Consider the following 115343-nt stretch of genomic DNA (forward strand, 5'->3'; position numbering starts at 1 on the left):
GAGCTCGGGCAGCAGACGGTCCACCGGCTCGTCGAGGCTGAGCTTTCCGTCTTCCACCAGGAGCATCGCCGCGACCCCCGCGACCGGCTTGGTCAGGGAGGCGATCCGGAACAGGGTGTCGCGCCGCATCGGTGACGCACCGCCAAAGGACTGCATTCCGATCACGTCCGCGTGTACCTCGCCCCCTCGGCTGAGCAGCGTCACGACACCCGGCAGGTCGCCGCGTTCGACATGGGCGGCCATGACCGCATGCATGCTGTCGAGCCCCTCCTTGGAAAACCCCGCGTTGGCCACCTCTTTCCTCACATCCGCCTGGTGGCAACCCCACGTAGCCGCCCCAATCGCCGCGGCACCCACGAGCACGCTCCGGCGGTCGACCTCCTCGTGAGCCGCGCCGTCCCCTCGACGTTGCATCGTCCGCTCCTCTCCTGCATGACTGGTTGCGAAGTACAACCAGTTGTACGGTAGAAGCACTGGTGCGAGAATGCAACCGGTTTTTCTTGGAGCAGAAGCATGAGCGCCGCACACCGGTCGGGTTGCCCGATCAACCTCTCACTCGAGATCTTCGGGGACCGTTGGAGCCTGATCATCCTGCGGGACATGATCTTCGGCGGCCGGCGGCACTTCCGAGAGCTGCTGACCCAGTCCGAGGAAGGCATCTCCTCCAACATCCTGGCCGATCGCCTGAAGATGCTGCTGGACGAGGGAATGATCACGAAGGCCGACGATCCCAGCCACAAGCAGAAGGCGGTCTACAGCCTGACGGAGAAATCCATCGCGCTCGTTCCCATCTTCGCGCATCTGGGCGCCTGGGGGCGCAGGTACCTGCCGGTGAGCGAGGAGCTCAGCATCCGCGCGCAGCTCCTGGAGGAAGGCGGCCCGGCCCTGTGGGAGCAGTTCATGGCCGAGCTGCGCGAGGAACATCTCGGGAAGCCAGCGAAACGAGCGGGCCCTTCCGTCGCCGAGCGGTTGCAGGCCGCCTACGAAGAAGTCCGCGCCCGGCAAGCAAAGAAGGCCCCCCGGTGAGGCTCAGTACAGGGCCAACGCCACCCAGCGGTCCGCCTGTGTCGGGTCATGTTGAAACGAGACCTCGAAGGACGTGGAGCCCGCGTTCCTGGCGAGGATCCGATCTCGCGTGGCCTCGTCCTTGAACCGGAGCGCCTGGTCGTTCACGACGAAGTAGCCCGTCGAGGAATCCCCGCGCAGGTCACCGGGCTCGAGCCGCAGGAGGAATTCCTGGTCAGCGTCCACCGGCTCGGTGCTCAGCAGCTCCGCGAGCACCCACCGCTCGCTCGAGCCGTCCTGAGGAGGATCCTGGACCGGCAGCTTCCGCACGCGAATCCGCTGACGGATACCGTCGCGGAAGGTGAAGCCCTCGATTCCCCCGAAGTGGCGCGCCGGGGGAATCTCCAGCTCACCCTGCACGAGCAGGCACAGGGTGCGCCCGACGCCCGTGCACGGTGCGCGGTAGTGCTCGATGACGACGACCTCGTCTCCGGAACAGGCGGCGAGGACTCCCAGGACGAGTGGAGCGGCGAAGCGAGCCAACGAGCATTTGAATACAGACATCATGAGGTCTCCTGAAGGATGAGCCCCGTGGCATCTGCATGAGCCGTGCCGCTACATCCCCTCCTGACGCGCGAACGTGTCGCCCCCCTCGGAAAACCAGGGAGAGACGGAGGCGACTCGCGAAAATCTGAAGGCGTTCCGCGGGCGCTCAACGGCTCGCGGCGTGGGCCTCCACCTGCTGCCACACGCGGAAGACGTTGCCCGAGGCGATCTTCTCGATGTCCGCCTCGCCATAGCCGCGCTCGAGGAGGACGCGGAAGAGGTTGGGATACTGGGACACGTCCTTGAGCCCGATGGGGAGCGTGGGGCCCACGCCATCGAAGTCGGAGCCGAGCCCCACGTGGTCGATGCCCACCAGCTTCACCACGTGATCGATGTGGTCGGCCACGTCCTCCACCCTGGCGAGGGGGAGCGGATGCTCGCGCAGATAGGACTCGGCGAACGCCTTCAGCTCGGGGCTGTCCTGCTTCAAGCCTCGCTCCGTGGCGAAGTCCATCATGGCCTTGCGGATCTGTCCCTCGTAGGCGTTGGCGGCCTGGGAGAGGAACCCGGAGCCGAAGTTGATCATCACCACCCCACCCTTCCCCGCCACGGCGCGAATGAGCTCATCGCTGATGTTGCGCTCGAAGCCGGGCGTGAAGTGACGACACGAGGAGTGCGAGGCGATGACGGGCACCTGACTCGACTCCACCGCCTGACGGATGGCGTCATCCGAGAGGTGCGAGACATCCACCATGATGCCCACCCGGTTCATCTCGGCGACCACCTGCTTGCCGAAGGGGCTGAGACCGTTCCAGGTGCGCTTGCCCCTGTTGAAGGAGGCATCGCTGAGCTGGTTGTCCTTGGAGTGCGTGAGGGTGATGTAGCGCACGCCGCGCCGCTGGAAGTGCGCCACGTTCTCCAGCTTGTCCTCGATGGCGGCACCGTTCTCGATGCCCAGCGCGAAGGAGACCTTGCCCTCCTGGGAGTTGCGCCGGGCCTCCTCGACCGAGCGGGCCATGGCGAACTTCTCGGGAGACCCGCGGGCGAGCTTCTCCACCAGGTCGATCAGCGAATCCGCGAGGGACTTGGCGCCACCCTTCTCCTGGTACTCGGCGGGGATGTAGATGGACATGAAGGCCACGTCGAGGCCCCCCTCCACGGCGCGGGGGTAGTCGAAGTCGCCCTCGGCGGTGCGCTGCGCGACATCCTCGGTGGGCGCCCCATCGGGCCCCAGCTTCTCCCTGAGGCGGTAGGGCACGTCGATATGACCATCGGCGATGATGAAGCGTCTGGCGAGCTCGCGGCCGCGCTCGGCGGGGTCCGTGGGCGAGGGGCTCACCGGGGTCTCCTGGCGGTTCGTGCCGTGGGTGCAGGCCGAGCTCGCGAGCAGGACGAGGCTGAGAAACGCAGTGGAGGGTCTCATGGCCACTCGCTTACTCAGTAACCCGCTTCCTTGTCGACGAGGTTCATCAACGGCTCGCCCTTCTCGAACCGGTCGAGGTTGCGCAGGAAGAGCGCCACGGCTTCCTCCCTCCACCCAGGCGTTTGATCGGCACAATGCGGTGAGAGCAGGACGTTCTCCAGCCGCCAGAAGGCATGGCCCGCCGGCAGCGGCTCGGTCTCGAAGACGTCCAGCGCGGCACCTCGCAGCCGCCCCTCTTCCAGGGCCTTCACCAGCGCCTGTTCGTCCACGGTGCTGCCGCGACCGATGTTGATCAGCACGGACTCGGGCTTCATGGCCCGCAGCTCCGCGTCACCCATCAGCCGGTGTGTTCCGGACGTATGGGGCATGGCCAGGAGCAGGTAGTCCGAGGCGGCGATCATCTCCAGCCTCCGCTCGAGGGGAAACAGCTCGTCCACCAACGGATCCCCCTCGCTGAGCGACGGCCGGCGCCGACAGGCCAGGATGCGCATTCCAAAGGGCCTGGCGCGTTCCGCGACCGCGCGGCCGATGTCTCCGTACCCGAGGATGCCCAGGGTCCGTCCACGGAGCTCCACGGGCATGAACTGTTCCCAACGTGCCTCGGACTGCTGGCGCACCAGGCGGCGCAGCTCCTTGGCGAAGAACAACATCGCGGCCAGGGCGAACTCTCCGAGCGAGCCGCTGAAGACCCCCTTCGCGTTGGTGAGGGGAAGTGGACCGCGGATGAGCTCCTCGAAGAGGAGATTCTCCACCCCCGCGGAGAGGGCGTGAATCCAGCGAAGGGCCCTGGCCCGTGGCAGCAGCTTGCGCAGCAGCTCCTTCTTCTGGGCACCCATCAAGAGCACCTGGGCTCGTTCGATGGCCGGGCCCAACTGCTCCTCGGAGAGGCCAACGGTGAGGTGGATTCTCGGAGCCAGCCGCTCGAGGTGTTTCAGGTATGGCGACGCGGGATCCGCCAGGACCAGCAGGTGCTCGACGTTCATGCGGCCGCCGAGCATACCAATCCCGGACGAGCGGATTGTGAAGGGCGGAGGAGTCGAGGCCGGGCGCTACTCCGCGCGACAGCGCTCGAGCAGTGCGCCCGCCCAGGTGAGGCCACTGCCCACCACCGCGAGCGCCACCGCGTTCCCCAACTGGGGGTTGTCCCAGTGCTCCGAGAGCACGGTGGGGGCACCCGAGGCGCCACAGTTGCCGCGCCGGTCCACGTTGTAGAAGTGGCGCGCGTCGGAGACCTCGGTACGCCGCTGCACCGCCTCCAGCATGCGCAGGTTGGCCTGATGGCCGATGAGGCTCAGGCCCTCCGGAGTGCGCTCCGGGGAAGCCGCGAGGTAGTGCGCGCGCAGCGCGAGGTAGGTCTCGCTGGCGCGCTTGATGGCGAAGGTCTGCACCGCGGAGCCCTGCTGGGTGAAGTGCCCGGCACGCGGCACCCTCACCTTGTCCGCGCCCGAGGGACTCCCACCCAGCAGCGTCTGGGTGATGCGCCAGGGGCCGGGGACGCGCGGGCTGAGCAGCGCGGCGCTGGTACCATCGCCCCACAGCACGCAGCTGGAGCGGTCCGAGTAGTCGACCACGCGGGTGGAGTTCTCCGGGTTCACCACGAGGATGAAGTCCGGAAGCATCTCCGGCCGCATCCCGGCGAGGAAGTGCAGCTGGGCGCAAAAGGAGGAGCAGGCCGCGTTGAGGTCCAGCGACGGAGCCTCGATGCCCAGCGCCTCCGCGATGCGGCAGGCCTCCGCCGGGATGCACTCGTCGGGAGAGCAGCCGCCGGCCACCACCATCCCCACGTCCTTCACGTCCCGCCCCGCGCGCTGGAGCGCCATCAGCGCCGCGCGTCTACCCGTTTCCGCGTTGGAGTACTGCGCTGCCTCCAATGCCGCGCGCACGTCACGATTGTGTGTCGAGCGGATGTAGTCGAGCGGAAGCACCGTGTGCCGGGTGCGGATGCCCACCCGTTCGAGGATCCACGTGTCGTTCGTCTCCAGGCCAATCTCCTGGAGGAACGCATTGGTGATGAGGGTCTCCGGATGGAAGTGGCCGAGCGCATGGAGGAACATGGGAGCATTCTACCTTCTCCATGTCATCACTCTGACACGGCCACGTGGATTTCCCGGGATTGACTTCCTATGCGCTGGCTTGAGCCGCCTGTTTCCCGGGGACGGTGGGCAGCTCCAACATGAACGTGGCCCCCTGCCCCGGTCCCTCGCTGTAAGCGCGCAGTGTGCCCCCCAGCTCCTGGGCCGCCAGGGCACTGGAGTGCAGGCCGAAGCCATTCCCCTCCTCGCGGGTGGTGAAGCCATGTTGGAAGATGCGCGTGAGCATCTCCGGCGCGATGCCCACGCCGTTGTCCCGCACCTCGATGCGGACGTGTTTGGCGTCGAGCTGCTCCAGCCTCACGCCCAGACGCCGCTGCCCCTCGGGCACCACATCCATGGCGTACTTGGCGTTGCTGATGAGGTTGACGAGGATCATCAGCACCTTGTGCCTCTCGGTGGTGATGACGGGCACGTCCGCCAGGTTCCGCTCCACGGTGACATGGTGGCGCCCGAGCGCGGCCTGGTTGATGCGCAGCGCGTCCTCCACCAGCTCCGCCAGCTGGACCGGCTCGTACATCTGCTGGGGCGTCCGGGCGTAGCGCTGCTGCAGCTTGACGATGGCGCCAATGTGCTCGGTGTGCTTGCCGACGTCGTCGAGCAACTGCTGGAGCGTCTGGCGCTCCTCCACCAGGTGCCTGCCCAGCTGGCACAGGTAGGGCACCGCATTGCGCCCGCGCTCGTCCTGGGTCAGGAAGGTCGCGAGCTCGTCCCGGTGCGCCTCGAACAAGGTCCCCAGCCGTTCCACGCCCTCGAGCTTCAACCCGGCCAGCCGCTCCCTGGCCAGCAGCGCCGAGGTGTGGACGCTGTTGAGCACGTTGCCGACGTTGTGCAGGACGTTGGTGGCGACCTCGGCCCTGCCCACCTGCCGCGCGGTCTCCACCAGCTGCCGGTGCACATCCTGGAGCTCCCGGGTGCGCTCCGCCACCCGCTTCTCCAGGCCTTCGTTGGCCTGCCGCAGGGCCTCCTCCCGATGCTGGACCTCCTGGGCCATCAGCTGGAAGGCGTTGGCCAGCCGCCCCAGCTCGTCATCCCGCGAGGACGCCAGCGTCACCTTGAAATCACCGGCCGCCACCTGATCCGTGGCCTGGGTGAAGGCCAGCAGCGGCTGCGTGATCTGCTGCTTCAGCACCCAGTACATGATGCCGAGCTCCATCAGCAGCGACACCAGGCCGAACATCAGGACATAGCGCGCCACGGCGAAGGCCTGCGCGGACACTACATGCTCGGGCCGGACCGTGACGAGGTTCCACCCCGGGCCCTTCAGCCGCACCACGGCGATGTACTCGCCGTACTCCGAGAGCTCCAACACGTTCTGGCCGCTCGGGCGGGCCCGCACCCGCTCGAAGATGCCGCGCAGGTGGGCCAGCTGCTCGACCGTGCCTCCCTGCTCGAAGACCTCCTCCGGCTTCCGGGCGTCGTTCTGGATGTTGTACGGCTCCACCCCGCTCTTCACCCTCAGGTCGGGATGGGCGATGAGCTGACCGTCATCGCGGAAGAGGATGTTGTAGGTCCCGGGAGGGTGATCGCCAATGGTCCGGCGCATCAGCTCATCCAGGAGCATGTCATGGGAGATCGTCGCGACGTGGCGGCCGTCCACGTCCAGCGGGGTCGAGACCGTGACCATCCAGGTCTTGCTGGGCGTGTCCTCGAAGATGCCCGTCCAGACCGACTCCCGCCGGGGATTCTTCTCGGGCAGGCCGAGGGTGAAGTACTCGAGCTCCAGGAGCGAGAAGTCGGCCGCGACATCCTGGAACCAGGTGGCCCCCTCCGGCCAGTACCCCACCAGCACGCCCTCCGGCAGCATGACGCCGGTGTTGGTGAAGCGGACGTGGTAGGCGGGCCCATACTGCGCGACCACCTCGTACGCGGCCAGGAGCCGGCGGCGGAAGTCGGTATCGGCCGTCACGCCCCTGGGAACGAAGACCCCCGGCATCTTCGTGCCATCGAAGATCCGGGGGTCGTTGCGGATCGTCCCATCCGGCAGCCGCGCGAACAGGCTGTCGAAGAGGGGAGCCGGGTCCTGTTGACTCCAGGCCCGCAGCCGCTCCGTCAGGGCCTTCTTGATGATGGTGTGATTGTCCTGCGCCAGGATGAAACGGACCTGCTCCCTCTGGCTGCGCTCCGAGAGATACCCCTCCATCTGCGCGAGAGCCTCGGTGCGGAAGGAGCGGAAGATGTGGAGATAGCTGAAAACGGTGGCCAGGGTGATGATCACCGCGATGCGCACGCCCATCTTGATGAGCGTGGAGCGAGCCAGCGAGCCCTGGGCCTTTGGGAAGGGAGCGTGCCGCATGACCATGGAAGCGCGTGCTCAGGGGGTGCTGTGGGGATCCGCGGGACTGCTCCCCGCCACGCGTTCGTCCCCATCCAGGAACCCGTCGAGGTCGCGATCGATTCCGATGCGCCGGCCCGAGCCCGGGGGAGTGCAGGTATAGGTCAGCGCGCCTCCGCCCGAGACGACCGACGCACGGAGCGCCACGTCGGTGGTGGAGGGGTGCGCCTGCCGGTCGCTCGCGAACTGCCCATTGCCCAGGTAGAGGAAGCCCACCTCCTTCCCGGCGATCCGGCCCTTGGCCACCAGATCGCACTCGCCAGCGTTCGCGCGAGAGAGCAGGAGGTTGATGCGCGGACCCACCACGGTCGAACTGGTGGCCGTGAGTGTCACCTGCTGGCCGACGATGGGCGCCAGGTTGCTGTCGAAGGCCAGCATGAAGAGCTCCATGTTGCGCTTGGCCGCGGTGCCCTCGGGCGTGACCGGGATGCCGGGCGTGTTGAAGATGGGGTGGAAGTCGAAGCCGCTGTTGAAGAGGAACAGCGTGGGGATGGCTCCGTCACTGTTGAAGCCGATGCCGCGGACCTGATCCCCAAGGAAGGGATCCGCCTCGACCGAGCCGAAGCCGAAGCCCGCGCCGAACATGCCGACCTTCTGGTACATGTTGCGCAGGTGGGGAACCTTGGGGAACAGCGGCTCCGCGTCGAAGGACGAGCGGCCATCCGTCCCGAAGAAGCCGGCGAAGAGGCCCTTCTCGGGGTTGGCATGGGGATCCAACCGATGGCAGGACTCGCACGGGCCCTGGAAGAAGCTCGTGGTGTTCACGAAGAAGTCCTTGCCCGCCTGCTGCGCCGGAGTGAGTGAGTTGTCGAGGTTCCGGATCGGGTTCGGCGGGTACATCACCTGGAGGATGAAGTCCGAGAACTTCTGCATCTCCCCGGGGGTGAGCTGCGCGTTGCGCCCGAGCAGATCCATGAAGGCCGGGTTGAACTGCTTGAAGGCCGCGACCTCGTCGTACGCCCCACTGTCCGGCTGCGCGGTCGGCGCCTCGTTGGCGGCCGTCCGGTCTCCACGCCAGTGCATCGGGCCGTGGTTCGCCATGCCGCGCAGGCTCTGGGTCGACAGCGGACCCTTCAACGGGTGGAAGCGCGTGTCCTGACCGAAGGTGGGATCCGTGCCGAACTCGGGCAGCACCGGGACGACGGGGTTCAGGTTCGCCTTGACCGCGGCGTCCGGGTTGCCCAGGTCCCACGTCAGGCTGTCGAAGTCACCGAAGATGTGGCAGCTCGCGCAGGACGAGTCGCCGTGGCTCGAGCTCTTCCGCGCGTCGTAGAGGAACGGGCGCCCCGCCACCACGCTGGCCGGCTCGGGGTTGTACATCGGCAGGTGTCCGATCTCCTGGCGCGTGGTGGTGTCGACGACGGAGATCGCGTTGTCGAAGCGCGTCAGCACGTACATGCGCCCGCACGACTCGTCCAGCACCATCCCCGTCGGGCCACCGCCGCTCAGGAGGATCTGGTTCGCCGTGCTCGGCACGAAGGTATCGGCCTCGAGCGCGGCGGTCGGGTAGACGCCGATCTTCGAGGAGCCGAACGCGGCCACGTACAGGGTGGAACCGTTGGAGCTCACCGCCATGCCCATCGGCTGCGCGAGGCTCTTCTCGTTCTCCGGGTTGGGGATCGGCGCGCAGCAGACGTTGTAGTTGATGTGCTTGTTGAGGTGCCGAGGGGCGACACCCGCGGAGCTCAGCACGCTGATGCGGCTCTCGTGCAGGTGCCCGCGCAGGGAGCTGCCGGCGAAGAGGCCCGGCCCCTCGAAGCGCAGGTCGTTCCGGGCCTCGGTGTTGCTGACGTACACCTTCCCGCTGACCGGGTTGACGGCCATGTTGAACAGGATGGTGCCGACGCCCGAGTAGAAGCCGGCCGGGCCCGAGAGCTGCGCCGGCGGGTTGGCGGTGGCATCGATGACGAACACGTCCTTGTCCGGCAGGGAGAAGCGCACCTTGTCCGTCCACGGGCGGTTGAGCACGTCCACCCAGTCCTGGCCGTTGAACTTGACGATGACGGAGACCTCGGTGCCCGGCACGCCCTCGAAGTTGGTGTTCGGTCCGGGGACGCCGCCCACCGCCTCGCCCCCATTGGGCACGAGGGACTCGTGGATGACGGTGGTGCGATTGCCCGAGTGGAACGCGGCCGCGTAGACGCGCGAGCCGTCGGGCGTCACCGCGAGCGCGCGGGGGGTATCACTGAAGAGGCTGACGATCGTCAGGGGGGCGCCACCGAGCGAGGTGCCCAGGACGTTGGCATCGAAGACCCAGACGTCGGCCCGGCCGATGCCCGGCGTGGTGAGCTGCGGATCGAAGGGAGCGTTCTGTCCACGGTGGGCGGCGGTGATGAAGGCGCGGCTCTTCCCGGGCCCGGCGAAGACGATGTCACGCGGCTCGTCGCCCACGAGCAGGGTCCGCACCACGGCGCCTCCCGTCCCCAGGGCGTTGAGTCGCACGACGCTCACGCTGTCGGACAGGTGATTGACGACCCAGACCTCCTCGTCGCTCCGCGCCGCGACCGCGACGGGCTCGAGCCCCACGGGCACCGAGGCGCGGTGGGTGAGGTTTCCGGCTTGGATCTGGAAGATCTCCAGGCGGTTGTCCGGGGTGTTGACGGCGTAGAGGAACCTGCCACTGGGCGAGAGCGCGAGAGGACGGACCTGCCCGCTCTCGAAGAGGGTGAACGCCTCCGCGGACGCCTCGCGGCCCGCCGCCAGGCCCGCGAGCAGCACCGCGGTGAGGACGGCTCTCCAACTGTTCCGGCCAGACGCCGGGCTCCTGGTTCTCATGAGCTCTCCACGCGAGATCGAACGTCGTGCTCGCGGCTTCCAAGAAAACAACTATACGAGAATCTTGTATCTACACGGTACGCGATGTAAATACTGGGGACTTCTCAACGAAGGAAGCCCATCCCCGAGGAGACGGCCCGGAGTCAAGGTCCGGCACGTCTCCGCGGGGATGGGCTCACCGAGGGTCCATCAGGATGTCCAGGTACGCCGCCTCGTTGACGACGGCGTCCCGCGCGTTCGACCGGAGGCTACCCGTTCTGCGGCGGTCCGCTCATCGCGGCCGCGGCGCGGCGCGCCATCTCCTTCGGAGTGATGTCCTCCTTGTGGGTCGCGAGCTGCCACTGATGGCCGAAGGGATCGATGACGGTCCCGTAACGGTCGCCCCAGAACATGTCGGAGACGGGCATCGAGACCTTCGCACCCGCGGCCACCGCCTGGTTGAACAGCGCATCCACGTCCCGCGTGTAGATCATCAGGCTCGACGAGGTGCCGCCCACGGACTCGGGCGACTTGGCCCCCATGTTGGGGAACTCGTCTCCGAGCATCACGATGGAATCGCCGATCTTGATCTCCGCGTGCAGGACCTTGCCGTCCGGTCCATTCATCCGGCTCAGATCCTTCGCGCCGAACGCCTTCTTGTAGAACTCGATCGCCTGCGCCGCGCCGCGCACCACGAGGCTCGGCGTGATCACATGGTAGCCCTTGGGAATCGGCTGCACCTTCGCGCGGCGCTTCACCGGCGCCTTGCTGGCCACCTTCTTCGCCACCTTCTTGGCCACCGTCCGAATCCGCTCCGCTGCCTTGCTGGTCTTCTTCGTCGCCATGGTTCACCCCTCGAGGAGTTCGGGCCACAGCATGAGACCAATCCGGTCTCCCTTCAACATGAACCGCTCGGGTCCTGCGAGGGGGAACAGCCCCCTCCCCCGGAGACAGCCGGTCCGGGGGAGGAGGAATCACGCGGGACGGCGATGGCTCAGGCCGGGACGCCGTCCTTGTCGGCGCGCTCCCAGTGCCGGTGCTTCGCGATGGCCGCGACGAACGTGGAGATGAAGGCGCCACCGTCCGCGCCCGCCTCGGTCGCGACGACGCCGGGAGCATTCACGGCGATCCCCGCGGCCCGGAGCAGCTCGAGCCCCTCCTTCGTCGCCCCGAGCGCCTTGCAGTGCCGGTAGGCCTCCTGGACGAAGTGCAGCGCATCCCCATCCTTCTTCAGTGCCGCCACGCTCGCGGCGCCACCGGGGATGAAGACGGCGTCGTACTCGATGGACGCCGTCGTCGGGGCGCTCTTGTCGACCTCCACGGGCTGTCCCCCCGCCCCCTTCACCGTGCCGAGGCGCTTCGCGATGACCTTGACCTTCGCGCCCATCTTCTCGATCGCCGCCCGCACGCTCGCGAGCTCGGCGGCATCGACCCCGTCCGCGACGAGCGCCGCGATGCGCCGCGTCTGGATGGACTCCTTCTTCAGGTTCTCGATGCTGAGGGCCGGAGACTTCTCCAGCTTCCCCTTCGGGGTGACGGACGCCCTGGGCACCGGCAGGCCGAGCCCCTCGGCCACCCGCGTCACCAGCTCCCCGTCGATGTTCGCGAGGATCCGCTCGACGACGCGCTGGCGGATCTCCTTCCTCTCCACCTTGCCGAGCTCGAAGAGGAGGGCCTCGATGAGGTGCTCCTGCTCGGGCTTGGAGAGGCTGCGGAAGAACAGCGTGGCCTGGCTGAAGTGATCGCCGAAGGACTCGCTCCGCACGCGCGCCTTCTGTCCGCCGAGCTTCTCCGGGTGGTGCACGAACCCGCTCTTGTTGCCCACGGAGAGCATCGGGCAGCCCCCTCCGAGCGAGTTCGGGTGGTAGTTGGCGCGGCCGGCGTTGATCGTCTGCCGGTGGAAGCCGTCCTGCTGGTGGTTGTGCACCGGCGCGAGCGGACGGTTGATGGGGATCTCCGCGAAGTTCGGCCCGCCGAGGCGCGTGAGCTGCGTGTCCAGGTACGAGAAGAGCCGCGCCTGCATGAGCGGGTCATCGGTGAAGTCGATGCCCGGCACGATGTTGGCGACGCAGAAGGCGACCTGCTCCGTCTCCGCGAAGAAGTTCGTCGGGTTGCGGTTGAGCGTGAGCTTGCCGATGCGGCGCACCGGCACCAGCTCCTCCGGGACGATCTTCGTCGGATCCAACAGCTCGATCCCGAGCTTGTCCACGTCCGACTCCTCGATGATCTGCACCCCGAGCTCGTACTCGGGGAAGTCGCCCTGCTCGATGGCCTCCCAGAGGTCGCGCCGGTGGTAGTCGGGGTCCTTTCCGGCGAGCTTCTGGGACTCGTCCCAGACGAGCGAGGCCACACCCAGCAGCGGCTTCCAGTGGAACTTGACGAAGCGCGACACGCCCTGGGCGTTCACCAGCCGGAAGGTGTGGACGCCGAAGCCCTCCATCATGCGGAAGCTGCGAGGCAGCGCACGATCGGACATGGCCCACATGACCATGTGCGCCGTCTCGGGCACGAGCGAGACGAAGTCCCAGAAGGAGTCGTGCGCGGAGGCGGCCTGGGGCATCTCGTGGTGCGGCTCGGGCTTCACCGCGTGGATCACATCCGGGAACTTGATGCCGTCCTGGATGAAGAAGACCGGGATGTTGTTGCCCACCAGGTCGAAGTTGCCCTCCTCCGTGTAGAACTTCACGGCGAAGCCACGTACGTCACGCACCGTGTCCGCCGACCCGCGCGAGCCGGCCACCGTGGAGAAGCGCACGAAGACGGGCGTCTTCACCGAGGGGTCCTGGAGGAAGCGCGCCTTCGAGTACTCGGCCATCGACTCGTAGACCTGGAAGTAGCCGTGCGCGGCCGAGCCTCGCGCATGGACGACCCGCTCGGGAATGCGCTCATGATCGAAGCGCATCATCTTCTCGCGGAAGTGGAAGTCCTCGAGCAACGTGGGGCCCCGTGCCCCCACCCGCAGGGAGTCATCGGTGTTCTCGATGCCGATGCCCTGGTCCGTCGTCATCTGGCGGCCCGTCGGGTCCGCTCGATTCCTCTCGAGTGCTTCCACCTTGCTGTTCTCATTGATGCTCACCGACTCCTGATCGTTCTTGGCCAACGCACCACCTCCCGTGAGCCGCTCCACATATTCACGGCGGGTGTGTTGGCGAGGGATCGACTGGACCGGGATCGACCCTTCGTGAGCAATGGAGAACGGAGCGGCCCGCGATGAGCCGCCCACCCATTCCTTTTGGTCCACTAGGAGAAACAGACGCCACCCGGCAACGCCGGGCTCGTCAGGAGATGTGAGAACCGGAGGCCGCGAGGTGCTCTCTCTCCAACTCCAGAGCGAGCCGGGCGGTGAGCACGAAGAAGCGATCCACCCGGGTGGGGCCGTACAGCTCCTTGCCGATCCAGTACATCTCGGCCTCCGGCGGCGTACCCGCCTGGGCCGCCATCCACAGCGCCGCGTTGCGCAGCGAGCCGCGCACCGCCTCGCCCATGGGACCCTCGGCCCGCCGCAGCCCCTGCAGCGCATGAACGGCGTAGGCCGTCTCCGACGACGTCGAGGCCACGCCCGCGCCCCAGCCCCCGTCCTCGCGCTGCAGGGCGATCAGCGACTGCGCGCTGGAACGGAACGCCTCCTGCGCACCCGCGCGCTCCAGGGCGATCATCACCTGCGACGTGGCGTACAGCCAGGAGCTGTGCCACTTGTCACCCTCCCACACGCCGTTGGCGCCCCGCTTCTCCAGCAGGAAGCGGACGGACTGCGTCGCGTCCCTGCCGAGCACCGCGAGCGCCAGGGCGCCATGGGCGGTCGTCGTCAGCGAGGGCTGCAGCTCGTGCGCGTAGGTGATGAACAGCCCATCGCGCTGGAAGCGCTCCAGGGTGCGGCCATCCACCTCCCGGCCCGAGCCCGCCAGCAGGGCGATGGTGGTCGACGTGATGTCGCCATCGAAGATGAAGGCATCGCTCATGCCCAGGCCTTCCGGCCGCATCGCCTGCCGCAGGTCATCCAGATGAGGGCGGACGGCGTCCTCGAGCGCGGGGTGGGACAGCAGCCCCGTGGTGGACAGGGCGAGCAGGGCCCAGGGCTGCTCGAAGCGGTAGATGGGCCAGACCGTCGGGAGGACCCCCGGGATGCCCGTCCCGGTCGCCTCCGCGGCCGCGCGCAGGTACTCCTCCGCGCCCCGGGTCTCCTCCGAACCACCCGGAAAGGCCGCCAGACGCTTGCGCAACCAGAGTGCGGTCGCCGCCGGGCTGTTGCCGACGCTCTTCGCGGCGTCGAGCACGTCCAGATCCGGCTGGACACCCCAGGACTCCCAGGCATGGACGGGCGCGGTGCCCGCGCGGGGCTTCATCCGGGCGATCAGCCCACGCCGCCGCTCGCCCAGCGCCCTCAGGGCCCGGAAGGGCTGCTGCGGCAGCTCGAGCCCGAGCGCCGCGGCCTCGTCCAGAAGCTGGGGCAGGATGAGCTCGACGGCGACGGGGATGTCATCCGGCAGGGAGCCCTCGAAGGCCCACTCCCGCGCGCTCTCGCGGAAGAACTGGAGACCCCGATCCACCGCGACGCGGCTCTCCGGCGAATCACTGGCGCCCAGCAGCGCCAGCACGGCGGCGAGCGTCGGGACATGCCGGGCCACGGGCCTCAGCTCGGGCCCCCAACCCCCATCCTCGTGCTGCTGTCCCAGGAGCCACTCGACGACGGGGCGACTGTCCTCGGGAGGGGAGGAAAGCAACACACGCGCCGTGTCGTAGACCGCGGGTGTGAGGATTCCACCCTGCTGACCCAGAGCGGCGATTTCCGCTCGCAGCGCTTCGATGAGCCTTTCGGCACGCAATGACATGTGGGGGGGCCTCGGGGGAGGGTTGTGCTCGGATTTTAACACAACCCCAGAAGTCGTCGGAGGGGCGGGGTCCCGAGGCCGTCCGCCCGCCCAGCGGGGCCCGCCCATGTGGGACGAGCCCCGCCCTCAGGAGGCGAGCTTGTTCCCGGAGCGCGACTGGGACTCCGACCAGCCGTAGCTTCCCAGGAAGCTGGCCACCTGCTCCGACACATTGCGGACGAGGTCCACCGAGCCCATGGAGGTGTTCAGCTGGGACATCGTCTGGTCCATCATCGTCGACAGGTCGTTCACGGCCTGGAAGATCTGGGTGATGCCCGTGCTCTGCTGACCCACCGCCGTGGTGATCTGCCGGACGGCCTGCGCGTTGTCCCGGACGATGCTCGTGAGCTGCTGGAGCGTCTCGCCGAACTCGCGGATCTGCCCGAGGCTGGACTCCACCTTCTCCGAGCCCGCCTCCGTCATGGCCGCGGTGCTGCTGATGGCCTCGCTGATGTCCTCCAGGATGTCGCGCACGTTGGTGGTGGCCTTGATGGACTGATCCGCCAGCGAGCGGATCTCCCGCGCCACCACGCCGAACCCCTTGCCGTGCTCGCCCGAGCGGACGGACTCGATGGCGGCGTTGATCGCGAGCATGTTCGAGCGGTCCGCCAGCTGCTTCACGCTCTCGGTGATCTTCCCGATCTGCCTGGCGCGCTCGTCGAGCGCCCGGATGCGCGAGGCCATCTCGCGCACCTGCGCCTGGATCTCCTTGAGACCCTCCAGGGAGCGCGCGACGGCGGCCTCACCCTCCTGGCTGATCTCATTGGCGCGATCGGTCTGCTTGAGCACGATCTCGGCCTTCTGGGTGGCCATGGCCGAGGTCTCCTTGATCTCCTGGGCGGTGACCTGCGTCTCCTGGAGCGCGGAGGCCTGGAGGGTGAGCACCTCGGTCTGCTTGGTGGTGGAGAGCCCGAGCTGATCGGCGCTGCGCTTGAGCGAGCCGGCGGAGTCACGCAGCGAGAAGGAGAAGTCGCGCAGCTTGCTGAACGCCCGGGCGGTGGCGGAGGCCAGCTCGCCGAGCTCGTCGGTGGAGCACCACTCCGGCAGCCTGGGAGCACCGGCGGCCAGGGCCTCCATGGAGACCTGGACGCTGCGCGTGCCTTCCGACAGTTGCCTGGCGAGGCTGACGGCCGAGATGGCGGCCGCCACGAGCAGGTAGCCGTTGAGCAGCACGAGCGGGATGATGGAGCCCTTGAACAGCTCGGCCACGGCGGCCCGGAGGATCTGCGACACCTGGCCCTGGGGCGCGGCGTCCACCTGGAGCAGGGCCTGCGTGTACAGACCGTAGGCCTCGCGGCCCACCACGGTGAAGCTCATCAACAGCGCGCAGACGATGAACAGCCCCAGCGCGAAGGGCAGGTACCACTGGTAGCGGGGCCACAGGAACCCCGAGCCGTTGAGGACGGCCACCGGGTTGCGCTGGAACTCCTGGATGGCCAGCGGGCGCAGGAGCCGCTCGAACGACACCCGCGTGTGGATGCCACTGAGGGCGCCCAGCAGCACCACGGTGACGATGGCCCAGGGGATGAGCAACGGGTTCTTGCCGTAATGGATCACCGGGGCGATGGTGTAGATGGCCACGCCCAGGGTGGTCAGCCCGATGAGGCCGAGCTCGCAGCTCTGCGGCAGCTCGAGGATGCGCTTCAGGCGCGCCCCGTCCAGCTCGCCCGGTTGCCGCGTCAGCGCCTGGAACACCATGCGCCGCATGAGCAGGAACGGGCCCACCACGCTGACCAGGATCAGCAGGGGCAACACCAGGGGCAACGTCCCGAGGATCTCCTCGCTCGAGAAGCCGGTGATCACCATGATCAGGTACACGGTCGGCGCGGTGTGCGCCGTCGCGGTACGCTGGAACGCCTTGTTGAGCTGAACGAAAACCTGCTGCGGTGACACGTCTGGAGGCTGCATCAGCCAGCTCCCCCTATTTGTCCTGATGGTCCTGACCGTCCCTGTCTAGCAGGCGTTTCATGATGCCGCGCGTCGAAAGCGTGCGCCCGGGGCGGTTTCATGTGGAATGTAGGCGGTCTGTCGACCCGTTCACGGAACCCCGCGTACCCAGGGGCTCAGGTCTTTTCGCGCTCCGAGTGAGGCGGTGGCGGGATGGAGGCGGGGTACCAGAAGTCCTCGCCCAGGCGCATCCCGAGCCCGAGGGTGGGACCCCGCATCCAGGCGTCCTTGTAGGCGATGGCGTTCTCCGCCCGGCCGGACTTGTCCGCGCGCCAGGTGGGCCGCAGGTGGGCATAGTCGTGGAGGATGCCGCGAAACCCGGCCTCGTCCAGGGTGTAACCGGGGCGTACCGTCCAGTAGCACTGCACCTGTCCCGCCAGCAGGGGCGGCAGGTGCGCGGGGCTGACCTCCGGCTTGGCGAAGCCCAGGTAGAGCGAGATGAGGGGGACGTCCTCGCCGTAGACGGCGCGGATCAGCTGCTCGCGGGTGCGAGCCCCCGTGCGGTGGGCGGCCTCCAGCAGCAGCTCCCAGATGGACTCATAGGAGGGGATGGCCCAGAACCAGAGGGTGTGCGAGCCGCTGCGCGCCGTGCGCTCCTCCAGCTTCGCCGCCGCCTCCTCGAGCTCCGGGATGGCCTGCCATCCCGCCAGACGCACCCGCCAGCCGTGCCGGTTGTACGCCGCGAGGCTCTCCTCTCCCATCAGGGACTCGACCACCCACCCCACCAGCTTGTGGCGGTAGCTGCCCACCTCGCTCCACTGGTTGGGAGTGATGGCGCCCGTGAAGAGGTGCTGGACGCCATGGCGGAACATCATCTCGAACTGCGAGATCATGCAGTCGAACGACCACCGCACGTACGTGTCGCTGTTCGTGTCGATGCCGGCCATCGCGGCGGCCCGGCGGGTGCCGCCCGGGGCGACCACCATCGACTTCGGAGCGACCGCGGCGATCTGCTCGGCGGGAGCGGCGAGGAACTCGGCCAGGGTGGGCGGAGAGACGTTGGACACGAGGGCGATCATCCATCGACAAGGCGGGTGAGGACAACTGCTCCCCGTGTGAATCCCATGCCCGCCCGCTTGCGTACAGCCCCCACGTAATCCGACACTTCCGACACGGGCCAAGGGCACCCGAGCACGAAGGAGGACCCCTGAAGATCTACGTCGCGTCGTCCTGGCGGAACGAGCTCCAGCCGATGGTGGTGGCCGCGTTGAGGGCGGCGGGCCACGAGGTGCACGACTACAAGGACACGGGTGGCGGGAGCCAGGGAGCGAGCGCTCCGAACATGGACGACTTCGCCCGGATGCGCTTCGAGCCGGCCCAGTTCCGGGCGTTGCTGGAGCAGCATCCACTCGCCCGGACGCTGTTCGACAAGGACATGAACGCGCTCCGGGACTGTGACGTGTGCGTGATGGTCCTGCCGTGCGGGCGGAGCGCCCACCTGGAGCTGGGGTACGCGGTGGGCGCCGGCAAGCGCACGATTGCCCTCCTGCAGGGCGAGTGCGAACCGGACCTCATGTACAAGATGGTGGAGCGCCTCTGTATCTCCATCGAAGAGGTGCTCCAGGCGGTGCGGGAGTGGGAGCACCGGTAGACCCGGCAGCAGGCAGGCGCTCCGCCGCTCCAGGTCCGCCGGAAACAGTGGAGCGCGAGAACAGTTAGGCTGGCTCCCCGCATGCGCCGCGCACGCTCCTGCCTCCCGTTCCTGCTCGCCCTCCTGCTGCCCCTGGGCGCGAGCGCCTTCTCCGTCCCCGCCCATGAGGCCATGACCCGGGCCTCCATCGACGCCGCGCTCGAAGCGGGCGCTCCGTCCCAGCTCGCGGCCCACCGCGAGGCCGTGGTGGAGGGCAGCCGGGCCGAGGACCTGAACCTCTTCGTCAAGTGGACGGGCTATCACCACTTCTTCCACCCGGGCGTGTCGCTGGACTCCGCCATCCGCAAGGACTCCGGCGTCCGCGTGCGCGTCCTGTGGCGGGAGGCCGAGGAGGCCGCGAGCAACGGTGACCTGGCGCGAGCCTTCGATCGCGTCGGCCACCTGGTGCACCACATCCAGGACATGGGCGTCCCGATGCACGTGGTGCCGGTGATGCACGGGCTCACGGATCGCTTCGAGCAGCACGAGCCGAAGGTCGGGACGGCCTCTCCTGGAAGGGAGATCGCTCCGCTCTCCGGCGAGGAGGCCCAGCTGGCGTTGGCCCAGGAGACGCTGGAGGTGGTGCGCACGGGCACGCTGCCCGTGGAGGGGGGAGCCATCCCCTGGAGCGCGTTCTGGGCAGAGCCCACGCCCCACAAGCCGGGAGCATTCGGCGGCTACGGCGTGGTGGGCAACGCCTTCGACTCGACGGAGGTGCGCTGGCAGGGGCGGACGTGGAAGGTGGACCCCGCGGTGTACGAGGACTTCGTGAACGCGCGAGTCGGGTCCGCCGAGGCCTACTCCCGCGCCTTCCTCCTCTGGGCCACGGCGCGGCTCACCGCGCTGGCGGAGACCCGGAACCAGCAGGCCATGAAGCCGGACTGGAAGCCCTCCCCTGCCCTCGCCCTGGAGCTGCTGGGAGGAGCCATCACCTCACTGCGCGTCGCGACGCCGGTGGCGGGCGCCCGAGCCCTGTTCCCCCTCCCCTGGTCGATGGGGCTCGCGGCCAGCTACGCGCGGGCCCTGGGCAATCCGCTCCTGGGTGGGGCCGGGAACGTCTGGTCGCTGGCGTTGCTCTCCCCGCCCCTGCTGACGGCGCGGCTCGGCCACGCGGGTGGGCTCGACCTGCGCGCCACCGCGGGCGCGGGCCTGTTCTCCCAGAAGGGGACGCTCCACCCGGAGCTACCGGTCGGCCTGCGTCTCCACACGCAGCTCAATCGGAAGATCTCCCTGAGCGCGGAGGCGCAGTACCGGGCCTTCGCGCCCGCCCTGTCGCCCTGGGCCCGGGGCGTCACCTTCACGGTGGGAACCGGCTTCACCTGGGGCGACAACTAGGGGTCAGAGCTCGGCGTACACCGGGCTGCCCGGGTTCGAGGCGTAGCGGAAGTAGAGCAGGCTCCAGCTCCCGTTGCTGTCCATCAGGACCTTGGTCGGGTCCACCGTATCCTCGCGGAACAGGGCCCCCGCTCCCTGGTTGATGAAGCCCGGATCCAAGCCGGTGATGGGCGTCGTGCCGTTGGGATCGCGCTCGGGATCGTTGGCGTCGACCAGGCGCACGTCGTCATGGCCATTGAAGTACGCCCCGGTCTTCACCCACCACACGGCCATCCCCGACTCCGGGATGCCCGGATCGAACACGCCGTTGGGCGGCGTGAACAGCATGCAGCCGTTGCAGCCGGAGCTGGGGCGGTTGCGGTTCTCGATGATCCAGTACTCATCCTGTGGCGAGGTGCTCAACGGCGAGACCAGGATGAGCGCGGCCCTCGTCGACTCCGAGGCGGGGAAGGCCACGCAGCGGCCCAGGTGGGACTGGAGGACCTTCGGCCGGATCCAACCAATCTTGAGCTTGTCGTGGATGTTCATGTGCCGCCACGACTCGCTGTAGCTCATGATGTCGTAGGACCCCACGCCTCCGGGACCGTTGCTCAAATACCGATCGACGAGATTGAAGAAGGCATGCCCGAGCTCGTGGGCAATGGCCGGCTCATAGCGGAAGGGATTGGTGTTGTAGGTCGGATCCGCGGCGGTCTTGGTTCCGAAGTAGACGACCTTGGGCTTGAACGAGTAGGTGCCACCCGGCGTGAGCACATTGGAGAGCATCGACAGGTTGGCCGCGGGATTGACGCCGTAGTCCTTGAAGCCCCGGGTGGCCGCCGAGTACCCGTTGGAGACCAGGAAGACGAGCTGGGCCTCGGCCGGGGTGATGATGTGGTCGCCATTGGTGTCGAGCGAGGCCCAGTTGATGTTGGCGTACCGGAGGACGTCCCGGGGAAGCGCGGCGTCGCCCTCGAAGCCGGTGTAGGCCGAGATGTTCTTGCTCAGCGACACCCAGTCGGAGATGCCACCACTGGTGACGAGGAAGCTCCCCCAGGAGTTCTCGAGGAAGTACTGGGCGACGGTGATGCCCGTCAGCTGTCCGGTCGCGAAGAAGGTATCGTAGATGCGGGTCTTGGTGACCGCCGGATTGCGGGGCAGATCGGGCGTCTCGAAGGGAATCACCACCACCTTGCCCGAGGGGTAGTTGGGATTCAGCGTCCCGTCCGTGCGGTACCTGCTGATGATGGGACCGGGGCTGCCGTAATAGATGTTGTTCTTGAGCGCGGCGGGGACGGCGCTGTCATCCAGGTAGCGCACGTCATCGCCCTGGGTGCAGGTCGAGGACTCCGCCTGCGCCGTCTGGCCGATGCCCGCGCCCTCCTGGCGGGGAGCGGACTCCTGCTCGGGTCCGCCGCATCCGACGCCGCCCCAGGCCAGCACCGCCGCCAGCCCGGAAGCGACGATGCGAACGGAGCACCTCGGCCCCCTCGTGGTGCGCCGGGCGCCCACCTCGCTCATCTCCAGGGACCACTCCACCGTGTTCGACATGACCGTTCTCCATGGGCTGCAAGGGTTGCTCCGCCAGTGGCCTGAGCACTCCCCGTGCCAATGAGTGACGTGTCTTCGAACCGGAGCGATTCCCCTCGAGGCGGCCCCGTTCCCCCCTCCGAGCCTCGGCAAGGCTTGCCAGCGGCAGGCAAGACTTGCTCGCGGCCCTTGCCCGCTCAGCGCAGCCCGGCCCAGTTGTAGGTGGCGTTGCTGCCTCCGGTCAGCACCCGCCAGTAGCTGGAGTAGTACCCGTACGTGTCCTTGATGGCCTTGTAGTTGCTCGACACGTTCCAGTCGTTCGGGCTGGTGCTGCCGAGGTTGTAGATGAGCGAGTCCCCCCACACCGACCAGAGCACCCAGGGACGGGCATCGATCTCGGAGACGGTGCCATAGCGACTGTCGCCCCAGCGCACGGGGAGCTTGTCGGTCTCCGCGAGCATGCGCGGTTTGTTGTAGCCCTTCAGCCCGTCATAGAAGCTGGCGGGGTGGTAGGGGTTGCCGTGGTAGATGTCCACCGCCACGACGTCCACGCGATCAGCACCCGGGTAGTAGTTCCACGGGTCTCCTCCGTAGGTGCCGTCCCACTCATAGGGAGACCAGACGAAGATCAGGTTCTTCAACCCCCGCGTCTTGACCAGGTAGTCGTGCATGATGTTCCAGAGCTGCCGGTACTGGGAGGGATCGTGATTCGCCCACCAGAACGGCGAGGCGCTGCCCTTCTTGTTCATCTCGTGCAACGGACGGAACAGGACGGGGACCCCCTGCTGCTGCAGAGACGCCAGCTTGTCGGCCGCGAACGACAGATCCCTCAGGAACGCCTGGTACTCGGTGGTGTTCGCCTGCCAGTTGATGACCCGGCCCATCCAGTTGTAGTCCATCCAGTTCTGCCGGAAGTTGTTCTCCCAGCTCTTCGCGGATGCGCCTGGATAGGACATGTGGAAGCTGAAGCCGACAATGCCCTCTCCGTAGATGAACCGGTCACGAGCAAAGCCGACGGCGTAGTCCACGTACGGAGCGTTGTAGGACGAGGTGTAGTTCCCGGGCCCGAAATCGAACTCCACGAAGCCGGGACGCCTGCCCGAGATGTCGCCAACCTTGACCCAGTACTCCCCGGCGTAGCTCTCTTTATGGGCCTCGCAGTGCTGCCCCATGATGGTCTGCTTCGCGACGCCGTTGCGGCTGTTGTTCTCCAGATCGACGAGCAGGTTGTAGACCTTCTGAGCCTGGGCGCTCGGCCCCGGGGTGCTCAACGTCTTGGAGACCTGGGCCGAGGCGGGACGGGCCCCCAGGGTCAGCATGAGCGCGGCGATCAGCGTGCCGACGCGCGAGAACCAGCGGGTAGATGTCTTTGCCGCGGGATGGCCTTGCATGTCTCGTTTTCCTCCGGAAGGGATGGACAGGCGCCGGAGGATAACGATGGATTTAGCGGATTTACATGAATTTCTGCGAGAGCAGACCTAGGTGAGCGCGACCGGGAACTCCGTCGAGACTGTCGCGGAGATAGTTCCTGGGCAACCGGCCCGCTTCAATTCGTTTTCCTGAGTTGGAGCGAACTGCTTGGATGCCGCGCCCAACCTACTCCAAGGGAGAGAGCACATGACGAAGCAGAAGATCCTGCGCGCCGCGGTGTCCGGAGCCGCGCTGTGGCTGGCGGGATGGGGTGGAGCCGCCGGGGCCGCCGAGGTGCCGGCCAGCCCCCATCGGCCGCGGACGCTCGATGACGCGTTGCTCGAGGTGAACACCACGGTGCCCGACTTCGGTGGCATGTATTACGACGAGAAGGGCCAACTGGTGGTGCGACTGGTGCACGCCTCCGCGGCCCCCGCCGCCAGGCTCGCCATCGCGAAGGTGTTCGGCCAGGAGAAGATTCCCGCGGAGGGGCTGGTGACGGAGCCGGCCACTCGCACCTTCGCCCAGCTCAAGGCGCTGCACGAGCTCCTCACCCCCGGCGTGCTGTCCGTGGCCGGCGCGGTCGCCACGGACGTCGATGAGAAGTCGAACCGTGTCGCCATCGGCATCGAGAGCGCCGAGGCGCGCTCGCGCGTCGAGAAGGTCCTCGAGCGCCTGGAGGTGGACCGTGACGCCATCGACATCGTCGTGGTGGGCCGCATCCTCCCCACCAACGTCCAGGGCGGATGGCTGCCCATCACCGGTGGAATCCAGATCGAAACGCCGGGCAAGTACTGCACCCTCGGCTTCGCCGCGCTCCAGGGCAGCACGCTGGGCTTCGTGAGCAACTCGCATTGCACGCAGACGCAGGGCGGCGTCGAGGCCACGCCCGCCTACCAGGCCGTCTACCCCAACCTGGCCGGCACGGAGCTCACCGACCCCGGCTACACCAGTGGCGGAAGCTGCCCCGCGGGCCGCATCTGCCGCTACAGCGACAGCGCCTTCTTCCGCGCCAGCGTCAGCGTCAACCCGCTGGTGGCGTACACGCCGGGCCCCTTCAACCTGTCCATCTCCTCCTGGCTGGATGTGCCGGGCAAGATGCTCTACCCCTCGCAGGGACAGACCGTCTACAAGACGGGCCGCACCTCGGGCACCACCAGCGGCACCATCCAGTGGGCGTGCGCCACCGTCAACTCGGGTGGCGGCCCGCACACCTATTTCTGCAACTACATCGCCACCAACACCACGCAGAACGGTGCCGGCGGTGACAGCGGCTCGCCGGTCTACTTCCTGTCCGGCAACACCGCGACGTTGACGGGCCTCATGTGGGGCGCGGGCTCGGACCCGTGGAACTTCGCCTTCGCCCCGTTGGGCTCCGTGCAGAACGAGCTGGGCGTCGTCCCCTACTGCCAGGGCTTCGTGGGCTGCTGACCTTTCCGCCCATCCCCGACCGAGCGGCAGGTCGTTCTGGGCCAGGGCGAAGTCTCCCGCCTGTCTTCCATTGATTCGCACCGTCACAGCACAGGTACGGCCCCACGGCCGGGACCGTACCTGAATCTTCAATCAGCAGATGCAAAGGTTCCGCGGGTTGCAGAAGGCGAGCTCAGACCCGCAGTACTCGAAACAATCATCGTCGATCTGGCACGACTTCGCGGGCGCCGGCTGCGAGCCCACCTGCGCCTCGCTCGACTTCGCCGCGGCCTGCTGCGCACCAAAGCCAAAAGCCACGCCCATACCAAGAGCGAACACCTGCAATGCAATACGCATCTGGCGGCTCATGAACGACTCCTCGTGCAATGAGCGCCCTCATGGCGCTCATGGATTCATATTCACGCCAACGAATGAACGAAACGTGTCGACCGACCCGAGCGTGCCCCTCGCGCGGCTCGTTCCGCCCCTCCCGTCCGTCCTGGCGCGTATAGTCCACGCCCATGCAACAGGGTCCGAGCCTCGATGCCTTCGTCCTCCTCAAGCGCCTGGCCATGGGCGCCATGTCCGAGGTGTTCCTCGCGGAGGTGAAGGGCGTGGTGGGACCCGACCGGCTGGTGGCGCTCAAGCGGATGCGCCCGGAGGTCGCGGGTGACGAGGCCTGGGTGCGGCAGTTCCTGGATGAGGCCCACCTCTCCACCCTGCTCAATCATCCGTTCCTGGCGCGTCTGCGCACCTATGGCCAGCAGGACGGCCTGCTGTTCCTCGTGTTCGAGTACGTGCACGGCCTCACCCTGGCGCAGCTCCTGGAGGCGCGCCGCGCCGCGGGGCTGGGGCCGCTGCCCTGGGCGCACGCGGTGCGCATCGCCACGTACGTGTCCGAATGTCTTGGCTACCTGCACGCCCTGCGGGGCCGGGAGGGTCAGCCGCTGGGACTCGTCCACCGCGACATCCATCCCGGCAACATCATGATCGCCGACACCGGAGCGGTGAAGCTGCTCGACTTCGGCATCGCGCGCAGGACCGGACGGCTGACGGAGACGCAGCCCGGCCGGGTCAAGGCCCGCCTGGAGTACGCCGCGCCGGAGCAGCTTCGCGAGGCGCCACTGGATGAGCGGACGGATGTCCATGGACTGGCGCTGACGCTCCATGAGCTGCTCTCGGGAGTGCAGCCCCTGCGGCGGGACAACCCGGTGCGAACGATGGAGGCGGTGATGAAGGAGGTGCCCCGCGGACTCGGCGCGGTGCGTCCCGCCGTGCCCGAGGCGGTTCAGCGGAGCGTGACGGCGGCCCTCGCCAAGCAGCCCGCGCAGCGCCCTTCGTTGATGGAGCTCCGGACCTCGCTCGACCAGGCCCTACGCGCTGGTGCCCCCCTGGTGGGCCTGCCCGAGCTGGCCGAGCTGGTGGCTCCCTGGCTCCCCGGCTCCGGGCGCCTGCCCTGGAGCCAGGACCGCGCACGGGAGATCCCCACCGTCACCCACACCGCCGACCTGTCCCATCCGCCCCGGAACACGAAGGGCTGACGCTCAATCTCCCGCCTTCAACCCGTAGCGGTTGAGCAGTCCATGGACGTGGCTGCGCGCCAGCCCCGCCGTCCGCGCCACTTCCGAGATGTTGTTGCCGCACCGCGCGAGCAGCGCCGTCAGGTACTCGCGGGTGAAGGCCTCCACCATGCGCTCCTTGGCCTCCTTGAAGGTCAGGGCGCTCAGGTCCTCGGCGGGAGTGACAGCGGCGCTCACCGGCCGCGCCGCGTCCGGCAGCTCCACGTCCCCCGCCGCGAGGACACGGTGCACGAAGTTGCGCAGCTCCCGCACGTTGCCCGGCCAGTCGTAGCCGACCAGCCGCTGCACCAGCGCCTCCGTGAACGGGAAGTCCGGCTGGCCGGCCTGCTCGAAGAGGTGGCGCGCCAGCAGGGGGATGTCCTCCGAGCGCTCGCGCAACGCGGGGACCCGCACCGGCACCACCGCCAGCCGGTAGTAGAGATCCGCCCGGAAGCGCCCCGCGGCCACCTCCGCCTTCAGATCGCGGTGCGTGGCCGCCACCACGCGCACGTCCACGTCCCGCGCGGCGTTGTCACCCACCCGGCGCACCGTGCCCGACTCCAGCACCCGAAGCAGCTTCGGCTGGAGCTCCAGGGGAAGCTCGCCCACCTCGTCCAGGAAGACCGTGCCGCCATGTGCCTGCACCAGGTGCCCCTGGCGATCGGCATGCGCCCCCGTGAAGGCGCCCTTCGCGTGCCCGAACAGCTCGCTCTCGATGAGCGAGGGCACCACCGCCCCACAGTCCACGATGACGAAGGGCTTGTCGCTCCGGGGAGAGGCCTGGTGGAGCGCCTCGGCCAGCAGCTCCTTGCCGGTGCCCGTCTCTCCCAGCAACAGCACGGAGAAGGAGGAGCGCGCGGCCCGCTCCAGCACGCCGAAGAGACGCTGCATCGCGGCGCTCCGCCCCAGCGCGCGTCCGAAGGCGGTGCGCGGCGCGGGCTCGGCGCCCTCCTCGGACGGCTCGGGCACGACGAGCAGCGTCGTCTTGCCGAGCGTGAAGCGCGCCTCGCTGGCCACGGTGACCTCATGGATGCGCACCCCCAGGGACCAGGTGCCATTGCGCGAGCCCACATCCCGAACTCGCACGCCCTCCGGCCGGGCTTGCAGCTCCAGGTGGACCCGCGACACCGTCGGATCGCTCAGCCGCAGGCCGCCCTCCACCTGGGTGCCCACGAGCAACGTCCCTTCGAGGGGGAGCTCCTGCCGCGCGTCCGGCCCCATCTCCACCACCACGCGGAAACGGGGGCCACGCGACTCTGGCCGCCCCTCCGTCAGGGCTCCGGGGGACAACGGTTCGGTGGAGGAAACACCCATGAGGTATGCCAAAATACGGCCGCCCATGGCTCCCCACAAGCACCCCTCCTCGTGCGCCACTTGCGGGCTGCCTCTCCCTTTCCCCGGCGCCTCCTGCACGGAGTGCACCGCCATCACCCAGCACGCCGGTGAGGCGGGGGGGCGCCCCCCGCGCATCCCAGCGCGGCGTCCCCTGACTCCGGGTGACGTGCTGGAGGGCAAGTGGCGGCTGGAGGAGCTGCTGGGTGCCGGAGGCATGGGCCAGGTGTACCGGGCCCGGGACCTCGCGCTCGAGCGCACCGTGGCCGTCAAGCTGCTTCACGAAGCCCTGTGCGAGGACCCGAAGAGCGTGGCGCGCTTCGAACGGGAGGCGCGGGCGATGGCGCGGCTGGAGCACCCGCACATCACCCCCATCTACGCGGTCGGCCAGCAGGAAGGGCGTCCGTTCATCGTGATGAAGCACCTGGAGGGGATGTCCCTGGCGCGCTACCTGCGCTCGGTGCCCGGTCCCCTGCCCGTCTCGGAAGTGCTCGCCCTGGCGCGACAGTTGTGCACAGGGCTGGACTTCATCCACCAGCGCGGCTGCGTCCACCGTGACATCAAGCCGGGGAACATCTTCCTGTCGCCCGGCGGACACGCCACGCTGCTCGACTTCGGCATCCTCTGGGAGCACCGCGGCGAGGAAGCCACCCGGAGTGGCGCTCGGCTCGGCACGCCCAGCTACATGGCGCCGGAGCAGGCCCGAGGCGAGCCCGTCGACGCCCGCGCCGACCAGTTTTCCCTGGGGCTGGTGCTGCTGGAGATGTTGACGGGCCTGCCCCCGGCGAGCACCTGCCGGCTCCTGGGTGAAGGGCCACGGGATGCGGCACGAGCGATCCGTGAGCAGGCGCCGTGGCTGTCGCTGCCACTGGCGGAGGTGCTCGTACGGGCCACCGCGCCCAACCCGGAGCAGCGCCATGCGGGCGCACTCGCGCTGCTCGCGGCCCTGGAGGCGGCGGAGCTCGCGCCCCCCGCGGCGGAACCATCCCCGACCCCTCCCCCGGCACCGGTTCCGGTCGGGAGCGGGAGACGCATGCGGCGCATGTCCATGGCGCTGCTGGGCGTCGCGAGCGTGGGAGCGCTCCTCGCCGCGATGCTCGCTTCCCGGAGCACGGGGCAGCTCCCGGTCGCGCCAGCGTCGTCGGCTCCGGGCTCCGTGTCGGCAGCCGCCACCGCGCCAGCCTCCGCCACTCCGAGCCCACCGCGGGAAACCACCCCCGACCGGGACGCCGCCGCCCCTGCCGTGGCACCCGCCTCCGAGGAGCCGCCTCCCGCGAAGACGACTCCCCACCGGACCGGAGCGCAGGCGTCGCTCGCGTCATCCGCCGTGGGGAGCAACGCCCGGCAGCGGGGCGCCAGGAAGGGCCAGGGGGAGTTGCGCGTGGTGACCGTGCACGAGGGCAAGACGGTCTGGGCCAACGTCAGCGTGGACGGCCAGCACCACGGCGCCACCCCGGTGTCCCTCGAGCTGCCCCAGGGGCGGCACTCCGTGCGCGTGGAACGCGGTGGCTTCGCCACGGAGGAACGCCAAGTCGAGGTTTCCCCGGGAAGGAAAGCAGTGGTACGCATCGAACTCCACGAATGAGCGCTCCACTGTTGGTGATGTCGCTGCTCCTCTCGTCCAGCGCACCCGTCGAAGGGCACCGCGCGCTGGATGCGGCGCTCCAGGCCCTGTCCGAAGGGGACTTCGAGTCCGCGCTCTCCCGTGTGGAGGCGGAGCTGAAGCGGACCCGTGACGAGGCCCTCGTCGCGCGGCTGCACCTGGTCCGAGGCGAGGTGTACGCGGCGCTCCGCCAGTACGCCCGGATGGAGGCCGCCTTCGCCCAGGCGCTCGAGTCGGACCCGGACGCGCGCCTGGACCCGGAGCGCGTGCAGCCCACCGTGGTGACGCTCTTCGAGAGTCTGCGCGAGCGGCTCCGGGGTGAGTTGGCCGTCGAGGTCGAGCCTTCCGGAGCGGAGCTGCGTCTCGATGGACGGCCGCTCGGACAGGCGCCCTGGCGGGGCCCGGTCCCCATCGGAACGCACACCCTGGACGTGGGCCCGGGGATGACCACGCTCCAGGTCAAGGTGCGCCCCGGCCGGACGGAACAGGTGCGCGTCGTCCTTCCACCGGTGGCCTCGGAGGGGACGCCCCTGTCCGGACTCGAGCTCAGCGCCCAGCTCCGGGCCGCGCTGGGCCTGTCCCCTCTGTCGGGCGTGGGAATGGAGGCGGGCGCGAGGCTGGCGGGTACGTATGTCTATGGCGAGCTCAACGCCACCGCGGGACGCCGGTTCGGCGCGTCCGCGCGCCTGGGAGCCCAGGCGCCGGAGCTCGTGGGTCCGCTGACGTTCTTCCTCTCACTGGATGCGTATGCCCTGGGAGGACCGGTCCTCTTCGGCGGCGGGCTGTCCGCCGGAGCGAGCCTCCCCCTCTCCACGAAGTTCGACCTCTTCGCGGAGCTGAGCGGACGCTGGCTCCCCGCGAGCTCCTCGTACGGGACCACGCACCTGCTGGGCCTCGCCGGACTGCGCTTCACTCCAGGCAGGTAGCAAAGGCGGAGGCCCCGGCCCCACCCCACCTCCATGCCTCGCGCATCCGCCGCGGTCCAGCCTCAGAACCAGGCCAGGAGCGGAAGACGAAGGCTGAAGAGGCCCCCTCCCGACGCGGAGAGCGAGAACCCGAAGCTCGGCCCACGCATCAGCAGCCCGAGGATCGCCATCCCGATGCTCGCGGCGACCACCTTGCGGCCCGTGACGAGCGAGTGCAGGAAGGAGGTCTCGTAGTTGATGCCCACGTAGCGGATGGCGAAGAGCAGCCCGATGGGCAGCACGGGGAAGCCATCGACGGTGAACCAGACGGTGGAGAAGGCCATCAGCTTGTAGAAGGTCGCACGGCTCAGGTGGAAGCGGTCGTCGTGAACGGTGTCCATGAGGCTCCTCTGGAAAAGAGTTGCCCTGGGCACCGAGCACATCCCAGGCCAACACCCGTGGACGTCATTCCGGTCACCTGGCGGGAAGACCCGTCCACCCATGAGACACCCAGTCCCGTTCATGAGCCGAGGGGCGGGCGGACGGGAGCGCGCTCCGGCGCTGGCGCTCAGGCACCGATGGGGGGATGCTCCGGCTCCGTGCGACCCCTCGCGAGAACGGCGCCCTCGTGACTCCGGGCGATGTGCTCGAGCGCGTCGTCATATGAAGGCACCAGGCAGGCCGACGCAGTGTCTCGAGGGAATCCCCCCTGCTCGAGCATCCGGGCCACCTCTCCCCTCGCGACGACGACGACCGTCCCCGCGCGCATGACGAGGCAGTCACGGAGGTCCAACACGGATTGAAGTCCGGTCGCGTCCATGTAGGGCACCGCGGACAGATCGAGCACGAGGTACTTCGGGAAGGGATGACTGGTGAGCGCCGCGTTGAAGGCGCCAGGAGAGAGGAGATCGAGCGGCCCGCGGACGCGGATGCGCTGGAGCGGCGGTCGCTCGTCCTGCGCGGCGGTGGCCGCGCCCAGGGTTCGGAAGAACGGGCGTCCATCCAGCCGCAGGATGCGCGACTGGATCTCCGTCCGAGGCCGTGCCATCAGGAGCCGCCCGACGCACAGAGCCACGCCCGCGCCCAGCCCGAGCAGGAGATCCACCGAGGCGATGACGGACGCGGTCACCGCGACCGCCGCCACATGGAAGCGATCCTGCTGCCACAGCACGCGCAGTCCCTTCAGATCCAGCAATCGCACGCCGATGACCACGAGGATGCCCGCGAGGGCGGCGATGGGCACGCGAGCGACGAGCTGTCCGGCCACCAGGCACACGACGAGCAACAGGAGCGCATGGATCACCGACGCCGCGCGGGTGCGGGCTCCCGCCTGGATCGAGACCGAGGAGCGGACGATGGCGCCCATCACCGGCATGCCGCCGAAGAGAGAAGAGGCGAGGTTGGCCATGCCCTGGGCCATCAGCTCCTGATCATGATCGGTCTGGTGATTCCCGACGCCTGGGAGCTGATCGATGGCGCTGGCCGACATCATCGAGCCCAGTGACGCGAAGAGGGTGAGAGAGAGGGCATCGGGCAGGAGCGCGCTCCAGTCCACCCCCGCCAGCGAGGGGAATTGGGGCGGAGGCAGTCCCGGGGGCAGGCTTCCCACGCGGGCCAGCTCCGGACCCAACAGTCCGCCGATCACCGTGGCGGCCACGAGCCCGACCAACACCGCCGGCATCCGCCGGCGCAGCCGTGGCAGGCCCACCATGCAGGCGATGACCAGCACGCCGAGGGCGATGCCACCCCACTGCATGGACGAGGCGCCGCCCCCGGTGAGCAGCGAGGAAAGCGAGCCGACCGACTTCGGAAGCCCCAGCAATCTGGGCAGTTGGTTGTTGAGGAGGATCAGCCCGATGCCCGCCATGAACCCGCGGACCACGGGTGCTGGCAGCAGCTTCGCCAGCCGGCCCACGCGCAGCACCCCGAGGAGCATCTGGAGGAGCCCGCAGAGCAGGGTGGCCACGACCATGCCCTGGATTCCATGGCGCTGAACCAGGAGGAGCACGATGGGCACCAGCGCCGCCTCCGGCCCTGTCACCTGCAGGCGCGCGCCTCCCAACAACCCGGCCACGACACCGGCGATCGCGCCGCTGATGAGGCCCACGCTGGCAGGCAGTCCCGAGGCCACCGCGAGTGCGAGATTGAGAGGAAGCGCCACGCACGCCACCGTGATGGCTCCGGAGACATCCTGTCCGAGTGTCCTGGGAGACACCATCTGCTGCCAATCCCGCCACAGCAGGCGCAGGCGATCCGTGGATCCAAACGTGTGATGTTCGAGCATGATGCCCACGCGTCTCTTCACACCGCGTGCCGCACCGCGCGCTCCTCTGGAGAGTCGTGGGGACTCGCCACGCTGTCGGCGGGAGCCGACACCTCTGCTGGTGGGCCGGACCGACACCTGTCCGTTCCAGCCGACGCCGCGGTTGGAGAGTGGACGAGCGGGTTCACTCTTGCGTGAATGCGGGGCGGAAGCGCGTTAGGACTCGCACCTCGGAGCCAGCCCAAGACATGCGACTCGTCCAACGACTGCTCATCTCCCACGCGCTGCTCACCGCCGTGCTTCTCGGTGCCGCCGCGTTCGCCGTGGTGGCCCTGGTCCGCATGACGAGCCTCCTCACGGAGATCCGGGAGGAGCATCTGGGAAAGGTGCAGGAGGAGGAAGCCGTCCACCAGGCCACCTGGGGCATCGAGGTCGCCGCCCGGCATGCCATCCTGAGGTGTGAGCGCGACCCGGCCGTCGGACCGGCGATCGCGGACTCCATGAAGGCGCCACTGCACCAGTTGGAAACGCTGCTGGCCAGGCACGGGGAAGCCATCCAGCCGAGCATCCGGAACACGGCGGAGCACTACCGCGACTATGCACGGTATGTGATCGAGGAGAACACCTGCGCGCGCCTGTTCGATCCCGCGATGCGTGAGAAGCGGCTCTCCTGGGACGAGAACCTCACGGATGCATGGATCGCCATCGTGCACTCCCTGCACAAGGTGGTGCTTCAGCGGGAGGCCGAGGCCTATGGCATCGGTGCCACCGCGATCAGCGTGGGGTTGGTGTTCGGAGTCCTGGCGGTGTTCGCCGCGTGGGGCGTGGCACGCTGGATGGCGAGAGGGGTGACCCAGCCATTGGAGTTGCTCTCCAGGCAGGCCCAGCAGGTGGGACAGGGGAACTCCAAATCCATCGCGCAGGTAGGGGGACCGATCGAGGTGCAGGAGCTGGCCGCCGAGCTGCAGCGGACACACGCACGCCTGGCGGAGATCGATCAGCTCAAGGACGCCTTCGTGGCCTCCGTATCGCACGATCTCCGCACTCCGCTCACACGGCTCCGGGCCGCGCTCGGGCTGCTGGCGGACGGCACCATCGGTCCACTCAACGAGCAGCAGCGGCGGGTGGTGGAGCTGGCCCGCAGTGCCTGCGAACGGGAGATCCGCGTGGTGTCCGCGCTGCTCGACATGTCCCGCGTGAAGTCCGGAAAGGTCTTGAGGCGCGAGGCGGGCTGCCTGCTGGATGACGTGCTCCTGCGAGCAATGGAGGACATGCGGAGCGAGGCCGAAGCGGCCGGAGTCCGGTTGGAGTTGGAGAAGGAGGGAGCGCTGTCCCCCGCCTCGCTCGACGCCGCCCTCATCGAGCGCGCGGTGGCCAACCTCCTGGGCAACGCCATCCGCGTCTCCTCACGGGGAAAGCGGGTGCGGATCGTGCGCACCATCACCCAGGAGGGGCCCCCGGGTCACGCCGCGTCCGGCACCTGCTGGGCCCGGGTGGTGGTGCGCGACGAGGGCCCGGGAGTCCGGCCCGAGGTTCGCAACCGTCTCTTCGAACACTTCTTCACCTCTCCGGTGGGCAACAGCACTTCTCCGGGGATAGGCCTCGGCCTGCCGCTGGCGCGCGAGATGATGCGTGCGCATGGAGGCGAGGTGGTGCTCCTCGACGAGCCGGGCCCGGGAGCGGCCTTCGCCGTCTGGATACCGCTCGATCGTCCCACTTCACCCCGCTACTCTTCCGAGGCCATTCCCGCTGCGCCGCCCCCCGACCGGAGCCTTGCATGAGCCCCACTCCCCAGCCTCCGTCCTCCCCCGCCAATCGCGTGCTGGTGGTGGATGACGACCTCGAACTGTGTGAGCTCATCGCCCTGCGCCTGGAGGCCCATGGGATGCGGGTGGCGAGCGTCCCCACGGGACAGGAGGCACTCGCGCGGGTGGAGCGCGACGAGGTCGACGCGATGGTGCTCGACCTCCAGCTGGGAGACGCGGATGGCCTGGAGGTGCTCGCCCAGGCACGGGAGCGCCACCCGGGGCTGCCGGTGGTCATCCTCACCGCGCATGGCACCATCGAGACCGCGGTGGAGGCCATGAGCCGGGGCGCCTATGGCTTCCTCACCAAGCCGTTCCAGGACCACGAGCTGTTGCAGAAGCTGGTGCACGCGCTCGAGCGCACGACCCTGCAACGCGAGGTGGACGACCTGCGCCGCATCGTGGCCGGCGTTCCACGCGAGCGGCTGCTCGGTAACAGTCCGGCCATCACCCAGGTGCGTGCGCACATCGCCCGGGTGGCCCCCTCGGATGCCACGGTGCTGGTGCTCGGCGAGTCGGGCACGGGCAAGGAGCTCGCCGCGCGGTTGCTGCACGGGCTCTCCCGCCGTGCACACGGGCCCTTCGTCGCGGTGAACTGCGGGGCATTGCCTCCAGAGCTGTTGGAGAGCGAGCTGTTCGGCCATGTGAAGGGGGCCTTCACCGGCGCCACCCAGTCGCGCGAGGGGCTCTTCGGGGCCGCGCGTGGCGGGACGCTCTTCCTCGACGAGGTGGGCGAGGCACCTCCCAGCGTGCAGGTGAAGCTGCTGAGGGTGTTGCAGGAGCGGCGCTACACCCGGGTGGGTTCGAGCACCGAGGAGGAGGCGGACGTGCGGGTGGTGGCGGCCACCAACCGGGATCTCCGCGAGGAGGTGGAGGTGCGCCGCTTCCGTGAGGATCTCTACTACCGGCTGTGCGTGGTGCCGCTCACCATGCCGCCGTTGCGCGAGCGCCCGGAGGACATTCCGCTGCTGGCCCAGCTCTTCCTCGAGCGGGCCGCGGCGCACAACGGGATGAGGGTGCCACACCTGAGCGCGGATGCCCTCCAGCTGCTGCGGAGCTACACGTGGCCGGGCAACGTGCGCGAGTTGCTCAACGTGATGGAGGCCGCGGTGCTGCTGGCGGCCTCCGAGGAGCTGCGGGCGGAGCATCTGGCCCACCTCGTGCAGTCGCCCCCTCGCTCCGAGCCCCCTTCGATGGAGGAGAGCGCACCGGGCGCCCAGCTCCCCAGACCGCCAGGGGCCGACGCCCCGCTGCCGACCCTCCGCGAGGCGCGTGACGCCTTCGAGCGCGGCTATCTGGTCGAGGCCCTGCGCCGCAGCGGAGGGAACGTGAGCGCCGCGGCACGCATGGCCGGGCGCAACCGCACCGACTTCTACGAGTTGCTGCGCCGGCACGGTCTGTCGGTCGCGGACTTCAAGGACACGAGCACCGGGCGCTGAGCCACGGCGCTCGCTGTCCGGATGGACGAGGACCACTCGGGCCGGGCGGGAATGGCAAACTCCGCCCCCTGGGTATCCGCGGTGGTGTACCCGGCGGCGGTGGCCACCGACGCCAATGGCAGCCTCATCGTCACCGGCTCCTTCTCGGGCCGCCGGGTTTCACCTGGGGTCTTCCGGGCCGTGAGCGTGTAGCTTCCGCTCCGTGGAGACCACGGGTATCAGGTGGCTGGGATGCATCACGGGCATCGGCTTGCTGCTGTGCTGCGCGTTCGGCGGTGCACACGCGGCGGAGCCGGCCCGCTTCATCAAGGATTTCCATCATACCTCGTGGACGCTCAAGGACGGCGCGCCCGCGGGTATCTGGGCCATGGCGCAGACCGAGGACGGTTGGCTCTGGCTGGGTACGTCCGCGGGGCTCTGGCGCTTCGACGGAGTCGTTTTCGAGCGATACGACCTGCTGCCGGAGGGAAGCACGGCGTCGCACTCGGTCAGCGCGCTGTTCGCCTCACGGTCGGGTGGGTTGTGGGTGAGCTACAGCTACGGCGGCGCCAGCGTCCTCGAGGACGGCGTGGTGACCCACCATGGCTCCGAGAACGGCCTTCCCCAGGGCTTGCCGATCGAGGGCTTCGAGGAGGATGGCGACGGGCGTATCTGGGCGATGACGAGCAAAGGTCCCTACGTCCTCGAGCAGGGCGTCTGGCAGCTGGCCGACGCGCGGTGGGGTTTCGCGAGACCTGGCGACGCCGTGCTCGCTCGAGACCGGACGGACACCCTGTGGGCCTCCACCGACGACGGCGTCTATGTGCTTCGCACCGGTGCGCGGCGCTTCGAACGCGTCGAAACCGACGCGCAGCCGGGCTCCTACTTGTATCTCACGAACGACGGGACTCTTTGGAAGTACGACGAGAAGGGACTCAGCCCGCTTCAGGGTCCCGACGTGCCGTCGCGGTCGGCCACAGTCTCCACCACGTCACAGCACTCGACCTCGCTGCTCTTCGACCGCGAGGGAGCCTTATGGACGGTCGCTTGTTCCGTCGCCCTCTGTCGTACCGAGACCCCCTACGCCCTCGACCTGCCCTTCCACCGTCAGGCTCTCTCCAGGGACATGTTCTCGGCGCTGGACGGTCTGTCGTCCGATTTCTCGATGACCCTGCTGGAGGATCAAGAAGGCGACATCTGGGTGGGGACGAAACTCGGGCTCGACCGTTTCCGGCGCAACGACGTCACGACCGTCCGCTTTCCCGAGCTGCTGGTGTACTTCGCGCTGCTGCCCGGTGAAGCCGGTGCGATGTGGGTCGGGACCGCGGCCGATGGTAGCCCCACCGATCGCCTGTGGCGGCTGGATCCGCATCCCAGCCCCGTGCCCGGCTTCTCCGCCGAAGTGACGGCGGCCTACCACGATACCGACGGCAGCCTGCTTCTGGGCGGCCGGCAAGGCGCGTGGCGCTTCGCCGACGGGAAATTCACACCCCTGCCCATTCCGAAGAAGGAAGAGGGCAACAAGGTGCAGGCCATCACGCGCGACGGTGCCGGGCGGCTGTGGATGTCCTTTCGTGCGTCGACTGTCTACAGGCTGGACGACGATACGTGGACACCCCGTGGTGGAATCGCCAACCTGCCGGAGCTGCATCCCACCCGCGCCGTGACGGACGAGCAGGGGCGCGTGTGGTTGGGGTACGGCCAGAACAGGCTGGCCATCGTGGATGGCCCCAGGGCGCAGGTGTTCTCCGAGGCCGACGGATTGAGGACAGGGACCGTCAGCGAAATCCTCCCGGGCCCGGACACGCTCGTGGGCGGTGAGCTGGGAATGGCCGCCTTCGATGGTCGACGTTTCCGTCCGCTCGCCGCCACGCGACCGGACGTGCTCACCGGTGTCACGGGCCTGCTGCGGACGCGAGATGGGACGCTCTGGGTGAACGGCAACGCGGGCGCCGTGCGTATCTCGGCGAACGACCTGCGCCGGGCGCTCGCCGAGCCGGACTTCCGGATGCCCTTCGAGCTCTTCGACATGCTGGACGGCATGCCGGGAGCCGCGCAGCAGGTCCGGCCCCTGCCGACGCTGGTCGAGGGCACGGACGGGAAACTCTGGTTCGCCGCGACGAACGGACTCGCGTGGATCGATCCGGAACGCATCCACCGCAATCCCCGGCCACCGTCCGTCGTGATTCGTTCCATCATCGCTGGCGACCAGCGCCATGCGCCACGGGCTGACCTCCGGCTGCCGCCGGGCACGCGCGGCCTGAAGATCGACTACAGCGCGCTCAGCCTCGCCGTGCCCGAGCGTGTCGCCTTCCGTTACCGCCTCGAGGGCGTGGACGACGGCTGGCAGGACCCGGGAACACGGCGCGAGGCCATCTATACGAACCTCGGGCCGGGCCACTACCGCTTCCAGGTCATCGCCGCCAACGACGATGGCGTGTGGAACGAGCAGGGCGCATCACTCGCGTTCGAGATCGAGCCGACGTTCTTCGAGACCCGCTGGTTCCTGGCGCTCTGTGCGCTCGCCGCCTCGGGCCTGTTGTGGCTGCTGTACGTCCTCCGCTTGCGGCAGATGACGAGGCGCGTGCGCCAGCGCCTGGAGGAACGCCATGCCGAGCGCGAGCGGATCGCCCGCGAGCTTCACGACACGCTGTTGCAGGGCTTCCAGGGATTGATGCTGCACTTCCAGTCCGTCGCCGCGCGCCTGCCACAGGGCGAGCTCCGAGACGGTGTGGATCGGGCACTCGACCGCGCGGAAGACGTGCTCATCGAGGGGCGCGATCGGGTGCGGGAGCTGCGCGCGTCGAGCGGCGACATGCCGGACCTCGCCGACGCGTTCACGGCGATCGCGAGCGAGCTCGGCGGAAACCACGCTCCGGCCTTTCGCGTCCTCGTCGAGGGAACGTCACGCGCGTTGGATCCGCTCGTCGCCGACGAGCTCTACCGCATCGGCCGAGAGGCGCTCTTCAATGCCTTCCAGCACGCGGAAGCGAGCGAGATCGAAGCAGGGCTTTCGTACGGCGTGGACGAGCTGCGCCTGCGCTTCCGCGACAATGGGAGAGGGATCGATTCGTCGCTCCTCCGCGCTGGTGGCCGAGCCGGTCACTGGGGACTTCGCGGCATGCGCGAGCGGGCGGAGAAGATCGGGGCACGCCTGGACATCCTGAGCGGCGTCGGAAGGGGTACCGAAGTGGTCCTCTCCCTCTCCGCCAGCCGGGCCTACATCCCGCGTGCCGGGGACAGATGGCGGCGCTGGATACGTCGAGCGTTCAAGACTCCATGAGAGACGTCCAGGAGCGAACGCCCGGTCCGTTCTGGAGAAGGCAGCCCTTCTTTCAGCCAACGGGAGCCGCTGCTTGCCCGGGGCCGGAAGTGGCCGAGCACATTACCTTGTCAGCCATGACCCTGCTGACTGTTGACAATCCATACACCGGAGACGTCGCCTGCTCCGTCAAGCTCGCGGATGAGGCGGCCATCGATACCGTCCTCGAGCAGGCCCGGTCCGCCGCCAGGGCCGCGCGCGCCACCCCGCTCTCCGAGCGCAAGGCCTGGTGCGAGCGCATGGTCGCCGCCATGGAGGCCCGCGCGGACGCCATCGCCACCGACATTTCCCGGATGATGGGCAAGCCCCTGAGCCAGGCCAGGGGGGAGATCCGTGGCATGGCCGAGCGCGCCCGTTACATGATCTCCATCGCCGACGCCTCGCTGGCGGACATCGTGCTGCCGCCCAAGCAGGGGTTCGAGCGCCGGATCGTCAAGGAGCCGCTGGGCGTGGTGTTGGATCTCCCGGCGTGGAACTACCCGCTGCTCACCGCGGTGAACGTGGTGGTACCGGCGGTGCTGGCGGGCAACGCGGTGGTGGTGAAGCACTCGCCCCGCTCGCCGCTGTGCGGAGAGCACTTCGCCCGCGCCTTCTCCGAGGCCGGAGCGCCCCCCCACCTCGTCCAGGCGCTGCACTGCGACCACCCCACGAGCGAGCGCCTGGTGGGAGACCGCCGGGTGGACCACGTGGTGTTCACCGGCTCGGTGTATGGCGGCCAGCGGCTCGTGCAGGCGGCGGCCACGCGCTTCCTCCACATGGGCCTGGAGCTGGGGGGCAATGACCCGGCCTACGTGGCGGCGGACTGTGACTTCGACAAGACCGTGGAGAACGTCGTGGACGGCGCCATGTACAACGCGGGCCAGAGCTGCTGCGCGGTGGAGCGCGTCTACGTGCACCGCTCGCTCTACAAGCGCTTCACCGAGGCCTGCGAGGCGCTGGTGCGCGGGTACGTGCTCGGCGATCCGATGAATGACAAGACGAGCCTGGGCCCCATCGCCCAGCCCAACCACCCGGCCGAGCTGGAGCGGCTGGTGGACGACGCCCGGGGCAAGGGAGCCCGCGTGGTGGTGGGCGGCAAGCGGACCCAGGTGGACGGCCGGGGCCGCTTCTTCGAGGCCACGCTCGTGGCCGACCTGAACCCCTCCATGCGGCTGATGCAGCAGGAGTCCTTCGGGCCCATCCTGCCCCTGTCCCCGGTGGACTCGGACGAGGAGGCGCTGGAGTTGATGAACCGCTCCGAGCTGGGCCTGACGGCGAGCGTGTGGACGAAGGACCGCGAGCGCGCGGCCCGCTTCGCTACCCGGCTCGAGTGCGGCACCGTGTACATGAACCGCTGCGACTCGGTGGATCCGGCGCTGCCGTGGATTGGCGTGAAGAACTCGGGCCGTGGACACAGCCTGAGCGCGCTGGGCTTCGACCAGCTCACCCGGCCGAAATCCATCCACTTCCGGCTGTCGTTCTAACCCCGGTCTCCCGGTGTCCGCGGAAGCACGAGAGCTTCCGCGGGGGGCTCGGCCCGCGCGCCTTCGATGACCACCTTCAGACCATGGGGTTCGTTGGCGCTGAACGTGAGCCCGAACCCCACGCGCCGGCACAGCTCGCGGACGATGGCCACTCCGAGCCCGCTCCCGCGCGGATCCCTCCGCCGCGCGTCCGCCGAGCGGAACGAGCGCTCCCCGAGGTGCTCCAGCTCGGCCGGCGACAGCCCCGGGCCATCGTCGAGCACGGTCAGCCGGAAGCGCTCGGCCCCCTCGGGCTCGAGCACGATGACCACGTGGCCCTCCTTGTTCCCATGCGTGAGGGCGTTGTGCACCAGGTTGACGATGGCCTGCTCCATCATCGTCGGGTTGCAGCGCACCCAGACGTCCTCGTCCGGCCGCGCGGCCTCCAGGGACAGCTCCCTGCGCCGCGCCAGCAAGCCGAGCCTCCGCACGACGCGCTCGAGCGTCTGTCCGAGCTCGACCCGCGGCTCCCCCGCCAGCGGATCCACTCCCTCGCCCAGCTGGCACGCCAGGCGGAGGTTCTCCACGAGCGCCGTCAGGTAGACGGTGTCCTCGAGGCCCTGTACCAGCAGCTCGGGGACCGCCTCGGAGGGAGCCGCCGACGCGAGCTCGAGCGCCAGCTGCAGCGAGGCGATGGGCGTCTTCAGGTCATGCGCCACGTCCGCCAGATGCCGCTCCAGCGCGTGCTTCTGGGCCTCGATGCGGGCCGCGTCCGCCAGCACACGGCCATGGGTGGCGTCGAGCACCCGGGACAGCTCGCCCAGCTCGTCGGGAGCCTCGTCCCCCGCCGACGCATAGGCCGTGCCGCCGATGCCGCCCGCCGCCTGGTGCAGCCGGCGGAACCGCCGCAGCAGCGGGGCGATGACGACCAAGGTACACAGCGCCGCCATGAGGGACGAGCTGAGCACGGCGGCCAGGAACATCCACCGGCCCTCCCTGTAACGCTCGTTGAAGAGAGGCCACCGGCACTCGATGAGGCTACAGGGTCCGCCCTCCCCCACCCGGAACAGCGTGGCCCCACCCCACACGGCGCTCCTGTCGAAGAGCGGGAAGTAGAAGGTGACGGGCTGCTCCTCTCCCTCGCGCATGCGTTCGAGGAGCTCGGGCGATGGGCGCCTGCCCGAAGTGCCCGCGACGTCGAAGGCCTCCAGCACCACGCCATCGGGCATCCGGAAGGACCAGCCCTCCGGTGAGGAGCGGCAGGCCTCGCCGTGTTCCCTCAGAATGGCCTCGCTGAAGGTCCGCGAGCTGATGCGGATGGCGAGCGTTCCGCCCGCTAGGAAAGCCTGGTACGAGGCGCCGAGCGTCCCGAGCAACCCCATCACGGCCGCGGCGACGAGGATGCGCGGGCCCAGGCCCCTCCAGAGCCTCACGGTGTGCGCTCCGACAACTCGAAGCGGTAGCCGATACCCCAGGCCGTCTTGAGACGCCCTCCCGCCGGTCCGAGCTTCTTGCGGATCCTCGCGATGTGGGAGTCCACCGTCCGCTCGTCCCGCTCCTCGTTGGCGGGCAGCGCCTGGGTGCCGATCTGCTCCCGGGTGAGGGAGCGGCCCGGGCGCTCGGCGAGGTAGAGGAGCACATCGAGCTCGTGGCGCGTGAACGAGAGGGGGCCCACGCCCTCGCGGCTCACCACCCGGGCATCGAGGTCCAGGGTGATGTCGTCCCAGCGCAGCACGCGCCGCGGGCCCTCGTCCACGAGCCGCAGGCGCGTCCGGATGCGAGCGACCAGCTCCTCCATCCAGAAGGGCTTGGCGAGATAGTCCGCGGCCCCCAGGCCAAAGGAGCGCAACCGGGCCTCGAGTTCCTGGCGCGCGGAGAGGACGATGATGGGAACGCGCAGCCGCGTCCGCCAGGCCTCGAGCAGCTCGAAGCCATCCCGCTCCGGGAGGTTGAGGTCGAGCACCACCAGGACGGGCCGCTCCCGCTCCGCCGCTTCGAGCGCGAGCTGTCCGTCCGTCGCGAGCGTCACCTGGAAACCCGCCAGCTTCAGCCCTCGCACGAGGCCAGCGGCGATGGGGGGATCATCCTCCACGACCAGGATGGGACCGGTGTTGCTGCTCATCGAGAGGACTCCTCCCCACGGCGAGTGGTGCGCCAGTATCGCATCATCCGGCATCGAGCCAGGTCAGGGAGACCCCCTGGGCTCCTGGCTCGAGGTAGACGATGGCGCCGTCCGGATCGACGGCCAGGTCGGCGATGGGCGTGTAGGCGCCGCGCGTGGCATCGGGAAGGTTCACCACCTGCCCCCGCCGGCGCAGGGTGCGCTTCACCTCGAGATGGCTCCCTCCCGCATCGCTGGTGGCGATCACCAGCTCGATCCACGTCCCGACCCGCCGGGCCGAGACGCGGGCCTTTTCCGGAAGGGTGAGGCTCTCCCCGCCCACCTCCGCGATCCGCCCTCCCCCGGCGCGCTCCTTCCAACGCAGCACCTGCTGCTGGGAGAGGTCCACGTTCTTGCGCGGCCGCTGCGGCTTTCCGTTGACCAGCTCGGCGATGACCTTCTGCTCGCCCTCCGGTGAAGTGGCGAGGAGGACGCCGTCATCGAGGGTGAGCGCTCCCAGGAGGCCCTCGCGCGGGATGTCGACGGTGCGGAGCAGTTCCCCACTGGAGCGGTGGAGACGGAGCTGGTGCCGGGTGCCATCCATGACGATGAGCTCGCCCTGGCGGGTGAAGCCCAGACCATCGGCGAGCCCGGCATCGAAGGACCCGCGCATGCCTTCCCGTCCGAGGACCAGGACCCGGCGGCGCACCCGATCATAGAGGGCGACGGTCCCCTTCGGACCCGCCGTCAGGTAGTCGGGGCCCATGGACTGTGCGTCCTCCGAAGCGGGCGTGAAGCCCACGTCGGCCCCGTAGCGAAGCGAGAGCCGGGTGGTGACCGGCCCACCAGCCGGGGTGGTGGCCGAGGCCAGAACCACCTGGGGCGCGGTGGCGGCCGGGGGCGGAGGCGGAGCGCTGGCGTCCGAAGCAGGAGCCACGGGCGCCGGAGCAGGAGGCACGGAGGCCACCACGGGCTTGTCCTCGATGCCCGGGTACCGGATGGGCACATAGCCGGCGAGATAGGACCAGCTCGGAGTCGCCATCCGCACGCGCGAGGCGCTTCCGGATGCCTCGTAGATGATTGGCTTGCCATCGGCACGGGTCCCGGCGAAGAGCACGACGTGCTTGCCCGCCTTGTTGAGGGCATCGCCGGGGAGCAACTCCTCGAGCGTGATGGGGCGGGTCACGGTGCCGAGGGTGGAAGTGGACTCGCGTTTCGCGAGCCGCCAGACCCGCGAGACGAAGCCCGAGCAGTCGACTCCCGCGACACACGTCAGGATGCCGTCGCCGCTGTGGCTGCCAGCGGCCTGCCCCGCGCCGATGCGCCGATCGAACTCGGCCAGCTCCATCGAACCGCCCCAGGCATAGGGGACACCGATCTGTTTCCCGAGGGCATGGTCACTGCGGTACTCCCCCGGGCAGGTCCCCTTCTGGTTGGCGGCGCGCATCTCCCAGGGGTGCTGTGCGAACCGGGCGGCCTCCGCCATCACCTCCTCCCGACCCAGGGCCCGAGCGGACACGGGCACGAGCTGGAGCGAGGCGATGAGCAACGGCAAGGCGCGCGGCATGCCGCGACGCGTGGTTGCGATTCGTGGATGCAAGGCGTTTCTCCCGCGTCGCGAGGTCAGTGATACACCCAGGTATAGCCAGCGCTGACCGAGGCACTGAACTCGCCTCCACCCCCCATGGACACGACGAGGCCAGCGAGCTTGAGCTTGAGCTTTCCTCCCTTGGCGAAATCCAGCCAATCACTCTCCGAGGTGGGCAGGGAGAAGACGACCTGGATGCCACCGCCGCCCTTGACATAGAGCTCCACGGCCACCGCCAGATAGGGGCCGTCGAGATTGGACGGCATGCTCCCCCACGCGCCAATCTGGAGGGCCATCGACGTGCCGATCGAAAAGCCGGACACGCCGCCCACGCCGAAGTACCCGCGCAGCTGCTTCTTGTTCGGATAGTCGTAGGCGAAGCCGATGCTGCCCTCGGCGCCGGCCATGAAGGCCGCGCCGCCGCCGGCGCCGACGGAGAGGGTGATGAGGTCCTTGCCCCGAGCCTCGGCTCCCAGGCGGTTCATCGACTTGTGCTTCGACAGCGAGTCCGTCGTCTTCTCGGTGTTCTCATCCCTCCGCTTGTGGGCGGCGGCGTCGAGGAGCCGCTCCACGTCCTTGCGGCTGGTGGGATCCTTCAGCAGCTCATGCCCCGTCTCGACCATGCACTCGATGAGCTTGCGGTGGTCGCGGCAGACCTCCTCCGCCAGCTCCTCCGCGAGCTCGGCGAGCGCGTCCGTCAGGAAGCGCTCCGTGAACTCGACGGTCGCGTTCCAGGCGGCCTCCCCGGCCTCCAATGCCTCGGTATAGGCCTTCTCGGCGAACCGGGCGGTATCCCGAGTCAGATGATCCACGTCGCGCGCCAGCTCCTGGGCTTCACGGCCCACCTCGTTCGACACCGTGTGGGCAGCGCCCGTGACGGCGTTGGCCGTCTTGTCGGCGGCGTCCTTCGCCACGTTGGCCGTCTTGTTGGCGGCGTCCTTGGTGGCGTCGGCGACCGTGTTGGCCGCCTTCTTGGTGGTCTTCTTGACCTTCTTGAATGCCTTCTTGAACGACTTGCCAATGCTCGACATGGGTTCCCCCTCGGTTGAACTGACAGGGAAGACCTTGCCCGGGAGTTATTGAGGAAGTGTGGAGCGAAATCCGTGACCCGAAAGATGCCCCGGGTGCCTCCAGGACCGAGGCCACGGCCATCGGTGAAGAGGATGAATCGAATTCTGGGAAGCGGAAGAGGAGCTCCAGTGGCAACAACGATGAAGAGCAGGTGGAAGACCTGGGGCAGCCGGATTCTCGTGTGGTCGTGGTTGAGCGCTGGCGCGGGATGCGGAGCCCCGGAGGATCTGGCCGTCGAGGAGGAAGGGTTCTCGGTGCGGCAGGCCGCCGGGTCGACCTATGAAGCGGAGGCCGCGGCGCTATCGGGCGGTGCCGTCATCGCGACGGATCATCCCGGCTATTCCGGCACCGGCTTCGTGGGAGGCACGACACCGGAGACGACACCCAGGCGATTCGCAACGCCATCAGCAACGCGAAGTCCACCGGCAAGGCGGGAGTCTGGATTCCCTCGGGCGTCTTCCGCATCAATGGTCTGGTGGGTCTGGAAAACATCCACCTGCGCGGCGCGGGCCCCTGGCACACGCGGATCCAGGCCACCAATATCGGCGACCACTTCAGGGGCGCTGGGAGCAACGTCAAGGTGTTCGACCTGGCGTATTTCGGGGAGATCGTCGAGCGCCAGGACGGACCGGACAGGGCGGCGTTCGAGGGGAACTTCGGCACGGGCTCGCTCATCCAGAACGTCTGGATCGAGCACGCGAAGGTCGCCTACTGGATCAAACCCGGAACGGACGGTCTGTACATCGTCAATGGCCGGGTGCGGAACGTCTACGCGGACGGGATCAACCTCCACGCGGGCATCAAGAACTCGATGGTCAGCCACGTCCACGCCCGCAACACGGGCGATAACTCCTTCGCCATGTGGTCCGATGGCTCCATCAACGAGAACTGCACGTTCCGCCATGACACCGCGCAGATGCCCAATCTCGCCAACACCTTCGCCATCTACAATGGCAGGGACAACAAGATCCTGGACAGCGTGGGATTGGACACCCACTACGCTTCCTCGGGCGTCCTGATCACCGACTGGTTCGCGGACCTGCCCTTCCTCGGAACCACGGAGATCAAGCGTGTGACCCTGACCCGGACCGGTGGAGAGCAGAAGGTGAACTTCGCCATGAACGCCGGGGCGTTGTGGCTCCACGCGACGAGAAGGGAAATCTCGGGGCACATCCTCGTGGACGGGGTGGAGATCAACGACAGCACCTTCTCGGCCATCAAGATCAGCTTCGGCAGGACGCCCCCCGAGGCCAATCCCCCCGTGTACAACTACCCCATCTCTCCCGTGACCCTGAGCAACGTCACCATCAAGGGCGCGGGCGCCTATGGCGTGGAGACCTTCAATGTGCCTGGGACGGCCACCTGCACCAACGTCACGGTGACGGGCGCGGCCCTGGGTGGGCTCCTGAATCCCAACAACCGGTACACCTTCAACAAGGTCTCGGGGAACAGCGGCTGGTAACGACGTCTTGCCCGGGAAGGCCGATGGGCGCGCAGCTCACGGCCTTCCCGCGGCACGGGGGACGACGCTCCAACGGGGCTCGCACTCACGCCTCGTCGCCATGGACTCCCACGGGGAGCTTGTCCTTCACTGCACTGATGATCGACTGGGGGCACTTCTCCCCGGCCTCCTTCATGAGCTCCTTGGGCGAGGCATGGAGCTTGATGCTTCCGCGGGAGTACTCCACGAACGGCACCGCGATCTTGCAGGTCACCTTCAGGAAGAAGCGCAGATCGAGTGCTCCACGGATGGCCTCGACGGCGTCCGCGATCGCGATCTCGCTCGTCCGGGCCTGGTCCGCGTTCTGATAGGTGGTGATCTCCTGCTGGCTCAAGAGCTCCACGTACACGCCGAGGATGTGCTCGGGCAGGTAGTGCAGCTGAGCCTCGCCATACGGAATGGAGGCCGCGTTCAGGTAGGGGGCCTTCACGGTTCCGCTCGGGAAGGATTCATCTTCCAGGTGGATCATGCGCTCCACGCCACGCGGCTTCCCCTTCGAGCTGACGTCGGGCTTCTCCCCCTTCACGCGAGCCCGGATCTCCTGCAGCTTCGCGCTGACGAGTGGCCACGTCCTCAGCGTCTTTCCATTGGCTTGCGGCGCCGCGTTGGGCGGGAAGTTCTCGGGGTACCTCGCCTCGGCAACGTTCTTGGTGGGCAGCCCCAGGTCGGTCTTTCCCCATCCGGCGAGCTCCGCCTGATTGCTGATGACCACTCCCGGACACTTGAAGGAGTCATACTCCTGGATGGGCAGACCTTGCAGCACGGTGAACGCCGCGTGCCAGTAGTTGGCATCCACCGCGGGCTCCACCGGGGAGACTCCCAGATTGTAGTACTTGTACCTCGGATGGATGTTGTACTTGATTTCGTCTTCCACCCGCCGCGTCTTGCGGATGCAGAGCACATCCGAGAACTCCTCGAGCAACCGCGCGGAGACAGCCTCCACGTTCTTCCTGCTCTCCTCCTGCGAGAGGTGGGAGAACCGCTTCAGCCGGGTACCTTTTGGGATCTTGGGCATGATCCAAATTTTATCCGATGGGGGACTGGACGGACAGCGACCGGGGCGGAGCGGACCTGGATCAGATCTCCAGGTTGCAGTTCTGCGCGAGCGAGGGGCACCCGAGGGAAAAGAGGCAGCACTGGTTACGCTCGGTCAGCAACAGCTTCACCCCCTCCCCTCCGGTGACGTCATCCAGGTCGGAGTCATCGAGCTCCGTGAGCGGTCTCCCGGAGGGATTCTCCGGGAGCGCGGCTCGCTGTTCGTGCAGCAGGCTCGCGCGGTACTCCGGGCTCTTCCACGCCTTGACGATCATCTCGCTGTTCATGGTGCTCTCCTGAGGGCTCGGGAGGGAACGACGTCACGCCCAGAAGGAGTCACTCGGAGGGAGATGTGACACGCATCGCCGCGCGAGGCGGCTCCCCCCTGGAGTCCGGCGGAGGGAGCCTCGGGGCCCGGGGACGTCCGGCTCAGGCCGCGCTGGAGGCCGAGGCCTGCTGGAGGCACTCGCGCATCGCTTCCTCGGCCATGTCGATGGTGTAGTCGATCTGCTCGACGGTGTGCGCCGCGCAGATGAAGTTGAGGTCGCGGCGCAACAGGATGCCACGGCGCGCCATGCCCGCCTGGAAGGGCTGGGTGAGCTTCGCGTTCTCCACGGGGTTCTTGGAGAAGCGGAACAGGGGGATGGCGTCATAGCCCAGGATGCGCAGCGGCGAGCCCACGCGCTCGGCCCGGGCGTTGATGCCCGTGGCGAGCCGCCGGCCCAGGTTCGCCAGGTGCTCGGTGAAGCCCGGCTCGCGGCTCACCTTGAGCACGGCCTCGCACACCGCCAGCGACAGCAGCTCGCCGCCGAACGTGGTGGACACCTGCAGATCCGCCAGCTTGCTCAGGAGCTTCTCCGGCCCCGCCACCGCCGACAGCGGCATGCCCGCGGCGATCGCCTTGGACAGACAGACGAAGTCGGCCTTCACGTCGAAGAACTGCTGGGCACCGCCCGGCGCCAGCCGGAAGCCGGTGATGACCTCGTCCTGGATGAGCAACACGCCGTGCGCCGTGCACGTGGCGCGCAGCTTGTGCATGAACTCGCGGGTGAGGCAGCGGTTGAACGGCACCGACAGCAGCACCGCCGCGAGCTGGTGCCCCGTCTGCTCGATGCAGGCCAGCAGCGCCGCCTCGTCCGGCTCCTCGAAGAGCGGCATGCGCCGCGTGTACTGCGACAACACCGCGGGCACGCCCGGCGTGTCATACATGAAGTGGTCGTGCCAGCCGTTGTAGCCCACCGTGATGATGTGCTCCTTGCTCGTGACGTAGCGCGCCAGGCGCACCGCCGCCGAGGTGGCATCCGCTCCCGTCTTGAAGAAGCGCGCCATCTCCGCGCCGGGGATCATCTCCACCAACGTCCGCGCGGCGCTGACCTCCCAGGCCGTGGGCAGCGAGTGCAGCAGCCCCTCCTCCAGGTGCCGGCGGATGGTGTCCACGACGGCCGGGTGGTTGTGGCCGAGCGAGCTCGCGCCCAGCCCGCAGATGAAGTCGATGTACTGCTGGCCATCCACGTCCTCCACCAACGCGCCCTGTCCACGCGCGAGGTAGACGGGGAAGGAGCCCGGAGCGAACATCTCCGGCTTCTTCATCATCGTCTGGGTCAGACCGGGCACCAGCCGCTTCGCCTCGGCCAGCAGGCGGTTGGAGTTCGTGAGATCCATCTTGCCCACGATGGGTCGGGGCAACGACGGGTGTCTGTTCGCGTGTACGTCCATGGGTTTCCTCGTGTGAAAGGGAACTGCGTTGGAAGAACTCAGGCCGGCACCGCGCTCGAAGTGGCGGCGCGCCGGTCGAACAGCCAGAGCACGCCGAGCGCGCAGCCCGACACCCCGGCGGCGATCCAGCCCACCCGGCCAAACCCCACCAGCGCGCCATCCGGCGCCACCGTCAGCAACAGGCCCCCCACCCACGCGCCGAACCCGGAGGCGCCATCGCTCGCCGCCATGTTGATCGCCATGTAGCGACCGCGCAGCGCGGGAGGCACCCGTGAGGCGACCAGCGCCAGGGTGGGAATGGCCCGCCCGGAGGTCAGCACCATGAACAGCACGAACACCCCCGCCACGCCCGGCAGCGGCGCCGCGGACAGGTGCGTGAACAGCAGGTGCGGCCCCAGGGTGCCCACCAGCAGCGAGGCCAGGACGCGGGCCGGCCCGAACCGATCGGCCATCCGTCCCATCCACCGCGAGCTCAACAACGTGGCGGCGCCGCCCGCCAGATACACCCAGGACAGGTCGGACAGCCTCAACCCGAGGTTGCCCACCATGAAGGGGCTCAGATAGGGAATCAGCAGGAAGCCGGAGAACACCACGCAGAAGGTCAACACCCACCCGAGCGCCAGGGCAGGCGTCCACCCCCGCCCGAGCGCGGACCCGCCCCGCACGTCAGGGCGCCCGGACGGGTGCGGAGGGACCGGCGGCAAGGCGAACAGCAGCGCGAGCCACAACACGCTCCCGAGCGCGCCGATGACGAAGAAGGGCGAGCGCCACCCCCACTGACTCGCCAACCACAGCCCCAGGGGCACGCCCGCCACCGCGCACAGTCCATACGACGCCATCACCGTGCCAATCGCCCTGCCCCGGCGCTCCGCGGGGATGACATCCCCGATGATGGCCTGAACCCCCGCGCTCATCAGCCCCGCGCAGGCCCCCGCCACGCAACGCGCCATCAACAACCCGAGGTAGCTGTCCGAGACGCCACACAGCAGCGTGGCCACGACGAACCCCGCGTAGAGCCCGAGCAGCGTGCGCTTGCGATCGAAGCGATCCAGCCACAGCCCCCCCAACAACCCCATGCCCGCCGAGGCCAGTGTGTACGCCGACACCAACGCCCCGAACTGCGCGGCCGAGATGCCCAGGCGCCTCATCAACTCCGGCCCCAGCGGCATGACGATCATGAAGTCCAGCAGGTGGGTGAACTGCACGGCCGCCAGCAACCAGAGCACCCGCTGCTCGGACCTCGGCGAGGAGGAAACACTCACGACACGCTCCAGGGACACGGCGTCATCCGATTTTCATTTCCTGATAATGATAATGAGACTCAAAATCATTACGAACGCATAGATAGACGACGTGGGGGGCGTTGGGCAAGTCCCTTCTTCAGGGCAGGTAGCGCCCGGGGGCGAGGATGCCGTGGGGATCCAACGCGGCCTTGAGCGTCCTCAACACCCTCGGCGAGTCATCCTCCGGCACGAAGGGAAGCACGGGCGACTGGATGCCCAAGCGCGCCGGGTAGTAGCCCGCGTCACCCAGGGCCTGTTGCAACGCCTGGTGGCACGCCAGCGCGCGAGCGTCCTCCCCCTCCACCTCCCGGTCATAGACGATCGCCACCACCAGGTAGGCACAGCGCGCCGAGACGCCCAGCACGCACAGGTTGGGCTCGAAACCGAACCGGAGCGGCAAGGGCTCGGCGAGCGCCAGCGCCGTCTCCAGGTGGGGGCCCGTCATCGGCACGGCGCACGACAGCCAGATGAAGCCGCACCCGTCACGCTCCGGCTCCGGCACCTCGGGCGGGGGCAAGCGCTTGCGCCAGTACATCATCCGAAGGTTGCGCGCCGAGGGCACCTGCCGGAGCGCCCCCGGCCCCACCTCCTCCTCCCGCATACAGGAGAGGGTGGGCACGACTCCCTCCAGCACGTGCTCCACCCGCTCCTGCGCCGCCCGTGCCTGCGCCTCGCTCGGGGCCTCGAGCACGAAGCTCAGGTGCCAGGGTGAGATGCCCAGCTCGGCGCGCAGCCTCGCGCGGCGCGACTCCGGCAGCGGCGTGAGCCCCCGGGTCGCCTCCCACGGGTACTGGCCGAGCACGGACATCACCTTGTAGTCGTTCCACAGCGAGAAGGCCTCGCGCAGGGTGCCCTCCATCCGCAGCAGCCGCAGCCGCTCCACCACCGGGCCCAGCTGGGAGGGATCCTCGAGCACGCCCGTCACCAGCCGCGGGCAGGCCGCTCGCGGCGCCAGCCAGAAGGTCATCCGCGTCACGACCCCCAGGTTCGACTGGCTGAAGAGCCCATCCAGGCCGGGGCCCGCGCCCCAGCGCAGCACGGACGCTGCCCGGGCATGGGGATAGCGCCCGGGCCCGGTGTGAAGGCATTCGCCCGTGGGCAGCACCACCTCCAGGCCACACACGTACTGGAAGATGTCCCCGTGAGGCCCCGTCCCGTCCCCCCGCTCGAGCGCATTGCCGATGAGGCTCGACTGGGGCGGCCCGCCGATGGTGGCCAGCTGCAGCCGCGAGCCCCGCGCCTCCAGGAAGGCATGCGCCTGCTCGAACGAGACGCCCGGCTCCACCGTGAGGTACGCCAGCTCCTCGTCGAACTCGAGCACGCGATTCATCCGGCCCAGGTCCAGCAGCACGCCGCTGCGCGCCGGCACTCGCGAGCCATAGCCCTGGTTGCGCCCGGCGCTCACCGGGGTGACGGGGATGCGCAGCTCCTGGGCGATGCGCAAGCAGGCGCGCACCTCCTCGGTGCTTCCGGGACGCAGCACCGCACCGACATCCTGGGTGGTCGCGAAGGTCGCCGTGCGCGCCCGGACGAGCGTCGCCTCGTCGGCGAGCACGTTGTCCTCGCCCAGTTCCCGACGCCACGCCTCGAGCGCCTCCCGCAGCCGATCCATGTCTCCTCCTTCTTCCGCGGTGCAGGAGCGCGACCGCCTCGCCCCGCCGAGTCTACCGGCCCGGCTCCCCACCGGAAGCTCCACCCGCGACCCGGGGGGTGATGACAACTGTCACCACCACCGAACGGCAGTCACCAGGTGGAAGAGGGGGCTCGAGCCTCCTCCATCGTGGGACTCCCGAGGGAAACCGGGTGCCCCGTCTCCTCGGAAAGGGCTGGCACGAGACCTGCTCTGGCTCGTGTCCGACTCCTTCGCTCCCAATCCTTCTCTCCGAGACGCCCATGACCGCCCCCATCTCCTCCGGCTCCGCCCGCTACGTGCTCCCCCAGTCCCAGAAGACGATGCCTTCGGACACCGTCGGCAAGACGCCCGTCGAGGGGACGCTGGCGCCCGTCCAGAAGCAGCGGCTGCCGACCGCGCTGGATACCTCGGTGTTCGAGCAGGAGGTCGCGCGCCGCGGCATGCCCGCCCTGCCTGGAAACGGCGGCGACAACACCCTCCAGAAGAGCCTGGGCAAGCAGGCCCTCATCGGCAACAAGCTCGAGGTGGCCGGTAACGCCCTGGCCACCGCCCAGGCGGGTCTCGAGCTCGCCGCGAGCCTCGCCTCGCGTCCGCAGTTCGCCGGACTGAGGAACGAGGCCGCGAGCGCCCTCTCGGGCGTCACGGCCCGGATGCCCTTGGACATCGCCAACAGGGTCGCTGGCGCCATCAATGGCGGCACGGATCTGCACCAGCTCGATGTCCTCCAGGGACTCGCCCATACCCAGGGTCCCCTGGCCGCTGGCAACCTCGAAGCGGGCCCGTACAGCGCCGAGCAGTTGGGGCAGTACGGCGACCCCACCGCCCTGGCGGGTCAGGTCCTCGGTGGTGTGAGCGACCTGGCCAGCGGCGTGAGCGACCTGGGGGGACTGGGAGACATGTTCCGGAAGCCGGCCTCCAAGCCTTCCGCTCCGGAGCTCAAGCCCTCCGCCCCGGAGTCCAGGCCCACGGCGAAGCCCTCCACCTCGGACATCAAGCCCTCCGCTCCGGACATCAAGCCCTCTTCCGTGGCTGGCAAGGCCGATGACATCGCCAAGGGCCTGCTCAAGACGGGAGGCAAGGCCGCTGGCAGGTTCGTCCCGGGCCTCAACGTCGCCATGGCCGGCCTCGACATCGCCAATGCCGTCACGACCATCAAGGATCCCAAGGCGAGCCTCGGCGACAAGGTCACCTCGGGCATCGTCGCCGGAGGCTCGGTGCTCGCCGCGACCAACATCCCCATCGTCTCCCAGATCGGTGGGGCCATCTCGACGGGCGCCTCCATCGCGGGTGAGGTCGTCAAGAACTTCGGGGGCGACATCAAGAAGGGCGCCGAGAAGATCGGCAAGGGCATCAAGGACACCGCCGAGAAGGTCGGCGACGGAATCAAGGACACCGCCAAGAAGGTCGGCGAGGGCATCAAGGACTTCTTCAAGGGCTGGTAGTCCCACCTCCGTGTTCCCAAGGGTCACCCCATGAGCTCCATCGTGATTCCGCAGTTGGCCGCGTCGTACGAGCTGGACGATCTCTCGGTGTCGATGTCCCTGCCCCAGGTGGAGGCGCCCTCGCTCGAGGGACTCTCCGTCACGCTCTCCCCCCCGGAGGCGTTCACCCCGGAGCAGGTCCAGCAGCGGTTCCTGGAGCTGGCGCGCCCCCTGGCCACCGAGCGCTACCGCTACCCCAGCGAGAAGCTGGCATGGGGGGACGAGATCCTGTTCGACATCGTGGGATACAGCCACGGCGAGCTCATCCCCTTCAGCCTGCGCACCGACGTGTGGATGACCCTGGCGCCCGAGCCCCTGCTGCCCGGGCTCTACGAGTCGCTCGTGGGCCGCTCGCCCCGGGAGAATCTCACCGTGGAGCTCACCCTGCCCGGCGACTACCCCGTCGAGTCCCTGCGGGGGGCGCCCGCGCGCTTCTCGCTGCAACTCAAGGGGGCGCGCGAGGTGACCTATCCCGAGCTGAGCAGCCCCGCCTTCCTCCGGGCCTTCGGCTACGGCGACACGCTCGCGCAGGCCACGCGGGCCGTCCTCCATCAGATGGAGGCGGAGGCCACGCAGTTGCTGCTGAGCCAGGTCCAGCGGCAGGTGCTAGCCACGGTGGCCGCGCGCACCCGGGTGAAGGTCCCCGCCGGGCTCGTCGATGAGGAGATCCGCCGCCGTTGGAGCACCAGCGAGGGACGCGCGCTGAGCGCGCTGGGCTTCGATGAGGCTCGCCGGGAGGAGTCGCTCCGCGCGTGGCTGCGGGACGAGTCGACGCGGGCCGAGGTGGAGCTGCGGCTGCGCATCGCCCTGGCCCTGGGCGCCATCTGCAAGCGGGACGGGCTGACCCCGAGCCGGGCGAAGGTGGAGAAGATCATCCAGGACGAGGCCAATGCCGCTGGAGTGCCGGTGGGAGAGGTGGTCGCCGCCCTGCGCTCCGAGCCCCAGAACCTGGCCCGGATCGATCAGGTGGCCTGGCACCTCACGGCCGTGGACCACGTCATGAGCCGGGCCAAGGTCCACATGGCGGCGGCCTGAAGGGCTCCAGGAGCGGGATGATGCGCGGCCTCCTCATGACGGCGAAAGCATCATGAGGAGCTCGGGGATTGCACACGGAGCATGACTGGTCGGCGCCCATGGGTTCTGGACGGGCTGCACCTTGGAATGGTGGATTCCCCCACATGCTCATCCTTCATCAGGGCCCCGCCGCGTTCGGCATCAGCAACGTCAGCCCTTTCTGCCTGAAGCTGGAGAGTTATCTCCGGATGGCTGGAATCCCCTACACGGCGAAGGCGGCCGCCTTCGGGAAGGCCCCCAAGGGGAAGATCCCCTTCATCGAGGAGGACGGCTCGTTCCTGGGTGACTCCCAGCTCATCATCGAGCACCTCAAGCGCAAGCACGGAGATCCGCTCGACGCGAAGCTCGGCGCGGAGGACGTCGCCAAGGGCCACCTGGTGCGACGCGTGCTGGAGGACAGCCTCTACTGGAACATCATCCACGAGCGCTGGGTCTCACAGGAGGGATGGCGGATCTACAAGCCCATCTTCGAGGCCCTCTTCCCGCCCGGCATCGGCAAGCTCATCGTGCCCATGATTCGCCGGGGGGTCACCAAGGCGACGCACACCCAGGGCCTGGGCCGCCACCGGCCGGAGGAGATCCTGGAGATGGGCAAGGCGGACGTCTCCGCGGTGGCGGTGGCGCTCGGCGACAAGCCTTTCCTCCTGGGAGAGAACCCCACCTCGTTCGACGCGGCGCTCTACGCGTTCATCGTGAGCATCATCGCGTTTCCCGTGGACTCGCCGCTCCGGAAGTACACGCTGGGGCAGCAGAACCTGGTGCGCTATTGCGAGCGTTTCCAGCAGCGCTTCTTCACGGACGGACAGAAGTAGCCGGAGTCAGTCCGCCAAGAGCTGGCGCAGGCTGACGTCGAGCTGGCTGCGCACGAGGCGCAGCAAGCTGTCCAGCTCGTCGGGCGTCAGCCCCAGCCGCGCCGTCAGCTCCTCGCGGGTGAGCGCCAGCAGCCGCTCGCGGGCGCGGGCAATCCAGCGCGCCACGGTGGAGCGGGGCGCCTGGTACGTGGCGCTCACCGCGTCCATGGACAGGCCGTGCACGTGGTGCAGCCGCAGCAGGTTGCGCTCCCGGGCCTCCAGCCGGCCCAGCGCCGCGCGGAAGGCCACGCGGAAATCCTCCTGGTGCCGCTCGCGGATGAAGGCCAGCTCGGGGTCCGCGCCCAGCCGATCCGCCAGCGCCACCGGGGCCGCCTCCAGTGGCAGCTCACACGGCGCGGCGCGCTGCCGGTCGATGTGCAGCCGCAGCGCCACCGCCCTCACCCACTGTCCCAGAGGACCCCGCCCGGAATAGGAGGCCAGCTTCGGCGGTGCCCCGTCCACCGACACCAGCAGCCGCTGGCGCAACAACTGCCGCAGCTCGTCCACGAGGGCGGGCGCCTCGCGCGGCAGCCACGTCCCCACCTGGGACAGCACGTGCGCGTCGAGCGCCTCGAGCGCCCGCGCATCCCCCCGCACGCAGGCGAAGGCCAGGAAGAACTCCTCCGCGCGAAGGCTCGCGAGCACCTCGCGGGCCTCGCCCGTGGAGGGCAGCCGCTCCGCCACGTGCGCCAGGAAGGCCCCCGCGTCCATACCCACCTCCGGCCACGCCTCGCGCGCCTCCCGCACCAGCCCCGCGAGCGCGTCCTCCAGGCCGGGAAGCGCCCGCAGCGCCGGGGCGAGCGCGTGCGGCGCCCGCGACAGGAAGGACTCGGTCTGCTCGGACGCCACGGACCACCTCCACCGACAAGTCCGCCCCCTCGGGCGGGAATGAGACACGGTGCCCCGGCTCAGGAGGGGCCATGGGCGGACAGCCAGGACCGCACCTCGCGTGCTCGGGGCGCGTAGGCGGGCGCGCTCCGTGCGTAGGCCTCCTGGGCCTCCCGCGCCAGGGAGAGCGCCCGGGACCGCTCCCCCTGCGACTGCCAGAGGACGCGGGCGAGCGCGAAGCGCGCCCGGGCCAGGTCGTGCGGGGCCAGCTCCACCCGCGTGGAGAGCGCCACCGCCCGCTCCAGCGGCTCGCGGGCCTCGCGCAGCTGGCCTCCCTCCACCAGCGCCTCACCCAGCAACGCGAGCGTCTGCGCCACCCGGGGGTGCTCCGCCCCGAGCGACTTCTCGCGCACCTCCAGCGCCCGCCGCAGGTGGAGGAGCGCCGTAGGTACCCTGCGCAGGCGCAGCTCCACGTGTCCCAGGTTGTACAGCGCGCTGGCCACCTTCGGGTGTCCGGGGCCGAGCGTGGCCTCCCACAGCTCGCGCGCCGCCTCGAAGTGGGCGCGTGCGTCGAGCAGGCGGCCCGCGTCCATCGCCACCCAGCCCAGGTTGTTGCGCGACAGGGCCACGTCCGGGTGCCGGGGGCCGAGCTGCGCCTCCTGAAGCGCCAGCGCCTCGCGGTAGTCCGCCTCCGCCCGCGCGAGCTGTCCCAGGTCCGCCCGTGCACTGCCCAGGCTCAGCAACACGTTGGCCAGCCGCAGCTGCTCGCCGTCCCCTCCCTTGCGCAGACTGGCCAGGGCGCGCTCGTAGTGCGGCAGCGCCTCCGCCAGCTGGCCCTGCCGCGAGAGCGCGTCGCCCAGGTTCACCCGGATCACGCTGGTGCTGGAGTGCTCCGCCCCGAGGAGGCGCTCGGCCAGCGCGAGCGCCTCGCCGTAGCGTGCCACCGCCTCGGCCACCTTCCCCTGGAGCCGCAGCGCGGTGGCCACGTTGCTGAGGTGCGCCGCGCATAGCGGATGCTCGTGGCCGTACACCGCCTCCACCAGCGCCAGGGCACGCGCATAGTGCCGCTCCGCCTCCGCGTAACGCCCCAGCGCGTTGAGGGCCTGGCCCATGCCGGCCAGGACATCGGCGAGCGCCACGTCCTGGGGCCCGCGCGCCCGCTCCAGCAGGGACAGGGCCTCGGTGGCTTCCGTGAGAGCGCGCGCGTACTCGCCCTGCCGGTAGCTGAGGCTGCTGCGGACGCGGTGCAGCTCCGCGGCCACCTCCAGGGAAGCCTCGGGCCCCAGTCGCTCCAGGGCCGCCTGCGCCATGCGCGCGGTGCGCTGGGCCTCCTTCTCCAGGCCCATGCCCTGGACTTCCGTATAAAGGAGGCGGTTCCACGCGCGCGCGGCCGTCTCGTCGTCGTGCCCGGCCTCCGCCACGCGCACCGCCTCCTCCAGCACCTCGCGCGCCGCGGCGAAGCTCCCGGCGGTGCCCCGCAGCTCGCCCAACAACAACAGGGCCCAAGCCAGCGTGGGTCGGTGTCCCAGCCCCCGCAGTGCCACCACCACCTCTTCCAGCCGGGGCAGCGCACGCTCATGGAACCCGGCCGAGCCCTGCACGCGCAGCCCGTCCAGCTCCCGGCGCAGCGCCGCCAGCTCCCGCCGGGCCTCCGGGGCATCCGGCAGCGGGTCCACGCGGGCGAGCGCGTCCCGGTCCGCGCACGCTGCCAGGGAGGGGAGCTGCCGCGCGGCCTCGGACGCCCTCGTGAGCGTCTCCCGCTCGCCCCCCTCCAGCATCTCCACCAGGACGAGCAACGCCTGGCGCCGGCCATCCAGGCACGCGGCGCGCAGGTCCATCAGCCGCTCGGACTGCGCCTGCCGCACGCGCGTGTCCTCGCAGGACTGCCGCTCCTGGGCCACCAGCGCCTGGGCGTAGGCGTCCAGCGCCCGCGTGGTGGACTCGAAGGCGTCCCCGGGCACCGGAGGCGCCCCCTGACGGAAGCGCTGCTCCAGCCGGGCCCGGCGCGCCGCGTCCCAGGTGCCCTCCAACCGGGCCTCGAAGCCGGTGCACACCCGCGCGGCGTCACCCCCTGCCAGGCCGAAGCCCGCGGCGACGCTGGCCGCCACCCCCGTGGCCAGCGCCGCCGCCGCCCAGCGCCAGCGGTGCGCGCGCGCGCCGGACTCGAGCCGGGAGAGGAGCGCGTCCAGGGAAGGGTGGCGCGAGGCCGGCTCGGCGGCCAGGCCCCGCAGCACGGCGTCGCGCACGGCACCAGACACGCGCGAGCCACGGGGAGGCGGCGTCACCCTCCCCTCGCTTGAGGCCTGGACTCGCTCCCCCGCCGTGTCACCCGCGAAGGGCCGCTGGCCGAAGAGGGCCTCGTACAGCGCGACACAGAAGCTGAACTGGTCGCTGCGCGCGTCCGCGCGCTGGCCGCGCCACTGCTCCGGGGACATGTACGCGGGTGTGCCCAGCCGGACGCCGGAGAGGGTGTCGTCTCCCCGCGCCGGTGCCCGCCGGGTGGGGCCCTCCCCTGCCCCCGCCTCCGGTGGAGTCAGGGGTGCGGGCACCGCGCGAGCGAGACCGAAGTCGGTGACGCGCACCTGGCCGTCGTCCCCCAGCAGCACGTTGTCCGGCTTGAAGTCGCGGTGCACCAGTCCCACCGCGTGCGCGGCGGCCAGCCCCTGGCCCGCCAGGAGGAAGCGCGAGAGCACCTCGCGCCACGGCCGCGGCGCCTCCTCCAGCCAGTGGCGCAGCGTCCGCCCCCGCACCAGCTCCATGGCGAGGAAGACGGTGTCGTCGTCCTGGCCCACGTCATGCACGATGACGACGTTCGGGTGGGACAGCCGGGCCAGCGCCTGGGCCTCGCGCACCAGCCGCCCGCGCGCCTCCGCGTCCGCCACCGCCCCGGGCTTGAGCAGCTTGAGCGCCACCTCCCGGTCCAGGTCCGGGTCATACGCGGCGAAGACGACCCCCATGCCCCCCTCGCCCACGCGGCGCAGCAGCACGTAGCGCCCCACGCGAGCCCCGGGCCCCGGAGTACCGCCCGACCCGAGCGGCGCCAGGGGCTCCAGGCCCTCCGCGGACAAGGCCCCTTCCTCCCTGAGTCCCGCCACCACCGCGCAGCAGGCCTCGCACCCATCCAGGTGGGCCTCCAGCCGGGCCACGGCATCCGCGGACAGGCGCCCCTGCTCCCACTCCAGCAGCTCGTTCTCGTCAAGACACGGAGTCATGAGAAGGGCCGTGAGGCCGTCCAATCCGGTAAAGATACTTCACCGGAAGACCCGGCTGAAAGGAGGCCACGAAGGGCGGCTCCCGGAGCCAGCAAATCGAAATCACACCCGCGGCGCGGGGTCCCACGGGCACCACGCGCGCTCAGGAACGCATCGCGGCGGAGATCGGGTCCACATACGGCGCGACGGCGAGCTGCGCCCAGGTGTCGTGGAGCCCGTCGAGGTACGTGACCTGGATGCCGGAGAGGTCGGCGCCATCCAGGCAGTTCGCGTTCACGCCGTAGTAATCCCCACCCATCTCCGGGATGTGCCCGTGCCCGAACGCGCGGATTCCGCACACCTTGCAGAACCGGGCATGGGAGGCCTCGGACCTCGAGTAGTCGCCCAGGACCTCCCGGCCAGAGAGGAGACGGAAGGCCGCCGGCTTCACGTTGATGCCCCACCACGCGGTCTTGGTGCAGACGGTGCAATTGCACCGGGTCGTCCCCTGGCTCGGGTCGAAGTCCACTTCGAAGCGCACGGCGCCGCACTGGCAGCTGCCCTTGTACGTCCGGAGGCCAGGGGAGATCGGGGTCTTCGAGGAGGAGGAGTGGCTCATGGCGGGATGCTCCAGGGTGCTGGGCGGGCCTGCGGGGCTCGCCCGTGTGATGAATAGAAGGTAGGAAGGGTCGCGGACAGATTCGGTCCGCGATGAGAGGAGGCGTACCGTGCTCCAGACGTCCGCTCGGCTGCTGAAGGTCCTGTCCCTGTTGCAGTCCCGCCGCTTCTGGGGAGGCGGCGACCTGGCGCGCGAGCTCGGGGTGACCGAGCGCAGCGTCCGCCGGGACGTGGACCGGCTCCGGAGCCTCGGGTACCCGGTGCATGCGGCCGCTGGCGTTGGCGGCGGATATCAGCTGGGCGCCGGGAAGGAGCTGCCCCCGCTTCCGTTGGAAGACGAGGAGGCGGTGGCCGTCGCCGTGGGGTTGCGCGTGGCGGCGACCGGGCCGGTGAAGGGGTTGGAGGATGCGGCGGTGCGGGCGCTCGGAAAGCTGGAGCAGGTGCTACCGAAGAGGCTCCGGCGCAGGGTGAACGCCCTGCAGGCCGTGAGCGTGCGGCTCGGCGACGCGGGGCCCACGGTCGACGCGGAGGCGCTGGCGGTGATCGCCAATGCGTGCCGCGACTCCGAGCTCCTGCGGTTCGACTACAGCAGCCGCGAGGGCTCGGGGAGCACGCGTTCCGTCGAGCCCTACCGCCTCGTGCACACCAGCTACCGTTGGTACCTCCTCGCCTATGATCTCGACCGGGAAGGGTGGCGGACCTTCCGCGTCGACCGCATCGGTCCGAAGCCGAGAACCGGGCGTTCCTTCAAGGCCCGCCCGTTGCCCTCCGAGGACGTGGCCGCCTACGTCTCGCAGGCGGTCTCGACGGATGCGTACCGGTTCCGCGCGCGTGTGACGGTGCATGCCCCCGCTCGCGTCGTCTCCGAGCGGTTGTCCGGCGTGGCTGGACGCATCGAGGAGCTGGATGCGGAGCGCTGTCGGGTCCACGCTGGCGCCGACAGCCTCGAGGCGCTCGCGTTCCATCTCGGGTGGCTGGGGCTCGAGTTCGAGGTGCATGAACCCAAGGAGCTCATCGAGCACCTTCGCCGCCTGTCCGAGCGGCTCGCCCGGGCCGCCCAGCGGACGGAGAGTGGGGCGTAGACCTTCAGCATGCGCGCCTCCGTGCGCCCGTCAGGGCTCGATGCCCCACTGGAGACCGCCGGAGATGTATCCCGGTGCTCTCATCCAGTCCGAGTACGTCGTGCCGGTTGGAGCAAAGGAGTAATCGCCCACCTGCGTATAGTTGCTCCAGTCGGACTTCGCGAATCTCACCTGGAGGTCGATGCCCTGCCCGGCCGCGAGACTGCCCGCCCCGCTCGTGAAACCAATCTCGAGATAATGATCGGCATCGGGCGCTGGCGTCGGCATCTTGACGAAGGTTCCGGTGACATTCGAGCCTCCAACCTGAGACCAATCACAGAAGAAGCTCTGGGCCCTCTCTCCATCGATGGTGTAATAATACCGGATCTTGACCTGGGAGAGCGCCACGGGACTGGTTCCCGTGTTGACCAGCTTGAATCTCGGGTTGATGGTATTGAGCGACGCCGCGGTGGACCCATTGAACATCTGCACCTTGAGGGACCCCGAGCCCGTGGAGGTGGTATCGATCACCGTGATGGCCAGGACGGGGGCTGTCCCCGCGCTGAAGTTGAACGTCAGGTTCGTGGTCCCGACAGGCTGGTTGGCCAGATAGCGCTTCGAGAGAGTGACGGTCGAGCCAGAGAGGGTGTAATCCGTACCGGCCACGAGGATCGCCGTACCATTCTTGATACTGCTCAGCGTGTTCCCATTGAGCGTCATCACCACCGGAATGTCGGCCTGCTTGTCCGTCTTCTTGTCGAAGGAAGCGCTCGTCGGGTTGATGGTCGACTGATTGACCGGCCCGCTACCAACGGGCTCGCCATAGACGATGCCGCGGCCGTTCGTTCCCACATACACGCGGCCGTACACCCGCGGATCTCCGGTGATGGTCGTGACCCTCGCATACTGATGCTGGTCGTCGTTGATCCTGATCCAGGAAGCGCCCGCGTCGTCCGAGCGGAAGAAGCCGCGCACACCGTCGATCCTCGCGATGACGTACAGCGCCATGTAGCTCTGTCCCGGGGCCGCCTTCCCGAAGCCAATGCCGTCGGCCTCCTGCACGTTCGCCAGCTTCGTGAAGGTGGCTCCGGAATCAGTTGAATGCCACAGGCCGTAGGGGCCGGGATTCTCATTGCCGCCAGCGAACCAGACATCTCCCTCGCGGCCAGGTACGGCCTTCAGGGAAGCGGCCCCACTGCTCGGAAGACCCGCCGCGGCCGTCTGGGTGAACGTGGCACCCCCGTTGGTGCTGACATAGAACCTGCCGGCCGAGTAGGCGTAGAACCTGCTCGGGTTCACGCGGTCGGACGCGAGCTTCGCCCCCGCCGGGATGCCAGCACTGGCCGTCCACCCATTGCCGCCCGACTTCGAGTAATACACGCCCACGTCCGACGTGCTCCACACGATGGAGTTGCCATCGGCCGAAACCGCCACCGTCCCTCCGCCCTTCGTTCCGGTCGGTTCGGAGCTGGCCTTGTACCAGTTCGCGCCTCCGTCATGGGAGAGGCCCACCGACCTGGCATTGGCATCCGACGCGTAGTCCGCCATCCCCACACGGACCATGAAGCCCGGGTTGAGCTCCGCGTAGTCGATGCCATACGTCGTGCTCCACTGCGGGACGGACATCGTCTTGGAAGGCGGTGTCGTCAGGTCGTCATGGCGGAAGCCGGAGATATCGCCCAGCGCGCTGATGAGCGGCGCGCCAGACGGAGGGCTGATCAACTCCATGACGGCCGTTTCCTCGATTCCCCTGGCCATGACGGAGATCTTCACCAGGCCGCCCACATCCCAGGCGGTCAGGTTGTTCGTGCCGTACAGGGTCGCGCCCGTGCCATACATCATCCGGTCGGAGTTGAACGGGTCGATCTCGAGATCCCCCATCATCCAACCCAGCTTGGGGGAGGGAGTCGGCGGAATGGGTTCAATGCCCATCGTCAACCACGGAGCGCCCGAAATATCATGCGTGTACCGGAGCTTCCGGCTCGGGTAACCATCCCAGTCCCAGATCCGGGTCCAGCTCGCACCGCCGTCCCTGCTCCGGAAGATGATGGCGTCAGGCCACCAGGAGTTCAGCGTGGCGACCATGATCGTGTTCGGGTTGCGCGCATCGACGGCCAGACCGCCGTAACCGAAATAGTTGTCGGAGCTGCTGCTCGGAATGGGGCTGATGTTCGTCCAGAGGCCTGTCGCCGTATCGAGCCTCCACACGTCTCCCTTGGCGCCGTCGTATGGGCCGACACCGTCGCTATAGGAGATGTAGAGGCTGCCATTGGAGGACAGCTCTCCATGGTGCGGCAGATAGCCGACGGGCTGTCCGGGAACCGCCTCCCAGGTCGCACCGCCGTCCGTGCTGCGGAACACGTTGTTTTCCTTGTCCGCTACGCCGACGTAGAGGGTCTGCGTCGCGCTGCCGGCCGCACCCGTACGTGGATCGAACGTGATCCAGGCCAACCCGACGATGTCGTTCCCGTAGGAGTTGGTGGGGTCTTGGACATAGGTACCGGGGTTGGGGAAGCTGGTGACCTTGCTCCAGGTCGCTCCGTAGTCCGTGCTCTTCCAGAGCCCGTTGCCGCTCCGCGCGCCGAAGAAGAGGATGTTGTTCTTGTTCGGATCGATCACCAGCCGCTCACCCATGGAGCGCCCGGGCATGTTGCCGCCGACTTTGAATGGGAGGGGCGTCACCTGCCACGTATCGCCCTTGTTGGTCGACCGCATGATCTGGCCGTTCGTATCCCAGTCATTCGTATAGGTGCCGGTCGCCATGTAGACGCGGTTCGGCTCGACCGGGTCGGTCGCCAGGGCATCCACACCGTTCTTGTTCCAATCCACCCAGCCCGTCGAGTCGGAGAGAGGAATCCAACTGGAGGTCGCGGCATCCCACCGGTACGCGCCGCCAATATCGGTGCGGGCGTAGATCAGATCCTTCTCTTTGGTATTGAAGACGATTCCCGGGATGAACCCACCACCACCACCCGTGACGACGCTACGCCAGGTGTATGCGGCCCCTGGCGCCGCCTGCGCCTTGGACGCCATCCCCAGCAGGATCGCGCTGACCACGACGGTCCACAGACGAGCAGCAACGCTTCGATTGAGATGTCTCACGAACACAGCCGCGACCCCCATGGCAGATGGACGTGCAATCCTTATCGGACTTTCCAGCCCTCACAGGATGACCCCGATGATCCGCGAAGTCCAGGAGAAATCGAAACGTTACGATTTTTATCGTGGCATGACGCGCTGAATCACCGTGGCGCACCGCTCCGAGCGCAACGCGGTTGAATTTTCGCAGCCAGAACCAAGAGATGCGCTTGCAGCCGTGACACCTCCGGGAACGTTACGATGAAGTCGATGGTTGAAAGCTTTCTTGGAGTTCGGGAAAGCCCGTTCTCATTGGATTCCAGCTTTAACTCGTTATAAAGGGAGCAGCTTCGAATCGCCGAACAGACAAGGAGATGAGAAACATGCCCACCTATAAGACCCTGCGTACCCCTGCCCTGCTGCTCGCCATGGGTGTCTTCGGAACCGGGTGCCTCCTGGACGGAGGGATGACGGAAGAAGAGCTCCTGGGCGAGGAGACCGGCGCGCTGGAGACCATCTCGACCACGATCCCGACGCCGAGCAATGGCTCCGGTGAGATCAGGACCAGCACGACGCGGTTGAAGAACGCCGCCAACGGCGGCTCGGACGTCTACGATTTCGCCAACAAGAAGATCGGCGTGAACAACACCGTTGCATGTGACAAGGAGGGTCAGAAGACGGTGTTCGAGGTCGAGGACGGCGTCACCGTCAAGAACCTCATCATCGCGGGCGGCCTCTCCGCCGGCAATGGCATCGTCTGCCTGGGCAACTGCACGCTCGACCACGTCTACTGGGAGGACATCTGCGAGGACGCGGCGACGAATACCAAGGACGGAGCGACGATGACGCTCGACCACGTGATCGCCCTGCACGCCAGTGACAAGGTGTTCCAGCACAACGCCAAGGGCAACTCCAAGACCATCATCAAGAATTCCTACATCAGCGATTTCGGGAAGCTCTGGCGCTCCTGCGGCGACTGCACGAACAACGGCGGCCCCCGCAACCTCGTCGTGGACAACGTCAAGGTGGAGGGCATCAAGTCGGCCCTCGCGGGCGCGAACCAGAACTACGGGGACACGGTCACGATCACCAACCTGTTCGTCAAGGGCGGCTACAACGCCTCGAAGGACAAGCCGAAGATCTGCACGGAGTTCATCGGCGTCACCAATCACCAAGGCGAGTCGCAGAAGGTCAACGGCGGCGCGAGCCAGTGGAGCACCGCGACCTGCCGCGTGCGCGTGACCGACGTGCAGAGCTGGTGAAGCTCCGCTGTCACTGCCCTACCCGGAGGCCCGCGCAGAGGCCTCTGGCTATCGCGATGGGGAGGGCTTGAGAGGCCGGCGTCCACTCTGGACGATGTGGATGCCGAGCTCGACGAAGGGCCGGAGCAGCTCCTCGGGGACGCCCGGCTCGGTCGCCAGATGCGTCAGTCCGGTGGCCGGTCCAACGGAGAAGGGCGCCACGGTGCCGAGCTTCTCGCGAGAGGCGAGGCCGACGATGCGATCCGCGCAGTCGAGCAGCACGCGGCGGACCTCCACTTCCTCGTAGTAGGGACCGCTGATGCCACTGGTGGCGTTGAGACTCCAGATGCCCAGGAAGCACACGTCGGCGGTGATGCGCCGGTAGGTGTCGATGACGTTGGCTCCGACCGCCACCATGGCCCGCCGATCCAACGTGCCTCCCACCAGGACGACCTCGATGCCCGGGTGACGGGCCAGCGCCGAGGCCACCGCCGGGCAATGGGTGATGAACGTCCCGGTGTGATCCGGCGGAATGGCGTCCACCAGGTGCAGGGCCGTCGTCCCGCCGTCGAGGATGACGACCTGTCCTGGCTGGAGCAGCGTCGCGGCGGCGCGCGCCGTGGCGATCTTCCCTGGCACGCCCTGCTGCTGGCGCTCCTCGTACGTGGATGCCACCGGAGAGCGCGCGACCGCCCCTCCATGGACCCGGCGCAGGAGCTGGGCCTCGGCGAGCTCGTCCAGATCCCTGCGGATGGTGTAGCCCGACACCCCGAGCAGCTCGCTCAGCTCCCCTGCGACGAGGCGGCCCTCGGTGCCGAGAATCTCGAGGATCCGCTGATGGCGCTCTTCCTTCAGCATCGCGGGCCGCCCATGACGCCGTGCCGCGCGGCCCACTGCAACAACAGGATGGTCTTCGCGTCGATGATCTCTCCGGCGTCGATCATCCGCAGGGCCTCGGTGAGCGGGAGCTCGAGCACCTGGATGTCCTCGCCCTCGGACGCGAGCCCGCCACCGTTCGAGGCGCGAGCGTCGCGGGTGTAGGGCGCGGCGAAGAAGTGCAGGCGCTCGGTGACCGAGCCCGGGCTCATGAAGACCTCGAAGACGGGCCGCACCTCACCGATGCGCACCCCCGTCTCCTCCTCGACCTCCCGCCGGATCGCCGCTTCGGGGTGCTCGCCATCGAGCAGCCCCGCGGGGGCCTCGATGAGCATCCCGTCGGGGTGCCCGTTCACGTAGGCCGGTAGCCGGAACTGGCGGGTGAGCAGCACGGTGCCCCGCGAGGCGTCATGGAGCAGGACGGTCGCCCCGTTGCCGCGGTCATAGGCCTCCCGGCTCTGACGGCTCCAGGTGCCATCCGAGCGCCGGTAGTCGAACGTCACCTTGCGCAGGACGTACCAGTCGGAGGAGAGGACCCGCACGTCGGCGATGCGCACGGCGTCGTTGCGCGCGGGCCCGGCCGACGGATCATGAAAGGCTCCCGGCTCGCGCACCTGCCGCGGCGGTGCCTCCCCTCCGGGCCGCGGCAGCTCGTCGACCCCGAAGTACACCGACAGGCCCCGAGCCCGGGCCAGGCTGACCATCTCGTCCGCTCCCGCCGAGGGGCCCCCGATGCGGAGCACGGCATCACAGCGCTCGACCAGCCGGCGAGCGATGGGATGGAAGATCTCGTCGAAGACGCGGTCCCCGATGGCCCGGCTCCCGGCCAGCTCGATCAACGGAAGGGCCAGCGCCTCGCCCGTCACTGGCAGGTGTCCCGCCCGGAAGACGTCGAGTGCGACCTCGTTCATCGCCCGCACGTTCGCGGCGATCTTCGCGGGCTCATCCCCCGTCCCGGACCGGTAGGGGCCGGCCACGAGCACCATCAACGGCGCATGCTCTGTCATGGCTCGACAAAGTAGCAGGAACGCAGGTCGTTTCGCAACAAAACGCACGGATATGCGCACGTTCGCACAAACCGCCGGGTTGGCGGTCGTCATGGCCCGGGAAAACCCTTGCCGAAGCAACAACCCGTGGAAGGGCATCGGATTCTGACAATCCGCGAGCCGTTCATGTCGTGGCGCTCGAGTCCAGAAAACATTCCAGGTGAGTGATTGGAAGGGTTGATAGAGATAAGCCCTCTCGGTAGATTGCTCGCGCTCCTCGACGAGGAGTGCATCCCGCCAGGTACGCTTGTCATTACCTGGGAGTAACGATTCCAGGACAGAGGGGGAATCCGTTTCGCGCTCAACGAGAAAGGTTCATGATGCAAATGTTCAAAGGAGTGTGTGGTCTGTCCGCGGTGCTGGGTCTGACTTTTTCCGTCATCCCCGCGGGCAATACCCAGGCAGCTGGACTGACCGACTACAATCTCACGGGGTTTTCGGCAGGGAACACCGGGGGAGGCCTGGTCAGTGAATCGGACACGGCCCACTACAAGAAGGTCTACACCGCCACGGATCTCGCGCTGGCCTTGAAGAAGGGCTCTGGCGTCAAGGTCGTGGAGATCATGAATGATCTGAACCTGGGCTGGAACGAGCTCCCCGCCGCGGCCAAGGTCTCTCCGTTCAGCGCCCACAACGCGGCCTCCACCCATCCCGTGCTCCTGGCGACGGGCGTCAGCAAGATCAATGTGGATGGCTTCAATGGACTGACCATCTTCTCGGCCAACGGAGCCAGGCTCCGGCATGTCGCGATCACCATCAAGCGCAGCTCGAACGTGATCATCCGCAACCTGGAGTTCGACGAGTTGTGGGAGTGGGACGAGAAGACCAAGGGGAACTACGATAGCAATGATTGGGACTACCTGACCCTGGAGGAAGACACCAAGGTCTGGATCGATCACTGCACCTTCAACAAGGCCTATGACGGTCTCGTCGATTCGAAGAAGGGCACCTCGGGGGTGACCATTTCGTGGTCCACCTTCAAGGGCGACGAGGGCGGCGCGACCAGCTGGGTCACCCGCCAGTTCGATGCGCTCGAAGCGAACAAGTCCGCCTACCCGATGTACAACCACCTGCGGAGCAGCGCGGTGGGGTTGAGCGAGAACGACATCATCACGATCGCGGGACCCCAGAAGAAGGGCCACCTGGTCGGCTCCACCGAATTCGATGCGGGCAATGCGAACCTTTCCATCACGCTGCATCACAACTACTACAAGAACATCCAGGACCGGATGCCTCGCCTGCGGGGTGGCAACGCGCACGTCTACAACATCGTCATGGATGCGCAGGGGGCCTGGGCGGCCAAGAAGAAGCTCACCTCGGCCATGGCTTCAGCCATCTCCTCCAAGGGTTACCACTTCGACTTGACGAGCAATGGGGCGATCTCCACGGAAGGCGGAGCCGTCCTGGTCGAGAAGTCCCACATCCTCGATGTGCAGTACCCCGTCCGCAACAACCAGACGGACCCCTCGGATGCGAGCTATACGGGGAAGATCCGGGTCGTCGACACCATCGACTCCCTGAATGGGGTGGTGTTCCGGGGAGGCAGCGACACGTCCGGGAGCCCGCTCAGCCCCGTTCCCGCGACCGTGAAGGCATTCTCCTGGAACGGTTTCTCCGCCCTGCCCTACGGCTATACGGCGGATGATCCGTCGACCCTCGTGACCCGGCTGACGGCCGCCGATGGAGCGGGAGCGGGTCGGCTGACGTGGGCGAAGGAGAACTGGCTGAAGACCAGTTACTAGCGAGCGGAGGGCCACGCGCCCGGTCGTTCACCTGGGCCCGGCTCGTTCCACGAGTCGGGCCCGCAAGGTGCTCGGACAGGAACGTTCGGCTGGCAGTGGAGCCGAGACACACCCAGAGCCAGCGTGACGACCCGGCGGTGCGGTGGAAGACGCCCTACAGGGGTGTAGCGTTCGACACGGCACGGAAGACGTGCTGGATTCGGCCGCGGCCCACCGGGTGCACTGGTCGGGTCCACCTACCCGACTTCCGAGAGGAGCAGTTGATGGAGTCTCCCACCGCAGCCACCGTCCCCGTCGAAGCCGCGGACCCCTCCACCTTGCGCCGGGTCATCACCGCGGCCTCGCTGGGAACCCTCTTCGAGTGGTACGACTTCTATCTGTACGGCAGCCTCGCCGTCTTCTTCGGCGGCCTCTTCTTCCCCAAGGGGAACGAGACGGCCCAGCTGCTGGCGAGCCTGGCCACCTTCGGTGCCGGCTTCGGCGTGCGGCCCCTGGGCGCCATCGTCTTCGGCCACGTGGGAGACATGGTGGGCCGCAAGTACAGCTTCCTCATCACCATGGCCACCATGGGCCTGAGCACCGCCCTCATCGGCCTGCTGCCCACGTATGACCAGGTCGGCCTGTGGGCCACCTTCCTGCTGGTGCTGCTGCGGCTGCTGCAAGGCCTGGCGCTGGGCGGGGAGTACGGCGGCGCCGCCACCTACGTGGCCGAGCACGTGCCGGACGACAAGCGCGGCTACTACACCAGCTACATCCAGACGACGGCCACGCTCGGCTTCTTCGTGAGCATGGGCGTCATCGGCCTCACCCGCATCCTCATGGGCGAGGAGTTCTTCAAGTCCACCGGCTGGCGCGTGCCCTTCCTGCTGTCCTTCATCCTGCTGGCCGTCTCCCTCTACATCCGCCTGAAGATGAGCGAGTCGCCCCTCTTCTCCAAGCTGAAGAGCAGCGGCAAGACGTCCAAGAATCCCCTCAAGGAGAGCTTCGCCAATCCGCTCAACCGCAAGTACGTGCTGCTGGCCCTCTTCGGTGCCACCGCGGGCCAGGGCGTCGTCTGGTACACCGGCCAGTTCTACGCCCTCACCTTCCTGCAGAGCGCGCTCAAGCTGGACTGGAAGACGGCCTACATCCTGGTCTCCATCGCCCTGGCCATCGCCACGCCCCTGTTCATCTTCTTCGGCTGGCTGTCGGACCGCATCGGCCGCAAGCGCATCATGCTCGCCGGGTGCGTGCTGGGCGCCCTCACCTACGTCCCCATCTTCATGGCGATGAAGCACTTCACCAACCCGCAGGGCCTGCCCGTGGCTGACCCCGCGCAGGTCAACCACTTCATGATGGTGGTGCTGCTCACGGTGCAGATGGTCTACGTGTGCATGGTGTACGGACCCATCGCCGCCTTCCTGGTGGAGCTCTTCCCCACCCGCGTCCGCTACACCTCCATGTCCCTGCCCTACCACCTGGGCAATGGCTGGTTCGGCGGCTTCCTGCCCCTCATCGCCACGGCCGTTACCACCTCCACCTGGGCCCAGACGACCTTCGGCGAGGGGGCCCTCTACACCGGCCTCATCTACCCCATCGTCATCTGCATCATCACCGTCATCATCGGCGGGCTCTTCATCCACGAGACGAAGGATCACAAGCTGGAGACGCACATCCAGTCCTGACGGGCCTCCAGACCGACCCCGTCTCCTGTAGCAAGACCCCGGGCGCCATCAGGCGCGCCGGGGTCTTCTTTTCATGAGCCGGAGCGGCCGGATGACGCGACTTCAGTACGGGGTCTGCGTGACCGCGAGGCCGGGGCTCGCCTCCCAGGACGTGACGTAGTTGTCCGGGGTTCGCCGCCACCACTGGCCCCACATCACGCCGGACGAGTTCCGGTACGCCCAGGCGGTGTTCGCGTTGTAGCTCAGCCAGCTCTTGATCGAAGCGTCGTTGGCCGCGCCGGCCCACTTGCCCGCCCACCGAACGAAGATGCCCTTGAACCCGGCGGTATCTCCGTTGCCGCCGCCGGAATCGTACTCGTCGTTGAGGATGTCGGCGATGTGCTGGCCCGTCAGGTTGCGACGGGTCCAGTTCACCGCCAGCCCGCCCGCGTCGCGATAGCTCGTGTTGCCGGTCGCCTGGTAGAGAAGGGTCGACGCGCCAGCAAAGGTTCCCTGGTTGTAGGTGAAGGCCCACCAGACCTTCGTTCCGTTGGCCTGGATGTGATCGGCGACTTGACCGGTCGAGGGATTGAAGAGGGTCGAACGCAGCCAGTTGTAGATCTGGTCGGCTTGCGCCCGGTACCCGGTATTGACGGTGTTCCGGGCGAGCAACATCGCGGCGATGGCGGCCGGACCGGCCACGCAAGCATTCTTGGTCTGCTTGTCCGCGCGCCACCAGAGGCCACCACCGAGCTGGTTGTCCCAGGCGCGGCTCCAGACCTTGTTGAACTGCCACTGCGCTTGATCCAGGAACGCTCGATGGCCGGTGATCTCGTAGCCGCGGGTCAGGGCAATGACCGCCCACATGACGTCATCGTTGTACTCGTTCCACGACGCGAAGTCCGTGGTTCCGCTCACGACGTTGTTCAACCCGTTGAGCAGGGAGAACACCATGTCGCGGTAGGCCGGGTTGCCGGTCCGGTCGTAGGCATCCTCGACCGCCTCGATCTGCTCGCAGACCCTCCAGAATTGCAACCGGCCAGGCACACCGCGGTTCGTGTCGACCACGAAGTAGCCGTTCCCGCCGTTCGCCACATAGAAGGCGTTGTTGTAGGAGTCGAACGCCAGGTTCTTTTCCGTGGGGGTGAGGGCGATGGCGCCGGGCGCGTACGCCAGGACGAGGGTAGCGACCAGGAAACTCAGGAGCCGCTGCTTCATGTAGGCTTTCTCCTTCGGGAGCAGCTCCTCCGGCATCGGAAGAGGAGGCTCAGATGTCTCTTTCGAGCAGAGACTCGATGCCCCCTCTTGAGCAGCCGGCCCATTTTTTCGGGTTAATGTCGCTTCGCGTCTTCAGAGGATCTGGTACTGCACGACGATGTTGCCGAGATCGGGATTGGCGATCGTCGAGAAGGCGCCGTAGGTGAGGTCCAGACACACCGGGGCGCCAAAGCCACCGCGGTCATTGATGGTCACCGTGACCGACTTGCCCTGGTAGGTCACCTTCACCTGGGTCCCGAACGGCAGGGAGTTGTGGGCGGCCTTGAGCGCCATGCGGTGGAAGGGCTCACCACTGGCGGTCGGCCATCCCTCGGGAATCTCGCCCTCCGCCCCGTACCAGGTCGCATTACAAGTGGCGATGGGGCCCCCCTGCGACAGGCCAGAGATCGTCAACTCCTCCCACGGGCCCAGCGCGGCGCCATACGCGAACACCGGGCCACCCCCACCGTTCTCCGCTGACACCCAATGGCCCGTCGTCACCGTCTGCAGGCCGACGACGTCACCGTTGGAGATCACGCCGCTCCCGTTCTTCTTGACGATGCGGAACGTCTCCCAGCCGAGCCGATTCCAGCTGGCGGCGTTCAGCGTCGAGCCGCCGCCGTTCGCGGCCTGGAAATACTGACCGGTTCCCGCGCGAACGAAGAGGGTGTCCCCACTCTCGAGGGCCCCGCCGTTGATGTCATCGAGCGTGAACTTCTCCCAATCCTGCGCGGCCGTCGCCGTCGCGATGACCGCGCCGCCGCCATTGTTTTGAGCGCCAATATATCGGCCGCCGAGCACCGTCTTGAAACTCACGCCGGAGACGAGCAACGCACTCGAGGAGGCCTCTGTTGCGTCGTCTTGCCCATCAGACGAACCGCTCGCCAGGCCGCACGCGCTCATGAAGAACAGGATGGCGCTCGCGGCATGAAGGAGAAGCCTTGAATGTTTGCGATGGAGCATGGAGCTTGCCTTGATTGGACGAAGGTGGAGTCTTGCCACCCGACTCTAGAGGCTCTTGCAACTCTGTTCGGGTCACTCGAGCTCCAAGCCCACGGTGTGCCGCTCACTCCGGGCTATCAGCCAGTGAGAATCACGGGGCAAGAATCACGGTGAGATTCGCAATGCCTGACACGCAAGCGATTACCCGGCATGCCAGCGGAGAGACTGGTCGAACGGGTGCGGGCGACAAGCACGGAATGTTCTTGACCAAACCATACAATCCGTGAGAACCATTTTTCCACGGCAAGCGGAATATTACCGCTTTACCGAAAAATGGAAACGAGTCCATGACAAACCGACGCATCGAGGCTGCATCTTTCAGTGGGTGGCGGTGGGGCGTGGTTCTGCTCACGGCAGTGATTGGGTGTGGTCAAGAGACGAAAGCCCCGGCTCCCGAACAAGACCCCCTCCAGGCACTCGAGCAGCGGTCGCGACAGCTGTCTCCGCCCGCCGGATGTACGGAGATCACCCTGGGCGAGCTTCAGAATGGCATCCAGCTGTCGCCCGTGCTGTACGGGCCGCAGCCGACGTATCGCGGAGAGTTCTCCAACCTCGGAGATCCCGCGTTCGCGGATGCCGCGTTCATCCGGTTGGACGTGAACACCACCCCGGGGCTCCATGACCTGGCCAACGGCGGCACCAACCTGTTCACGTGCGAGCAGTGCGTTTATGGCTACCAGGATTTCACCGGTCCGACGAAGAAGGCCTTCGTCGCCGAGTCGGGCACGCTCTGGCTCGCGGTCAAGGTCTCCCCTCAGCAGACCGCCGGTGCGCTCGCCAATGTGACCTTGCGCGAGTCGGTGGCCGCGGCGCCGCTCTCCGCGCCGTATACCGGAACCGCACCGGTGGCGGGCGGTGAGTGCCGGTGGATCCGATTCGCGACGTGGGACACCATCCGCCCTGGCGGCTGCGATCCGCGCGAAGGCTCGCCGACCGCGAATCCGCCGGGCCACACCTGCGTCGCCGATGACGCCGCGGCCAGCGATGGCACGCTCGAGAAGTCGCTCGGCACCAAGCAGCAAGGGGATGCGTGCACGTACACGCCGGCGGCGAGCGCGAACCAGCTCGCCTCGACGGACTGCGCCCCGGGCTACGCCTGCTCCGGCGCCTATACCGAGGCGCGGCAGTGCCTCGCCACGTGCGACTTCATGGCCGCGAATCCGGGTTGCCCGACCGGCACCGTGTGCGGCGTCTACGGCCTGTGCATCGAGCAGTCCGTCATGGAGCCCATCGGCTACCTCTTCGATCCCGCGCTCATCGGCGAGACCTGCACCGCCAGCTTCGCCGAGTTCTGCGGCGTCGAAGGTGCGCGAGGCGTCTGCGTCGACCTGACGCGCTCGGGCCATGGCACCTGCTTTCCCTACACCCGTGCCCGCTCGGAGTGCGGCGCCGGCGAGGAGCTCGGCTTCGTCTCCTACCCGCTCTCCAACGGCGGGAGCGATAGAACCTACGGGTTCTGCTATCCCGACGGCCGGTGACACGAGGAAACGGCCACGCTGAGCGTCAGGAGGAATGGGGCCGTGTTCAGGTCCACGGCCCCATGTGACTCGCGCTACCGCCCGTTCGCCCAGACCCTCCCGGGGAGGCTGTTGCCTCTCCTGTTTTCAACAGGTTGCGGCGCTATTTTCGCAGAATTGTTTCCGTGCGATTCTCACTTCCTTGGTATTCAAGGACGCGAAGTCAGCGAACCCGGTGAGGAAGGACCCAGAAGAATGCGCACCCTGAACAAGCTCTCCGTCGCGGTGGTGTCTGTTCTGTTGCTCGGCGGTTGCGGAGTCACGGACATGGATCTGGGCGGCGAAGGCGTCGCCAGCCAGATCGAGCGGGACTTCGGTGGCCCGAGCGGCCTCATGGATTTCTTCGAGAGCCACACGGAGGAGGAGATCCGGAAGGCGATGGAGCCCTACGGCGTCGGGTACGTCATCCGCGGGGACGTCAACCCGGCCCTGATCAGCGACTGCCCGAAGTTCTTCCCGTCGGGCGACCGGAACATCTGGCACAGCTTCGACGGCGAGTACTTCTTCATCGACAGCGCGGGCCGGCCAAACCGGGCGTACAAGTACATGCCAGCGATCGTCGCCGCGCCGCGCATCGACTCCTGTCAGACGAGCGTGGGGCAGTGGGGCGACGCGGAAAACCCCAGCAACGACTATGACGGGGGACACCTCATCGGCTCGCAGCTCGGGGGCTGGGGGGGCCGGGCGAACCTGGTGCCTCAGGATGCCAACTTCAACCGTGGCAACTGGTTGCAGCTCGAGAACAAGATGGCCAAGTGCGGGAGCCTGCCGAGCGGCCGGTTGCGCTACTACATCGGTGCGAACTACCCGAACTCCACCACGCTCATCCCCAACAACATGACGATGGAGATCACCAACCAGTCCACGGGGAGCAGCGTGTACATGTCCTTCTCGAACGTGGACTACGGCGGCACGAACGGCACGAACGATCGGACCCGTGGCGTGAACTGGCTGTCGAGCCAGGGGTGCAACTGACCCGTGGAGCTCGCGGCGGCCGCGGTAGAACCATGAAGAACCTTCCTGAAAAGCGCGCCACCACCATCAATGGGCAGAAGTTGCAGTACACGCTTTCCGGACAGGGCAAGCCAGCCATCGTCTTGATCAACGGGGCTGGCGGCCCGCTCGATGCCTGGTACAAGCTGTTTCCCGAGATCGAACGACTTGGGACCGTCGTGTCCTACGACCGGCCGGGTGTGGGTGGCAGCGCGCGCCCGGTCGAAGCACAGACCGGCGAAGTGGTCGTCCGCCAGCTGCGTGACCTGTTGCGTGAGCTCGGGGTCGCCGGGCCGTTCGTGCTCGTCGGCCACTCGTTCGGCGGCCTGCACGCGAATCTGTTCGCGCGTCTCCATCCGCGAGAGGTCGCCGGTGTCGTCCTGCTCGAAGCCACCGCGCCGGAGGATGTGGGCATGATGAAGCATCACCAGTCCGGAATGCAGCGGGCCATCAACGGCTTGCTCAACGTCTTCTCGCGGCCCGACCCGAACGACGAGATCAGCAACGAACATCGCACGGTCGCGGACATCGCCGCGGCGCCCGCCTTTCCCGACGTGCCCCTGCGGGTGGTGTCTGGCGGGAAGGTGCCGCCAGGCTGGATGACGTCGGCCGAGGCGCTCAGCCTTCGTGCCCGCAACCAGGAAGCGCTGGTCCGTCTCTCGCCGCGGGGCCAGCGCATCGTCGCGGAGCGCAGCGGCCACTTTCCGCAAATGTCGCAACCTGAACTGGTTATCGAGGCCATCGCGCAAGTCAGCTCGGCTTCTCGTGGCCCTCACCCGTGAGATGGAGCTGGCCGAACTGGAGAGTACCTGGGATTGGGCCTGGCACGCACCCGGACAGCCATGAGGGACACATGAGACCAGAGGACACGCAGCACCTGATGCACGCCATCGACCTGGCACGACGTGCCCGAGCTCGGGGGGACAACCCCTTCGGCTCGGTGCTGGTGGACGCGAGCGGACGCGTCCTGCTGGAGGGTGAGAACACCCAGGGGACGACGAGGGACTGCACCGGCCACGCGGAGTCCAACCTCATGGGCGAGGCCACCCGGCGATACCGTCCCGAGGAGCTCACCGGCTCCACCCTGTACGCCAGCACCGAGCCCTGCGCCATGTGCGCGGGCGCCATCTTCTGGGGCGGCGTGCGGAGGGTCGTCTTCGCGCTCTCCTCCGAGGAGCTGGGCCAGTTCATCGACCCCTCCGCGCCCACCCTGCGCATGTCCTGCCGCGACGTCTTCGCCCGCGGCTCCGAGCCTACCGAGGTGGTGGGTCCGGTGGCGCTGCCGGAGGCCCGTGAGGTGCACGAGGGCTTCTGGAAGTAAGAACTGAAGCATTCGTTCCAGAACGCTCACGCTGCAAGTCCTTCGCATGCCCGAGGCACCGTAACTCGATTCCCCCGCCTACTCCCCGGACAGCAGCGTGCGCTCGTCGCGGAAGAGCTTGAACAGATGGTCTCCCACCGCCTTCACCCGGGGGGCCCGGGCAGCATCGCGGCGCATCAATATCCAGACCTCGCGGTCGGGCGGAAGCGGGCCGAACGGGACCCGCACGAGGCCTGGGTAGCCCGCGGCCAGGAAACAGGGCAGCAGCACGATGCCATATCCGGCCTGCGCAGCCGCCGCTTGAGCTTGGAGGCTGTTGCTTCGGAAGACGAATCGGTGGCTGGGAAAGCGGGACGCCATCCAGGCCGCCTCAGCTGCCTGATCGTCTGCGCCATACCCGACAAGCGGTGGCTGATCGCGGGAAAGAAGGGCATCGCGCTTTCGAGCGGGAGCGAAGAAACCATAACCCACCGTGGCGGCCCGCCGGGACAGCAGGTCGCTGTCGGCGGGCCGACCGAGCCGGATCGCGATGTCGGCCTCCGAACGGGACAAGCTGAGAACCCGCGTCTCGGCGATGAGCTCGACATCGAGTCCTGGATGGCGGTCATGGAGCGGTCCCAGCCGGTCCACCAGGAATCCATGGGCCAGGGACCGGGACGTCGTGAGTCGCACCGGTCCCTTTGGACCGTCATCACCATCGAGACGACGCTGCATCACCAGCGCGGCCTCCTCCATCACGGTCGCTTGCGCCAACACGGTCGCGCCATCGACGGTGAGCTCGAAACCGTCTGGCCTCCGAACGAGCAGCGGCCTTCCGAGCTGGCGCTCCATCCCCTCGACACGCCGCGCAACCGTCGAGCGGGCGGCGCCCAGTGCCCGGCTCGCGGCGGCAAGACTGCCGTGTCGAGCCAGGGCCACGAAGTGGCGTAGGTCGTCCCAATCCAACTGGGGTGTGCGTTTTTCGGCAGGCATGGGGCAAAGGTCGACAGTTTACCGAGACGGACCTCGTTTCGGATACTCCCTCTCGCAGCCGGGACCGGCCACCGAACCGGTGGCACCTTCCACGGGTGCATCCTGACAGATGGGAGTTCGAGCCATGACGGGCATACGGGTCGCTTCAGTGCAGTTCCAGCATATGCCGAGCGATAAGGCCTACAACCTCGAGCGCATCCGGTACTTCGCCGGCCTGGCCTCCTCCAGCGGGGTCAAGCTGCTCGCCTTCCCGGAGATGTGCGTGACAGGCTACTGGCATGTTCGCAACCTCGACCGGGCAGGCATTTCAGCGCTGGCCGAGCCCATTCCGTCTGGCCCCTCGGTCGACATCCTCCGCGCTCTGGCTCGCGAACACGACCTCGTGCTGGGCGCTGGTTTGATCGAGGTGGGCGCCGACGGCCGCTTCTACAACTCCTATGCCGTCTGTCTGCCGGATGGGACGGTCCATACCCACCGCAAGCTCCATGCATTCGAGAGCGAGCATATCGCGAGTGGCGATCGCTATACCGTCTTCGACACGCCGCTGGGAATCCGGGTCGGGGTCCTGATCTGCTGGGACAACAACCTCGTTGAAAACGCTCGCGCGACAGCACTCCTCGGTGCTGACGTGCTCATGGCACCGCATCAGACCGGCGGGACGAATTCGCGCAGTCCGCACGCCATGGGACGGATCGACCCCGAGCTCTGGCAGCGAAGAGCGGAAGATCCCCGCGCCATAGAGGCTGAATTCCGCGGTTCGAAGGGGCGGGAGTGGCTGATGCGCTGGCTCCCAGCACGTGCCCACGATAACGGCATGTTCCTGCTGTTCAGCAATGGCGTCGGCCAGGACGACGATGAGGTTCGCACTGGCAACGCGATGATCCTCGATCCCTATGGCCGCATCCTGGCGGAGACCTGGCGAGCGGGTGACGACATGGTCGTGGCAGACCTCGACATCGGCCTGCTACCGCTGTGCACCGGGCGCCGCTGGATCCGCGGTCGCCGTCCCGAACTGTACGGCATGTTGGTCGAGCACAGGGGTGACGAGCTGGAGCCCCGGCAGGCTCGCTTCTCTCCCGAGCCAACGGCGGCGCACCGTCGCAATCCGTTGAGCTGAGACTTCCTCCGGGGCTTCCTCTTGCACCCCCACCTCGGCAACGGGCCAACACACTCCGGGAAGTCCATGCGCCCACGTGCACGGTGGCGAAGGCCATGGGCGGACAGGCTCAGGACCCCCGCGGCATGGCCGGTGCCAGGGTCTCCATGCTCCGTGGCAGGCGAGCCCGGTCCACGTACCCGTGCGTGGCGAACCACTCCACGGCATCCCGGAAGGTCTCCTCGAGAGGCCGGAAGCGGAGTCCCAGCTCGCGCTCGGCCCTGGACGAGTCGAAGGCGGTGTTCGTGCGCTCGCGGCGCAACGTGCGGAAGCCCTGCCAGCTCACCAGCACGGGGCGCCGGGCGAGCCGGGCCCAGGCCTCGTTCAGCAGCGCCAGCGTTCCCAGCAGCGCGTCCGGCACCCGCCACTTCGGTGCCGGCAGGCCCGTCACCGACGAGAGCACCGCGAGCGCCTCGCCCACGTGCAGATCCCTCCCGGCGGCCAGGTAGCGCTCGCCGCGCAGGCCCTTGTCGGCGGCGGCCACCAGCGCGGCGGCCACGTCCCGCGCGTCCACGTAGGCGAAGCGCGTATCGATGATGCCGGGCAGACGGCCGTGGAGGAAGTCCAGGAGGAACTGTCCCGCCGTCGTGGGGCCCGAGTCGCCCGGTCCGTTCATGAAGCCCGGCAGCACCAGCGAGGCATGCAGGTCCGGATGGCGCTCCAGGGCGGCGTCCACCTCGCGGTCCGAGAGGATCTTCGAGCGGTAGTAGGCGTCTGGCTCCCCCTCCGCGTCACGCCGCATCGTCTCATCGGTGAGCGGATGGCCCGGGCGGGGGGCCAGCACGGCGATGGAGCTGGTGTGGACCACCCGCCGCACGCCCTGCTGGTACGCCGCCTCCAGCAGGTCGCGCGTGCCCTCCACGTTGATGCGCATGAGCCCCGCGGCGTGGCTGCCGCCCTTGTAGCTGTCCCGGAAGTAGGCGGCGGTGTGGAAGAGCACGTCGGCGTCCCGCAGGGCGGGCGCGAAGGAGGCCACGTGCTCCAGGTCGCCCTGGACGAGCTCCACGGGCACGCCGACCAGCAGCTTCCGGGCCCGCTCGGGCGAGCGGACCAGGGCTTTCACCCGCACGCCGCGAGCGGCGAGCAGGCGGACGAGGTTGTTGCCGAGCAGGCCGGTGGAGCCGGTGACGAATGCGGTCTTCATGAGAGGTGCCTCCGTGCATGCGGGGGCCCGATAGGGGCCGCCCGCGTTGACGCCCCGGGTATGCACCCCCTGTTGCGTCAGGCGCCACCCGGGCAAACTGGTGTTGCATTCATGCAAGGGGCCTCGAATGAACTGGGATGACCTCCGCTACCTCCTCACGGTGGAGCGCTCCGGCTCGCTGTCCGCGGCGGCGCGCGTGCTGGGCGTCGTCACATCCACGGTGGGCCGGAGGATGACGGCGCTGGAGCGGCGCCTGGGCACGCGACTGCTCGCCCGGGTTCCCGAGGGAGTCCGGCTGACGCCCGAGGGCCGCGCGCTGGTGCGCACCGCCGCGGCCATCGAGTCCCAGCTTCACAGCGCCGAGCGCGGGCTGAAGCGCGAGGAGGGGCAGCTCGAGGGGCCGGTGCGCGTGACGACGGGGGACGGCTTCGTCGCCTTCCTCAATCCCCTGCTGGCGCGCTTCCGGGAGCAGCATCCGGGGGTGCGCGTGGAGCTGTCCGCCGACGCACGGCTGCTGGACCTGGCGCGCCAGGAGGCGGACCTGGCCGTGCGCACGGTGCGTCCCAAGAGGGACTCGCTGGTGGCACGCAAGGTGGGGCAGCTCGCCTGGAGGCTCTATGCGAGCGCCCGCTATCTGGAGCGCGCCGCGCCCCTGCGCTCGCCGGATGACCTGGCGGGCCATGCGCTGGTGGGCTTCGACGCGGCGCTCTCGCGCATGCCGCAGTTGCGCGTGTTGGAGGAGTGGGGCGTGGGGCGCTTCGTCTTTCGCAGCAACGCGGCCATGGCCGTCGCGGGCGCGGTGGTGGCCCACCAGGGCGTGGCGGCGCTGCCGTGCGCGCTGGCCAGTCTCTACCCGGAGTTACGGCCCGTGCTCCCGGACATGGAGCTGCCCCTGGAGGACGTGTGGCTCGTGGCCTCGCGCGAGGCCCACAAGGTGCCACGGGTGCGCGCGTTGATGGGCTTCCTCGCCGGACGGTTCGAGGAGTCCCGCGCCGTCATGCTGGGCGTGCGCTGACGCCGCCACCGCCTTGGAGGACCAGCTGGAGGCTCACGCAAGGACCTGGCATGGATCGCCAGCGAACATGCGCCGGGCGTTTGACCGTCCACTCGGAACCTTGCCTCGCGACTACCTGGCGCACGTCAATGCGGCTCGAGATTTCCTGATCAGCGCGCAGAACGTCCGCATCCGCGGCCCAGGCTCCGCTACATTACGCGCGCTCTGACAACCGATGACTGGAAGATGCCGACCCATCTACTCTACCGCTGCGGGCTGACTTCAATGCTGCTGGCAGCCTCGACCTGTATAAGCGCCGAGGCCGCGACATTCGCGGATCCGGCAGAGGGTTGCCGGATGGCCGGGCCGTCCGCGGCTGCTCGTCCAGCCGTCACGAGTAGCGCCCCTGTCTTTCCCCCGCCCCAACTCCAGATCCGCACACCGTTCGAACCGACGGCGTTTCCCAGCGCGGGCCACAATTACCTGATCTACGAAGTGCATCTGCAGAACTTCTCGGATGCCGCGATGAAGATAAGCGGAATTGAAGTCCTCGCCGTGGATGCTCCGGGTACAAAGCCGATCGCGGCATTCGAGGCGCAGCCACTGCAGTCGCTGTTGATGCCGTTCGGCAGCGAAGCCGCGTCCGGCGAAGGAGACGACGGCGTCCGGCTTGCAGGCGGTCAGGCTGCCGTCGCATTTTTCTGCCTGGCGTTCGAGAAGGGCTCGCCGGTTCCGCACAGGCTGCGTCACCGTGTTGTCCTCGAGAATGCCGTTCTTGATAGCACGGACGTCGAGGTTGCGCATACGCCGCCGCGAGTACTGGCACCGCCTGTCTCGGGGGCGGGCTGGATCGCCGCGAACGGGCCGAGCAATACCTCCCATCACCGGCTGGGACTGTTCACGACAGACGGTGCCGCCCGGATTTCCCGCCGTTACTCCATCGACTGGAAGCGGATCAAAGACGACGCCTCATTCGCCGGCGATGCGCGAGACGTCCGCTCCTACCATGCCTATGCCCAGGACGTCCTGGCGGTGGCCGAAGGCACGGTCGTCAGCACCGTGGAGGGTATGCCGGACAATGTGCCTCGTACCTCGGCGGGGTTCAGTACGGCCGTGCCTGTCACGATGGAGTCGGCCCCAGGAAATCGTGTCGTCCTGGACCTGGGCGGCGGACAGTTCGCGTATTACGCCCATCTGCAGGCGGGCAGCATCGCCGTGAAGAAAGGCGATCGCGTGCGACGGGGCCAACGACTGGGCCGTATCGGAAACTCCGGTGACGCCCGCGAGCCACACTTGCATTTTCAGCTGGCGAACGCGCCGCACATTCTGGGGGCAGAAGGCCTACCTTACGTCATTGACCGGTACCAGCTCAGGACGGAAAGCGGTACAGAAGAGCGCACGCGCGAACTTCCGATTCGCGATATGCGGGTCGACTTCAAGGAAGCCAAAACGAGATAGCTGTACCGAGCGGGCGACCTCACCCGGGGAGGCCCGTCATCGACGGTGCCCGACTCCCACAAGAACCTGTCACAGCCGGAGCCTTCAAGGCTGCGCTCCTTCTTCGCTTCCGCCTTACCCGCGTTGCGAATCCTTTGACACCATCCCGCAGCGGCGAGGCGCGAGAGCCTACGACAGCGGGCGTGCGGGCTGCGCCATCGCGTAGAGCTTCCGAGCCGGCACGGAGTCGTGGCTTGACACTCCTTCTGCGCCCACGCGATCCTTGGCGACGATCCGGTGATCATCCCCTTACCGTCCTTCCCCAGAGGGTGGCCGTCTGCCAGCGGCCGACGGTTCCGCGTGGCCACCGAATGACCCATTCGGAACGGATTGCCCGCCAGCCGTGTCGGAAGGCCCTCAAACGAAGGAGGCCCATCCATGTTCAGAAACGCCGGAGTGCTGGTGCTGAGCGCACTGATGGCCGCTTGCCAAAGGGGACCGACTGCCGAGCAGAAGGAGATCCTCTCCATCCTGATCCAGGCCGGGTTCCCGGAGAACGACATCCAGTTTTACGACGGGGACGTCTACGTCGGACGCGACGGTCACGTGACGCTCGAGGCAGCGCGGGAGCTGCGGTTCGACTCGGATCCGAATGTGGGCTGTGGACTTCCGTCCAACATGGTCGGCAAGAGCGTGACCAGGATCTGCGTGAACCCCTCGGCGTCGTTCAACTCGTACAGTCGCCTGAGCCAGGGTCTGGATGCCGCGATCAATAACTACAACGAGCTCGGCCTGCGCATCACCTTCGCGCGCGGGCCGACGAGCGGCTGCACCGCGAACATCTGGGCGGACACCATGAGCGGCACGGGTGGCTCCGCCGGGTTCCCGTCGGGCGGAAGGCCGTACGGGGCGATCAAGATCGGCGTCGGGCTCCAGAACTACAGCGAGGACGTGAACGAGCGCGTCATCACCCATGAGCTCGGCCACACCATCGGCCGCCGCCATAGCGATTACTTCGACCGCACGATCACCTGCGGCAGCGGCGGCGACGTCGGCGCCGGAACCAAGGGCGCGATCCTCATCACCGGCTCTCCGTCCACCGCGATCGTGGGCGGCTCGGTGATGAACTCCTGCGTCAGCTCGACCGAGACCGGCGAGTGGACTGGCTCCGACCGGACGGCGCTGAACTACCTCTACTAGGGCCAGACGCGTATAATCGACTCCGCCAGGCCCGCTCTGGGAGTGACAGGCGGCAGGTTCGATTCCCGCCGCCTCCATGGCTCAGCCAGTGCCGCCAGCCGGGAAGGTGTCAAAGGACTCGAAACGGCGTCAGGACACCACGAAGGAAGCTTCTCCCGTCAGTCGCACCTCCGCGTACGTCTCGAACTGCCGGGTGGTGGGGACGATGAAGCCCGGGCCGCGGGTGGTGATGCCCAGGGTGTTGATGCTCACGCGCCGGTCCGTGCCAGTCAGGAGGGCGTGGGGAATCAGCACGCTGAATTGGATGGATTCGGCATCCGCCGCGTTCGATTGGAGGACGATCGTCACCAGCTTGCCGATGCCCACATCCACCTGACGAATCTCGTCGCCGCGCGCGTTCACCTGCCGCTGGCGATCTCGATATTGCATGAGCGGCTCACCGGTGAAGCTTGTCTCCGAGAAGCTCACACGAATGTCTTTCCCCTTCAGCTCGAAGTGGTTGGGAGAAACGTCCGCGCGCTGCTGGGTGTGTTGCACCTGTTCCATGGCACTGCCTCGCCTGTCTTGGACCGCGCCCCACGAGGAGCGTCGCTCGTCTGCTCAGTCAGAGCCGCTCGCGCGAAGTTGTGACATACCGCTTCGAGAACCGCACACCTTCTGCCGTGCCGGCGGGCGGCCGTTCGGCCTCCTGTGGTGCGAGGGCTCAACGCGCGGCAGCCGCGAACCTCTTGGAGAGCCTCTCGTCCAAGCCCCGGTCTTCGAGGGCGCCCGCAGGAGCGCATCCTGGAGCCCGGGGAATCGCTGGTCCAGCTCCGCCCGGCGCGGGGCGTTCATGTGGACGACGCCTTCGGTGCGCGTCCACACCAGGCCGGCTTCGCGGAGCACCTTGGCAAGCGCGTGGCCCGTCTGTCCACGTAACCGGGGCAAGCCCATCTTCTACGAGGGCGTGGCTCCACGTCAGAAGAAGTGGGTGAACCGGATCTGGTAGGCCTGATTCCTGGAGGCGCCACCGGTCGCCCTGAAGTCCCTCTGGTATTGCAGCATGAGCAGTGACGAGGGATTCAACCGGATGGTCGGCGAGAGGCGCACGGTCTGGACGGTCTGCTTCTCCGACAGGACCCGGTTGAGCTGCTGACCCTCCAGATCGGCCCGGAGGTTCTGCTTCCCGTTGGCTGTCAGGAAGTAGGAGAGGGCGATGTAGAAGCTCTTGGAGAGGTCGACCGCGAGGTGCCCCTCGAACCCGTAGGACAGCTCGCGGCTGTTCTCGAACTGGACCAGTGTCGGGGGGGCACCCGCGGGCGCCACGTTGAGGCGGAAGTCGTCATTCGTCGTGGTGAAGCCCACGTTCCCAACGAGCTGCGCGGTGAGGATCTTGTACCGCTGGTAGATCGAGAGCTGTGGCCGGAAGACCCAGCGGTTCTGCCCGATATTGAGCGGGCCTCGATTCGGGTCGTACTCGCCGACGGGAATGGTCACGTACAGGGTACCCGCGAGGGCCGTGGGGTGGTCCGACTGCTCGTTGAAGCCGTACCCGATGGTCGGCGCGTAGATCGGGTCGGAGATGCCCGTCATGCCAACCTGCTGGCCACCCGTCGCGGCGCTCGTGATGTTCACGTTCGCGGCGGCGAAGATGACATCGATGGGCGCCAGGCCGATGTTGCCGTACTTGAGCAGGTAGGTCCCGCGCAGCACCATCGTGGTCTGCGAGGCGATCTGCTGGTCCGACGTGGCCGAGTAGCGCAAGTAGGCGTTGAGCATCAGGGTATTCGAAGGCAGGTAGATACCAGCCTCGTAGTCCCGCGCATCCGTTTGTGCGAGCGCCCTCTGCGGCAGCAGGAAGAAGAGGGCCAGCACGCAAGAAATCATGAGTGGCATCACGTGACCGCGCTGCTCGAGCCTGGGGGAGTCGTTCATCATGATTCGGGTATTTCCTTCCTGTGTCCGCGAGTGGCGGGAACTCTAGATGCGCATGAATCCTTATCCGAGATCATGGCGCATTGGCATGACGCGGACCGACAACCAATGCCATGCGAATATTGCCAGGACGCTGGTGTCGCGGCTCCTTCCGTGAGCCGCGCCTTCGGCCGCCGTGGTCCCATTTCGCATAGCGAAATGGAATGTGAATCATGGCTTTGTTTCGCATGGCGAAACGGGCTGTGTTTGCAACACCGCTCTGGCGGTCATGACTTGATTTTCCTTCTTTCATCGGTAGTGTATCCGATTGTCTGGGAATGCGGTCTGCCTCCCCAGGCAAAGGGAGAAGTCATGAAAGCGACGGCAGGTTCCAGGCTCCTCGTTGCTCTGCTCTTGTCCATGGCGTGGAGCTCCTCCGCACTGGCCCAGAGTCTGACCAGCTTCACGGCCACGTATCGGGGCGGTAGTGGCTCCATCTGTGGCACGACGTACAGCATCATCGGCAAGGAGCCTTTGTCCTCACAGAGCAGGTACCCGGTGTTCATCTACACGGTGGGCACCACGGAGGGGTACGATCACGCCTCGGCGATGGCCGCCGTCGAGGAGATGGCGAGCCGTGGCTATGTCGCGGCCACCGTCGAGTATGACAACGCCACCTTTGGCACCTGCTCCACGCTCGAGAGCCGAGCCAGGTGCATCTTCGATTCGACCCGCTCGACCAGCGCCATCAACACGGTCTGTTCGCGCGCCAAGGCGGATTGCTCCAAGGGCGTTGTGGTGGCCGGCTTCAGCCAGGGGTCCATCATGGCCATCCTGGCCAAGAATCATGACAGCCGGGTGCAGGCCGCCTATGGGCTGGGAGCGGGCGTCGCGTACTCCGTCTATGATCTTCGCTCCTGCGTCGCCAACGGCAACCGCTCGCTGCCGAGCGACCGTCTCCGGGTCGTGAATGGAGAGAACGACGCGTTCATGGGCTCGACCGAGCTCACCGTGCGCAGCCAGATCCAGGAGATGACGGGGCTGTCGTGCCCGTTGGCGACCTCCTGCTTCCGTAGCAACAACAGCGGCTGGTACATCGTGGAGAATTCCGAGGCCTCGGATGGTATCGCCGACCACTGCTACATGCGTCAGGGAGGCTGCGTCGGCCTCACCCTGGACCAGAAGTGGCGCACCGGCACCTACGGCTGGTCATTGAGGACCAACCTGAACTGGCTGACGCAGTTCACCCAGCCATAGCCACGAGGACGGCGTGGGCTCCTCGGTGTTCGCGCGCCTGGAGGAGCCCACGAGGCTCTGGCCGAGCTTCGAATTTCGCCAGGCGAAACAGGGTTTCGCCCACGATGCGAAACCAGGTTCCGCCCACGTTGACCCGAAGTGTTTGGGCCTCCTATCGTCCTGACTCCCGTAAATACCAGGACACCAGGACGGCCATGCTCCGTTTCTCCGATCTTCCCGTTCCCCTGAAGGACTCCGCGGCACCCGACGTGGGGCTCCTGCACGATCCAGACGAGGAAGAGGCCAAGGACCGCCAGTTCGTGACGGCACTGGCGCGCGGGCTCGAGGTGCTCCGTGCGTTCACGCCTCACACCCCGCTGCTCGGGAACCGGGAGCTCGCGGCCAGCACCGGCCTGCCCAAGCCGACCATCTCCCGGCTCACCCATACCCTGACCCGACTCGGCTATCTCAAATACTCGGAGCGCTTGGGAAAGTATCAGCTCGGCACGGGGGTGCTGTCGCTGGGCTACGCGGCGCTCTCCAGTATGAACGCCCGCCAGATGGCCAGGCCCCTGATGCAGGAGATGGCCGACCAGGTCAACGCCATGGTCTCCCTGGGCACCCGAGACCGGCTCAGCATGGTGTACGTCGAGCACTGCCGCTCCAACTCAGCGGTGACCGTGCGCCTCGACGTCGGCTCACGCATCCCGTTGGCGACCACGGCCATGGGGCGGGCGCTGCTCGCCGCCCTGCCCGAGTTGGAACAACAGGTCATGATGGAGCGCATCGCCAGACAGGATCCGGACCAGTGGCCGCGCCTCCGCGCCGGCATCGAGCAGGCCCTCGAGGAGTACCGGACCCATGGGTTCACGCTCTCCGTTGGCGAGTGGACTTCGGACGTGAATGCCGTGGGCGTCGCCCTCATCCCGCCCGATGGCGGTCAGATTCTGGCGTTCAACTGCGGAGGCCCATCGTCCCAGCTGTCTCGCGAGCGGCTCATGGGTGAACTCGGTCCCCGTCTGGTGGACCTCGTCCGCGACGTCAAGGCGGGTCTGCCGCGCCGCTGAGAAGCGCAACCAGGTGCCCACCTTCACGGGGGGAGAGCGAGCTCTGCACCCAAGGAGAGGACGCCGGATGCGAACCGCTCGTCCGGGCCGTGGCCCGAGCACTCTGCCAGCCGCGGCTCCCCCAACGGCAACGCCAGCACATCTGCCAGGCCCAGCGGAAGTTGCTGCCCAGCCACCAGCCCTGGAAGTTCCTCGAGGTGCTGACGGCGAACTGCGGCGGGGAGAATTGTGAGCCCGCACCTCGCGGAGGCGGGGGCTCGCATGAGGGGGAGAGGTGACGTGACGTTGGCGGCTGAACGCGCCCCTCGCCTCCATGGGAGGGGCAGGCAGCGCCCCGGCGCCTGGAGCCCCCGGCGGGACAGCCCCGGGGGGCGGATGATGGGGCGGGCACGCGCCCCTACCGTTGGCTGCGGGGGAAGACCTTGCAGCACACGCACACCTTCGAGCCCGAGCCGCGCGCCGGCACCATCCACTTTCCCAACGGACACCCGGCCCGCTGGGTGCGCGTCGCGCCCGAGGCCCCTCCGCACGCCGTGCTGCGCGCCCTGCGCCTGCCCCCGCACCAGGGGCTGCTGCTGCTGTTGGGCGGCGCGGAGGGGATGGCGCCCGAGCTCAACGAGCGCCTGGCGCAGCTCCTCGGCCAGGCGGTGGCCCGCAGCGCCGCGGAGACGGGCGCCCTCATCCTCGACGGCGGCACCCACTCGGGGGTGATGGCCCTGATGGGGCGGGGCGTGGCGGACCTCGGCTACCGCTCGCCCCTGGTGGGCGTGGCCCCGGCGGACCTCGTCACCTTTCCGGGCGGCCCCCCGGCGGAGGCGGACGGCCGCGCGCCCCTGGACGAGCACCACACCCACTTCGTCCTCGTGGAGACGGACACCTGGGGCGGCGAGACACCCACCCTCTTCGCGCTCGCCTCCGCGCTCGCCGACGGCCTGCCGGTGACGGTGGTGCTCGTCAACGGCGGGGACATCTCGCGCGACGAGGTGCTGCGCGCGGTGCGCCAGGGCTGGCCCGTGGTGGTGATCGAGGGCAGCGGCCGGCTGGCGAACGCGCTGGCCCTGCTGATGAGCCAGCCCCTGTCGCCCGTGGCGGACCCGGTCCTCGCGGAAATCATCGCCGATGGAGACCTGTGCCGCTTCCCGCTGGACGGCCCGCCGCAGGACTTCGAGCGGCTGCTCAAGCGCGAGCTGCGCGAGGACTCCATCCTCAAGCTGGCCTGGCAGCGCTTCGCGGACTACGACGCCAACGCCCGGCGCCAGCAGCGCCTCTTCCAGCGGATGCAGTTCTGGATTCTCACCCTGGGCCTGCTGGGCACGCTGGCGGCACTCCTCCAGACGCAGCTCGCCCGGGTGGCGTCCGGGGGCGCCCTCACGCCCATGCTGACGGGGGGCGTGCTGGAGGACGTGCTACAAGTGCTGGTGGTGGCGCTGGCCGCGGCCGTCACCGCGCTGGTGGCCGCCGCAAGCCGCTTCAAGTCCGGCGCCCGCTGGATTCTGCTGCGCGCCCACGCCGAGGCGCTCAAGCGGGAAATCTACCGCTACCGCTGCCTCCTCAGCACCCGGGGCGCGCCGGGCACGGGCCGCATCAGCCGCGAGCGCCGGCTGGCCAGCCGGATGAAGTCCATCAGCCGCCAGCTCATGCAGACGGAGGCCAACGTCTCCGCCCTGCGCTCCTACCGGGGACGGCTGCCCCCGCCGGACACGCTGGCGGAGGGGGATGACGGCTTCAGCCCGCTGACGGCCTCGCGCTACCTGCGCGTGCGGCTCAATGACCAGCTCGCCTACTACCGCCGCCGCATCGACGAGCTGGACAGGCGATCGCACCGGCTGCAGTGGCTCATCATCGTGGCGGGCGGCGTGGGCACGGTGCTGGGCGCGGTGGGGCTGACGCTGTGGGTGGCGCTGACGACGGCGCTGGTGACGTCCGTCACCGCGTGGCTGGGCACCCTGCAGGCCGAGCACCGGTTGATGAAGTACCACCAGTCCGCCACGGACCTGGACAACATCAAGGCCTGGTGGAGCGCGCTGTCCATCGAGGAGCAGGGGCGCCGCCGCAACTTCGAGCTGCTCAGGGATAGCACCGAGCTCGTCCTGCAGATGGAGCTGACGGGGTGGGTGCGGGAGATGAAGGACGCGCTGACGCGGCTGCACGCGCGGCATGACCGCAACGCTCGGGAGGCCCGGACGCGCCAGCGCCGGCACTGAGCGAGAGGAGGGGGCATGGCTCGTATCTTCGTCAGCTACCGGCGGGAGGACAGCCCCGGACATACCGGCCGGCTGTATGACCACCTGGTGGCCCACTTTGGCGAGCAGCTCGTCTTCCGGGACATCGAGGCAATAGAGCTCGGGGCGGACTTCGTGAAGGCCATCGAGGAGGCGATTGGCGCCAGCAGCGTGCTCATCGCCGTCATCGGGCCGCAGTGGCTCACCGCGAAGGACCGGCAGGGGCGGCGCCGGCTGGACAACCCCAAGGATTTCGTGCGGCTGGAGCTGGCCACGGCGCTCTCGCGCGGGGTTCGTGTCATCCCCGTGCTGGTGGACGGCGCGAGCATGCCCCCGGAGGAGGAGCTCCCGCCCGACCTCTCCGCGCTGGCCCGGCGCAATGCCATCGAGGTGAGCGACCTGCGCTTCCGCACCGACGTGGCGCGGCTCCTCCAGGCCATCGATGCCGCGCTCGCCGAGCGTCAAGCCGAGCCGCACCTGACGCGCGCGCCGCCCGTGAGGCGGGAGCGCGCGCCGCATCCGAGGCAAAAGGGGCGGCGGTGGGGCGCCGTGCTGTTCGTGGCCCTCCTCACCGCGGGGGTATTCGGCGCGGTGTGGTGGACGGTGCTGCGGCGCACTCCGGGAGGCGTCCCCGCGGTGGAGCAGCCCGGCATCGGCGGGGCCGGGCGGGAAGAGGCCCCTCCCCCCCGTGCGAAGCCGGCGCCCTCCCGGAAGAAGCCCGCTGGCGGGGAAAAGGCGAAGGCGGACACGAAGCCCGAGGCGGTGGATGCGGGGACGGTGGACGAGCCGCCGGATGCGGGCCAGCCACCCGCCGAGCCCGCCCCGCCGGATGCGGGCCAGCCACCCGCCAAGCCCACCCCGCCGGATGCGGGCCAGCCCGCGGGGGGCACTTCCTCGGGGCCGGGCACGGGCGGCTCCGAGCCCCCACCCAAGCCGGAGGAGCCCGCGGCCCCGGAGGGGACTGGAGGCGCGGGAGGAACAGAGAAGGAGGGGGACGCCAAGCCCCACCCGCCGCCGGACCCGGGCGACGAGGTGACCCCATCGCCCCCTCAGCCCAACCCCTCCTCGATGGCTGCTCCCTCGCGGGAACCTGCGCTCCACGGCGGCTTCCACGCTCGCGGTGGCCCGGCCCCTGGAGTGTGTGGCGTACTTGAGTAAACCTCGAGCAGCCAGGACCGTAGGAGCGGCGGCACGTTCCCGGGCTGCATGGCCGCGGTGTGGTCCAGCTCGTCGAGGATGCGGACCTCCCACCCGAGCGCCTCGAGCTCCGAGCGTCTTTGGAGCAGGGGCCCCGCCAGGCTGACGAGCACGTCGCCCCACTCCTTGCCGTAACGGATTTCGTCCCTGCTCCCGGCGAAGCACAGCCGCGGACACCGCAGCCGCGACTGGATCGCCGAGTCGTCGAATGACTGGGGTGTGGAACTTTCAGGGCCGCTCCGCATCACCCAGCGCGTGTCCCGGCAGTGAGAAGGCGCCGCGGGTGAGACATACAACCCACCGAGCGACCGGGTAGGACGCCACGACAGCCGACCTGTTCCGGGGGATGACGACCCCGGGCCGCATGGCTACCTCCTGACCTCGGGAGGCGGGACATGGGGCGGGGACGAAGGTGGGCGATGGTGGTAGCGGCAGCCACCGTGATGACGTCGGGGTGCGCCGTGTTCACCACGAAGGAGTCATCCAAACCCTTCCAGCTGCGCGCGGAGGTGGACTCGCGGGGGGCGGGGTTCGCCACGGCGCTCTACCAGACGGTGGGCGTGCGCATGGTGCCGGGCAATCGCCTGCGCTGGGCCAACAACGGCGCCGTCTTCGACGTGATGGTGGAGGAACTGTCGCGCGCGCGCTCCTCGATGAACATCGTCATCTTCATCTGGCGCCCGGGAGAGGCCTCCGAGCGGCTGCTCTCCGTCATCACCGAGCGGGCCCGGGCGGGAGTGGCCTGCCGGGTGCTCGTGGATCCGCTGGGCAGCGCCCCTTTCGAGAAGAAGGTGAAGCCGAGGCTGGAAGCGGCCGGGTGCAAGGCGCACCTGTTCCGCCCGCTGCCGGCGGACGAGAACCTCGCGCGCAACCACCGCAAGGTGATTGTCGTGGACGGCCGGGTGGGCATCACCGGTGGAGTGGCCATCCAGGACGAGTGGCTGGGGGAGGCGCGCAACGAGAAGGAGTGGCGCGACACGAACGCGCGGGTGGAGGGCCCGGTGGTGGCGCAGCTCCAGCAGGCCTTCGCGGAGAACTGGCAGGAGACGACGGGCGAGCTGCTGCCCGCGAGCGACTTCCCGGGGCTCGACAGGCCGGAGCCCGGACTGGACGAGGCGAGTGAGGGTTGGGCAGCCTTCATCGGCAGCACGGCGAACCCCGAGCTCACGCGGGCCGAGCGCCTCACGCAGTTGATGGTGCGCGCGGCGCGCAAGCGGCTGTGGATCGCCCAGGCGTACTTCACGCCGAACGAGGCTCTCATGGAGCTGCTGGTGGAGCGGGCCCGGGCGGGAGTGGACGTGCGGGTGCTCGCGCCCGGGGACAAGAACGACCACGCGGCCATCACCGTGGCCCAGCGCGCGACCTACGACAAGTTGAGGGCCGCGGGCGTGCGCATCTGGGAGTACCAGCCATCGATGATGCACGCGAAGACGATGCTGGTGGATGACCAGCTGGTGCTGGTGGGCTCCATCAACTACGACCCGCTGTCCTTCAACATGCTCGAGGAAGGCTCGCTGGTGCTCCAGGACAACGAGGCCGCACGGCGGATGGAGGCCTTCTTCCTGGAAGACCTGAAGCACGCGCGCGAGGTGAAGGCCGCACAGGCTTCGCGCTGAGGCCCGGCGCCGCCGGAGGCGCGACCTGCTCCTGCCAGGGCAGGTGGCTGACGTCGGTGACGAGCACCTGATACAGGCGCATGGTTCACAGAAGGGCTCATCGCCCGGCTCGAAGCGGGCTGTCTTGGGAAGTGGTTATCCTGGAGCCGACTCCCAGCGTCAACTCCCCTGACGTAGGGGGGCTTCGGGGCACCGTAACGGCTTGGGGCTCAACACCACGCGCGCTGGGGTGGCCCCTGCGCTGGGGCCAGCCCAGATGTGCTCGGCAACACGTCAGCCGCTAGAGTGCGTATCCCAACGCACTCCGCGTGAGGTCATATGAAAATCCCTGGCGTGATCAGCCGCTGGAACGACGACAAGGGCTTCGGCTTCATCCGGCCCAAGACAGGTGGGCAAGAGGTCTTCCTGCACATCTCCGTGTTTCGCGGCGACCGGCGTCCGCAGACCGGGGATCAGGTGAACTTCGTCGCCGGCAAGGACGCACAGGGCCGCCCGCGTGCCGAGCAGGCCTACCTGGCCGGGCTGGCCATCGATGAGCCGGACCTCGACCGCGAACCGCGGATGGAAGGCCGTTCATCGCATGAGCCGACGGTGAAGCTGGCGATCTTCCTGGCACTCTGCGCGCTGCCGGCCTTCGTCGGTATCCGGCAGTTCCTCGCGGGGCGCCCGGTCTGGCCGTTGTTGGCATACCCCGTGGTCAGCCTGCTGACCTTCGCTCTCTATTGGGACGACAAACGGAGCGCCACGCGCGGCGCCTGGCGCACGTCGGAGGCGATGCTGCACATGTTCGAGCTGCTGGGCGGCTGGCCGGGAGCACTGATCGCCCAACAGAAGTTCCGCCACAAGACCCGCAAAGTCTCGTTCCAGGTGGTGTTCTGGACCATCGTGCTGGTGCATCAGGCGCTCTGGGCCCTGGTCGCGCTCGCCATGCCCTGACGACCGGGTAGCAGGGAGGCGGCCCGCGGGGTGATGGAGGGAGTCACTCCCAGGGCACGCGGACCAGGTAGAAGCCATATCTCAGGGGAGTACACATGCACGGACTCGAAGGAAAGGTCGCCATCGTCACGGGAGGCTCGCGCGGGATTGGCGCGGGCATCGCACGGAAGCTGGCGGCCCAGGGGGCGAAGGTCGTCATCAACTACACGCGCAACGAGGAGAGCGCCCTCAAGGTGGCCGAGGAGATCCAGCGCGCCCGAGGCGAGGTGCTCGTCGAGCGCGCGGACGTGGCCGATGAGGCGCAGGTGAAGCACCTCTTCGAGCAGACGGATGCTCGCTTCGGGCGGCTGGACATCCTGGTCAACAACGCGGGCATCCTCGAGTTCCGTCCCATCGACGCCGTGGATCGCGCGCACTACCAGCGCATCATGGACGTCAATCTATGGGGCGTCGTGAGCGCCAGCCAGCAGGCGGCACGGCGCCTGGGTCAGGGTGGCCGGATCATCAACATCACCTCGGCCTCCAGCCGCTCGCCCTTTCCGGCGCTCAGCGTGTACGCGGCGAGCAAGGGCGCCGTGGAGGCGTTCACGCGCGGCCTCGCGGCGGAGCTCGGGCCGAGGGGCATCACCGTCAATGCCATCTTCGCCGGCATGGTGGAGACGGACATGACGGCGAACAGCTCGCCCGAGGGCGTCCAGGCGTTCGTCCGGGCTACCCCACTGCGGCGCACGGGCCAGCCCGAGGATGTCGCGGACGTCGTCGCGTTCCTCGCCTCGGAGAGCAGCCGCTGGGTCACCGGCCAGTCGATTGGCGCCACCGGCGGCATCGTCATGACGTGAGCCCGTGCTCATGCGCGCCCCCGAGTCCCCTGCTGCTCGCCCCGGGCGTCGTGCTACATACGGCCGCCATGTCCACCGAGCGTCCCAAGTACGATCCCTCGTCCATCGAGCCCAAGTGGCAGGCCCGCTGGGAGCAGGAGAAGACCTTCGAGGCGCGCCGTCATCCCGGCCGCCCCAAGGCATACATCCTCGACATGTTCCCCTACCCGTCCGGTTCGGGCCTCCACGTGGGCCACCCGGAGGGCTACACCGCCACGGACATCGTGGCGCGCTACCAGCGCATGCGCGGCGTGGATGTCCTCCACCCCATGGGCTGGGACTCGTTCGGCCTTCCCGCCGAGCAGCACGCCATCGAGACCGGCACCCACCCCGCGCAGACGACGGCGAAGAACATCGCCACCTTCAAGCGGCAGCTCAAGTCGCTCGGCTTCTCGTATGACTGGTCGCGCGAGCTGGCCACCACGGACGAGGCCTACGTCCGGTGGACGCAGTGGATCTTCCTCAAGCTCTTCGAGCGCGGGCTCGCCTACCAGGCCGAGCTGCCAGTGAACTGGTGTCCCGCGCTGGGCACCGTGCTCGCCAACGAGGAGGTCATCGACGGCAAGAGCGAGCGCGGAGGCCACCCGGTGGTGCGCCTGCCGCTGCGCCAGTGGACGCTGCGCATCACCGCCTACGCGGACCGGCTGGCGCAGGAGCTCCAGGGGCTCGACTGGCCGGAGACGAAGGAGAAGCAGGTCCACTGGATCGGCCGCAGCGAGGGCGCCGAGGTGGACTTCGCCCTGGAGGGCCGGAGCGAGAAGCTCCGCATCTTCACCACGCGCCCGGACACCCTCTTCGGGGCCACGTACATGGTCATCGCCCCCGAGCACCCGCTGCTCGAGTCGCTCGTCACCCCGGAGCACCGGCGGAAGGTGCTCGCCTACCGGGACTCCGTCGTCAGCAAGAGCGACATGGACCGCACGGCGCTCACCAAGACGAAGACGGGCGAGTTCACCGGCGCCTACGCGCTGCATCCGATTACCGGGACGCGGCTGCCCATCTGGGTGGCGGACTTCGTGCTGGGCTCCTACGGCACGGGCGCCATCATGAGCGTGCCCGCGCACGACGAGCGCGACTTCGAGTTCGCCCGGGCCTTCGGGCTGCCGGTGGTGGAGGTCGTCTCGCCGGACGGCCAGCTCCACGACACCGCCTCCTGGACCGAGGCCTTCACCGCGGAGGGTGTGGCCGTCCGCTCGGGGTTCCTCGACGGCCAGCGCACGCCCGAGGCCAAGGCGGCGATGATCTCCCACCTGGAAGGCAAGGGCCTGGGCACGCGCCGGGTGCAGTACCGCCTGCGCGACTGGGTCTTCTCCCGCCAGCGCTACTGGGGCGAGCCCATTCCCGTCTACTTCCCCGTGGAGCTGCCTCCCGGCTCCACGGATCCGCGCAAGCACCCGCACACGGTGCGCCATGACCAGCCCATCGCCGTGGCGGAGAGCGAGCTGCCCGTGCGCCTGCCCGAGCTCGAGGACTTCAAGCCCTCGGACGACCCCGCCGGGCCGCTGTCGCGCGCGCTCGACTGGCGCTTCTTCCAGAAGGACGGCAAGTGGTTCGCCCGCGAGACGAACACCATGCCCCAGTGGGCCGGCTCGTGCTGGTACTACCTGCGCTTCCTCGACCCGCACAACACCCAGGCCGCCTTCTCCAAGGAGGCCTATGACGCGTGGATGCCGGTGGACCTGTACGTCGGCGGCTCCGAGCACGCCGTGCTCCACCTGCTCTACGCCCGCTTCTGGCACAAGGTGCTCTTCGACTGCGGCGTCGTCTCGCACCCCGAGCCCTTCGGCAAGCTCGTCCACCAGGGCATGATTCTCGGAGAGAACAACGAGAAGATGTCCAAGTCGCGCGGCAACGTCGTCAACCCGGACGAGGTCGTCCAGCGGCACGGTGCGGACTCGCTGCGCGTGTACGAGATGTTCATGGGCCCGCTCGAGGCCGTGAAGCCCTGGCAGACCCAGGGCGTCACCGGCGTGCGGCGCTTCCTCGAGCGCGCCTGGAACACGCTCGCCTTCGTGCGCGAGGAGCCCGGAGCCGCCGAGGCCACGCTCGACGAGGAGTCGCTCCGTCTGCTGCACAAGACGGTGAAGAAGGTGGGCGAGGACATCGACGCGCTGCGGCTCAACACCGCGGTGAGCGCGCTGATGATCCTCACCAACAAGCTCGCCGAGCTTCCCCGCGTGCCGCTCGACGTGGCGCGGACGTTCGCGCTCCTCCTGTCTCCCTTCGCGCCCCACCTGGCCGAGGAGCTGTGGGAGCGGCTGGGCGGCACGAAGACCCTCGCCTACGAGCCCTGGCCCTCCTACGACCCGGCCCTCACCGTGGACGATGTCGTCGAGATGGGCGTGCAGGTGAACGGGAAGCTGCGCAGCAAGGTGAAGCTGCGCCGCGATGCCACCGAGGCGGATGTGCGCGCCGCCATCGCGAATGATCCCAACGTCCTGGCCCACACCCAGGGCAAGACAGAGAAGAAGTTCGTCTACGTGCCGGGCCGCATCATCAACCTGGTGGTGGGCTGAACGGCCTCGGGGGGCTCGGGCTCAACCTGGGGCCCGGGTCCCCTCCCCCGTCCCTCTCCCGAAGGGAGAGGGGTACAAGAGCTCCTTCCTCGGCCCGGTCTCCGCCACGAAGGAGGCGAGGACGTCATCCTTCGGTGGCCCGTCCGGAGGCATTGAGACACACTGCCTCCCATGGAAACGAACCAACTGCACCGTGGGCGGCTCATCGACCATCTCCAGCTAGTCGTTCGCGACCTGCCGGCGAGCAAGCGCTTCTACAAGGCCGTGTTCGAGTCACTCGGCATCGGGCTGTCGGGAGAAGCGGACGACTACTTCTGGACTGACGAGCTCTTCGTCTCGAGCGCGACCTCCGCCGCGGCGCGGGGCGAGCTGACCGGGCGAGTGCACCTCGCGTTCCAGGCGAGGGACTCGGCAATGGTCGACCGCTTCCATGCCGTCGCGCTCGCGAATGGCGGCCGCGACAACGGCGCGCCGGGCCTCCGCACCTACCACCCGGGCTACTACGCCGCCTTCGTGCTCGACCCGGACGGCAACAACATCGAGGCCGTGTTCCACGGGCCCGCGAAGCGCAGCGCCGAGTCCATCGTGGTGACGTTCTAGAAGTATTTCGTCGCCCCCTCTGAAACTCGCCTGCCCAGCCATGCCGGGGCGCCTGTCACATTTCACGCGTGCCGGGTCCAACTCCCAGAACCATCACGCGAGGAATACATGGGCCCCAGCGAGAACATGCGCGTCGCCGTCCTGACCTGCTGCACGGATGACGTCTACTACCGCTACGGGAGCTCCGAGCAAACCATCGGTAAGGAGGCGCTCCGTCAATCGGCACTGTCGACCCACCTGGACATCTCGAAGGGGTTCGTTTCGAGGTCCATCAGACCTGGGAGCAGGAGGACACGATCGTCATGGAGTCGGAGGTCATCAACGAGCTGAAGGATGGCTCGGTCGTGGCGCTCCCCTGCTCCGTCATCTTCCGCTTCCGCGATGGCAAGGTCCGTGACTACCGCATCTTCATCGACCCCGCACCGCTCGCAGCCAGGGCGGCCGCCTGGCTCTGGGTCTTCAGCACCTTGCCCGCCCCAACGACGCTCTCGGGTTGGGAGGCGCGCGTCGGAGCGGGTAGGCTCGCCGCCGTGCTCTCACTCAACGAGGTTCGCAAGCTGGCGCTGTCGCTCCCCGAGGCCGAGGAACAGGAGCACTTCGGCAAGCCGTCGCTCCGCGTGCGGGGGAAGATCTTCGCGACACTCTGGGTGAAGGAGAAGCGCGCGGTGCTCAAGCTGTCCCTCGAGGAGCAGGATGCCTTCGTGCGGATGCAGCCCGACGTCTTCGCGGTGACGCCCTGGGGACACCAAGGGTGGACGAGCGTCGAGCTCGAGCGCGTGGACCGCGCACTCCTCGAGAAACTTCTCGTCGAGGCGTGGCGGCGCGTCGCGCCCAAGCGCGTGGTGGCCGCCTGGGACACCGCTCGGAAAGGCGACGCGGCGCGGCCTTCCGCGCCCTCACGTCCTCGCCGGCCCGTACGCGCGAAGTGAACGCCACCCGCAAGCTGTACGGTCGATTCCCATGCGGGGCTGGGCGGGCGGCCTCGAGTGGACCCGGACGGATCAGCGCGTGCGGCTGCTCTTCATCACCCTGCTCGACAGTCAGGTGTTGCTCGGGATGATCCTCTACTTATGGAAGACCGCTCCTGAGGACTCGAGGGTGGCACGGGCCCTCGGACGTTTGACGGACAAGGGCCAGGTGCCCGAGGCACTTCGGCTCGCGCACCTCATCGGCTCGGCGATGGTCCGGGGTGAGCGCTCCCGGCGCGCCTGAGCGCTCCCCGGCCCCACGTCATGGGCAGCGCGCGGATGGACTCACGAGGTCTGCACGTCGATGAACTGCGTACTGGCATTCGACCCGTTGTTGCGGATGTACAGCCGGGTGCCGGGCGCGCCACACGGCCACGATTGCTGCTGCGCCTGACCGGGATTGACGACGCCGTTGTAGGTGATGCTGCCGCACCACACCAGGAACGGGACGGCCACGGAGGAGGGGTTGTAGACGCGCCAGGTCGTGTTGCCGAACAGCCAGGTCGGGAAGTCCCGGGTCTCATTCGCGCCGATGCGAGCGATCTCCACCGCGCCCTCGACCTGACCGACGCCGGCCTCCGTTGGAGCACCCGTCTCATCGCCCTGGTGCTCCTGCGGCTCCATGCCGCCACAACCCACCATCAGCGCGCCCGCCAGAACAATCCCAAGACCCTTGATCTGCTTGGACATGAACTCCCCCTCAAGAAACGTGTTTTCCCCGACAAAGGGTGAAGCCATGTTACACAGGGAGTGCATTTGTGTAAACACGGCGAAACAAAAAAGTGCCTTTTCCGTGAAATTCGCCGCCGGACTGGCGGCGCACCTCGGGAGGCATCCGCTCGAGCCAGCCCACTTCCAGGACGCCCCACAACCCCAGGAGCACGGCCTCGGCGGCATGTGCTTGAGCTACGGCACGCCCACCGTCCACGCCTTGATGGGCACCCGCCCGTCTCGTTCGTCAGGATTTCGTAGTCGCGCTGGGTCTCGGGAGGCGAAGACGGGATCGCCTTGACAGCTTGGGAGCCCAACAACAGGTTGGCCACCGTGTCGACTCCCCAGACGCGCACGCCCGAGATCATCTCGGTGGACGCGGACGGCGTCTACTGGCGCAACGCCGGCCAAGTCTGGAAGGTCGCGAAGTAGGATAATCCGATCAGTTGCAGCCGCTACCCTGGGTCGGACCGAGGTCCGCCCATTGGATGCTGCCGTCGGGGACACCCCAGCGCGCGTTGGTATAGCTCTCGAGGTCGATCAGCGCGTCGGCGTTCCCCTTGTTCCGGGTGCAGCAACCATCGCAGTCCGAGTCGGCGCACGTGTCGAGCACGGTGACCACGATGGTCTTCGAGCCGGACTTCAAGCAAAGGTCATGGAGCTTGAGCGCGTTCATGTTGGGGAACACCGCGGCGATGTTGTGCGCCGCCACCCACGCCTCCGACTTCTTCCCTTCGCACGCCGCGAACTGCCCTGCCCACGTGCAGCCGTTGTACTTGGTGCACTCCTCGCTGCCCGGATCCGGGTACGACGTGTAGTTGGTCTTGTTGGCAGTCTTCCAGACGAGGCCGGGAGAGTCACAGCGCGTAGGAGGAGGCGGCGTGCCTCCGGACAAGCCAGAGATCGTCAACTGCTCCCACGAGCCGAACGCGGCGCCATACGCGAACACCGTGCTGCCGCCGCCGTTCTCCGCCGACACCCAATTGCCAGTCGTTACCGTCTGCAGGCCGACGATATCACCGTTGGCGATCGGGCCGCTCCCGCTCTGCTTGACGATGCGGAACGTCTCCCAGCCAAGGCGATTCCAGCTGGCGGCGTTCAGCGTCGAGCCGCCGCCGTTCGCGGCCTGAAAGTACTGCCCGGTGCCCGCGGTGATGAAGATCGAGTCTCCACTCTCGAGGGCCCCGCCGTTGATGTCATCGATCGTGAACTTCTCCCACGCTTGCGCGGTCGTCGCTGTCGCGATGACCGCGCCGCCGCCGTTGTTTTGAGCGCCCACGTATCGGTTGCCGAGCACCGTCTTGAAGCTCACGCCGGAGATGAGCAACGGACTCGAGGCGGCCTCTGTTACGTCGTCCTGCCCGTCAGGCGAACTGCTCACCGGAGTGCACGCGCCCGTGAGCAACAGAGCCGAGCACGTGGCGCGAAGAAACAGCTTTGAACTTTTGAAATGGAGCATGAATCCCGCCTTGGTTGACTGAAGTTTGCCCTCACGCCGACAGAGACTCTCGCGGCTGGATTCGGGTCATCGGAATCGACAGGGTGCTCCCACGAGGGTAGGGGCCCGGTGTAGCAGCGGCACATCCATGACTTCCGGCACATGTTCCAGGGTGCCGGGACACGTACGATGCACGACCTCACCGGGACTCATCTCTTGGAGGTCATATCCATGCGCATACTCGGAACCCTTGTCGTCGGGCTGTTCACATTGCTCGGTTCACCGGCTCTCGCCGATCTGCCCGTCATCAACGAAGCCCAGACCTCCCGGAACGGCTGCAACTACCGGGTCAAGGTGCTGGAGGACTCCGAGCCCCATCCGTCCCAGCCCATCCTCGTGCCTCTCTACAGGGTCGTCGTCGAGAGTGAGATCGTCTCGCCCGCCACGTGCCTGCTGACCCCCGGGAGCGTCGAGCTGGGGACCTCCTACCTCGTGCCGAAGATCGCGATCGCGGCCAATGACGAGGGACTCGCGGTGGCCTACTCCTGGGGCGCGTGGGTCCGGTTCTATGGGGACCTGACGCATGTGCGCGTGCATCGTCTGGATCCGAGCACCCTGGCCTCCACGAGGACGTCGTCCCTGGAGGGGGGCTTCGTTCCCCCTGGAGGAGGGGGCGGGGGTCCGGGCTCGGTCGATCTGGACTCGCTCACCCTCTACCCTGGATTCATCATGGTGATGGGTACCCTGAGCGGGAACTCGATCTCGGATCTGAGCGCGTCTCCCTACGAGAGCACGCAGGGGACGGGCTCCCACTTCGTTGCCATCTATCCTGACTTCTTCAACACCACGCAACGGCCCATCTTCGACATCTACTACTGACGGTACCGTGTTCGAGGTCTTTCCGTTCGGTCAGGCGCAGTGAATATCGGGGGGCGCCCGTGCGTGACTAGTGCCACCCAGCACCCGTTCGCGGGACGCCCCCGCCACATGAGGGTACTGGGCCTTCCGCATGCGGTCGCCCCCTACCCCCCATCCGCTCCTATGGGTCTCCGCGCTCTTCACCTGGCTCATGGTGGGAACGCAAGGTCTGGCGGAAATCGGCTTCACCCCCGAGCGTCTGTACAATGCCTCCGTGCTCGGGTGGCTCATCGCCTATCTGGTTTTTGGCGTGGCCTTCTGGCTGAACACGCGCGAGGTGGGGCGCCATGCCTTCTCGCGCCTGGGCGTGCAGACGATCGCGGCGCTGATCGTGATCGCCACCGGCGACTCCGGCTTCGAGGGCGCGCTGCTCGCCATCGTCTCCGGCCAGGCGCCCATGTACCTGCCCGTGCGGCCCGCCGTCCTGTGGTGCGCGGGGCTGGTGCTCACGAGCCTGGCCCTGTTTCTCGTCCTCCTGCCGCCCCTGCCCGCGCTGTCGACGGCGGCGGGCTATGCCGGCTTCCTGTCGTTCACCGCCACGGCGGCCCACCTCCAGCAGCGCGCGATGGACGGGCAGCGGGAGCTGGCCCGGCTGCACCTGCGGCTCGAGGCCGCCCAGGAACTGCTCGCCGAGCGCGAGCGGGGCGAGGTGGTGTCCTCCCTGCGCGAGGGACCGCTTCAGCTCGGGCCCGCCCTGCGGGCCCTGGTGCACGAGGTGCCAGGGCTCGAGGTGCACCTGCGCGTCCCGGAGGGACTCTCCATCACCGGGCCCGCCGCGGCCCACTGCCTGCTGCGCTGCGTCCAGGAGGTCATCACCAACACCCTGCGTCACGCGTCCGCGCATCATCTTTGGATCGACGTCGTCTCCACCCATGAGGGGGCCCTCCTGCTTCACGCGCGGGATGACGGCCTGGGCGCGCCCACGATCGAGCCCGGCGCGGGGCTCACCGGCATGCGCGAGCGCTTCACCCAGCTGGGCGGGAACCTGGAACTGCGTGTGGAAACCCGGGGGGGGAGTAGAGCTGGTGGCCTGGCTGCCAGCGAGAGGAGTATCGACATGATCCGTATCATCCTGGCGGATGACCATGCCATGGTGCGCGAGGGCCTTCGCGGTCTGCTGGCGCTCACCCCGGACCTGTGCGTCGTGGGAGAGGCGTCCGATGGATACGAGGCCCTACGGCTGGTGGCCACGTTGGACCCGGACCTGGTGTTGATGGACGTGCGGATGCCGCGGCTCGGCGGACTGGAGGCCCTGCGCATTCTGCGGCGCACGGATCCGGAGCGCCGCGTGGTGCTGCTCAGCACGTTCGACGAGGACGCGGTGCTCCAGGAGGCGCTGCGGCTTGGGATCCAGGGCTTCCTGCTCAAGGACGTGACGCGCGACGAGCTCGCCGAGGCGCTCCACCGGGTCGCGGCCGGCGAGACACTGCCTCCGCCCGGGCTCTCCGAGCAGGTGGTGAGCGGCTTCGCGGAGCTGGCGCGGGACTTTCCGCACGCGGAGCGCCACGAGGACCTCACGCGCCGGGAGCGGGAGGTGTTGCGGCTCATCGCCCGGGGCCTGAGCAACCGGGAGATCGCCGAGGCGCTGGGGACCGCCGAGGGCACGGTGAAGAACCACACGTCCAACATCCTCTCCAAGCTGGGGGTCCGGGACCGCACCCGCGCCATCCTCCGGGGTATGGAGCTGGGCTGCTTGTGAGACCTCAGGTGGCCCGATCCGCGTGTTGACAACCAATAAGCATCGACTTATACGTCGCGGATGCAGAGCGCGGCCGTGGTCGAAGACAAGATCTTCCAGGCACTGGCGGACTCCAGCCGCCGGGCGATCTTCGAGTCGCTCTCGCGTGGCGAAGCGGCGGTGAAGGACCTCACGGCGCGCTTCGACATCTCGCAGCCGGCGGTCTCGCAGCACCTCGCCATTTTGAAAGACGCCGGCCTGGTGAGCGGCCGGCGCGAGGGGCGCTGTGTCTACTACCGGGTGGAGCCACGCGGGATGAAGCCGCTCATCGACTGGATCGCGCACTACCGCGCCTTCTGGACGGAGCACATCGATCGCCTTGAACAACTGCTGGAGAAGATGGACCAATGATTCCCACCGGCAAGACCGCACAATCACAAACTGAATCCCTTTCGCTCGAATTCGATTTGCGTCATTCGCCGGAGAAGGTGTGGCGCGCGCTCACCGACCCCGTACTGCTCGTGGAGTGGCTCCTGCCCGTCGTCGATCTCAAGCTCGAGCCGGGGGCGGCGTTCACGTTCAAGGCGCAGCCGCAGCCCGGTTGGGACGGCGTCGTGAATTGCCGACTCCTCGAGCTCGAAGCGCAGAGGAAGCTCAGCTACACGTGGGTTGTCGGCAACATCGACACCGTCGTGACGTTCACGCTCACCCCCACGGCGTCGGGCACGCGCCTGTCCCTCGTGCAGTCGGGCTTCAAGCCGGACCAGAAGCAGAACTTCGCCGGCGCGCGTTACGGCTGGAAGATGATGAGCGAGAAGCTCGTCGACCTGCTCGAGAGGAGATCCCATTGAACTGGAACAAATGGGTTCAGCAGACCCACCGCTGGCTGTCCATTGCCTTTACAGTGGCCGTCATCGTCAACATCGTCGCCCTGGCACGGAAGGAGACTGCCGTCTGGGTGGGCTTCTTGGCGCTGCCCCCGCTCGCCTTGCTCATGTTCACCGGTCTGTACTTGTTCGTACTGCCGTATGCCACCAGGTGGCGCAGCCGGCGACGCACCGATTGACGGGCGGCTGCACGACGAAAGACTTGACCCTGAAGCGACCGTAGCTGAGCCACGCTTCAGGAGTAGAATCTGCTCGACCCCGTGGGTGACCGAGACGCCCGCGGGGCTCTCTTCCCAAACCGTCGATACTCGATGACATGAGCGTGAACATGGCCTCCTCCAGCCAGCACCCCGCAGACAACCACGACCTGATCCGCGTCCAGGGCGCTCGCGAGAACAACCTGAAGGACGTCACCGTCGAGATCCCCAAGCGGCGTCTGACCGTGTTCACCGGCGTCTCGGGCTCGGGCAAGTCGTCGCTGGTGTTCGCCACCATCGCGGCGGAGTCGCAGCGGCTGATCAACGAGACCTACAGCGCGTTCGTGCAGGGATTCATGCCGACGCTGGCCCGGCCCGAAGTCGACGTACTGGAAGGGCTGACGACCGCGATCATCGTCGACCAGGAGCGAATGGGCGCCAACTCCCGCTCGACGGTCGGCACCGCGACCGACGCCAACGCGATGCTGCGGGTGCTGTTCAGCCGCCTCGGCAAGCCGCACATCGGCTCGTCCAACGCCTTCTCCTTCAACGTCCCGTCGGTCCGCGGGGTCGGGCAGCTCTCGGTCGAGAAAGGAACCGGCAAGTCCGAGAAGCGCGTCTTCACCGTCACCGGCGGCATGTGTCCGCGATGCGAGGGCATGGGCTCGGTCACCGACATCGACCTGTCCCAGCTGTACGACGACAGCAAGTCGCTCAACGAGGGGGCGCTCACGATCCCCGGCTACACGGCCGATGGCTGGCAGGTGCGCATCTTCTCGGACTCGGGCTTCCTCGACCCGGACAAGCCGATCCGCAACTACACCAAGCAGGAGCGCCACGACTTCCTCCACAAGGAGCCGACCAAGGTGAAGGTCGGGAACCTGAACCTCACCTACGAGGGGCTGATCCCGCGGATCCAGAAGTCGTTCCTGTCCAAGGACGTCGACGCGCTGCAGCCACACATCCGAGCGTTCGTGGAGCGCGCGGTCACCTTCACCGCCTGTCCCGAGTGCGGCGGCACCCGGCTCAACGAGGCCGCCCGGTCCTCCAAGATCAAGGGGATCAACATCGCCGAAGCCTGCGCGATGCAGATCAACGACCTGGCCGAGTGGGTGCGCGGTCTGGACGAGCCGTCCGTCGCGCCGCTGCTGGCGACGCTACGGCACACGCTCGACTCGTTCGTGGAGATCGGACTGGGCTACCTCAGCCTCGACCGGCCGTCCGGCACGCTGTCGGGCGGTGAGGCGCAGCGCACCAAGATGATCCGCCACCTCGGGTCGTCGCTCACCGACGTGACCTACGTCTTCGACGAGCCGACGATCGGGCTGCACCCCCACGACATCCAGCGGATGAACGACCTGCTGCTGCGGCTGCGCGACAAGGGCAACACCGTCCTCGTGGTCGAGCACAAGCCGGAGACGATCGCGATCGCCGACCACGTCGTCGACCTCGGCCCCGGCGCCGGCACCGCCGGAGGCGAGGTGGTCTTCGAGGGCACCGTCGAGGGGCTGCGGGCCAGCGGCACGCTCACCGGGCGTCACCTGAACGACCGGGCCGCCCTGAAGCCGTCGGTGCGGACGCCGTCGGGTGTGATGAAGGTGCGCGGCGCCCGCACTCACAACCTGAAGGGCGTCGACGTCGACATCCCGCTCGGCGTGCTGGTGGTGGTGACCGGCGTGGCTGGGTCGGGCAAGAGCTCACTGATCCACGGCTCGGTGTGTGGCCGGGACGGGGTGGTGTCGGTCGACCAGACGCCGATCCATGGCTCGCGGCGGAGCAACCCGGCAACGTACACCGGCCTGCTGGAGCCGATCCGCAAGGCGTTCGCGAAGGCCAACGGCGTGAAACCCGCCCTGTTCAGCGCCAACTCCGAGGGCGCCTGTCCGACCTGCAACGGCGCCGGGGTGATCTACACCGACCTGGCGATGATGGCCGGCGTCACCACGATCTGCGAGGAGTGCGAGGGCCGGCGGTTCCAGGCGTCGGTGCTGGACTACCGGCTCGGCAAGCTCAACATCGCCGAGGTGCTCGACCTGCCGGTCGAAGACGCGGTCGGCTTCTTCGGCGCCGGCAAGGCGCATACGCCGGCCGCGCACGCGATCCTGCAGCGCATGGCCGACGTGGGGCTCGGCTACCTGCGGCTCGGCCAACCGCTCACCACGTTGTCGGGTGGCGAACGGCAGCGGCTCAAGCTCGCGACGCACATGGGTGAAGACGGCGGCGTCTACGTGCTCGACGAGCCGACCACCGGGCTGCACCTGGCCGACCTCGAACAGCTGCTCGGGCTGCTGGACCGGCTGGTCGACTCCGGCAAGTCGGTCATCGTGATCGAGCACCACCAGGCGGTGATGGCGCACGCCGACTGGATCATCGACCTCGGACCGGGCGCGGGCCACGACGGAGGGCGGATCGTGTTCGAAGGCACCCCGGCCAACCTGGTGGCGGCGGGGTCGACGCTGACCGGCGAGCACCTGGCGGCATTCGTCGGCAGCGGTCCGAAGGCTGTCCCATCTCGCTCCCGGCAACCCGCGGCCCGAGGTAGCGCCGCCGCCGCCGTCCACGTCGAAGCCGACGACGCCGCCCGCGCCAATCGTGATGAAGACGCGGACCGACGCGGCGCCCGCCGTCGACGTCAATGAGCTTCGAGGGTTCACGACGCCTTCTCGCGGCACGAAGACGCCGTCCGGTACCCGTGAACCTCCCCGCCAGCACCATCAGCCCGAGCACACCGGCGGCCAGCGAGCGGTCGGGAGGCAAAAGGAAGTGGTGTACCATGGCGCGCTGGAGGTGTCCGGTGCCACGACACACGCACGCAATCGGAGCCGTGATGGGGGTGTTCTTCTTCCTCGCAGGCAGCCTCGCGGAAGCCGAGCCGGCGAAGAAGGAAGCGCCACGCGTCGAGGGCGAGCTCCTCATCTGGTCCGGAGGGAAGACCCGGGCCGAGGCCGAGCGCCAGCAACAGGCGCTGAAGGCCTATCAGGAGGCGCTCGAGCCCGTCCTCCCGCTGACCTCCGAGGTACTGGAGAGCGCCAGGGTTCCGGGACTGAAGCCCGGCTTCTTCATCGTGGCCCTGGGCGTCTGTCCGAAGGAGAAGGTGGCGGACCCCATGGGCGTCCTCAAGGCCGTCTCCCCGGAGGTCTACACCCGGAGCGTGAAGTACCAGCCAGACGAGGCGACGCCGGCACTCGGGTGCCCCGAGCTGGAGTCCGTCGCCACCGACGGCGCCGATGAGCCGGTCCGCTGGAGCCTGCACCGGGCCGAGCGCCTGGAGCAGGGCGGGAACACGTTCATCGGACTGGCCTTCACCTACCGCTGGTCGGAGCAGGGAGACTTCGCGCGCGACTACTTCTCTTCCAAGGTCCTCTACCTGTTGGTGGGCAAGAAAGGGCGGCTGGTGGACTCCAAGGTCCACGACGGCCCGAGTGACGCCACCACCCTCAAGTCCTTCTCGGCCGAGGGCAACCGCCTCGTCTCCCAGTTGGAGTACGGAGACCCTCCGTGCAACCCCCGTGATGATGTCTTCAAGGGCTGGAGGACCCGGGTCAAGGCCTCCGTCGTGAAGGGCCACATCGAGGTCTCGGTGGACGAGCCCACGCTCGTCAAGGAGGGGTCCTGTGGCTACGCGCAGGAGGAACGGATGGTGACGGGCCAGGACGCTCAGGACGCCGCACAGCAGCGGGACTCCGAGGACTCCCAGCAGGAGGAGTGATCCACGCCCCGGGTGCGTGCGGGCCCGGTGGCGCTGACGCGGCCCTCAGCGAGTTGACACGTCAACCGGAGGAGCTGACGTGTCAACTGACCCGCTGACACAACCCAAGTCGAAGGACGCAAGTTCCCCCAAGCAAGTTCGGAGGAGGCGAACGAGGCGCCCCAGGCAGCGGCCAGCAAGGCGCCGCGACACCCATCAACGCAGCCGTCGGCACGGTACGCCAAGAAGACGGCCGACGACGCCAAGGCCAACAAGACGGACGACGTGAAGGCCGACTGCAAAGCGTGCCACGACGCCTACAAGAGTGCCTATATCAACAACGTGACTCTCCGGAACAAGCCGCTCCCGTAAGCGTTGGTGCGGCTGAGCAAGGAGAACCGCCAGCTGCAGAGTCATCGCCTGGGGCGGCGCCTTGAAGCCCCTGCGCCAGGGCTGAATCACCGCCGCTCGGGCGGGGGGACGAACACGCCGAACACGCGCGTCTCCTCGCCGGCCTCGGCATCCTGCTCCTCGGTCGCCACCATCCCCCACAAGCGGACGGTCTGGGTGGGTGCCTGGCCCCGCCGTGCGTCCCCGAAGGCGGCGGCGGCCAGACACACGCCCTTGGAGTTGGAGGGTGTCTCCGGAACACAGCTGTCGCTGGTGGCCAGCGCCTTCACCCACCCGGCCCGGTGGGCAGCGCCGGGCGCCTCCTTCACGGCCAGGGGTCTCTGGGTCGTCTCGGTCGCCTCGGACTGCTTCCTCTTCGTGCATCCCGCGGCGCCCAGGACCACCGCACAGCTCACCGCCATTCCCGTCAGAAACAGCCTCACGTCACGCCCCTCCGTTCGCGTTCGCTCGAAGAGTCCTGCCACAAGCCCCCCGGTGCGCTCCAGGTTGAACGCCGAGGCGCGCTGCCAGGTTCACAGCCGTCTGTATGCTAGGGTCGGCGGAGAACGCCACGTCGCGCGCTTCTCTCCTCCGAGGTCTCGATGCGTCCATCCAGTCGACTCACGGTCAGGCCTCAGCCGCTGATTGCGGTGAAGGACGTGAAGGCCAGCAGCGCGTGGTACCAGACGCTGCTGCAGCTGCACGGGGGCGATCCGAACCATCCCCACCGGCTCATCTATGACCGCCTGATGAGTGGAGAGACCCTCGTCCTCCAACTGCATCGTTGGGATGCCGAGGAGCACCCCAATTTGATGGGCGCCGATCGGGCACCGCACGGCCATGGCGTCCTTCTTTGGTTCGAGGTCGACGACTTCGATGCCGCCGTCGAACGCGTGAGACGTCTGGGCGCGCGGGTGATTGAAGAGCCGCACGTCAACCCCGCTCCGCAACACCGGGAGATCTGGCTCGAGGACCTGGACGGCTATGTCATCGTTCTCGCCAGTCCTGATGGCGAGGCGAGCTGAACGCCTCGAGTCCCAACCCGCGCGACGCAGGCCGACCGAGGCGCTCAACCGATCCGCATCGACAGCTCCACATCGCTGGCGAACGGCACCGACAGATAGCCCTGCTGGGGCGAGCGGACGCGCTCCAGATACTCCGGGCACCAATCCGCATTGTCGGCGAGGATCAAGGCGCCTGGGCGCAGCCGACCTTCGACGAGAGACAGGATGGCCGGATAGAGCCCCTTGGCGCCGTCGAGCAGCAACAGATCGATCTGCTCGGGCAAGCCTTGGGCGAGCGTCTGGAGCGCGTCGCCCTCGCGAATCTCCACGAGGTCCGCGAGCCCGCCCGCCGCGATGTTCTCTCGCGCGCGGACGATCTTCGACGGCTCGAATTCACTCGTGATCAATCGGCCGCCGCCATTGTCGCGGAGCGCCGCCGCCAGGTGCAGGGTCGAGATGCCGAACGAGGTGCCGAACTCGACGATCGTCCGCGCGCGGCAGGTACGCGCCAGCATGTAGAGCAGCGTGCCGGTTTCGCGAGAGACGGCGAGCGCCTCGTCCTTCATCGTCGAGTAGAGCTCGAGGTAGTCGGTCTTGCTCGCCATCAGCCGGGCACGCTCTTGCTCCGGCATCTGGGCGAAGGTCGACATGAGCGCGGCCGACGACTGGTCGGCTTGCGCGAACAGACGATCGAGCAGGGGGGCGAGTGGTGCGGCGGAAAGTGTGGTCATCGGATGTCCTGGTCAGGTTGAAAGCGCGTCCTTGCGCCTGACCAGGAAATACGATTAATCATTCGCATTTCCTATTCGCGTTCCCGAGGCTCTTCGTGACGAATCGTCCAACCCCATGTATTTCCTCGCGAAAACAGCCCAGGCAGGCCCGTTCCGCGCAGCTCGTCGCCGACATTCTCGCCGCCGCTGCTCAGGTTCTGGCGCGTGACGGCGCGCACCGCTTCACCACCGCACGCGTCGCCGAGAAGGCTGGAATCAGCGTTGGATCGCTCTACCAATACTTCCCGAACAAGGCGGCGATCCTCTTTCGTCTGCAGGCCGAGGAGTGGCGGCAGAATGGCGAGCTGCTGCGCGGCATCCTCGAGGATTCGACCAGGCCCCCACTCGAGCGCCTTCGCGAGGTCGTGCACGCCTTCATTCGTTCCGAATGCGCGGAGGCCGAGATGCGGATCGCGCTCAACGACGCGGCGCCGCTCTATCGCGACGCACCCGAGGCCAAGGAGTCGCGCGTGTCCGGCACGCGCGCTGTGCAGAACTTCATGCGCGAGGCGCTCCCAACAGCCTCGGAGAAGCAGCGCGCACTCGCGGGCGATGTGATCATGATGTCGCTCAATGCCGTGGGAAAGCGGATCTCCGAGCAGGAGCGCACCGAACAGGAGGTCGACGCCTATGCCGGGGCGATGGCCGACATGTTCGGTGCCTATCTCAGCCAGCTCGAAGGCTCGGCCGCCGGGCCGGGTTGCCGAGGAGTCAGTTCACCTTGACGGAGATGGGCGCGGACGTGGTGACGTTGCCCGCCGCGTCATGGGCCCGCGTCGTGACAGTGCATTCCACCCGCTCAGGGCACGGTGGCTCCAATGGCCTCGGCGCGCTCCCAGACCTGGAGGTAGCCCTCGGCGGAGTTCATCAGCGGATCCAGATCCTGGCTGCGCAGACCCTGGCGACGGAGATCCGAGATGAAGTCCGGCATCATGCCCGCGTGGGCCACTCCATCCTCGTTGATGTCGAACACCTTGTTGCCCACCACGCTGCGCTCCAGCTTCGTGACGCTGTTCTCCACGGCGATGCTCAGCGGGTAGCTCGTGCGGGCCACCTGCGCGGCGGAGCTGCCGCCGTGGCACGCCTCAGCGCCAAAGCGGGGGCTCGGCAGGCCCGCGAAGCCGTTGAAGTCCGAGCCGAAGCCCACCGGCATCCCGTTCAGCTGCTTCGTCAGATAGAGGTACGCCTGGGCCCAGCTCTGCGAGGTGCTGCCGCACTGGTGCTCCACCACCGGCTGACCCGCGCCGCGCCAGGTGGGGATCTCGTCGCGATTGCCCTGGTCCAGGATGAGCGACACCATGCCGCCCACGTTGCGGATGCGCTGGAGCTGCTCCGCCTTGAGGCTGCCCTCGTGGCGCTTGTTGCCGCGGGCCGTATCGAACAGCGTGGTGTGGCCGCTCACCACCGGGTAGCCGTAGGGCTCCACCATCCCCAGGGTGTCATCGAAGGCCAGCTTCGACATGTGGTCGATGTCGATCAGCATCTTCCGGCGCATCATTCCGCGCACCAGCGTGCGGCCCAGCGTCGTGAGCCCCTGCGCGCCGCAGATGGGATCCCTGGCGATGTCTCGCTTGTAGACGTAGCCCTCCTGCTTGCAGTCGCGAGAGTCTCCCTCGGTCGTGATGCTGGTGAGCGCCGAGCCCGCGAAGGCGTTCTGCTTGAAGTGGACCGGGAAGAGGTGGCGCAGGCCCATGGCCTGGTAATGGTCCAGCCGCTCCTCCACATACGCGCTCGTGCACGAGCTGTTGCGGCGGCAGTCGAAGAGGTAGTCCACTTCGGCGCCCAACACCACCGCCAGCTTGCCCTGGGCGATGACGGTGCGGGCCTCCGCGGGAGTCTTCACGATGCGGAACCAGCCACGCCCCGCGCCGCCCGCCTTGTTGTCGAGGTAGCTCTGCATGGCGTAGGCCTCGGCGATCTGGAGCTCCACCGCCTCCATGTCCTCTCCCGTGCGGCCCGGCGCCTTGGTGGCGTAGATGGGGAAGCCGAAGATGTCCTGGTTGTTGACGGCCAGCATCACGAGCAGCCGCAGGCCGCCCTGGACGGAGCGGTAGAGCCAATCCTCATACATGGACTGGTGCGTGTAGCTGTTCCAGCGGGGCCAGCCGTCGTACTGCGGATAGCCGCCCACCCGATGGCCCGAACCGCCCGTGCCGTAGCCGAGGGTCGCCATGATGCTGCCGAAGAAGTCCCGAGTGCCCCCCGGCCCATGGACAGTGTCACACCACGGCAGGGTGGAGCTGAGGGGACCGTAGGCCTTGCCGTAGAAGGCCTGGCCGCCGAAAGCGAGGTTGGCGAACGGGTGCGCATGGAGATCCGCGAAGCCCTTGGCGGGCGCCTTGCAGGTGCAGGTGACGCCGGTGTCGCCTTGATCGGCGGCGACGTCGGTGCAGGCCAGGCAGCTGCCCGTATGAGGGCCACTGGTGACGAGCCCCCTCACACACGTGCCGCGCTGGCCCCAGTTGGCGTCACGGTTGGCGCAGAAGGCTTCACAGCTCACCGAGCCGGTGTTCCCGGGCTTGGTGAAGGTGCCCGCCGGGAGGGAGGAGTTGCACTCCGTCACCGGGTTGCAGGTGGTGTCATTCACCTCGAACTCGCCCCACATGCCGGAGGTGTCCTTGTTCACGCAGCGGGTCGGGCGCAGGAAGGTGTAGCCGGCCACGGTGGCGCCGGTGGCCTGGCACGCGCTCTCCCAGGAGGTGTTGGGAGGGATGTTCAGCAACTGCGCCGAGTGCTGGCGCCGGCCCGAGTCCGTGCACCGATCCTGCTTGAAGGTGCTCCAGTTGGGATTGCACGAGGTGTCGGGCACGTCGAACTGGCCCCACATGTTGGTGCTGGTCCGCACGCAGCGATTCGGCCGTGCGTACCAGCGCCCATCAATGGTGGCGCCCGTATTCGCGCAGGTGGTTTCCCACGAGGTCCCCGAGGGGATGCCCCAGAGGACGGAGGACTTCTGACGCTGGCCGAGGCCCGTGCAGGCGTCCGACTGGAAGGTTCCCCAATAAGGAGCGGCGAGTGCTGGTGAGGCGCAACACAGCACCCACCCCATCAAGGCAAAGCGAATCATTTTCATCATGGCGTGGTGACTCCGGGGAATCAATTCGTGATGATGAACTCCACGCGGCGGTTCTCGCTTCGGCCTTCCGGTGTGTCGTTCGATACGACGGGACGCGACGGACCGTAGCCCCGGGCCTCGAGGCGAGAGCCCGCGATGCCACGCTGGATGAGATAGGCCCGCACCCCATTCGCACGCTCCTGGCTCAGTGTGCGATTGAGCTGTTCCTTTCCCGAGTTGTCCGTATGGCCCTCGATGCGGAGCGAGACACCAGGCCGCGATTTCAGCAGCTCGGCGATCTCATCCAGAATGCGCGTGCCGTCCCCCTGAATCTCGGCGAGGCCCACCGCGAAGACGATCTTGCGGCCTGCCAGGGAGAGCCGCTCCTCCTTCACCGGAGGCGAGACAGGCTCGGGGCACCCCTGCAGGCTCGGCACTCCCACCTCCAGCGGACAGCGGTCCGCCTTGTTGGGCACGGAGTCCCCGTCGTCATCGGAGTCGGGGGCACTGCTCGGGCGTGTGATTCCGCCCGCACTGGCGGAGGTCCTCGGGCGGAGGGGGAGAGCCCAGGCGATTCCCACCCCCGCCCGCCACGAGGGCGTCCCTGGGATGTCGGTGAAGCCACGCCCGGCGAGCGCGCTCACCTCGAAGCCATGTCCGATGGGCAGCCGCACCCCTCCGAGCAGCTCCACCGCCACGTCTGGGTGCACCAGCGACTCCGCCACCTGCAGGGCCAGCTCACCGCGAAGACCGCTCCCCCGGGTGGCCACCACCAGCGCCTGCTCCAGCTCGGTGCCCACGTCGCGACCCGGCTCGACCTCCTTCGACCTCACCCGCGCACCCACGCTGGCCCCCAGCACAAACATTCCCACCTCGCGCCCCAGTGAGACGCGGGGCCAGAACTGGAACCCGGCCCAGTGCTCCTGGCGTCCGAACGCACTCGCCCGTCCCCCCGGCAGCCCCACGTCGAGCCCCACCGCGAGGGACACCGGCGCCCCTTCCTCGCGCCGGAGCAGCGCGTAGCGTCCTCCCACCTCCGGCGTCCCCAGCCCCCAGGACGAAGGTTTGGAGACACCGATCAGCATCTCCGCGCCATGGCCCCCCTGGAAAATGATGACCGGCAGCCGGGCGGACAGCTCCAGGCGCTCCATCGGAGACCACGCCCCCATGAGCCAGGCCGACGTCCGGTAGTGCAAGAGGGAGCGGTCGTACCCATCACTGCCCCGCAGCACCAGGATGCCGCGCTCGTAGTGGGTCAGGAGGCCGAGGCGATAGCCGCCCACGGGAAGCAGTCGTCCGGAGTCCACCAGCAGCGAGTCCGTCGCGGCGGCGCTGAGGCGCAGGCGCTCCACGTCGAACGCGACCAGGGGGCTGGAGGGCGTCTGCCCCGAGGCGCTGGTGGCGGCCAGGGCCGCGACGAGCACACAGGTCCGTGCCAGTTCACGGCGCCGGCGGCCCGCCCAAACGGCAAGGACCGACAGCACGACCAGCGCCGCGTCCGCGCCTCCACCGGCGGCCTGACAGCCGCCGCCGGCAATCGACACCACCCGGGCTTGAACGGTCACGGTGAACGAGCACATCGCCTGATTGCCCGCCGCATCCTCCGCTGTCGCGGTGACCGTCGTCTTCCCCGTCGGCAGGGTGCTCCCCGACGGCTGCGAGTACGTCACCGGGGGATTCGCGGTGATGGCGTCGGTCGCGGTGGCGGGGGGATACGTCACCGGCGCCCCCGCAGGCTCCGTCACCTCCACCACCAGGTCCGCCGGGCAGGTGATGTCCGGAGGCGTCTGGTCGACCACTGCGAGCGTCGCGGTGGCGACGTTGCTGTCCAGGCCGCAGTCCCGTGCCTGGAAGGTGAAGCTGTCCGGCCCCAGGTAGCCCGGCTCGGGCGTGTACGTGACGGAGGGGGGCGTACC

At 68.1% G+C, this 115343-nt stretch carries 93 protein-coding genes (2 of these 93 cut by a window edge); 48 read left to right on the plus strand and 45 right to left on the minus strand.

All coding sequences use genetic code 11. The features are described 5' to 3' along the window. Positions 1 to 363, minus strand: the start of a protein-coding gene (locus tag JRI60_RS35415; protein ID WP_239469887.1) for a serine hydrolase domain-containing protein. It extends 918 nt beyond the left edge of the window; 363 of the gene's 1281 nt are visible here — the first part of the coding sequence; its start codon is at positions 361 to 363; its stop codon lies off the left edge, out of view. A gap of 150 nt (positions 364 to 513) precedes the next feature. On the opposite strand from JRI60_RS35415, the gene JRI60_RS35420 reads away from it, so the two are divergent. Beyond that, positions 514 to 1026: a winged helix-turn-helix transcriptional regulator gene (locus JRI60_RS35420; protein ID WP_204220345.1), complete on the plus strand. Its 513-nt coding sequence runs from the start codon at positions 514 to 516 to the stop codon at positions 1024 to 1026. A 3-nt stretch (positions 1027 to 1029) separates the two neighbouring features. Here JRI60_RS35420 and JRI60_RS35425 read toward each other — a convergent pair whose 3' ends face one another. The 11 genes from JRI60_RS35425 to JRI60_RS35475 all read right to left on the minus strand — a co-directional run bounded on the left by JRI60_RS35425 (position 1030) and on the right by JRI60_RS35475 (position 17987). Further along, the gene (locus JRI60_RS35425; protein ID WP_204220346.1) at positions 1030 to 1569 is read right to left on the minus strand and encodes a DUF4377 domain-containing protein; all 540 of its coding nucleotides are present in this window, start codon (positions 1567 to 1569) and stop codon (positions 1030 to 1032) included. Positions 1570 to 1717: 148 nt separating this feature from the next. Beyond that, positions 1718 to 2974, minus strand: a complete 1257-nt coding sequence (locus tag JRI60_RS35430) for a dipeptidase (RefSeq protein WP_204220347.1) — start codon at positions 2972 to 2974, stop codon at positions 1718 to 1720. A 14-nt stretch (positions 2975 to 2988) separates the two neighbouring features. Continuing rightward, a complete protein-coding gene (locus tag JRI60_RS35435; RefSeq protein WP_204220348.1) occupies positions 2989 to 3957 on the minus strand; it encodes a D-2-hydroxyacid dehydrogenase in 969 nt (322 codons plus the stop codon). Between the two features lie 66 nt (positions 3958 to 4023). After that, entirely contained in the window at positions 4024 to 5028 is a 1005-nt protein-coding gene (locus tag JRI60_RS35440; protein ID WP_204220349.1) for a 3-oxoacyl-ACP synthase III family protein, read from the minus strand. A 67-nt stretch (positions 5029 to 5095) separates the two neighbouring features. Then, the gene (locus JRI60_RS35445) at positions 5096 to 7360 is read right to left on the minus strand and encodes an ATP-binding protein (protein ID WP_239469888.1); all 2265 of its coding nucleotides are present in this window, start codon (positions 7358 to 7360) and stop codon (positions 5096 to 5098) included. 18 nt (positions 7361 to 7378) lie between these two features. Beyond that, positions 7379 to 10174, minus strand: coding sequence for a beta-propeller fold lactonase family protein (locus tag JRI60_RS35450; protein WP_204220350.1), 2796 nt, complete (start codon positions 10172 to 10174; stop codon positions 7379 to 7381). A gap of 248 nt (positions 10175 to 10422) precedes the next feature. Further along, a complete protein-coding gene (locus JRI60_RS35455; RefSeq protein WP_204220351.1) occupies positions 10423 to 10998 on the minus strand; it encodes a VOC family protein in 576 nt (191 codons plus the stop codon). Positions 10999 to 11147: 149 nt separating this feature from the next. Continuing rightward, positions 11148 to 13253, minus strand: coding sequence for a catalase (locus tag JRI60_RS35460; protein WP_239469889.1), 2106 nt, complete (start codon positions 13251 to 13253; stop codon positions 11148 to 11150). A gap of 178 nt (positions 13254 to 13431) precedes the next feature. Continuing rightward, positions 13432 to 14982, minus strand: a complete 1551-nt coding sequence (locus JRI60_RS35465; protein WP_204220352.1) for a prenyltransferase/squalene oxidase repeat-containing protein — start codon at positions 14980 to 14982, stop codon at positions 13432 to 13434. A gap of 126 nt (positions 14983 to 15108) precedes the next feature. Further along, positions 15109 to 16929, minus strand: coding sequence for a methyl-accepting chemotaxis protein (locus JRI60_RS35470; protein WP_204220353.1), 1821 nt, complete (start codon positions 16927 to 16929; stop codon positions 15109 to 15111). A 155-nt stretch (positions 16930 to 17084) separates the two neighbouring features. Next, positions 17085 to 17987, minus strand: coding sequence for a hypothetical protein (locus JRI60_RS35475; RefSeq protein WP_204220354.1), 903 nt, complete (start codon positions 17985 to 17987; stop codon positions 17085 to 17087). 173 nt (positions 17988 to 18160) lie between these two features. On the opposite strand from JRI60_RS35475, the gene JRI60_RS35480 reads away from it, so the two are divergent. Both JRI60_RS35480 and JRI60_RS35485 read left to right on the plus strand, forming a co-directional pair. Beyond that, positions 18161 to 18559 carry a hypothetical protein gene (locus JRI60_RS35480; RefSeq protein WP_204220355.1) on the plus strand — a complete coding sequence of 133 codons (399 nt, stop codon included), beginning with the start codon at positions 18161 to 18163 and terminating at the stop codon, positions 18557 to 18559. An 81-nt stretch (positions 18560 to 18640) separates the two neighbouring features. Beyond that, positions 18641 to 19933, plus strand: coding sequence for a hypothetical protein (locus JRI60_RS35485; protein ID WP_204220356.1), 1293 nt, complete (start codon positions 18641 to 18643; stop codon positions 19931 to 19933). Between the two features lie 3 nt (positions 19934 to 19936). On the opposite strand, the gene JRI60_RS35490 is transcribed toward JRI60_RS35485, so the two are convergent. After that, positions 19937 to 21463, minus strand: a complete 1527-nt coding sequence (locus JRI60_RS35490) for a hypothetical protein (protein ID WP_204220357.1) — start codon at positions 21461 to 21463, stop codon at positions 19937 to 19939. A gap of 176 nt (positions 21464 to 21639) precedes the next feature. Beyond that, on the minus strand, positions 21640 to 22833 hold the full coding sequence (locus JRI60_RS35495) for a glycoside hydrolase family 26 protein (protein ID WP_204220358.1): 1194 nt from the start codon (positions 22831 to 22833) through the stop codon (positions 21640 to 21642). A gap of 226 nt (positions 22834 to 23059) precedes the next feature. On the opposite strand from JRI60_RS35495, the gene JRI60_RS35500 reads away from it, so the two are divergent. Next, complete coding sequence (locus JRI60_RS35500; protein ID WP_204220359.1) at positions 23060 to 24283, plus strand: hypothetical protein; 1224 nt, start codon at positions 23060 to 23062, stop codon at positions 24281 to 24283. Positions 24284 to 24415: 132 nt separating this feature from the next. Here the strand turns inward: JRI60_RS35500 and JRI60_RS35505 are convergent, their stop codons facing one another. Beyond that, positions 24416 to 24631, minus strand: a complete 216-nt coding sequence (locus tag JRI60_RS35505) for a hypothetical protein (RefSeq protein WP_204220360.1) — start codon at positions 24629 to 24631, stop codon at positions 24416 to 24418. Between the two features lie 152 nt (positions 24632 to 24783). Here JRI60_RS35505 and JRI60_RS35510 point away from each other — a divergent pair, with 152 nt between their 5' ends. Beyond that, positions 24784 to 25803, plus strand: a complete 1020-nt coding sequence (locus JRI60_RS35510; protein ID WP_204220361.1) for a serine/threonine-protein kinase — start codon at positions 24784 to 24786, stop codon at positions 25801 to 25803. A gap of 3 nt (positions 25804 to 25806) precedes the next feature. Here JRI60_RS35510 and JRI60_RS35515 read toward each other — a convergent pair whose 3' ends face one another. After that, complete coding sequence (locus JRI60_RS35515; protein ID WP_239469890.1) at positions 25807 to 27111, minus strand: sigma 54-dependent Fis family transcriptional regulator; 1305 nt, start codon at positions 27109 to 27111, stop codon at positions 25807 to 25809. A 49-nt stretch (positions 27112 to 27160) separates the two neighbouring features. Here JRI60_RS35515 and JRI60_RS35520 point away from each other — a divergent pair, with 49 nt between their 5' ends. Further along, complete coding sequence (locus JRI60_RS35520; protein ID WP_204220363.1) at positions 27161 to 28738, plus strand: serine/threonine-protein kinase; 1578 nt, start codon at positions 27161 to 27163, stop codon at positions 28736 to 28738. Then, a complete protein-coding gene (locus tag JRI60_RS35525) occupies positions 28735 to 29682 on the plus strand; it encodes a PEGA domain-containing protein (RefSeq protein WP_204220364.1) in 948 nt (315 codons plus the stop codon). The genes JRI60_RS35520 and JRI60_RS35525 overlap by 4 nt, the downstream gene beginning before the upstream one ends. A 62-nt stretch (positions 29683 to 29744) precedes the next feature. Here JRI60_RS35525 and JRI60_RS35530 read toward each other — a convergent pair whose 3' ends face one another. Beyond that, complete coding sequence (locus JRI60_RS35530) at positions 29745 to 30062, minus strand: hypothetical protein (RefSeq protein ID WP_204220365.1); 318 nt, start codon at positions 30060 to 30062, stop codon at positions 29745 to 29747. 167 nt (positions 30063 to 30229) lie between these two features. Continuing rightward, complete coding sequence (locus JRI60_RS35535; protein WP_204220366.1) at positions 30230 to 31945, minus strand: SulP family inorganic anion transporter; 1716 nt, start codon at positions 31943 to 31945, stop codon at positions 30230 to 30232. Between the two features lie 227 nt (positions 31946 to 32172). Here JRI60_RS35535 and JRI60_RS35540 point away from each other — a divergent pair, with 227 nt between their 5' ends. From JRI60_RS35540 to JRI60_RS35560, 5 genes are all read left to right on the plus strand, one after another. Next, on the plus strand, positions 32173 to 33705 hold the full coding sequence (locus tag JRI60_RS35540; RefSeq protein WP_204220367.1) for a HAMP domain-containing sensor histidine kinase: 1533 nt from the start codon (positions 32173 to 32175) through the stop codon (positions 33703 to 33705). Then, entirely contained in the window at positions 33702 to 35168 is a 1467-nt protein-coding gene (locus JRI60_RS35545) for a sigma-54-dependent transcriptional regulator (protein ID WP_204220368.1), read from the plus strand. Before JRI60_RS35540 ends, JRI60_RS35545 begins: the two co-directional genes overlap by 4 nt. A gap of 51 nt (positions 35169 to 35219) precedes the next feature. After that, positions 35220 to 35360, plus strand: a complete 141-nt coding sequence (locus tag JRI60_RS35550) for a hypothetical protein (protein ID WP_204220369.1) — start codon at positions 35220 to 35222, stop codon at positions 35358 to 35360. Positions 35361 to 35370: 10 nt separating this feature from the next. Further along, complete coding sequence (locus JRI60_RS35555; RefSeq protein ID WP_204220370.1) at positions 35371 to 38430, plus strand: sensor histidine kinase; 3060 nt, start codon at positions 35371 to 35373, stop codon at positions 38428 to 38430. 116 nt (positions 38431 to 38546) lie between these two features. Further along, positions 38547 to 39932, plus strand: coding sequence for an aldehyde dehydrogenase family protein (locus JRI60_RS35560; protein ID WP_204220371.1), 1386 nt, complete (start codon positions 38547 to 38549; stop codon positions 39930 to 39932). Here JRI60_RS35560 and JRI60_RS35565 read toward each other — a convergent pair. The 4 genes from JRI60_RS35565 to JRI60_RS35580 are packed head-to-tail and all read right to left on the minus strand — an operon-like array spanning position 39929 to position 44631. After that, entirely contained in the window at positions 39929 to 41344 is a 1416-nt protein-coding gene (locus JRI60_RS35565; RefSeq protein ID WP_239469891.1) for a sensor histidine kinase, read from the minus strand. The genes JRI60_RS35560 and JRI60_RS35565 overlap by 4 nt on opposite strands. After that, positions 41341 to 42033 (minus strand): response regulator transcription factor, encoded by a 693-nt coding sequence (locus tag JRI60_RS35570; protein ID WP_204220372.1) that lies wholly within the window; start codon positions 42031 to 42033, stop codon positions 41341 to 41343. The genes JRI60_RS35565 and JRI60_RS35570 overlap by 4 nt, the downstream gene beginning before the upstream one ends. 43 nt (positions 42034 to 42076) lie before the next feature. After that, entirely contained in the window at positions 42077 to 43579 is a 1503-nt protein-coding gene (locus JRI60_RS35575) for a C40 family peptidase (RefSeq protein ID WP_204220373.1), read from the minus strand. Positions 43580 to 43635: 56 nt separating this feature from the next. Continuing rightward, on the minus strand, positions 43636 to 44631 hold the full coding sequence (locus tag JRI60_RS35580; RefSeq protein ID WP_204220374.1) for a hypothetical protein: 996 nt from the start codon (positions 44629 to 44631) through the stop codon (positions 43636 to 43638). A gap of 443 nt (positions 44632 to 45074) precedes the next feature. On the opposite strand from JRI60_RS35580, the gene JRI60_RS35585 reads away from it, so the two are divergent. Next, positions 45075 to 46133 (plus strand): hypothetical protein, encoded by a 1059-nt coding sequence (locus JRI60_RS35585; RefSeq protein WP_239470877.1) that lies wholly within the window; start codon positions 45075 to 45077, stop codon positions 46131 to 46133. Positions 46134 to 46218: 85 nt separating this feature from the next. Here JRI60_RS35585 and JRI60_RS35590 read toward each other — a convergent pair whose 3' ends face one another. The 5 genes from JRI60_RS35590 to JRI60_RS35610 all read right to left on the minus strand — a co-directional run bounded on the left by JRI60_RS35590 (position 46219) and on the right by JRI60_RS35610 (position 51818). Continuing rightward, complete coding sequence (locus JRI60_RS35590; RefSeq protein WP_204220375.1) at positions 46219 to 47187, minus strand: hypothetical protein; 969 nt, start codon at positions 47185 to 47187, stop codon at positions 46219 to 46221. A 61-nt stretch (positions 47188 to 47248) separates the two neighbouring features. Further along, entirely contained in the window at positions 47249 to 47494 is a 246-nt protein-coding gene (locus JRI60_RS35595) for a mersacidin/lichenicidin family type 2 lantibiotic (protein ID WP_204220376.1), read from the minus strand. A gap of 142 nt (positions 47495 to 47636) precedes the next feature. Beyond that, on the minus strand, positions 47637 to 48893 hold the full coding sequence (gene mxcL, locus JRI60_RS35600) for a myxochelin B biosynthesis transaminase MxcL (protein ID WP_275439041.1): 1257 nt from the start codon (positions 48891 to 48893) through the stop codon (positions 47637 to 47639). Positions 48894 to 48961: 68 nt separating this feature from the next. Next, positions 48962 to 50185 carry a myxochelin export MFS transporter MxcK gene (gene mxcK / locus JRI60_RS35605; protein WP_204220378.1) on the minus strand — a complete coding sequence of 408 codons (1224 nt, stop codon included), beginning with the start codon at positions 50183 to 50185 and terminating at the stop codon, positions 48962 to 48964. A gap of 118 nt (positions 50186 to 50303) precedes the next feature. Next, positions 50304 to 51818 carry an FAD-binding oxidoreductase gene (locus JRI60_RS35610; RefSeq protein WP_204220379.1) on the minus strand — a complete coding sequence of 505 codons (1515 nt, stop codon included), beginning with the start codon at positions 51816 to 51818 and terminating at the stop codon, positions 50304 to 50306. A 281-nt stretch (positions 51819 to 52099) separates the two neighbouring features. Between JRI60_RS35610 and JRI60_RS35615 the strand changes: the two genes are divergently transcribed. The 3 genes from JRI60_RS35615 to JRI60_RS35625 all read left to right on the plus strand — a co-directional run bounded on the left by JRI60_RS35615 (position 52100) and on the right by JRI60_RS35625 (position 55206). Beyond that, on the plus strand, positions 52100 to 53281 hold the full coding sequence (locus JRI60_RS35615; protein WP_204220380.1) for a hypothetical protein: 1182 nt from the start codon (positions 52100 to 52102) through the stop codon (positions 53279 to 53281). A gap of 30 nt (positions 53282 to 53311) precedes the next feature. Beyond that, a complete protein-coding gene (locus JRI60_RS35620) occupies positions 53312 to 54355 on the plus strand; it encodes a peptidylprolyl isomerase (protein WP_239469893.1) in 1044 nt (347 codons plus the stop codon). A 143-nt stretch (positions 54356 to 54498) separates the two neighbouring features. Continuing rightward, positions 54499 to 55206, plus strand: coding sequence for a glutathione S-transferase family protein (locus JRI60_RS35625; protein ID WP_204220381.1), 708 nt, complete (start codon positions 54499 to 54501; stop codon positions 55204 to 55206). A gap of 6 nt (positions 55207 to 55212) precedes the next feature. On the opposite strand, the gene JRI60_RS35630 is transcribed toward JRI60_RS35625, so the two are convergent. From JRI60_RS35630 to JRI60_RS35640, 3 genes are all read right to left on the minus strand, one after another. Next, the gene (locus JRI60_RS35630; RefSeq protein WP_204220382.1) at positions 55213 to 56094 is read right to left on the minus strand and encodes a sigma factor-like helix-turn-helix DNA-binding protein; all 882 of its coding nucleotides are present in this window, start codon (positions 56092 to 56094) and stop codon (positions 55213 to 55215) included. Positions 56095 to 56153: 59 nt separating this feature from the next. After that, positions 56154 to 59309, minus strand: coding sequence for a serine/threonine-protein kinase (locus JRI60_RS35635; RefSeq protein WP_204220383.1), 3156 nt, complete (start codon positions 59307 to 59309; stop codon positions 56154 to 56156). 118 nt (positions 59310 to 59427) lie between these two features. Beyond that, complete coding sequence (locus JRI60_RS35640; protein ID WP_204220384.1) at positions 59428 to 59883, minus strand: GFA family protein; 456 nt, start codon at positions 59881 to 59883, stop codon at positions 59428 to 59430. Positions 59884 to 59992: 109 nt separating this feature from the next. Between JRI60_RS35640 and JRI60_RS35645 the strand changes: the two genes are divergently transcribed. Further along, entirely contained in the window at positions 59993 to 60964 is a 972-nt protein-coding gene (locus tag JRI60_RS35645) for a helix-turn-helix transcriptional regulator (RefSeq protein ID WP_204220385.1), read from the plus strand. 30 nt (positions 60965 to 60994) lie between these two features. Here the strand turns inward: JRI60_RS35645 and JRI60_RS35650 are convergent, their stop codons facing one another. Further along, positions 60995 to 64000 (minus strand): X2-like carbohydrate binding domain-containing protein, encoded by a 3006-nt coding sequence (locus tag JRI60_RS35650; RefSeq protein WP_239469894.1) that lies wholly within the window; start codon positions 63998 to 64000, stop codon positions 60995 to 60997. Between the two features lie 404 nt (positions 64001 to 64404). Between JRI60_RS35650 and JRI60_RS35655 the strand changes: the two genes are divergently transcribed. After that, complete coding sequence (locus tag JRI60_RS35655; RefSeq protein WP_239469896.1) at positions 64405 to 65283, plus strand: pectate lyase; 879 nt, start codon at positions 64405 to 64407, stop codon at positions 65281 to 65283. Between the two features lie 48 nt (positions 65284 to 65331). On the opposite strand, the gene JRI60_RS35660 is transcribed toward JRI60_RS35655, so the two are convergent. Both JRI60_RS35660 and JRI60_RS35665 read right to left on the minus strand, forming a co-directional pair. Next, the gene (locus JRI60_RS35660) at positions 65332 to 66120 is read right to left on the minus strand and encodes a DeoR/GlpR family DNA-binding transcription regulator (protein WP_204220388.1); all 789 of its coding nucleotides are present in this window, start codon (positions 66118 to 66120) and stop codon (positions 65332 to 65334) included. Beyond that, entirely contained in the window at positions 66114 to 67145 is a 1032-nt protein-coding gene (locus JRI60_RS35665; RefSeq protein ID WP_239469897.1) for an NUDIX domain-containing protein, read from the minus strand. Before JRI60_RS35665 ends, JRI60_RS35660 begins: the two co-directional genes overlap by 7 nt. Positions 67146 to 67501: 356 nt before the next feature. Between JRI60_RS35665 and JRI60_RS35670 the strand changes: the two genes are divergently transcribed. Further along, positions 67502 to 68926 (plus strand): hypothetical protein, encoded by a 1425-nt coding sequence (locus tag JRI60_RS35670; protein WP_204220389.1) that lies wholly within the window; start codon positions 67502 to 67504, stop codon positions 68924 to 68926. Positions 68927 to 69189: 263 nt separating this feature from the next. Beyond that, positions 69190 to 70590, plus strand: coding sequence for an MFS transporter (locus JRI60_RS35675; protein WP_204220390.1), 1401 nt, complete (start codon positions 69190 to 69192; stop codon positions 70588 to 70590). 102 nt (positions 70591 to 70692) lie between these two features. On the opposite strand, the gene JRI60_RS35680 is transcribed toward JRI60_RS35675, so the two are convergent. Then, positions 70693 to 71787 carry a glycoside hydrolase family 76 protein gene (locus JRI60_RS35680; RefSeq protein WP_204220391.1) on the minus strand — a complete coding sequence of 365 codons (1095 nt, stop codon included), beginning with the start codon at positions 71785 to 71787 and terminating at the stop codon, positions 70693 to 70695. Positions 71788 to 71919: 132 nt separating this feature from the next. Further along, on the minus strand, positions 71920 to 72642 hold the full coding sequence (locus JRI60_RS53730) for a septal ring lytic transglycosylase RlpA family protein (protein WP_239469898.1): 723 nt from the start codon (positions 72640 to 72642) through the stop codon (positions 71920 to 71922). 473 nt (positions 72643 to 73115) lie between these two features. Between JRI60_RS53730 and JRI60_RS35690 the strand changes: the two genes are divergently transcribed. From JRI60_RS35690 to JRI60_RS35705, 4 genes are all read left to right on the plus strand, one after another. Next, entirely contained in the window at positions 73116 to 74306 is a 1191-nt protein-coding gene (locus JRI60_RS35690; protein ID WP_204220392.1) for a hypothetical protein, read from the plus strand. A gap of 234 nt (positions 74307 to 74540) precedes the next feature. After that, positions 74541 to 75320, plus strand: a complete 780-nt coding sequence (locus JRI60_RS35695) for a DNA/RNA non-specific endonuclease (RefSeq protein WP_204220393.1) — start codon at positions 74541 to 74543, stop codon at positions 75318 to 75320. 32 nt (positions 75321 to 75352) lie between these two features. Next, positions 75353 to 76120, plus strand: a complete 768-nt coding sequence (locus JRI60_RS35700) for an alpha/beta fold hydrolase (RefSeq protein WP_204220394.1) — start codon at positions 75353 to 75355, stop codon at positions 76118 to 76120. Positions 76121 to 76191: 71 nt separating this feature from the next. After that, positions 76192 to 76659: a nucleoside deaminase gene (locus tag JRI60_RS35705; protein WP_204220395.1), complete on the plus strand. Its 468-nt coding sequence runs from the start codon at positions 76192 to 76194 to the stop codon at positions 76657 to 76659. 78 nt (positions 76660 to 76737) lie between these two features. On the opposite strand, the gene JRI60_RS35710 is transcribed toward JRI60_RS35705, so the two are convergent. Next, a complete protein-coding gene (locus JRI60_RS35710; RefSeq protein ID WP_204220396.1) occupies positions 76738 to 77631 on the minus strand; it encodes a LysR family transcriptional regulator in 894 nt (297 codons plus the stop codon). Positions 77632 to 77755: 124 nt separating this feature from the next. Between JRI60_RS35710 and JRI60_RS35715 the strand changes: the two genes are divergently transcribed. Further along, on the plus strand, positions 77756 to 78748 hold the full coding sequence (locus JRI60_RS35715; protein WP_204220397.1) for a nitrilase family protein: 993 nt from the start codon (positions 77756 to 77758) through the stop codon (positions 78746 to 78748). A gap of 109 nt (positions 78749 to 78857) precedes the next feature. On the opposite strand, the gene JRI60_RS35720 is transcribed toward JRI60_RS35715, so the two are convergent. Beyond that, on the minus strand, positions 78858 to 79931 hold the full coding sequence (locus JRI60_RS35720) for an SDR family oxidoreductase (RefSeq protein WP_204220398.1): 1074 nt from the start codon (positions 79929 to 79931) through the stop codon (positions 78858 to 78860). A 127-nt stretch (positions 79932 to 80058) separates the two neighbouring features. On the opposite strand from JRI60_RS35720, the gene JRI60_RS35725 reads away from it, so the two are divergent. The 3 genes from JRI60_RS35725 (at position 80059) to JRI60_RS35735 (ending at position 83562) form a co-directional block, all read left to right on the plus strand. Then, positions 80059 to 80946, plus strand: a complete 888-nt coding sequence (locus JRI60_RS35725) for a LysR family transcriptional regulator (RefSeq protein ID WP_204220399.1) — start codon at positions 80059 to 80061, stop codon at positions 80944 to 80946. Positions 80947 to 81210: 264 nt separating this feature from the next. After that, positions 81211 to 82383 (plus strand): M23 family metallopeptidase, encoded by a 1173-nt coding sequence (locus JRI60_RS35730; protein WP_204220400.1) that lies wholly within the window; start codon positions 81211 to 81213, stop codon positions 82381 to 82383. A 417-nt stretch (positions 82384 to 82800) separates the two neighbouring features. Continuing rightward, entirely contained in the window at positions 82801 to 83562 is a 762-nt protein-coding gene (locus tag JRI60_RS35735) for a M57 family metalloprotease (RefSeq protein WP_204220401.1), read from the plus strand. Positions 83563 to 83691: 129 nt separating this feature from the next. Here the strand turns inward: JRI60_RS35735 and JRI60_RS35740 are convergent, their stop codons facing one another. After that, positions 83692 to 84108, minus strand: coding sequence for a hypothetical protein (locus JRI60_RS35740; protein ID WP_204220402.1), 417 nt, complete (start codon positions 84106 to 84108; stop codon positions 83692 to 83694). Between the two features lie 411 nt (positions 84109 to 84519). Next, positions 84520 to 85479, minus strand: coding sequence for a transporter (locus JRI60_RS35745; RefSeq protein WP_204220403.1), 960 nt, complete (start codon positions 85477 to 85479; stop codon positions 84520 to 84522). A 396-nt stretch (positions 85480 to 85875) separates the two neighbouring features. On the opposite strand from JRI60_RS35745, the gene JRI60_RS35750 reads away from it, so the two are divergent. From JRI60_RS35750 to JRI60_RS35800, 11 genes are all read left to right on the plus strand, one after another. Further along, entirely contained in the window at positions 85876 to 86712 is an 837-nt protein-coding gene (locus JRI60_RS35750) for a hypothetical protein (RefSeq protein WP_204220404.1), read from the plus strand. 194 nt (positions 86713 to 86906) lie between these two features. After that, positions 86907 to 87758, plus strand: a complete 852-nt coding sequence (locus tag JRI60_RS35755) for an IclR family transcriptional regulator (RefSeq protein WP_239469899.1) — start codon at positions 86907 to 86909, stop codon at positions 87756 to 87758. A gap of 422 nt (positions 87759 to 88180) precedes the next feature. Next, complete coding sequence (locus tag JRI60_RS35760) at positions 88181 to 89962, plus strand: DUF4231 domain-containing protein (protein ID WP_204220405.1); 1782 nt, start codon at positions 88181 to 88183, stop codon at positions 89960 to 89962. A 15-nt stretch (positions 89963 to 89977) separates the two neighbouring features. Further along, complete coding sequence (locus JRI60_RS35765; protein WP_204220406.1) at positions 89978 to 91138, plus strand: toll/interleukin-1 receptor domain-containing protein; 1161 nt, start codon at positions 89978 to 89980, stop codon at positions 91136 to 91138. Between the two features lie 434 nt (positions 91139 to 91572). Beyond that, positions 91573 to 92793: a phospholipase D-like domain-containing protein gene (locus JRI60_RS35770; RefSeq protein WP_239469900.1), complete on the plus strand. Its 1221-nt coding sequence runs from the start codon at positions 91573 to 91575 to the stop codon at positions 92791 to 92793. Positions 92794 to 93111: 318 nt separating this feature from the next. Continuing rightward, the gene (locus tag JRI60_RS35775) at positions 93112 to 93729 is read left to right on the plus strand and encodes a DUF1294 domain-containing protein (RefSeq protein ID WP_204220407.1); all 618 of its coding nucleotides are present in this window, start codon (positions 93112 to 93114) and stop codon (positions 93727 to 93729) included. 95 nt (positions 93730 to 93824) lie between these two features. Further along, entirely contained in the window at positions 93825 to 94568 is a 744-nt protein-coding gene (locus JRI60_RS35780) for an SDR family NAD(P)-dependent oxidoreductase (RefSeq protein WP_204220408.1), read from the plus strand. Between the two features lie 68 nt (positions 94569 to 94636). Next, positions 94637 to 97123 (plus strand): leucine--tRNA ligase, encoded by a 2487-nt coding sequence (leuS, locus tag JRI60_RS35785; RefSeq protein WP_204220409.1) that lies wholly within the window; start codon positions 94637 to 94639, stop codon positions 97121 to 97123. Positions 97124 to 97294: 171 nt separating this feature from the next. Further along, positions 97295 to 97723, plus strand: coding sequence for a VOC family protein (locus JRI60_RS35790; RefSeq protein WP_204220410.1), 429 nt, complete (start codon positions 97295 to 97297; stop codon positions 97721 to 97723). A 302-nt stretch (positions 97724 to 98025) separates the two neighbouring features. Next, positions 98026 to 98652, plus strand: a complete 627-nt coding sequence (locus tag JRI60_RS35795; RefSeq protein ID WP_204220411.1) for an MmcQ/YjbR family DNA-binding protein — start codon at positions 98026 to 98028, stop codon at positions 98650 to 98652. Positions 98653 to 98779: 127 nt separating this feature from the next. Next, on the plus strand, positions 98780 to 98935 hold the full coding sequence (locus JRI60_RS35800; protein WP_204220412.1) for a hypothetical protein: 156 nt from the start codon (positions 98780 to 98782) through the stop codon (positions 98933 to 98935). 41 nt (positions 98936 to 98976) lie between these two features. Here the strand turns inward: JRI60_RS35800 and JRI60_RS35805 are convergent, their stop codons facing one another. Together JRI60_RS35805 and JRI60_RS35810 are read right to left on the minus strand one after the other, a co-directional pair. After that, a complete protein-coding gene (locus JRI60_RS35805) occupies positions 98977 to 99381 on the minus strand; it encodes a hypothetical protein (protein ID WP_204220413.1) in 405 nt (134 codons plus the stop codon). A 463-nt stretch (positions 99382 to 99844) separates the two neighbouring features. Then, a complete protein-coding gene (locus tag JRI60_RS35810) occupies positions 99845 to 100783 on the minus strand; it encodes a fascin domain-containing protein (RefSeq protein WP_239469901.1) in 939 nt (312 codons plus the stop codon). A 288-nt stretch (positions 100784 to 101071) separates the two neighbouring features. Between JRI60_RS35810 and JRI60_RS35815 the strand changes: the two genes are divergently transcribed. The 7 genes from JRI60_RS35815 to JRI60_RS35850 all read left to right on the plus strand — a co-directional run bounded on the left by JRI60_RS35815 (position 101072) and on the right by JRI60_RS35850 (position 108229). Next, positions 101072 to 101719, plus strand: a complete 648-nt coding sequence (locus tag JRI60_RS35815; protein ID WP_204220415.1) for a hypothetical protein — start codon at positions 101072 to 101074, stop codon at positions 101717 to 101719. 130 nt (positions 101720 to 101849) lie between these two features. Further along, positions 101850 to 103457: a helix-turn-helix transcriptional regulator gene (locus JRI60_RS53735; protein WP_239469902.1), complete on the plus strand. Its 1608-nt coding sequence runs from the start codon at positions 101850 to 101852 to the stop codon at positions 103455 to 103457. A 75-nt stretch (positions 103458 to 103532) separates the two neighbouring features. Beyond that, positions 103533 to 103847 carry an ArsR/SmtB family transcription factor gene (locus JRI60_RS35830; RefSeq protein ID WP_239469904.1) on the plus strand — a complete coding sequence of 105 codons (315 nt, stop codon included), beginning with the start codon at positions 103533 to 103535 and terminating at the stop codon, positions 103845 to 103847. Beyond that, positions 103844 to 104287, plus strand: coding sequence for an SRPBCC family protein (locus JRI60_RS35835; protein ID WP_204220418.1), 444 nt, complete (start codon positions 103844 to 103846; stop codon positions 104285 to 104287). The genes JRI60_RS35830 and JRI60_RS35835 overlap by 4 nt, the downstream gene beginning before the upstream one ends. Next, positions 104284 to 104502, plus strand: coding sequence for a hypothetical protein (locus JRI60_RS35840; RefSeq protein ID WP_204220419.1), 219 nt, complete (start codon positions 104284 to 104286; stop codon positions 104500 to 104502). Before JRI60_RS35835 ends, JRI60_RS35840 begins: the two co-directional genes overlap by 4 nt. Positions 104503 to 104639: 137 nt before the next feature. Next, positions 104640 to 107159, plus strand: a complete 2520-nt coding sequence (locus tag JRI60_RS35845) for an ATP-binding cassette domain-containing protein (RefSeq protein ID WP_239469905.1) — start codon at positions 104640 to 104642, stop codon at positions 107157 to 107159. A gap of 155 nt (positions 107160 to 107314) precedes the next feature. Beyond that, positions 107315 to 108229 carry a hypothetical protein gene (locus tag JRI60_RS35850; RefSeq protein WP_204220420.1) on the plus strand — a complete coding sequence of 305 codons (915 nt, stop codon included), beginning with the start codon at positions 107315 to 107317 and terminating at the stop codon, positions 108227 to 108229. A gap of 437 nt (positions 108230 to 108666) precedes the next feature. On the opposite strand, the gene JRI60_RS35855 is transcribed toward JRI60_RS35850, so the two are convergent. Continuing rightward, on the minus strand, positions 108667 to 109041 hold the full coding sequence (locus JRI60_RS35855) for a hypothetical protein (protein ID WP_204220421.1): 375 nt from the start codon (positions 109039 to 109041) through the stop codon (positions 108667 to 108669). Between the two features lie 207 nt (positions 109042 to 109248). Here JRI60_RS35855 and JRI60_RS35860 point away from each other — a divergent pair, with 207 nt between their 5' ends. Continuing rightward, positions 109249 to 109623 carry a VOC family protein gene (locus JRI60_RS35860; protein ID WP_239469907.1) on the plus strand — a complete coding sequence of 125 codons (375 nt, stop codon included), beginning with the start codon at positions 109249 to 109251 and terminating at the stop codon, positions 109621 to 109623. 44 nt (positions 109624 to 109667) lie between these two features. Here JRI60_RS35860 and JRI60_RS35865 read toward each other — a convergent pair whose 3' ends face one another. After that, positions 109668 to 110333, minus strand: coding sequence for an O-methyltransferase (locus JRI60_RS35865; protein ID WP_204220423.1), 666 nt, complete (start codon positions 110331 to 110333; stop codon positions 109668 to 109670). 95 nt (positions 110334 to 110428) lie between these two features. Between JRI60_RS35865 and JRI60_RS35870 the strand changes: the two genes are divergently transcribed. Continuing rightward, positions 110429 to 111097, plus strand: coding sequence for a TetR family transcriptional regulator (locus JRI60_RS35870; protein WP_239469909.1), 669 nt, complete (start codon positions 110429 to 110431; stop codon positions 111095 to 111097). Between the two features lie 74 nt (positions 111098 to 111171). On the opposite strand, the gene JRI60_RS35875 is transcribed toward JRI60_RS35870, so the two are convergent. Continuing rightward, positions 111172 to 113448: a membrane dipeptidase gene (locus tag JRI60_RS35875; RefSeq protein ID WP_204220424.1), complete on the minus strand. Its 2277-nt coding sequence runs from the start codon at positions 113446 to 113448 to the stop codon at positions 111172 to 111174. Between the two features lie 20 nt (positions 113449 to 113468). Then, on the minus strand, positions 113469 to 115343 hold the final stretch of the coding sequence (locus JRI60_RS35880; protein ID WP_204220425.1) for a kelch repeat-containing protein. The gene runs 2703 nt beyond the window's last position; only the last 1875 of its 4578 coding nucleotides appear in the window; its start codon lies beyond the right edge, outside the window; its stop codon occupies positions 113469 to 113471.

This window comes from Archangium violaceum (assembly GCF_016887565.1).
GTDB classification, from domain to species: domain Bacteria; phylum Myxococcota; class Myxococcia; order Myxococcales; family Myxococcaceae; genus Archangium; species Archangium violaceum_B.

What these genes read in the sequence shown, in the direction of transcription:
- JRI60_RS35420 (WP_204220345.1), top strand. Translation starts at nt 514, where the DNA reads ATGAGCGCCGCACACCGGTCGGGTTGCCCGATCAACCTCTCACTCGAG.
- JRI60_RS35425 (WP_204220346.1), bottom strand. Translation starts at nt 1,569, where the DNA reads ATGTCTGTATTCAAATGCTCGTTGGCTCGCTTCGCCGCTCCACTCGTC.
- JRI60_RS35430 (WP_204220347.1), bottom strand. Translation starts at nt 2,974, where the DNA reads ATGAGACCCTCCACTGCGTTTCTCAGCCTCGTCCTGCTCGCGAGCTCG.
- JRI60_RS35435 (WP_204220348.1), bottom strand. Translation starts at nt 3,957, where the DNA reads ATGAACGTCGAGCACCTGCTGGTCCTGGCGGATCCCGCGTCGCCATAC.
- JRI60_RS35440 (WP_204220349.1), bottom strand. Translation starts at nt 5,028, where the DNA reads ATGTTCCTCCATGCGCTCGGCCACTTCCATCCGGAGACCCTCATCACC.
- JRI60_RS35445 (WP_239469888.1), bottom strand. Translation starts at nt 7,360, where the DNA reads ATGCGGCACGCTCCCTTCCCAAAGGCCCAGGGCTCGCTGGCTCGCTCC.
- JRI60_RS35450 (WP_204220350.1), bottom strand. Translation starts at nt 10,174, where the DNA reads ATGAGAACCAGGAGCCCGGCGTCTGGCCGGAACAGTTGGAGAGCCGTC.
- JRI60_RS35455 (WP_204220351.1), bottom strand. Translation starts at nt 10,998, where the DNA reads ATGGCGACGAAGAAGACCAGCAAGGCAGCGGAGCGGATTCGGACGGTG.
- JRI60_RS35465 (WP_204220352.1), bottom strand. Translation starts at nt 14,982, where the DNA reads ATGTCATTGCGTGCCGAAAGGCTCATCGAAGCGCTGCGAGCGGAAATC.
- JRI60_RS35470 (WP_204220353.1), bottom strand. Translation starts at nt 16,929, where the DNA reads ATGCAGCCTCCAGACGTGTCACCGCAGCAGGTTTTCGTTCAGCTCAAC.
- JRI60_RS35475 (WP_204220354.1), bottom strand. Translation starts at nt 17,987, where the DNA reads ATGATCGCCCTCGTGTCCAACGTCTCTCCGCCCACCCTGGCCGAGTTC.
- JRI60_RS35480 (WP_204220355.1), top strand. Translation starts at nt 18,161, where the DNA reads ATGGTGGTGGCCGCGTTGAGGGCGGCGGGCCACGAGGTGCACGACTAC.
- JRI60_RS35485 (WP_204220356.1), top strand. Translation starts at nt 18,641, where the DNA reads ATGCGCCGCGCACGCTCCTGCCTCCCGTTCCTGCTCGCCCTCCTGCTG.
- JRI60_RS35490 (WP_204220357.1), bottom strand. Translation starts at nt 21,463, where the DNA reads ATGTCGAACACGGTGGAGTGGTCCCTGGAGATGAGCGAGGTGGGCGCC.
- JRI60_RS35495 (WP_204220358.1), bottom strand. Translation starts at nt 22,833, where the DNA reads ATGCAAGGCCATCCCGCGGCAAAGACATCTACCCGCTGGTTCTCGCGC.
- JRI60_RS35500 (WP_204220359.1), top strand. Translation starts at nt 23,060, where the DNA reads ATGACGAAGCAGAAGATCCTGCGCGCCGCGGTGTCCGGAGCCGCGCTG.
- JRI60_RS35505 (WP_204220360.1), bottom strand. Translation starts at nt 24,631, where the DNA reads ATGAGCCGCCAGATGCGTATTGCATTGCAGGTGTTCGCTCTTGGTATG.
- JRI60_RS35510 (WP_204220361.1), top strand. Translation starts at nt 24,784, where the DNA reads ATGCAACAGGGTCCGAGCCTCGATGCCTTCGTCCTCCTCAAGCGCCTG.
- JRI60_RS35520 (WP_204220363.1), top strand. Translation starts at nt 27,161, where the DNA reads ATGGCTCCCCACAAGCACCCCTCCTCGTGCGCCACTTGCGGGCTGCCT.
- JRI60_RS35525 (WP_204220364.1), top strand. Translation starts at nt 28,735, where the DNA reads ATGAGCGCTCCACTGTTGGTGATGTCGCTGCTCCTCTCGTCCAGCGCA.
- JRI60_RS35530 (WP_204220365.1), bottom strand. Translation starts at nt 30,062, where the DNA reads ATGGACACCGTTCACGACGACCGCTTCCACCTGAGCCGTGCGACCTTC.
- JRI60_RS35535 (WP_204220366.1), bottom strand. Translation starts at nt 31,945, where the DNA reads ATGCTCGAACATCACACGTTTGGATCCACGGATCGCCTGCGCCTGCTG.
- JRI60_RS35540 (WP_204220367.1), top strand. Translation starts at nt 32,173, where the DNA reads ATGCGACTCGTCCAACGACTGCTCATCTCCCACGCGCTGCTCACCGCC.
- JRI60_RS35545 (WP_204220368.1), top strand. Translation starts at nt 33,702, where the DNA reads ATGAGCCCCACTCCCCAGCCTCCGTCCTCCCCCGCCAATCGCGTGCTG.
- JRI60_RS35550 (WP_204220369.1), top strand. Translation starts at nt 35,220, where the DNA reads ATGGCAAACTCCGCCCCCTGGGTATCCGCGGTGGTGTACCCGGCGGCG.
- JRI60_RS35560 (WP_204220371.1), top strand. Translation starts at nt 38,547, where the DNA reads ATGACCCTGCTGACTGTTGACAATCCATACACCGGAGACGTCGCCTGC.
- JRI60_RS35570 (WP_204220372.1), bottom strand. Translation starts at nt 42,033, where the DNA reads ATGAGCAGCAACACCGGTCCCATCCTGGTCGTGGAGGATGATCCCCCC.
- JRI60_RS35575 (WP_204220373.1), bottom strand. Translation starts at nt 43,579, where the DNA reads ATGCCGCGCGCCTTGCCGTTGCTCATCGCCTCGCTCCAGCTCGTGCCC.
- JRI60_RS35580 (WP_204220374.1), bottom strand. Translation starts at nt 44,631, where the DNA reads ATGTCGAGCATTGGCAAGTCGTTCAAGAAGGCATTCAAGAAGGTCAAG.
- JRI60_RS35590 (WP_204220375.1), bottom strand. Translation starts at nt 47,187, where the DNA reads ATGCCCAAGATCCCAAAAGGTACCCGGCTGAAGCGGTTCTCCCACCTC.
- JRI60_RS35595 (WP_204220376.1), bottom strand. Translation starts at nt 47,494, where the DNA reads ATGAACAGCGAGATGATCGTCAAGGCGTGGAAGAGCCCGGAGTACCGC.
- JRI60_RS35610 (WP_204220379.1), bottom strand. Translation starts at nt 51,818, where the DNA reads ATGGATCGGCTGCGGGAGGCGCTCGAGGCGTGGCGTCGGGAACTGGGC.
- JRI60_RS35615 (WP_204220380.1), top strand. Translation starts at nt 52,100, where the DNA reads ATGACCGCCCCCATCTCCTCCGGCTCCGCCCGCTACGTGCTCCCCCAG.
- JRI60_RS35620 (WP_239469893.1), top strand. Translation starts at nt 53,312, where the DNA reads ATGAGCTCCATCGTGATTCCGCAGTTGGCCGCGTCGTACGAGCTGGAC.
- JRI60_RS35625 (WP_204220381.1), top strand. Translation starts at nt 54,499, where the DNA reads ATGCTCATCCTTCATCAGGGCCCCGCCGCGTTCGGCATCAGCAACGTC.
- JRI60_RS35640 (WP_204220384.1), bottom strand. Translation starts at nt 59,883, where the DNA reads ATGAGCCACTCCTCCTCCTCGAAGACCCCGATCTCCCCTGGCCTCCGG.
- JRI60_RS35655 (WP_239469896.1), top strand. Translation starts at nt 64,405, where the DNA reads ATGCCCACCTATAAGACCCTGCGTACCCCTGCCCTGCTGCTCGCCATG.
- JRI60_RS35660 (WP_204220388.1), bottom strand. Translation starts at nt 66,120, where the DNA reads ATGCTGAAGGAAGAGCGCCATCAGCGGATCCTCGAGATTCTCGGCACC.
- JRI60_RS35665 (WP_239469897.1), bottom strand. Translation starts at nt 67,145, where the DNA reads ATGACAGAGCATGCGCCGTTGATGGTGCTCGTGGCCGGCCCCTACCGG.
- JRI60_RS35670 (WP_204220389.1), top strand. Translation starts at nt 67,502, where the DNA reads ATGATGCAAATGTTCAAAGGAGTGTGTGGTCTGTCCGCGGTGCTGGGT.
- JRI60_RS35675 (WP_204220390.1), top strand. Translation starts at nt 69,190, where the DNA reads ATGGAGTCTCCCACCGCAGCCACCGTCCCCGTCGAAGCCGCGGACCCC.
- JRI60_RS35680 (WP_204220391.1), bottom strand. Translation starts at nt 71,787, where the DNA reads ATGAAGCAGCGGCTCCTGAGTTTCCTGGTCGCTACCCTCGTCCTGGCG.
- JRI60_RS35690 (WP_204220392.1), top strand. Translation starts at nt 73,116, where the DNA reads ATGACAAACCGACGCATCGAGGCTGCATCTTTCAGTGGGTGGCGGTGG.
- JRI60_RS35695 (WP_204220393.1), top strand. Translation starts at nt 74,541, where the DNA reads ATGCGCACCCTGAACAAGCTCTCCGTCGCGGTGGTGTCTGTTCTGTTG.
- JRI60_RS35700 (WP_204220394.1), top strand. Translation starts at nt 75,353, where the DNA reads ATGAAGAACCTTCCTGAAAAGCGCGCCACCACCATCAATGGGCAGAAG.
- JRI60_RS35705 (WP_204220395.1), top strand. Translation starts at nt 76,192, where the DNA reads ATGAGACCAGAGGACACGCAGCACCTGATGCACGCCATCGACCTGGCA.
- JRI60_RS35710 (WP_204220396.1), bottom strand. Translation starts at nt 77,631, where the DNA reads ATGCCTGCCGAAAAACGCACACCCCAGTTGGATTGGGACGACCTACGC.
- JRI60_RS35715 (WP_204220397.1), top strand. Translation starts at nt 77,756, where the DNA reads ATGACGGGCATACGGGTCGCTTCAGTGCAGTTCCAGCATATGCCGAGC.
- JRI60_RS35720 (WP_204220398.1), bottom strand. Translation starts at nt 79,931, where the DNA reads ATGAAGACCGCATTCGTCACCGGCTCCACCGGCCTGCTCGGCAACAAC.
- JRI60_RS35725 (WP_204220399.1), top strand. Translation starts at nt 80,059, where the DNA reads ATGAACTGGGATGACCTCCGCTACCTCCTCACGGTGGAGCGCTCCGGC.
- JRI60_RS35730 (WP_204220400.1), top strand. Translation starts at nt 81,211, where the DNA reads ATGCTGCTGGCAGCCTCGACCTGTATAAGCGCCGAGGCCGCGACATTC.
- JRI60_RS35735 (WP_204220401.1), top strand. Translation starts at nt 82,801, where the DNA reads ATGTTCAGAAACGCCGGAGTGCTGGTGCTGAGCGCACTGATGGCCGCT.
- JRI60_RS35740 (WP_204220402.1), bottom strand. Translation starts at nt 84,108, where the DNA reads ATGGAACAGGTGCAACACACCCAGCAGCGCGCGGACGTTTCTCCCAAC.
- JRI60_RS35745 (WP_204220403.1), bottom strand. Translation starts at nt 85,479, where the DNA reads ATGATGAACGACTCCCCCAGGCTCGAGCAGCGCGGTCACGTGATGCCA.
- JRI60_RS35750 (WP_204220404.1), top strand. Translation starts at nt 85,876, where the DNA reads ATGGCGTGGAGCTCCTCCGCACTGGCCCAGAGTCTGACCAGCTTCACG.
- JRI60_RS35755 (WP_239469899.1), top strand. Translation starts at nt 86,907, where the DNA reads ATGCTCCGTTTCTCCGATCTTCCCGTTCCCCTGAAGGACTCCGCGGCA.
- JRI60_RS35765 (WP_204220406.1), top strand. Translation starts at nt 89,978, where the DNA reads ATGGCTCGTATCTTCGTCAGCTACCGGCGGGAGGACAGCCCCGGACAT.
- JRI60_RS35770 (WP_239469900.1), top strand. Translation starts at nt 91,573, where the DNA reads ATGGGGCGGGGACGAAGGTGGGCGATGGTGGTAGCGGCAGCCACCGTG.
- JRI60_RS35775 (WP_204220407.1), top strand. Translation starts at nt 93,112, where the DNA reads ATGAAAATCCCTGGCGTGATCAGCCGCTGGAACGACGACAAGGGCTTC.
- JRI60_RS35780 (WP_204220408.1), top strand. Translation starts at nt 93,825, where the DNA reads ATGCACGGACTCGAAGGAAAGGTCGCCATCGTCACGGGAGGCTCGCGC.
- leuS (WP_204220409.1), top strand. Translation starts at nt 94,637, where the DNA reads ATGTCCACCGAGCGTCCCAAGTACGATCCCTCGTCCATCGAGCCCAAG.
- JRI60_RS35790 (WP_204220410.1), top strand. Translation starts at nt 97,295, where the DNA reads ATGGAAACGAACCAACTGCACCGTGGGCGGCTCATCGACCATCTCCAG.
- JRI60_RS35795 (WP_204220411.1), top strand. Translation starts at nt 98,026, where the DNA reads ATGGAGTCGGAGGTCATCAACGAGCTGAAGGATGGCTCGGTCGTGGCG.
- JRI60_RS35800 (WP_204220412.1), top strand. Translation starts at nt 98,780, where the DNA reads ATGATCCTCTACTTATGGAAGACCGCTCCTGAGGACTCGAGGGTGGCA.
- JRI60_RS35805 (WP_204220413.1), bottom strand. Translation starts at nt 99,381, where the DNA reads ATGTCCAAGCAGATCAAGGGTCTTGGGATTGTTCTGGCGGGCGCGCTG.
- JRI60_RS35815 (WP_204220415.1), top strand. Translation starts at nt 101,072, where the DNA reads ATGCGCATACTCGGAACCCTTGTCGTCGGGCTGTTCACATTGCTCGGT.
- JRI60_RS53735 (WP_239469902.1), top strand. Translation starts at nt 101,850, where the DNA reads ATGCGGTCGCCCCCTACCCCCCATCCGCTCCTATGGGTCTCCGCGCTC.
- JRI60_RS35835 (WP_204220418.1), top strand. Translation starts at nt 103,844, where the DNA reads ATGATTCCCACCGGCAAGACCGCACAATCACAAACTGAATCCCTTTCG.
- JRI60_RS35845 (WP_239469905.1), top strand. Translation starts at nt 104,640, where the DNA reads ATGAGCGTGAACATGGCCTCCTCCAGCCAGCACCCCGCAGACAACCAC.
- JRI60_RS35865 (WP_204220423.1), bottom strand. Translation starts at nt 110,333, where the DNA reads ATGACCACACTTTCCGCCGCACCACTCGCCCCCCTGCTCGATCGTCTG.
- JRI60_RS35875 (WP_204220424.1), bottom strand. Translation starts at nt 113,448, where the DNA reads ATGATGAAAATGATTCGCTTTGCCTTGATGGGGTGGGTGCTGTGTTGC.